Origin of the sequence: Candidatus Poriferisodalis sp. (assembly GCF_965208925.1) — a bacterium.
GTDB lineage: Bacteria > Actinomycetota > Acidimicrobiia > Acidimicrobiales > Poriferisodalaceae > Poriferisodalis.
Genome location: NZ_OZ242364.1, coordinates 979,169 through 1,094,511, shown reverse-complemented (window position 1 = coordinate 1,094,511; position 115,343 = coordinate 979,169). Strand labels below are relative to the sequence as shown.

Here is a 115,343-nt window from a genome sequence, read left to right as displayed (position 1 = left end):
ATGAAGCACACATAGGCGACCCCGGACCAGCTGGCGACCGGGGCGAGGTCGGCGACCCACAGCTGCCTGAGCCACCTACCGCGACAGCGACTCCACCCCGTAACCGAGCTGGCGGCCCGACCGCATCACGCGCACACAACCTCGCGCCCTTGACATAGGAACTCAGCTAGCCCAAGCCGCGGGCGTCACCATCGACGCCCGCCAGTTCTAGCTACCTGCTGAGTTCTACCGACGGCGTGACTGTGTCTACGCTGCAGCACTCGCAGCGCTGGAGAAGTCGTCGTATGCCGGAAGCGTCTCGCTGAACTTCACGTCAAGCCAACCGAGCATGCTCAGACTGCGGATTGCCTCGGCGGCATCCTCTTCGGTCAGCGGCGGCCGGCGTCGCGACTTCCAGCGCATCACTTCCGCCAGCACTTCAGTCTCGGTCGGCTGCTCGTCACTGACGTGAGCGAGCAGAGAAGCCGCGAAGTGCGCCGACGCAAAAGCTTCGGCCCGCTTGGTGTCAATGCGGAGCATGAGATCGGCTGTGCGTTCGATCGCTTCGATGTGCGGTTCGATCTCATGCTGGCGGCGGTGCACAACATCGAGGTACGCGGCACCTGTATGCACCTCAAACATCCGGCCCGCTTTGGATTCAGCCAGAATGCCGTTGTTGATGAGCCTCGTCTGAATTGACTTGAGTCCGTTGGCGAACGGTCCGTAACTTCGTTGCTCGAACTCAAGGCCAGTGGGGACGCTTGCGGCGGTCGCGAAGTACGCGAGCTTCTGAAACGAAGTTCGGCCGACAGGCGCCGCATAACGCTCTCGCTCCAGCTTGCGGATGATCACTGCCAGAGCCATCCAGGCGGCTGGAATCTTCGAATCGGGATCAGTGGCTGCCCCGCCTCCGCCTTCCAATAGGAACTCCTTGGACACTTGCTCAGCAGGGGTGTCCTGAGGCGCGTAGAGGATCACTGGGATTTCCAACGCTTCGAGCCGGCGGTACAGCACCGGTCCCACAGTTGGCCAGTCAAGACCGCCTTGGCCGCAGCCGAGTGGGGGCACGGCCAAGGACGTGATGCCCCACTGCGTGAAGTGTGATGCGAGGTAGTCGAGTCCTGCCTCGATGTCGCTGAGCCGTGAGACGGACCGCCAATGGTCCTTTGTCGGGAAATTGAGTATCCACGGCTCGACGAGCGGACGAAAGAGGTACGGCTCTCCAAGCCGCACCAAGCCTTCTCGGCATCGTTCGGCGTAATCGCGGAACATCTCCGGAAAGCGCTGCTTGAAGGCCAGTGCGACGCCTTTGCCCATGACACCGACGCAATTGACCGTATTGACGAGCGTTTGAGCATCGGCTGAGAGCACATCGCCTGTCGTCAGCTGAATCATGGTGCTCTCCAGCCGGGTTCGTTGGCTTGCGTGCGCCTGCTCGCGTCAGCAAAAGAAGAGGTAACCCTCAGCAATCGCGCGAACGTTCGCTACGTTAGCCGAGACTGAGGCGGCGACCTCATCGTTTGCGACGTAGACGTTCTCAATCATCGCAGCATCGACTGAGTTGGGCACGAGGATTTCAGCACACATCTCTCGCACATGCTCTCGCTTCTCGAAGGGGTCGTCATGGTTCCAGTACTGGGCGAATACGCGTTTGCGCTTGATTGCCGTCAATCCCTGTGGCGCTGGCCGGAACGCCGTCGCCTCTGATGCAGCGTTTCCGTCCGCCAACACGACGTTGTCAAGGTCGAGGACATCCGTCGATATAGACAGGACACAAACGTGTGCGACCTTCTGGCCGCCGCTCGTGACCCGAAACATCATCGGATTCCGCGCATTGAGGTACAGATTCACGTAGGCATGTAGCGGTAGTCCGCGCGGCACCGTTCTGTTGGCTCGTCGAGCCTGCACGCTCTCGTCGGCGATTGAGATGGGCCCGTGTTGTCTTGCGCGATGGTGGCTGAGAATGCCCTTGGCGAGAATGGATGGCAAGTTGCCGACGTGGCACATGTAGTGCAACTCGGTCAACTTTGAGCGCTTCACATCACCTCCAGTTTCAGCCGTATTGTCAACACCCTCGCGCGCCGCACGGCGCAGGTAGCGGATAGGAGCGGCTAGCCCTGATTCTTCACGAGTGTCGGGATCGGGTTGTTAGGGTCCGCGGAAAGGCCCCTCCGACCTGCGACGATGCGTGTGTTCAGCTCGCGGACCGGCAGCTTCAGGGGAAATCTCCGAGGTGAAACCTATCGGTGTCACCAATGCGCGTTCGGCGGGCGGCGGGGAGGCGTGCACCGTCCGTGAGCGCGGGAGGCGAACGTCGGCACCTGCGGCCAGCGGGTTTGCGGCGGCGAGCATCTGCCCATCGGCGGCGAGCTCAGGTGCTTCGGTAGGTGTCACGGCGGTGGCCTATCCGGACGACTTGGATCACGAGCCGGTCGTCGATGACGTCGTACACGATCCGGTAGTCGCCTACGCGCACCCGGTACGCAGACTCTTCGCCGGCGAGCTTGACGCAGCCGGGTGGGCGTGGTTCGTCCGCCAGCAGGTCGATGGCCGCGCGAACCCGGAGCTGGTCGGCGCGTCCGAGCCCGGCAATCGCCTTGACGGCCCGGCGCGAGATCTCGACTGTGTACCGGGTCACTGATGCGCCGGCTCACTCGAGCCCGAGGGCGGCCTTGACCTCTTCCCACGGCACGTAGTCATCCTCGGCTCGAGCTGCGTCGAGTGCGCGTCGGTCCTCGGCCTCATCGGCACGGTCGACGAGCTGGTCGAATGCGTCGGCGCTCAGGATCACTGCGACCCGCCGGCCGCGCCGCGTCACTGAAATCGGCTCGCCGGACCGGCTGGTCTCAGTGATCACATCGGCCAGGCGGTTCCGTGCGTCGGTGAACGCGATCTCCGTCATGTACAAATTGTACAACTACGGCACAAGGCAACCGGCTTGATTGTCTACCGGCTGAGCAATTCCCGGATCAGGGGCAGGATCCGGTGCGGGATTTCTTCGGCGACGAAGTGTCCGCCGTCGTCAAAGACGTGCGCTTCGTAGTTCTGCATCGCCGACTTCCACCTCTCGAGCTCCTTCAGCCGAAATGCGATGTCCTTGCTGCCCCACAGCAGCAGAGTCGGCTTGTCGCTGAACGCTGCCCGGTCGCGCCAGATCGAACCCAGCCAGTCAGCTGCGTCCACGATGTAGCCGGGAAGGGCAGCGCATGCTGCTCGCGAGGCCGGGTCGGGGAGGGCGTTGCGATAGTGCGCCATGACCTCGGGCGTGAGCGTCTTGCGGTCAGCCACCGCGCGGGGCATCACGCCTTTGACGAAGTAGTTGCGCCGGGTGATCAGGTATCGACCGAGCGGGCTCGCCATCATCTTGCTGAAGAACCGAAAATGGCGATCGCCGCTGACCGGCCAGCACCACGTATTGGCGATGATCAAGTTCTTCACTCGATCCGGGTGCTTGCGGGCGAAGTCCAGTCCTATGGGGCCGCCCCAGTCGTTCATGTACAGCGTCACATCCCGCAGATCGAGGTCGAGGACGAACTCCTCGAACCTCTCAGCGTGCGCGCTGGGGTGGTGGTCTTCGTTGCGATCGCTCCGAGTGGAGAGCCCGAAGCCGAGATGGTCTGCTGCGACGCATCGGTGCTCGGTTCGGAGCTCAACGATCAAATGGCGGAACTCGAATGACCATGCCGGGTTGCCATGAACGAAGACGATCGGCGAGCCGGATCCTTCGTCGATGTAGTGCAGGTGATGGCCAGATGAAGTCTCATGAAATCTGCTCTCGAACGGGTACATCTCATCGGACACCCAGTCCGGCCGACCATTCGTCGCAGGTCTGTCGCGCATCGGGCGGAGGCTACCGATGCCGTCGCGCCGCTGAATTGCGTCAGGTCAGGGGGGCGGTGACTGACTCGACTGCGGGCACGAGGGCTTCGTCGGTGAGCAGCTGATCGGCTGCGGCGAGTTCGGGGGACAGCCAGCGGTCGGGGCCTGGGCCGGGCACTGCGCTGCGCAGCAGGTTGAGCGCGGCTGCGGTGCCTGCCGCGGGCTGCAGGGGCGCTCGCAGCTCGATGCCGCGGGCGGCGGTCACCCATTCGATCGCGAGAATGCGGCGCAGGTTGGCGACGGCCCGGCGCAGCTTGCGGGCGGCACCCCAGCCCATGGACACGTGGTCCTCCTGCATGGCGGAAGTCGGCAGCGAGTCGACCGCTGCCGGCGAGGCCAGCCGACGGTTCTCTGCGCACAGGGCCGCCGCGGTGTACTGGCCGATCATCAGGCCGCTGTCCACGCCCGGATCATCAGCGAGGAACGGCGGCAGTCCGTGGGAACGCTTGGCGTCGAGCAAGCGGTCGATACGGCGCTCGGCGATGGCACCGACCTCGGCGGCGGCGATGGCGAGATAGTCGGCTGCCAGTGCGACGGGTGCCCCGTGAAAGTTGCCGCACGACTCGACCCGGCCGTCGCCCATCACCATCGGATTGTCGATCGCCGACGCCAGCTCCCGATCTGCCACCTCGGCGGCGAAGTCGAAGGTGTCGCGAGCCGCGCCGTGCACCTGGGGGGTGCACCGGATGGAGTAGGCGTCCTGCACACGGTCGTCGTCATGACGGTGGCTGGCCACGATGGGCGAGCCCGCCAGCACCGTGCGAAGGTTGGCGGCGCTGGCCTGCTGGCCGGGATGGGGCCGCAACGCCAGCAGGTCGGCGGCGAAGGCCCGATCGGTGGCCAGCAACGCCTCCACGCTGCAGGCGGCCACGATGTCGGCAACGCGCAGCAGCCCGGCCAGATCGTGGACGGCCAGGCACAGCATTCCCAGGATCCCGTCGGTGCCGTTGGTGAGGGCGAGGCCTTCCTTCTCGGCGAGCACCACGGGTTCGATGCCCGCTCTCGCAAGGGCCTCGGCCCCGCTGATCGTGTACCCGTTGTCGGTGAGCACTTCGCCCTCGCCCATGAGCACGAGCGCGGCGTGGGCAAGCGGGGCAAGGTCGCCGCTGGCGCCGAGCGAGCCGTGCTCGGGCACCACCGGCACCACGCCTGCGTTGATCAGGCGCACCAGCGTCTCGGCCACCTGCGGTCTCGCTCCGGAAGCTCCGAAGGCGAGCGTGCGTGCTCGCAGGAACATCATGGCCCGCACGACCTCGGCCTCGACCGGCGGGCCCATCCCGGCGGCGTGGGAGCGGATCAGCGACTGCTGCAAGGCGACCCGGCGATCGGCGGGAATCGTGGTGTTGGCCAGGGCGCCGAAGCCGGTGGAGATGCCGTAGGCCGGCTCGCCCTCGGCCAGGGTCTCGACGATGCTGCGGGCTGCGGTCATCCGCTCGAGGGCGTCGGCGCTCAGGTGCACATGGGATCCGTGGCGGGCAACCGCGACGACATCGGAAACAGCGACGCCGGGGCCGTCCAGTTCCACGGTCAGGTCACCTCTGCAGGGCCAGACGACAGCGCGGACGAGGTGGCCATGGCCGCTTGGGTCACGGCGTCGGCCGCCGTTTGCAGGCGGGCGCCGGTGAGCCGGTCTGCGGGGCCCAGCACGGACAAAGCTGCAAGCGGACCTGCGGAGCCGTGAATTGGGGCGCACACGGCGGTGACGTCGGGCTCGATGGCGCCGGTGTTGAAGATGGGAGCACAACGCGAGCCAGGTGCCAGCGGCGCGGCGAGCAACGCCTCGCCTACCGCAGTGCCGCCGATGGGCACCGAACGGCCCACCCAGCCGACATGGCGAATAGCTCGGCGGCCTTCGACCGTGGCGATGTAGACGGCGGCGTCGCCGTCGCGTACGGCCAGGTATGCCGATTCCTCGGTGGCCTCCACCAGTCGTTCCAGCTCTGGTTGGGCGGCCGCCCTCAGCCGTGCGTAGGGACCCGACTGCAGCGACGCCAAGGCGGTGCGCACGAATGCTGGGCCCACCGAATACGACCCGGAGCCGTTCTTCACGAGATATCCGCGGTCGGTCAGCACCCGCAGGTGTCGCAGCGCCGTGCTTGCCGGCATGTCTGTCTGAGATGCAGCTGCTGTCAGGCTGAGCTCACCGCTGGTGACGACCGCGTCCAACAGCGCCAGCACCCGTTCTGCCGAGCGCGACCTGTGCAGGGAAGTGACAGCGCTTATTTCAGATACTGAAATCTCTTGCTGCATATTGACAGCATAGGCCGCTGCTCACTAACGTGTGGCACACCGCACATCTCGCAGTTTGAGGTCGTCTATGGCTTCCAGCACACAGCACGCTGCCGCCGCCCCGCCCGGCGGGGTGAGAGCCCCCACCGGCACTTCGCTGACCTGCCGGAGCTGGCCCCAGGAAGCCGCGTTCCGGATGCTGCAGAACAACCTCGATCCTGAGGTGGCCGAGCGTCCCGAAGAACTGGTCGTGTACGGGGGCACCGGACGAGCGGCACGCTCGTGGCCGGCCTTCCACGCCATGATCAGGGCGCTGACCGATCTGGCCGACGACGAGACCCTGCTGGTGCAGTCGGGCAAGCCGGTCGGCGTGGTCCAAACTCACGAATGGGCGCCCAGGGTGCTCATCGCCAACTCCAACCTGGTGCCCGACTGGGGCAACTGGGACGAGTTCCGCCGGCTGGAGCATCTCGGGCTCACCATGTTCGGCCAGATGACGGCCGGGTCGTGGATCTACATCGGCACCCAGGGGATCCTGCAGGGCACCTATGAGTGCTTCGGGGCCATCGCCCGCAAGCGCTTTGGCGGGTCGCTGGCCGGGACGCTCACCGTCACCTCCGGGCTGGGCGGCATGGGCGGCGCCCAGCCGCTGGCCATCACCATGAACGAAGGGGTGGCCCTGTGCATCGAGGTCGACCCCGAGCGGGTCGCCCGACGGGTGGAGACCCGCTATCTCGACGTGGTTGCCGACGACTACGCCGATGCGCTCCGCCGCTGCGACGAGGCCGTGCGGGCGCGCCGTCCGCTGTCGGTGGGGCTGGTCGGCAACGCTGCAGACTTGATGCCGCGCCTGCTGGCAGACAGCGTCGCAGCCGACATCGTCACCGATCAGACCTCCGCGCACGACCCGCTGACCTACGTGCCCAACGACCTGTCGCCCGAGGCGTCGGAAGAGATGCGGCGCGACCAGCCCGACGAGCTCATTCGCCGGTCCCGTGCGGCCATGGCCACCCACGTGGAGGCCATGGTGGGCTTCCTCGACGCCGGCTCGGAGGTGTTCGACTACGGCAACAGCCTGCGAGCCGAAGCTGAGCTGGGCGGCTACAACCGGGCGTTCGACTATCCGGGCTTTCTTCCCGCCTACATCCGGCCGCTGTTCTGCGAGGGCAAGGGACCGTTCCGCTGGGTTGCGCTGTCGGGCGACCCGGCCGACATCGCTGCCACCGACCGCGCCGTGCTCTCCGAATTCCCCGACGACGAGCCGCTCAAGCGATGGATCACTCTCGCCGGCGAGCGGGTGGCATTCCAGGGCCTGCCGGCGCGGATCTGCTGGCTCGGCTACGGGGAGCGTCACCGGCTGGGACTGCGGTTCAACGAGCTGGTCGCGTCAGGCGAGATCAAGGCGCCGATCGTCATCGGGCGCGACCATCTCGACTCGGGCTCGGTGGCTTCGCCCTACCGCGAGACCGAGGACATGGCCGACGGCAGCGATGCCATTGCCGACTGGCCACTGCTGAACGCGATGGTCAACACCTCGTCGGGCGCGTCCTGGGTGAGCATTCACCACGGCGGCGGGGTGGGCATCGGCCGGTCGATCCATGCCGGCCAGGTCAGCGTGGCCGACGGGAGCGACCTGGCGGCGCAGAAGCTGGAACGGGTGCTGCTGAACGACCCGGGCACGGGCGTGATGCGCCATGCCGATGCCGGCTACGAGCGGGCATGGGACGTGGCTGCCGAGCGCGGCGTGCAGATTCCGGCCGACCGACCGGCCGCGCAGTGAGCATCAGGCGACACGCATGACCGTTCGGGAGATCCTCTCCATCGGCCATCCGGCGTTGCGGCAGCCGGCTGCGGCCGTGCCGCGTGCGGACATTGCCGGCGAGCGAACGCAGGGCATCATCGACGACCTCATCGACACGATGCGCCACGCCAACGGGGCGGGATTGGCGGCGAACCAGATCGGCGAGACGGCCCGGATCGTCGTCATCGAGGTGAACGACAATCCCCGCTACCCCTACAAGCCACCGATCCCGTTGACCGTGGCCATCAATCCCGAACTCGAAGTGCTCGGCGACGAGACCGTGGTGATCAACGAGGGCTGCCTGTCGGTGCCGTTGCGCGGCGACGTGGTCCGCTCGGTCCATCTCGGGGTCCGCTATTTCGACCGCGACGGCACGGAGCACTGCGTCACCGCGCGGGGCCTGACGGCCGGAACCTGGCAGCACGAGTGCGACCACCTCGACGGCGTGCTGATCACCGACCGCGCCGACCCGTCCACGCTGTGCACCTGGGAACAGTTCGAGCAGCATCACCGTGACGCCTTTATCGAGCGCATCACCCGGTTCAACCAAAGGGTCGGTGTGTGACTGCCCACTACTGGTGCGAGCTGGCCTGGCTCGGCGGCCCCCGGGCCGCGGAGGGCGTGGTGATTGCTGTCGAAGGTGACCGCATCACCGGGGTCTGCGCAGATGTGCCGGTACGCCCGGAGGGGGCTGTGCCTTTGGCCGGTCTCACGTTGCCGGCGCTGGCCAATGCGCACAGTCACGCCTTTCACCGCGCTCTGCGTGGCCGGACCCATCTCGGGCGGGGCAACTTCTGGAGCTGGCGCGACCTGATGTACCGGGTGGCGAGCTGCCTTGACCCCGACAGCTACTACCGGCTGGCTCGGGCGGTGTTCGCCGAGATGGCGCTGGCTGGCATCGGTGTGGTCGGCGAGTTCCACTACGTCCATCACCGCCCCGACGGGGGCGAATATGACGACCCCAATGCCATGGGCGCTGCGGTGGCAACCGCGGCCCGCGACGCGGGCATCCGCCTGACGCTGCTGGACACGCTGTATCTGCATGGCGGGCTTGACCCCGCGCTGGGCGGCTACGAGCCACTCCGGCCAGCGCAGGCTCGATTCAGCGACGGCAGTGCTGACCGGTGGGCCGACCGGGTCGAACGGCTGGCCTCGACGGCGTCAGGGACGATGATCCAGATCGGCGCGGCGGTGCACTCGGTGAGGGCGGTTGATCCTGCGTCCATCAAGGTGGCCACTGACTGGGCCCGCGAGCGCGGCGCCCCGCTGCACTTCCACGCCTCCGAGCAGTCTGCAGAGAACGAGCAATGCCTGGGCGTCCACGGCATGACCCCCGTCGAGGTGATCGCCCGCGCCGGAGGGCTCGGGTCGGATACAACGCTGGTGCACGCCACACATGCCGATGGCCGCGACCAGGCAATGATCGGCGAGGCCAGCGCCTCGTGCTGCCTGTGCCCGACCACTGAACGGGACCTCGCCGACGGCATCGGCCCCAGCGTTGGTCTGACCCACCAAGGGGCCGGCCTGTGTCTGGGCTCGGATTCCCACGCCGCCATCGACCTGTTCGAAGAGACCCGCACGGTCGAGCTTGACCAGCGGGCGGCCTCGGGTGTCCGCGGCGTGTTCGCCACCGAGGATCTCGCCGCGATGGCCACCTCCGGCGGCTACCGGTCGCTCGGTTGGCCGGAGGGCGGCGTGCTGGAGGCGGGAGCGTTGGCCGACTTTGTCACGGTGGGCCTCAAGGGCGTGCAGCTGGCCGGAACGGACACCGATTCGGCGCTGGCTGCGACGGTTTTCGCGGCCACCAGTGCTGATGTGCAGCACCTGGTGGTCGGCGGCAGAACTGTCGTGCGTGACGGGCGCCACACGACCGTTGACGTTGCGGCCGAGCTGGCCGCAGCCATCACGGAGGTCACTGCGCCATGACCCTGGTCATCGACAACATCGCCGAGCTGGTCACCAACGATCCCGAGCTGGGCGACGGCCCGCTGGGCGTCGTGACCGATGCGTCGCTGGTCATCGACGGCGACACCGTGGTGGCGGTGGGCCCGTCTGGGGCCGTCGCCGATGAACGTCTCGACGCTGGCGGTCGCTGCGTGCTGCCCGGCTTTGTCGACTCCCATTCTCACTTGGTGTTCGCCGGCGACCGGGCCGAGGAGTTCACCCGGCGGATGGCAGGCGAGCCCTACGACGGCGGCGGTATCCGGGTGACCACCGAGGCCACGCGCAGTGCGGGCCGGGAAGCTCTGGCGGCCTCGCTCGATCAGCGGTTGGCCGAGGTGCACCGGGCCGGCACCACCACGGTGGAGATCAAGACCGGTTACGGCCTGTCGCTGGACTCCGAGATCGAGCTGGCCTCGCTGGCCGCCGACGCCACACCCGAGGCCACGTTCTTGGGTGCCCACCTGCTGCCTCACGAGTACGAGGGACGCGCCGACGACTACATCGACCTGGTGTGCGGGCCGATGCTGGAGGCGGTCAAGGACCGCGTCCGCTGGATCGACGTGTTCTGCGAGACCGGCGCCTTCAACGTCGAGCAGTCCCGGGCAGTGCTCGAAGCTGGACGTGCCGCCGGGCTCGGTCTGCGCGTGCATGGCAACCAGCTCGGCCACGGGCCGGGCGTGCAGCTCGCCGTCGAGATGGGTTGCTCGTCGGTCGACCACTGCACCTACCTCTCCGACGACGACATCGAGGCCTTGGCCGGCAGCGACACCGTGGCCACCTTCCTGCCAGCCACCGACTTCTCCACCCGCCAGCCCTACCCCGACGCCCGGCGGGCGATCGACGCCGGGGTCACGGTGGCGATGGCCTCGAACTGCAACCCCGGTTCCAGCTACACGACGTCCATCTCGTTCTGCATTGCGATGGCAGTGCGCGACATGGGCATGACGATCGACGAAGCCGTCGCCGCAGTGACGGTCGGCGGAGCAGTCGCGCTGGGCCGGACTGACGTTGGGCGGCTCACCAACGGCAGTCCGGCTCACGTGACCATCCTGGACGCGCCCAGCCGCTACCACCTCGCCTACCGGCCCGGCGTCCCCTTGATCTGGCGGACCCTGGGGGCCGACTACCGGCTCCCGCCCGCCGACGACCACACGTGATCTCCAATTGAAAGAAGGACAGCAATGACCAATTCCATCCCCAATCCGACAGAGCACAACCAGTGGTACCCGTTCGCCAACCGGCCCCTGCCGCCGGAAGTGGGCGGCCAGGCGGTCAACCCGGCCGCCATCCCGGTGTTCGATGCCGTGCCATTGCCGCCCCACGCCCGGTTCGTGGTGGTCGGCGCCGGCGTGCACGGGCTGTCAAGCGCCTATCACCTGGCCATGTACCTCGAGCGCACCGGCAAGGGCTCGGGCAGCGACGTGGTGCTGATCGACAAGCAGGGCCCCGGCGCCGGCGCCACGGGGCTGGCCTGCGGCTGCGTCCGCAACATGTACATGACCGGGCCTCTGCACGCCATTCTGCGAGCCAGCGTGGAGGTGTGGGAATCCGACCCGGTGAACCTCGGCTTCCAGCAGGTCGGCTACGTGTCGGTGGGCGAGGCCAACCAGACCGACGACTACTTGAAGCTCCAAGCGTCCCAAGCAGCCAGCGGCTACCCCTCCGACGTCTACACCGGTGCAGAGGCCCGCGCCTTTCTCACCGACCTCTGGCCCGACTTCAAGACAGAGAACTGCGACGTGGTGCTGCACGAGCACCGCTCCGGCTACGCCGGCACGCACCTGGCCGTGTGGGGCCTCGACCAGAAGTGTCGCCAGTGGGGTGTGCAGCGGGTCTACGGCGCCACCGTGACCGGCTACCAGTTCGACAACTCGGGCTCGGTCACTGCGGTGGAGACCACCCAGGGGTCGATCGCGTGTGAGCAGGTCGTGGTGGGTGCGGGGGCGTGGACGCCGACGCATTGGGAGTGGCTCGGCGGCCCCAGCCAGCTCGACGTGCTGTACCCCGACGGGCACGTCGAGGAGCAGATGGACATGTGGACGTACTGGCGGCTGCTCGAAGGCGAAGTGCTGCTGCCGCCCGGCGTCGACTTCCGCACTGCCCAGCACAAAGACTCGCCGGTGCTGCACGTCGAGCTCATGAACACGCCGGTGTATTCACCCGACGGCCGGTTCCTCAAGGACCACTTCTACACATACACGCGCTACGCCGCCGAGCGGGTGGGCGCGCCCGGCCTGCAAGGCGGCACGATCCCGGTCAAGATCGGGCCGCGAGCAGCCGTGGAGCCCTACGGCCACCTGAACGACGAGTACCAGGCCGAGGAGTGGTTCGCCGACTACTACTGCGCCACGCTCGGCATGCTGTTCAAGCGCCTGGAGGACCTGCGGCCGTACTTCAAGGAGCGCCGCAACGGCGGCATCGGGGCGTTCACCCCCGACAACGTGCCGGTATTCGACTACGTGGCCGACAACGCCTGGGTGATCGCGGACTCCAACCACGGGTTCAAGATGATCGGCGTGGGCAAGCTCACCGCCGAGATGATGGTGCACGGCGACAAGCCCGACGAGCTCAAGCCGTTCACGCTGGACCGCTACCGCACCGGAGGCACCTTCGGCGACCGCAACTCCAACTGCCCCTGGGTGTAGCCGCCGTCCGAACGCCGATCTCAGGAGTTGTCTTCGGCATTGCGCAGCGCCGTGTCCAGAAGCTCTCCGAGTCCAATTGCTTGTGCCGTGTGCTTGAGGTTGGCGAGATCGAGCGTGGAGCGCTGTGCCCTCAGGATGCCGACAACATCACGCCATTGGCGTTCCGAAACGGATCCGCCTGCCTGATACCACTCCAGTTTGCGCAGCACTTGGGAGGCGGGCGCGCTCACCCACAGATACTGGGGCGGGTCTTCCGTCACGAGGATGCGCTGTCGATGCTCGAGTTGGTGCTGGTCCAGCGTGGTGTCGCCGAGCACGAAGAGATCCACTTTGAGACCGTCGTCATCGATGAGGTTGAACGACGTGCTCTGCTCGACTGCCTGCCGGGCGGCCTCGACGGGCACGTAGAACTCGACTTCCAGCGTGTTCACGAGATCGGCGAGCTGCCGCTGCTCTAGGCGAATCGCCATGTCGATGTCAATGGTGCCTCTCGGTTCGCCGAACATGGAACTCGCAAGCGAGCCGCCCAAGGCGTAGCTGACGTCGTGCTCGTCCAAGATGGCCGCGACTCGCAGTGCCAGCGCAATGGGATCGGTCACGGCGACCATCGACCGCTGGCGCCGAAGGCGGCCTCTGCAATCTCGGTGCCGTACCGTCGCTGTGCCAGGAGATAGCGGATACGCGATTCATTCGCATCGGGCTCTTCGGCCAGGAGGCCCCCCCGGACTGCCGTCTCGATGGCTGCCGACATTGCTGAGGCAAGCGCAACTCGCTGGGCAGGTGTCATCGATTCCCATCGTGTGGTCAGCCGATGCCACGCCTCCGCAGAGGTGTCTTCTGGCCGCGCTCCGGCAATCGTGTTCTCGTGCGGCGCCCTGCGCGCTGATGCCTCACCAACGCCATGAGCAACACTGCCGTCCATAGGTCAACGGTAGGTCCCTGACGCGGTGAGCGGTCACCAAAGGCGGTTGGACGCGTAGGAAGGTCGCTGGTTGCTCAATCGTCGGCGAGTTGGGCGTAGAGGGCTTCGTATTGGCTTGGGTCAGCGTTGGTGAACGGCGGTGCCTCGCCGGTGTCGACTAGGGCGCACAGTTGGTCGAGGCAGATGTGGTAGCCCGCGGCCACGAGGTGCACGTCTGGGCCCTTGCTTCCGAGATCCACGTTCAGCTTGAGCTGTGTGCCGGCGGGTGATGGCTCGAGGTCATAGGTGAGCAGCTCGTCGTCCCATTCCCAGGCGAAGGTGCTGGGTGGGCGCCAGGTGACGATGCGTCCGGTGAGCACCGTGTCCTCGATGCCGTATTTGGCGACGATGTCTTCCCAGAATGGGGCGGCGACCTCGGCTCCTGCTGCCCGAGCCCCGACGATGTCGCACGGCATCCAGTGCCGGAGCTGGTCGCTCTCGGTGAGCGCACGCCATACCCGCTCGGGCGGACGCGCCAGCTGGCGTTCGAAGCGCAGGCTCGTGTCCCCATTGCCGTGACGGACGATCTCGCCGAGTGGATGGGCGGGCTGATTCATCCGCAGTCCAGTTCCTCGAGGCGATTCGGCGGCTGTTCATTGCGGCGGGCAACCATACGGACGAGTCCTAGAGTGCGCCCCGCATCGACGGCGAGCATGTCCGCCTCGTCGGTGGGCTTGTCGAGCCGTTCGGACCACATCAGATCCGACTGCATCCAGAGTTTCCATCCGTCCGGTGCGAGGTCGGCCAGCTCGACAGCCACCATCCCGCTGCGTTCCCAGTGCCGCTTCCACCACGCCGGGCTGTGGAAGCTGAAGAACGCCGGCTCCCAGTAGCGCTGGAGATGCTCCGGCGGCCCGGCTGAGGTCAGTTCTTCGACCAGTCCCGGAACCACGATGCCCAGTTGGCCGCCGGCCGTGACCAGCCCGGCCAGGTGACTCTCCAGGTAGAGGTCGTCGGTGCCGAAGTAGTGATAGGCGTCGATGCTCACCATGGCGTCGAAGAACCCCTCGGCAAAGGGCAGTGCATGTGCTTCGGCCCCGATGGGATACACCCGGTCCTCGACGCCGGCGGCGCAGATCCGGCGGTAGTTCTCGCTGGCGTCGATCCATAGGTCGGTCGCCCACACCTGCACGCCGAACTCCTTGGCAAGAAATATCGAGCTCAGTGCCCGGCCGCAGCCCAAGTCGAGGACGCGCATTCCCGGGCTGAGCTCCATGGACTCGGCCAGCGACTCCGTGAGCCACAGCGCATTGGGGCCCATCATGTTGTCAAGGACCCAATCGCGGTCGTACTCGGCCGAACGAGGAAACTCAGCCGGCCGGTCGGCGTCGGGGCGCATCAGCGGCGGTCAGCTGATGAGGCGGCGGAGCGACTTCAGCCAGTCGTCCGACGAGGTCCAGGCCTCCTCGCTGACGCGCTCACGGCCTGACGAGTTGCCGTTCGCCGCAGGGAACGAGCCCAGGAACTTGACGTCTCGCTGCTTCATCTTGAGCGCCCGCAGGCAATCGGCGACGACTTCATCGGAGATGTGACCCTCGAAATCCAGCAGAAAGCAGTATTCGCCGAGACCGCGCCGGGTCGGTCGCGACTCCAGCCGGGACAGGTCGAGACGGCGGGCCTCGAACTCCATGAGGATTCCCAGCAGGCTGCCCGGCTCGTTCTGCTGCTGGAACACCACGATGCTGGTCTTGTCGTTGCCGCTGGCCGGCGGCACCTGGTTCTTCGCCAGCAGCAGGAAGCGGGTCTGGTTCTCGCGATGGTCCTCGATGCCGGCCACGACGGTCTCGAGCCCGTAGATCTCTGCGGCTGTGGGACTGGCGATGGCCGCGACGCCGGCGAGTTGTTCTTCGCCGATGCGCCGGGCCGCGAGGGCGGTCGAGGTGGCTGCCTCGATCTCGGCGTCGGACAGTTGGGTGTGCAGGAAGGCACGGCACTGGGCGACAGCCACCGGGAACGACAGCACGGTGTGAATGGCCGACAAGTCCTCGGCAGTGGCGGTGCCGGGCAACGCCATCAGATCGAGCTGGACGTTCACCACCACTTCTCGCTGGATCAGAAAGTCGAAGTCGAACGCCAGCGCGTCCTGTGTGACGTTGACTGCTCCTTCGATGGCGTTCTCCACTGGCACGAAGCCGTAGTCGACCGTCCCGTCGTCGAGCGCCGAGAGCACCTCGGGCACTGAGATGAGCGGGACAGGCGTGCACTGCGACAGGTCGGGCTGGGTCGCCAGCGCAGCCTCGGTAAAGGTGCCGCGCGGGCCCATGTACCCGATGCGGGTCGACGGCGACAGGGCAAGGGTGCCCCCGGGTGCAGCGGCAGCGGCCATCGGGGCAGGATACGCACCGTGCCGCGGGCACCGAACCCCGGTCCGCGGCGGGTAGAACGGCAGGCGATGGACGCTGAACAGATCGCCGGATTGCTGGCGGAGGTTCGTGACGGGACGGTGAGTGCCGACGACGCGCTGGCGCGACTGCGCCGGCTGCCGTATGCGGACATCGCCGGCGCCCGCATCGACCATCACCGGACGCTGCGCACGGGCCATCCCGAGGCGGTGTACGGGCCGGGCAAGTCGCCCAGCCAGTGCGCGCGCATCGTGGCCGAGATGCTGAGCGGCGGATCCGGGCCGGTGCTGCTGACAAGGGCGAATTCCGATCAGGTGGCAGCAGCACTGGCTGCGTGCCCCGACGGCGTAGTGCATCGCCCAGCCGACCGGGAACCCGACTCGGCAGGCGATGCAGGAACGTCTTCGGCCGACTTGGCAACCGTGGTGTGGCGCGCCGCCGCGGAGCGCTCCGATCGGGTGGTCGTGGCCTCGGCAGGCACGTCGGACGGACCGGTGGCAGCCGAAGCGACAGCGGTGCTCGGCGCATTCGGCATCGATGCCGCGGCGGTGACCGACATCGGCCTCGCGGGCCTCCACCGCTTCTTGGCCGAGATCGACACGCTGGCAGCGGCGGAGGTCGTCATCGTGGTGGCCGGGATGGAGGGGGCTCTGGCCACGGCGGTTGCTGGCGTCACCTCGGCGCCGGTCATCGCCGTGCCGACCAGCGCCGGCTACGGCGCCGCGCTCGACGGCGTGACGGCGCTGCTGGCCATGCACGCGTCATGCGCGGCGGGCATCTCCGTGGTGGGCATCGACAACGGTTTCGGAGCAGCCATGGCGGCCATGCGCATCTTGGACTCGGCGGCCCGCTCCGACGGCGGCGCGGAGTGATGCACGACAGCCACGACGCCGGCGCGCCCGTTGTCGAGCCGCGTCCTGCGCCGGCCGGGATCGCTGCGCCCGCGGGAGGCGAACTGTCGGGCAGCACCGTGGCCTGGTTCGACCCCATCTTCGGCATTGCCGGCGACATGGCACTGGGCGCATTGCTGGATGCGGGCGCGGACCTGGGCTATGTGACCGAGCAACTGCAGACGCTGGGCCTTGACGGCTGGCAGCTCGGCAGCGAGCGGGTGACCAGGAATGAACTCGCCGCGACCCGCGCCATCGTCGATGCACCCGAAGGACATCACCATCGCCGCTGGCGCGACATCCGGTCGCTGCTGGAAGCCGCACCGCTGGTTGATCGAGTCCGCGGCCGCGCGCTGGCCGTGTTCGAAGCGCTGGCAGTCGCGGAAGGCCAGGTACATGGGGTGCCGGCCGACGAGGTCCACTTCCACGAAGTCGGTGCGCTCGACGCCATCGTGGACATCGTGGGCGTGTGCGCCGCGCTCGAATCGCTCAGCGTCGACGCCGTGTGTTGCGGACCGGTCGCCGTGGGCAGAGGCACGATCAACGCGGCTCACGGCGTGCTGCCGAACCCGCCGCCCGCCGTGGTGAATCTGCTCGCCGACCGACCGATCGTCGGTGTGGACGTCGACCGGGAGCTCACCACGCCGACGGGGGCCGCCATCGTCGCGGCCTTGGCCGGTCACTTCGGCGCGGCGCCGACCATGACCATCGCCAGCTCCGGATTCGGTGCCGGTACCCGTGAGCTGCCGGGCCGCCCCAACGTCACCGGCGTGCTGATCGGCACGGTTGCGGGGACCGAGCAGGCGACGTCGTTGACCGCTGCCCTGGCTGCCGTCCAGGGAGCCGGCAGCACGACCGATCTGGTGGAGCTGGCGACGAATCTCGACGATGTCTCCGGCGAGGTGCTGGGACATGCCATCGACGCGCTGCTCGGTGCCGGCGCGCTGGATGCGTGGGCCGTCCCGATCGTGATGAAGAAGGGCCGCCCGGCGTACACGCTGACGGCGTTGTGCGAACCCGCCGATGTCACGCGGCTGGCCGACCTGGCAGCGCAACTCACCGGCACGCTGGGGCTGCGAGCCCGCACCGTCGTGCGCACAGCACTCGAACGGCACACGTCGACGGTCGATGTCGGCGGGCACACCATCCGGGTCAAGCACGGTCCGCACCGATCCAAGCCCGAGTGGGACGACGTCGTAGCTGCCGCCGAATCCCTCAACCGCCCCCCAACCGATATCGCCCGCGCAGCAAGCTCCGCAGATCGACGCAGCCCTGAAGCCGGCGATCCCTAATGGGGCGAACGCCGGCGGAGCTTCGGCGCTCGCAAAAAAATCTTGAAGCCCCGCGGACACACTCTCCTAGACTGTTCGGGCGCCGACGGGCCGCGAGACCCGCTTGTGGCGTGCGCTAGCGCTTGTAGCTCAATTGGACAGAGCATCTGACTACGGATCAGAAGGTTCGGGGTTCGAATCCCTGCAAGCGCGCTGAGGCATCCTGAGCGGTGGGAGCACGATGACGCAGCGCAGGATCGCAATCATCGGTGGCGGCATGTCGGGACTGGGCGCAGCGTGGGCGCTGGCGCAGCATCCTGACCGGTTCGACTTCCGGCTGTACGAGGCCAACGACCGCCTCGGCGGCAACGCGTACACCGCCGACATGCCCCAGGACGACGGCACATCGATCCCGTTCGACATCTCGGTCACAGCGCTCATTCCATCGGTCTACGACCACGTCCTGCTGCTGCTGGAGCGCTTCGGCATCGAGCTGTTCGACACCAAGTTCAACTACAGCGTGAAGTACCAGGGCCGCAGGTACGCCCACGACTTCGACTCCGACATCAGGGATCAGCTGCAGGACGAGATCGAGCGCTTCCAGCGCCTGCTGCAACGCCTGCACTCGTTCGGCCGCCTCACCCGGGCACGGTCGAAGCTCCTCAACGCGCTCAACCCGTTCAACTACATCAGCATGAGGACAGTGCTGAATCTCGGCGGGTTCTCTGCTGATTTCAGATACAAGATCCTCAAGCCGATGTTCGTCAACTTCCTGATGGCGACCAACGTGTTCGACATGCCCGCCGCGCTGTTCGCGCGCTATCTCGAGTTCTTCGACATCGAATCGGCGACGCCCATGCAGACTTGGGATCAGGGCACGCGGCGCATCTACGAGCACCTGTCGGCGGACTTCCACGACAAGATCTGCCTGAGCCGACCGGTCCGCAAGGTGTACCGCGGTGAGTCGGAGGTGGTCGTCGAGGATGCCGACGGGGTCCGCGAGACCTTCGACGAGGTGATCTTCGCTGCGAACGCCAACCAGACCCTGATGATGCTTGACCAGCCCACCGCGCTGGAGCGTTTCCTGCTGACGTCGGTCCGCTACGAGAGCGAGCTGCACAATCACACGCTGGTGCACTGGGACTCGTCGGTCCTGCCCGACGACGAGGTGGAATGCCTGCGAACTCGCACCAATCACGTCGAGCAGTACGGCGCCAGGCCGGACAACTACGAGATCACCTACATCATGCACAACCAGCAGCCCTGGGCTTACGGCTCCGACAAGCCGTGCCTGGTGACCTACAACCCGATCTCGCCCATCGACGACACCAAGGTCATCAAGCGCTGGTGGTTCCAGCACGTCGTGCACGACGTGCGTCATGTGGCGCTGCTCGTGCCGCTGTTCCGCTTCGTCCAGGGCAAGCGCCGCAGCTGGCACTGCGGGGCGCACACGCTGGTCAACAGCCAGGAGACCTGCTTCGTGACCGGGCTGGCGGCAGCCACGCAGCTCGGCGCGGACTACCCGTTCGATGATGCGAACGCCCGCGAGGTCTTCAACTACTACGGCGGCATCCTGCACGGCGCCCGCTTCCGCAAGATCACGTCCTGACGACTCGAGCCAACAGGCACAGATGTCATAGCTGCGGAGGCGGCAGGAGAACTCTGCGAGCTTGCGACCTGCTGGATCGCGGGAGCAGTGGGCTCCTGCCGCCTCCGCAGCGGGTGCACCTACCGCCGGGCTCCTCAGTCACAGCTCGAACCGAATCCCTTGCGCCGGGCATCCGTTCGATATAGCGTTCGATTAGAGATCGTCATATCGACGGCATTGGCCGAACGGGTATGAGCGGCTGGATATGAGCACAGGCACTGCGGCTGCGACGGCACATGTGGACCGGTTCGTCCTCGATCACCTGCCGCCTGCAGAGCACTGGCCGCAGATCAGGCTTGACGAGTCGCGGTACTGCTACCCGACCCGGCTGAATGCTGCCGCAGTCCTGCTGGACGGGGCGATCGAGCGGGGCTGGGGACAGCGCCCCTGCATGGGACTCGGCGACGACGTGTGGTCGTACGCCGAGGTGGCTGACTGCGCCAACCGGATCGCCGCAGTGCTCGTCGAGGACTACGGCGTCGCTGCGGGCAACCGCGTCCTGCTCCGGGGCGCCAATGCTCCCTGGATGGTGGCTGCCTGGCTTGCCGTGCTGAAAGCCGGGGCCGTGGCGGTCACCACCATGCCGCTGCTGCGTGCCGCCGAGCTTGCGAAGGTGATCTCGAAGTGCGAGCCGGCGGTCTCGCTGTGCGAAGCGGGAATGGAAGCTGAGTTGCGCCGAGCGGCCAGCGGCCCAGTCGCCATCTGGGGCCCGAACGGTGATCTCAATGCCGCGGCTGCGGGCAAGTCGGGCCACTTCGTCGCTGTGGACACTGCTGCGACCGATCCTGCCCTGCTGGCGTCCACCTCGGGCACTACCGGCGACCCCAAGGTCGCTGTGCACTTCCACCGCGACCTGCTGGTGATCGCCGACGCGTTCGAGCCGATCCTGCGCGCAGGCCCCGACGATGTGTTCGTCGGGAGTCCGCCGCTGGCGTTCACGTTCGGCTTGGGCGGGGAGGTCGTCTTCCCGATGCGAGCAGGAGCGTGCACCTGGTTCTGTGACGAGCCAGGTCCCGCCGCGCTGGCGGAGCTCATCGTCAAACGACGGGCCACCGTGTGCTTCAGCTCGCCCACGGCGTACCGGGCCATGGTGGCGCTCGATCCCCGACCGGACTTGTCCTCGCTGCGATGCGGAGTGTCGGCCGGCGAGTGGCTGCCGCAGTCGACATTCGAGCTCGTCGAGCGCGAGCTCGGCCTGAGGCTGACCGACGGGATCGGCGCGACCGAGCTGCTGCACATCTTCATCTCGGCGGCCGGCGCCGAGATCCGGCCCGGTTCGACCGGCAAGCCGCTCCCGGGGTGGGAGGCGGCGATCTTCGACGCCGACGGCACTCCCGTCCCGGACGGCGAAGCAGGGCTGCTTGCCGTGCGCGGGCCGATCGGCTGCCGCTACCTCGACGACGACCGCCAGACCGCCTATGTGCGCAACGGCTGGAACTTCACCGGCGACGTCTATGTCCGCGATGCCGATGGCTACTTCTGGTATCAGGCCCGCGCCGACGACATGATCATCAGCTCCGGTTACAACATCGCCGCCCCCGAAGTCGAGGAGGCTTTGCTGAGCCACGAGGCGGTCGCCGAGGCGGGAGTCATCGGCACGCCTGACGCACATCGGGGGATGGTGGTCCATGCATTCGTCCACCTGCGCGACCCATCGTCGGCTACCGACTCGCTGGCGTGCGAACTGCAGAACCACGTGAAGGCCTCGATTGCCCCCTACAAGTACCCTCGCCGGATCACATTCTGTGCCGAGCCGCTGCCCACGACGCCGACGGGCAAGCTCCAGCGGCGCGGGCTGACGGCGCTGGCGGGCGAGTAGCGGCGGGACGGTGCTCAGGACCCTATGACGAAGTCCCCGAGAGACCGCATTCTCGATGCCTACGGGCTGTTCGCCCGTGACTACGGGGGCTGGGTCGCCGTCAGCGGACTCATCGCATTGCTGCGCGAGCTCGATGTCGACGCGCAGGCAGTGCGATCCGCGGCGTCTCGCATGAAACGTTCCGGGCTGCTGGTGCCCGAGCGAGTCGACGGCAAAGCCGGCTATGCGCTGAGCGCCGACGGGCGCGAGATCCTCGAAGCAGGCGACCGGCGCATCTTCGGCAACGGAGCTCGGCCCAGCGACGACCGATGGCTGCTGGTGCTCTTCTCGATCCCCGAGCCAGAGCGCAACAAGCGCTACCTCATTCGTTCGAGGCTGGCTCGCCTCGGGTTCGCGCCCGGTCCGGCAGCGTCATGGATAGCGCCGGCGGCGTTGGCTGACGAGGCCCGCACCATGCTGCGTCGCAGCGGACTCGACGGCTATGTCTCGTTCTTCGAGGGCGACTTCCGCCCGCACGGCGATGAGCCCCATGTCGCGGTTGGGGCATGGGATCTCGACGTGATCAACAAGATGTACGGCGAGTATTTGGCAACGCAGCATTCGATCTTCGAGGCGTGGATGGCCGAGCCGGGCGCCGATCGCGACGCGTTCGTGGCCCTCATGAACAACATCAGCGCCTGGCGACCGCTGCCCTACGCCGACCCCGGCCTGCCGCTATCAGTCACACCCACCGGTTGGCTCGCCGGCGAGGCCCGCGAGACGTTCACCAAACTGCACCGACAGCTGCGACCTGGCGCACATCGCTTCTACCTCCAAACACTCGAAGCAGCCACTCGCCACTAAGCCCAGATCCACCGGTGGGGTGGGGGAGGGGGGACTGTCAGGAATTCTGTGTAAGCGGCGTGGTTTGAGGGTCCGCGGCGTGCTCCAGACTGGCCTCGAGGTCGAGATGACTGAGCATCTGGGATATGAGCGTCACGCGGTGGAGGGCCGCGGATCGGGGAACTCTCGCAACGGGTCGGCTCCCAAGACGGTCAAGACCGAGATCGGCGAGATCGATCTGGCGGTGCTTCGAGACCGAGCCGGGATCTTCGAGCCGACCACGGCCCCCAATACACATCTTGGGCGTTCTCCCAGGAGGTCTGCGCCGCCGGCACTCGACCCTGGGCAACATGTCACCCATCGACTACGAACGCCGACAACAACACTGAGCCGCCGCCTGACTCCCACAAACCCGGTCCAGCAATAGGGATCCACGCCGACTGGACTGACTAACGGGTCCCCGATGCTGACAGCCAGGCCGGCGTGACCGAGGTCTACAACCTCAACCCGAACTACTGGAACCCGGCCGACCAGGGCGTCGAGACCGTGACGGTGACTGCCGTTCCCGACAACAACGCACGTCTGAGTGCGCTGCTGACCGGCGAGGCCGACATCATGTCGACGACGCGTGACGCGCAGATCGACGCAGGCACCGAAGCGGGCAACGTGCTGATCTCGGTGCCCAACTTCTTCGCCTACCTGCTCGTCACCGACCGCGCCGGCGAGTTCGATTCCCCGTTGGGCGACGAGCGAGTGCGGCGAGCGATCCTGCTGTCGCTCTCGGAGAGTTCATGCGTGAGACCGGGCGCTTCAACGCATTCCGCCTCGGCGACCTCGACGATCTCGAGGACACGCTGGTGGATGCGCTCAATGCCCCGTCCGTGGAGGCGGGTTATGACCTGTACGCCGAGGTCATGGAAGCCCTGATCGACCGCGGTGTGGTGCTGCCGCTAGCCCACGGCGGCCAGAACGCCCTGTATGCCCCGTACGTGTCCGGCGTCACGCTGGGCCTGAACATGCAGGCACCCATGCCGTACGGCGTCCGCCTCAACAACTAGGAGGCCGTGCTTCCTGGGCCTCGCTCGGGTCTGCCGGATGGCGGCAAGGTGTTCGGCAGACCAAGCTGAGGCGAGCAACTGAGCAGCCAGCAACCCCGTGTTGGTGGCGCAGCGTGGCCCTCATGTTCCGCCTGGCCGCTCACTCATGGGCGGGCATCACCGCGGCGGCTGTCCTCATCTCCGTGCGACGAGCCCCGGCTCATGGAGCGCTGCCAGCGCTCATCCATGGAACTGCGCTCTCGGTCCCGACGCTGCGCGGCTCGCGTCCCAGCACGACCCGCCGTAATCCCACCCGCCGACACCACCGACGCCTTCGTGACCACCACCGTCCCGGCAAGCTTGTCGTGCCAGCCGCGCTCGTCCCAATCGAACACGAGCGATAGGTAGAGGACGATCCACACCACAAACCAACCAATCCCGAACGTCAGCACGCCCGCAGCGTTCGGGACCAATACTCGCGCAAGGGACCGCGCCAACCCTGGAGCGCTCGCGTCCGCGATCCGAACCACCCTGATGCCCATCGCTAGCTTGCCCACCGTCGCGCCACACAGCGCCACCGTCACCGGCTCGTACAGCACCAGCATCGCCAGCCCCGCCCACAGCAGGACATACAACTGCGCTGGGGGATCACTTTGCAAGGTGCGGTCGAAGAGTGCGAAGTCATGCCAAATGAGGCTCCAGAGAGCGCCGAGGACCATCCACAGCGCTGGGATGAGCACCGCCATATCGATCACCCGGGCCCAGAATCGCCGCCCGGCATCCGCCAACACCACTAAGCGGCCATTTTCCAGACGTTTCCAAGGATCGGCTGGAGCCGGCATGAACCCGCCGCGATCCCTGGTCTCGCTGGCCCCGCCGGTGCCGAGCGGCTTGCTCAAGCCACCCGGGTGCTCATTCACGATCAACTGTCATCGGGATCGTCCCCTCCGAACTTGGGGCACTTCCCGGATCATGAACTGTCGCCAGCGCTCGTCCATCGAATTGTCCCCGCGGTCTCGCCGCGCGCGCCGCAACCGAGCGACGCCCGCCTCGGCGTCACCTGACGACAGCATCCACGCCCTTGTCACCACCACGGTTCCAGCCAGCTTGTCGTGCCAGCCGCGCTCGTCCTGATCGAACACGAGCGACAGTGCGAGAACGACCCACACGACGAACCAGCCGATGCCGAACGTCAGAACGCCTGCGAGGCTCGGGACCAACGCCCGCGCTGCAGACCTCAACACCCGCGGCGTGCTCGCGTCCGCGACCCGAACCACTCTGAGCCCCATCGCCAGCTTGCCCACCGTGGCACCCCAGCGCGCCACCATCACCGGCTCATACAACACCAGCAGCACCAAGGCCGCCAGGGCCGCCTTCGAGGTAGGGAGTTCCCAAAAGGCAGGTGGGTCGTACGACCGGTGACCAATTGACGCTATGGATTCGCCGACGAGCGCGGAGCCCCAGTAGAGGAAGGCTGCCACCATCACCAGCACCGCCGGGCTGAGCACCGCCATGTCGATCACCCGGGCCCAGAATCGCCGCCCGGCATCCGCCAGCGCCACCAAATGGCCATCTTCTAGATGCCTCCGGGGATCGGCCGGCGCAGGCATGAACCCGCGTCGGTCGGTGGTCTCGCCGACGTTGTACGCGTCAGGCGGTGCTCCCGCCCGGCTTGATCGCTCATTCACAGCCGGCCGCCGTGGCGGCACGCCTGCAAGCGTCGATGCCTTCACCACCGTCGAGGTGGTCGGTGCCGTTGTTGCCGTTGAGGTCATCATCACCGGGGCCGCCCCAGATCCGGTCGTCTCCGAGACCGCCGCGCAAGGTGTCTGCGCCGGGGCCGCCGTGGAGTTCGTCGTCATGGTTCTTGCCCCACAGGGTGTCGTCGCCGATGCCGCCCCACAGCACGTCGGTGCCGTCGCCGCCGTCGATCCGGTCGTTGCCGGTGCCGCCGTGCAGCGAGTCGGTGCCTGCTGCGCCTTCGAGGGTGTCGTTGCCCCGGCCGCCCCACAGCACGTCGTCGCCGACACCGGCGCGCAGCGCGTCGTTGCCTGCCCCGCCCCAGAGGGTGTCGTCGCCCATGCCTCCCCAGATGCGGTCCGCGCCGGGGCCGCCCCAGATGCGGTCGCTGCCTGCATAGCCCCACACGATGTCGTCGCCCGCGCCAGCCGAGATGCGGTCGTCGCCGTCGTTGCCGCTCAGGTTGTCGCTGCCGTCACCGCCCCAGACGGTGTCGTTGCCGTCGTCGCCGTAGAGCGCGTCGTCGCCGTCGCCGCCCCAGATGGTGTCGTCGCCGCGTCCGCCCGACCCGTAATCGTCGCCGGGACCGCCGACCAGCACGTCGTCGCCTTGGCCGCCCGCGATGTTGTCGTCGCCTGCACCGCCGATGAGCGCGTCATTGCCGCCCTGGCCGTGGATCACGTCATCGCCGCCCAAGCCGCAGATCACGTCATCGCCCGGCGTTCCCCACAGCGTGTCGTCGCCCTCGGTGCCGGTGATCGTGCAGACCGCTCCTACTGTCACGGTCGCACGCGCTGTGGCGCAGTTGCCCAGCGAGTCGCACACCTCATAGCTGAACGAGTCCGAACCAGCAGCGGCAGGTGCCCGGTAGCTGACCACGCGGCGGTCGTCGGCTGTCTCGCTTACGACGGCGGCGCCCAGCGTCGGGGGCACTGTGATGCGAAGCGAGCCGGATACGAGGTCCTCGTTGGGGTCGCTGTCGTTGCCGAGCACGTCGATCTCGATGGTCTGGGACGCTTCGGCCCACGCCCAGTCGTCCTCGGCTGCGGGGCCCGACTGTGGCACCACGACTGACGGGGACACGACCAGTTCGTAACTGTCGTCGACGATCGTGTCGGCCGTGTCCACGCTGTAGATCGAGTCCGTTCCGGCACCGCCGTGGATCGTGTCCAGACCGGCGCCCGCCACGATCCGGTCATCGCCGCCGTTGCCCCAGATCACATCATCACCGGCCCCGCCATAGATCCATTCGGTCCCGGCGCCGCCCAGGATCACGTCAACGCCGCCTTTTGCGTCGATCACATGGAACGCCTGCCAGTCGTCGCGGTCCGGCACGCAGATCACATCGTCACCCTCGGTGCCCTCGATCAGCACCGTCCCGGCAGTGCCGGTGACCGTGCAGCCCGCGTCGACCGTGACCACAAGATCGGCTGCGAGCCCGACACCCCAACCGTCGAATACCACATAGGACGCCTCTACAGCGCCCCAGAACCCCCCATCAGGCGTGAAGGTGACCACACCGGTCGCCGGATCGACCGCGAACGTGCCGCCCTCGGCGGGACGCACCCGCACCGAGGAGGCGTTCAACGAGCCGCCCGTCGGTGCCGTGTCATTGTCCAGCACCCGGGCCTGCACGCTTTGGCCCAGCGTCGTGGACGCCGTGTCGGCCGTTGCGCACGGCGCCGTGCCCGGATAGGCCAGCAGCGGGGCCGTCATGAACGCGTGCCGCGTCTCATCGGCAGCGTCCGCGCCCGTTGCCTGGAACAGGTAACCACGCGGCGCGGCGTCCACGCTGGCCGCGGGCGCTGCGGGCACCGTCCACGACACCTCGACGCGGCCGTTCGCGTCCGCGGTCGCGTCAGCAATCGTCGGATTGGTCAGCGTCGCATCGCCCGCCGAAGCCGCACGACCAACGAACGACACCGTCGAGCTCGCCGCGAAGCCGCCGGCGGTGAGCGTCACCTTCTCCGCCGCGGACACGAAAGCCGCTTCGCAGCCCGACACCATCGCAGCTCGCTTCACCGCCAGCACACCCCACGAGAAGCTCGTGTCCTCCTCAGCGTCGCTCGATTCGGCGCCATCGTTGGCATCGACCTGAGAGGAGCCGCCCGCAGTACTACGACCGGAGTGCCCAGAACCTGCCGCGGCTGCATCGTCCTCGTCCTGGGGGTCCGGATTGACCGGAAGACCCGCCTCGTTCAAGCCGACCTCGGGGTCGCGGATCGCGTTGCGAACGTAGTCCCACAAGATCTCCGCATACCCCACATGGCCCGCCACCGTTGGATGGAACGTCTTGCCATTCGCGCCATTGTCCTCGACGTCGTCGGCCACGAAACCGTTCAGCCACGGCTCGCCGCTGCACTGGTCATGCCCAGCAAACCCCGACGGGTGCAACGACGAATCCACACCGCCCACCACGTCCACAAAATGCACCCCTGCACGCGACGCCGCATTCCGCAAAGCAGTGTTCAGATCATCCGCCCCCTGACGCAAGAACAACGCCTCCCCCGGATCAACCTTCACAACTCCTGGGGCAAACTGCGCAATAGCATCGCTTCCAAGATTGTCGGCCCAATTGCTGCCCAAGGCGAATAGGACTTCGCCCGCGTCCAAGCTCTGGCAGTCGTAGAAGGCTTCGAGATAGGTCTCAAGCCGGTCTTGGCAGACGCTGGAGAGGCCCAAATCGCGCAGCTTGTCTTCATAGTCCTGACGAAACAACTCCACTAGGAGCAGGTTCTCAGTGTCGCCGAGTGCGTCTCGAAATGTCTCGTAGCTGGAGTTGGTCGATTCGATCTGGTCGCGTGTGAGTCCACCGCACGGTTCCATAACCGGCGTCAGGTACGGATAGCCCAGCAGCATCACCGACGCCTGAGGAGCGATTTCTCTGACATGCGTCAGAACGTCAGCGACGCGTTGCTCGACCGTTTCGAAGACGCCGTCGTAGCTCAAGGGCGTCGTGCACTCGGTGAGATGGCCTTCGTTGGCGGCGATCGCGCAGTCAACGACATCGCTCTCATCGCACGTCGTGTCGTTGTTCTGGAAAAAGGGCGACACGCAGTCCTTGAGGATCTCAGTGAAGCTCAAGTCGTTGCCGCCGATGGTGATCGTCACCAGATCGACTGCTCCCATTCCCTGCACTCCAGCGAGTGACGCGGCCTGACGAGGCTCCCCGGTCACGTCCGGTGCCGGCCGGCCGGTCTTGAGGCTCCGCGAGTCGGTGTTGGTGCCGAGGGGGTCCAAGGCGTCATAGACATGCTGGGGCCTCGCGCTGACGCACGCGAATGTGACGAACTCGACACGAATGGTGACATCGCCGCTGCGCAGCAGGCGTCGCTGCAGCACCTCGGGGTAGGCGCGGTCCCACCTGCGGCACTGCTCGTCGGCCGTGTCTGCACGGTTGCTGTAGCTGCCGACGAATCCGGGGAAGTTCCTGCGGCCGTTCTCTCCTGCGGAGTACGAGTCGCCCAACGCGACGTAGCTGACGGCTTTGGCCACCGGCACGACGACGGTGGTGCTGGGCTCGGGGGTGACGATGCGCTGGTTCTCGTCGACGGTCTCGAAGTCGTAGCGGCCGTCCCGGTCGTCGTCGAGCCACACGCGCAGCCTGTCCTGCTGGCCTCGCAGCACGCTCACACCGCCCGGCGGCACCCGGAACCTGACATCCACGTAGCCCGACGAGTCGCTCATGCAGGTGTCGGAGTAGCCCGGCGAGGGCGCGTCGATCGTGGGCGGCGTGGAACAGGTCACCTCCGAGGTGCGGCTGGGCCCCGCCAGTGTCGACACCGCTATCGGGGCGCCTGCAATCGGGTCCTTGCGGTAGACGGGGCGGCCGAGGGTGTGGCCGATCACTTCGTCGGTGCGAGTCTTCAGGCTCAGCCGCAGCGTCGTGTACTGGCCAGCGCGGCTGACGCGGTCGCTGTAGGGCGTTACCAGCGATGCCTCGAAGTTGTTCGGCAGATCGAAGTCGATCAGTGTGCCGCCCCCCACGGAGCGGCCCCTGAAATCGGCCGTTACGTACTGGTAGGGTTCGCCACGGTCGTGTGTTTGGTCGCGGTCGGCGTCGACCCACACCAGCAGCTGGTGAGTCTGCCCGACGCTCGCGTCAGGAATCTGCAGCAGATGTGTCGAACGGCCGCCGACTGTGTCTCCGACAGGTCGCGCCACCGCGACGGTCTCGCACCCAGCGGCCGCTGCGGCCGATGCCGTGAGTGTTTGTGTGCCGACCTGCACCAGGCAGTAAGTGCTCGCGTCGAGGCTTGCCTGCGGCCCTTCGATTACTGACATGGCGATGGGAAGCCCCGCTGGCGAACCGGTGTCTGGGCATGTGACATCGACATCGATGAATGCGTGGTGATCTGTTGCGAAGCCCGACTGGGTGATATCGAACACGTCACGAACCGAGCCGACGAGCACCACATCGCCGCACACAGCCGGCGGCGACGGCGCAGGCGTCGCGGTGCCGTCGTCGTCGGTGATCGTTGCGGTTGCCGACGCGTCCGACAGCACCACCCCCACCGGGTTCGACAGCGTCAGGCTGAACGACTCGTCGCCCTCGATCACGGTGTCATCGGTCAACGGCACCGAGATCGTTGCATGCCTGATGCCTGCGGGGATCGTCAGTGTCCCCGACACATCGCTGTAGTCCGCCCCCGCAGATGCCGAACCGGGTGCCAGCGCGTAGTCGACCTGCACGTCGCCTGTCGGCGCTGCGCCGGTGGCGCGCAGCGTGAAGACCAGCGAGTCGTCGCCCTCTGACGCCGATGCGTCCAGGACTTCTATCGGCACCGGTGCCACACACTCCTCGTCCGACTCGCCCGGCGCGCTGGCGTCGCCGTCGTCGAGCACCGTCACCGTTGCCACGGCAGACTGGCCCAAGCCAGCCATGCTCACTTCCAGCGAGTACGGCTGGGGATCGCAACTGTCATCATCGACGGTGTCCACGAATACCCACCAGCGTTTGTTGGACTCCACCGAGAAGCCGGGGGACACGAAACGACCCGAAAGCTGCTCAGACGGCACCGACGCTGAGGACGCGGTTGCCGTCACGTTCGGGATCGGCAGCCGATAGATGTTCCCCAGATCGATCACCGTCAGCCAGATCTTGCCCACGAGCGAGTACTCGTGCACGAAGCACATGATCACGTCGCCCTCCACCACCGTCTGAGGACACTCGAGACGCAGCGTCCCCAGGCGCGCCGCGTGCCACAGATTGGGCCACAGCTCCGGCAGGCTCGAATGCACCGAACCCGACAGACGAGCCTGCTCAATCTCGCTCTCGCTCGGCGCATCGGGCAACGCCGCGCTCTGAGCAGACACCGACGGGATCGGCAACATCAACAGCAGCAGCACAGTGAGAACACTGGCCAACATTCGGCGTCTGCCGTCGAACCGCGTGTCTTGCTGCTGACGCACCAACCCGCGTGCTCCCCGACGATGGTCCACGTTCTCTTGGGGCGGCATAGGTGTGAAGAATAGGCATGACTCGTCGTTAGATCTGTGTGTTTCTTCATAAGAAGGTGGGCCATAGGGCGGACAGCGCCGCGCCTTGGCTGCACTGGTCGGCGAGTAGCGGCTGGTCGGCGGGCAGGGCTGGGAAGGGACCTCGACTGATGACGTTGTCGCCGAGAGACCGGATCCTCGATACCTACGGGTTGTTCGCCCGGGACTACGGCGGCTGGATTGCGGTCGGCGGGCTGATTGCCGTCTTGAGCGAGTTCAGCATCGAGGCGCAGGCCGTGTGTTCTGCTGCCTCTCGCATGAAGCGCTCGGGTCTGCTGGTGTCCGAACGGGTGGACGGCACGGCCGGCTATGCGCTGAGCGCCGACGGTCGGGAGATTCTCGAAGCTGGCGATCAGCGCATCTTCGCCAGCGGCGTCAGGCGCCATGACGATTCGTGGCTGTTGGTGCTGTTCTCGATTCCCGAGTCCGAGCGTCGCAAGCGGTACCTGATCCGGTCCAGGCTGGCTCGCCTCGGTTTCGCTCCGGGCCCCGCTGCGTCGTGGATCGCGCCGGCCTCCCTGGCAGGCGAAGCTCGCACCATGCTGCGCCGCAGCGGGCTCGACAGCTACGTGTCGTTCTTCGAGGGCGAATACTGCGCTGAAGGTGGCAGTCCACATATCGCGACGACGGCGTGGGACCTCGACATGATCAACAAGCTGTACGGCGAGTACTTGGCGACTCAGCAGCCGATATTCGAAGCGTGGATGGCCGAGCCCGGCGCCGACCGCGACGCGTTCGTGGCGCACATGAACAACATCAGTGCCTGGCGGCCGCTGCCCTACGCCGACCCCGGTCTTCCGCCGTCGGTCACGCCGGCCGGTTGGCTCGCGGAGGAAGCCCGTGAGATGTTCACCAAGCTGCATCGCCAGCTGCGGCCCGGCGCGCATCGCCTCTACCTGGCGACGCTTGAAACAGCCGCCCGCCGCTAGCGAATCACCACGCCCGACGGGCGCTCCTACCGCAGGTCTCGATCGATGAGAGCGTCGGGAACCTGCTCGCGCCGGCGGCTCGTACGCCCCTGCCAGTATTGGATCGGCCAGGAGTGCTCGCTGTGACCGAGATCGATGGCCGCGTTGAGCGTCCAGTAGGGATCGACCAGGTGCGCACGCGCGATCAGGCAGATGTCGGCTCGGCCCGCCATGAGGACGGTGTTGACGTCATCGATGCTGGAGATCGCACCCACTGCCATGGTCGGGATGCCCACTGTGTTGCGGATCGCCTCGGCGAACGGCGTCTGGTACAGCCGCCCGTAGGCGGGTTGGCCGGCGGGGTCCACCTGGCCGCTGGAGACGTCGATGATGTCCACGCCCGCGCCCTTGAGCATGTCGCTCAGCTCGATGGCCTCCGAGCGGCTGAACCCGCCCTCGATCCAATCGGTGGCTGAGATCCGCACCGACAGCGGCTTGGCATGCGGCCAGGTCTCCCGCGCCGCTTCGGTGACGCGCAGCAGGAAGCGAGCCCTGTTCTCCAGCGAGCCGCCGTGGTCGTCGCTTCGCTGGTTGGTCACCGGCGACAGGAACGACGACAGCAGGTAGCCGTGCGCCGCATGCAGCTCGACGAGGTCGAACCCAGCCTCGGCAGATCGCCGGGTGGCCGCCACGAAATCGTCGAGCACCGTGTCCATCTGCGTGTACGTCATCTCGTGCGGAACTTGACAGCCGGCCCGGTACCGCAGCGGCGACGCCGAGATCAGCGGCCAGTTGCCTTCGTCCAGCGGGACGTCCTCGCCTTCCCACGGCACCTTCGTGGAGCCCTTGCGGCCGGCGTGCCCGAGCTGCATCCCGATCTTGGCGCCGGTGAAGTCGTGCACGAAGCGGGTGATGCCGGCCCACGCCTCGGCCTGCTGGGCGTTCCAGATGCCGGTGCAGCCGGGAGTGATGCGCGCGTCGGGCGAGGTGCAGGTCATCTCGGTCATCACGAGCGCGGCACCGCCGACGGCGCGGCTGCCGAGGTGCACCTTGTGCCAGTCGTTCGGCACCCCGTCGACGGCGCTGTACTGCGCCATCGGCGACACGCCGATGCGGTTGTGAAAGGTCACGTCCCGCAGAGCGAACGGGTAGAAGATCGGCGGCGTGTCGGGGGTCGGCGGCCGGTGCGCAGGCGGCTGCTGTTCTGCGAACCACTTCAGGGTCTCTTCGTGGTAGCGGGCGTCGCGCTCGCGCAGGTTGTCGTAGGTCACCCGCTGTGACCTGGTGAACAGCGAGAACGCGAACTGCTCGAAGGGCCGGTGGCGGTGGTGATCGACGTGGCTGAACCAGTCCTCGCTGGTGGCCGCGGCTCGCTGCAGGCTCTCGATCTGGGGCCGCCGGTCGGACTCGTAGTTCTTGAGCGCTTTGGAGACGTCGCCAGTCTCGGCCACCGCATCGGCGAGCGCGATGGCATCCTCCAGCGCCATCTTGGTGCCGCTGCCCACCGAGTAGTGAGCGGTGTGGGCGGCGTCGCCCAGCAGGACGATGTTGTTCACGACCCAGGAACCGCACGAGATCCGGGGGAAGCTGATCCATCTCGAGTTGTTGCCGATGAGGGGCCGGCCCCCCAGGTGACGGCTGAAGAGCCGGCTGCACCAGTCCAAGGCGTGCTGGTCGGATTCGCCTGGGCTGAGGTCGGCGTCATGACCTCCGAGCTGCAGCCGTTGCCAGGTCGCCTCGGCCATTTCCACGATGAACGTCGAACGAGTCTCGTCGTAGGGGTAGATGTGCGCCTGCACCGTGCGATGCGCCGCTTCCTCGCTGTGCTTGATGTTTTCCAGGACGAGGTCGTCGCTGTGTTCGACGTCGTCGAGGACTACGTCTTCGAAGATGAACGTGAACCGGTCGAAGGGGGCGTCGGTGCCGGTCCAGATGTACTTCGCCGAGCCGCTGCGGATCACCGGGCGCAGGTCGTCGGCGTAGCGGGTTCGGGTGCCGCTGTTGACGCCGTCACCGGCGACGACCAGGTCGACCTCTCCTGCCAGGCCGTCGACATCAGCCTCGGTCTCGAACTCGACACGGACGCCGAGCTCGAGGGCCCGGCTCGTCAGGATCTCGAGCAGTCGCACCCGGGAGAGCGCAGCGAAGCCGTGACCGTCGGAAGTGATCGTCCGCCCCTGGTAGCGGACGTCCATCGCTCCCCAGTAGCGGAATTCCGACTCGATCGCGGCAATCGATCCGGGGTCGGTCCCAGCGATGTTGGCGAGCGTTTCGTCGGAGAACACCACACCGAACCCGAACGTGTCGCCGCGGCGGTTGCGCTCGTACACGGTGATGTCGTGGTCCGCGTCCTGCTTGGCCATCAGGATGCTGAAGAACAGGCTCGCCGGGCCTCCCCCGATGCAGGCGATCTTCATCGAGGCATCCGTTCAGGGCTCATCGTCGTCGGTTTCATTCGTGACATCGCGGGAAATTTGCGATGTCAAAAATGGTAGTACGGTCTTGCAAATGGCGAGCCCCGCCGCTGTCCGTCAGCACTCGCCCGCCGATCTAGCCGGCGGGTGTGCCCTCGAGGCGGCGGCATGAGCACCGTGGTAGTCACCGGGGGGACCCGTGGGATCGGCGGGGCCATCAGCGCTGAACTTGCCGCTGCAGGTCACCATGTCATCGCGCTGGCGACCACTGAACCCCCAGCACTGCCGGACGGCATCGACGCTCGCATCTGCGACGTGACTGACGAGCAGCAGGTCGCCGCAGTGTTTTCTGACATCGGCGCAGTGGACGTCCTCGTGAACAACGCAGGGGTGTCGGGATCGAATCGGCTTGGCCGCACGACGCTCGAGGAGTGGAACCGCAACATGGCGGTCAATGCGACCGGGGCGTTCCTGTGCACACGAGCGGTGATCGACCAGATGCTGGAACGCGACGCCGGCAAGATCGTGACCGTTGCGTCCATTGCCGGCGTCGAGGGCGCCCCCTACATCGCCGCCTACGCAGCCTCCAAGCACGCGGTCATGGGACTGATGCGCGTCGTGGCTGCGGAGGTGGCTGGTACTGCTGTCACGGCCAACTCCGTGTGCCCCACCTTTGTGCGCACCGAGATGACCGTGGCCACGATCGCCAACATCGCCGAACGGACCGGCAAGAACCTCGCTGATGCCGAGGCGGCGCTGGCCAAGGCCACACCGCACGGCCGGATCATCGAGATCGCTGAAGTCGTCGACGCGGTGATGGAGCTGCTGGCTGGCGATCTCAGCGGGCAGGAGATCGTGCTCGACGGAGGCCCGTCATGACATTCCGCGCATCCGCACGCTTCACCGACGACTGGGAGCATTTCGATTTCAGCTTCGACGACCGGGTGGCCACCATCACCTTCCAGCGGCCCGCCAAGCTCAACGCGCTCACGTTCGACATCTATGCCGACCTGCGGGACCTGTTCCGGGAGGCACCGCTGCGCGGCGACATCGACGCCATCGTCATCACCGGCGAGGGCCGGGGCTTCTGCTCGGGCGGGGATGTCGACGAGATCATCGGCGAACTCGTGAAGTTCGATCCGAAGCAGTTGCTCGAGTTCACCCACATGACGGGTGCGGTGATCCAGAACATGCGCGAGTGCCCGATCCCGATCATCGCCGCCATCAACGGCACGGTCGCCGGAGCGGGAGCGGTGATCGCGCTGGCGTCGGACTTCCGCATCTGCGTGCCCCATGCCAAGTTCCGGTTCCTGTTCACCAACGTCGGCCTGTCGGGCGGTGACATGGGCTCTGCGTACTTGCTGCCCCGCCTTGTCGGGCAGGGGCGTGCCACCGAGATCCTGATGCTCGGCGATGCCGTGACCGCCGACGACGCGGTCCGGATCGGCCTGGCGAACCGGGTCGTTGCCCCCGAGGCGCTGCTGGAGGAGTCCACGGCGCTGGCGCGGCGGCTCGCCGACGGGCCCCGGCTGGCCTACCAGGCCACGAAGCTGCTGATCAGCCGGGAGGCGGACATGAGCCTGCCCGCCGCCATCGAGCTGGAGGCCATGACCCAGGCGCTGCTCATGCGCACCGACGATCACGCAGAATTCCACCGTGCGTTCGGGGCTTCGGAGGCACCGAACTGGACTGGACGATGAAATGCAGGCTCACAAGCACAGAGGGACGATGACGTGACCACGCCGCACCGGCTGATCAGCCCTGACTCCATGTCGCCGTCCCCCGGCTTCGCTCACGCCGTCGTGCCGGCCGACGGGCGGACCGTCTACCTCGCCGGGCAGATCGCTGCAGACCCGACCGGGGCCGTCGTCGGCGACACCTTCGCCGAGCAGTACGACGTGGCGCTCGGCAACGTCGTCGAAGCGCTGGCTCACGCGGGCGGCGAGCCGCACGACATCGTGTCGCTCGTTGTCTATGCCACTGATGTGGAGGCCTACCGTGACGACCTTCGCGGCGTGGGCGCTGCCCACCGCAAGCATCTCGACCGGCACTTCCCTGCGATGGCACTGCTGGGAACAACCGGACTGGTCGAACCCGATGCCCTGGTCGAGATCATCGCCACAGCGGTGGTGCCTGACTGAGCGGGACACCGTCCGTGCTGGAAACCGCCGCCAGAACGACACCTAAGGTCGTGAGATGAGCCAAGCAGCCGCTGGCTGGGACTTCTGGGTAGATCGCGGGGGCACCTTCACCGATGTCGTGGCGCGCCGGCCCGACGGCAGCCTGGTGACACACAAGCTGCTGAGCGAGGATCCGCGCCGCTATGACGACGCTGCCACGACAGCCATTGCCGACCTGCTCGACGTCGCCCGTGGCGAGCCTCTGCCGCCGGAGCGCATCAGGTCGGTGAAGATGGGCACCACGGTGGCCACCAACGCCCTGCTGCAGCGCAGAGGGGTGCCGACCCTGTTCGTCACCACGGCCGGCTTCGGCGACGTTCTGCGCATCGGGTACCAGACCCGCCCTCACCTGTTCAAGCTCGACATCGTGTTGCCCGAGATGCTGTATTCGGAGGTGCTCGAGGTCGACGAGCGCATCGCCGCCGACGGCACGGTGCTGTGCCCGCTGGACCTGGATTCTGCAGCCGCCGGAATGGCTGCGGCCCGCGAGCGGGGCATGCAGGCAGTCGCCATCGTGCTGGTGCACGGCTACCGGCACCCGTCGCACGAAGCCGCACTCGCCGCTGCCGCCCGCGAGATCGGCTTCTCCCAAATCTCGGTCAGCCACAAGGTGGACCCGCTGGTCAAGATCGTCCCCCGCGGCGACACCACCGTGGCCGACGCTTACCTGTCGCCGATCCTGCGCAGCTACGTCGATGCCGTTGCATCGAGAATCGGCACCGCAGCTTCGGCGGACGGGCCGCAGCTGCAGTTCATGCAGTCGAACGGCGGCTTGGCCGATGCCCGGCGCTTCACCGGCCGCGATGCACTGCTGTCGGGTCCTGCGGGTGGCGTCGTCGGCATGGCCCGCACCGCCCAGGCAGCCGGCTTCGAGCGGCTCATCGGCTTCGACATGGGAGGCACGTCGACTGACGTCTCACACTTCGCCGGCGAGTTCGAGCGGGCGAACGAGACCGAGGTGGCGGGCATCCGCGTTCGCACCCCGATCATCGACATGCACACGGTCGCCGCAGGCGGCGGATCGCTGCTCACCTTCGACGGCAGCCGCCTGCGCGTCGGCCCCGAATCGGCCGGCGCCGATCCCGGACCGGTCTGCTACGGCAACGACGGTCCGCTCGCGCTCACCGATGCCAACGCGGTGCTGGGCGTCATCCGGCCCGAGTACTTCCCGGCTGTCTTCGGCGCTGACGGCAGTCAGCCGCTCGACGCTGAAGCTGCCGCCCGCGGCATCGCCGAGCTGGCCGACCGGATCGGCGACGCGAGCGGCGTGCGACGCAGTGCCGCTGAGGTGGCGTTCGGTTACGGCGAGATCGCAGCCGAGAACATGGCCAACGCCATTCGCAAGATCAGCACTGAGCGGGGCCACGACATCACCGCGTACACGCTCGTCTGCTTCGGCGGTGCCGGCGGCCAGCACGCCTGCCGGGTCGCCGACCGGCTCGGCATCACCACCGTCCTCATCCACCCGCACGCCGGAGTGCTCTCGGCGCTCGGTATCGGGTTGGCCGATGTCACCGACTTGCGTGCCGAGCCGGTCGAATCCGCCCTGGATGAAGAACTCATTCACGAGCTGCACCGGCGACTGGCCGCGGCCGCTCCTGGGGCCATCGACGCCGTGGCTGCAGCGGGCGTGTCGCCCGACCGGATCGAGGTGACCGGCCGTCTCGCCGTTCGCTACCGAGGCTCGGACACGACACTTGAAGTGCCATTGGGCACAGCGAATGAGGTTGCACGCGACTTTGCGAATGCGCACCGGACGAGGTTCGGCTTCAGTCCGCCTGGGGCCGCGAACTCTGCTACGGCGCTGGTGGTCGATGCGCTGCATATCGAGGCCCGCGGCCAGGCCGTCGATCCGCCGCCGGCCGCACCGCCGGCGGGCGACCGCGAGCCATTGCTTGCCACGCACCCGACCTACATGGGTTCGACCGCAGGCGCCGCATCAGATGGCGCAGCGTCGGCCGACGGCGAGACGCGGCCGACTTGCGAGCGCTACGACACGCCGTTCTGGGACCGCACCGCCATGGCACCCGGCACGATGGTGGCAGGCCCGGCGGTCATCGTCGAACCGAACGCCACCACCGTGATCGAGCCCGGCTGGCAGGGCACCGTCACCGACCGCGGCGACCTCGTGCTGGATCGGATTGTGGCCCGACCCTCACGCGTCGCGATCGGCACCAGCGTCGATCCGGTGCAGCTCGAGATCTTCAACAACCTGTTCATGAACATCGCAGAGCAGATGGGCGTAGTGCTCGAGCACACCGCGGTGTCGGTGAACATCAAGGAGCGGCGCGACTTCAGCTGTGCGCTATTCGACCTCTCCGGCGAGCTCGTGGCCAACGCACCGCACCTGCCGGTGCATCTCGGCTCGATGAGCGAATCCATCCGAACAGTCATCGAGCAGAACCCCGACATGTTGCCCGGCGACGTCTTCGTGCTCAACAACCCCTACAACGGCGGCACGCACCTGCCCGACGTGACCGTGGTGCGGCCCGTGTTCGACGCAGCGGGGCGCGAACGCATCTTCTATGTGGCCTCGCGCGGTCATCACGCCGACATCGGCGGCTGCGTGCCCGGCTCGGCGCCGGCCGACTCCACCACCATCGACGAGGAAGGGCTGGTCCTCGACAACCTCCAGATCGTGACCGAGGGACGCTTCCTCGAGGACAAGGTGCGCCAGGTGCTCGCCAGCGGCCCGTGGCCAGCCCGCAACCCCGACCAGAACGTCGCCGACCTGCGTGCCCAGGTGGCAGCGTGCGAGCGAGGGGCCGTCGAATTGGCCCGCATCGTGGAGTACTACGGGCTCGACGTCGTTCACGCCTACATGGGCCACGTTGCCGACAACGCCGAGGAGATGGTGCGGCGGGTCATCGATGCGCTCGATGACGGCAGCTACCGGATGGAGCTCGACGACGGCAGCGTGATCTGCGTCCGCATCTCGGTGGATCCCGACCAGCGCAGCGCGGTGGTCGACTTCACCGGCACCAGCGGTCAGCATCCGGGCAACTTCAATGCCCCGGTGGCGGTGTGCCGCTCAGCGGTGCTGTACGTGTTCCGCTGCATGGTGGACGACGCCATCCCGCTCAACGCCGGCTGCCTGCGGCCCCTCGAGCTGGTGGTGCCCGATCCCTCGATGCTGTCGCCGCACCCGCCCGCCGCGGTCATCGCCGGCAATGTCGAGACGTCCCAGCAGATCACCGATGCGCTGTTCGGCGCGTTGGGCGTGGTAGCCGCCTCGCAGGGCACGATGAACAACTTCATCTGGGGCAACGACGCTCACCAGTACTACGAGACGATCTGCGGGGGCGCCGGTGCCACGGCACGCCGCCCGGGGGCCGATGCGGTGCACACCCACATGACCAACACCCGCCTCACCGACCCCGAGATCCTCGAACAGCGCCACCCCGTGCTGCTGGAGCGCTTCGAGGTGCGCCGGGGCTCGGGCGGTCGTGGCGCGAACGACGGGGGCGACGGCGTCGTGCGGCGCCTGCGTTTCGGCGAGCCGATGACGGCGAACCTGCTGTCGAGCTGTCGACGGATCGCACCGTTCGGCGTCGCCGGAGGCGAGAACGGTGCGCGCGGGCGCAATCTGCTCGAACGGGTCGACGGCACCGTCACCGAGCTGGCCGGCTGTGCCCGGGTCGAAGTCGACGAAGGCGATGTGATGGAGATCCACACGCCCGGAGGCGGCGGTTACGGACCGCCGCTGGGGGCCGCCGCGGGATGAGTGCCCGATGAGCCGTTGCATGGACTGCCGAACCAGACAGGGTGAGCGATGAATGAACAGGTGCTGACGCCCGAGCGAGCCGAGCTCGTGGCCAGGATGGCCGAGCTGGGCCCGGCGTTCGCGGAGCGCGCGCCCAAGTACGACCGGGAAGCCAGCTTCCCGCACGAGAACTGGGCCGACCTCGCCGATGCCGGGTTCCTGGGCCTGTGCGTGCCCAAAGAGGTCGGCGGGCTGGGTGCCGATTTCGTGGGCTACGCGCTGGTGGCCGAGGAGATGGGCCGGCACTGCGCGACCACTGCGCTGACGTTCAACATGCACACGGCCACGGCGCTGCTCTCCGGGCCGATCGCAGAGGCGCTGCTGGCCGGCGAGCGCGGCCGCGAGCTGGATCCGGACGGGACCATGGCCGCGCACCTGGAGAACACCCGCCCGCACCTGTGGGAGGGCATGGTTCGTGGCCGCGTCATCCACTCCCAACCGTTCTCCGAGGGCCAGGCGCCCGGCGCCCGATCGGGCTTCAGCACCATGGCGGTGCCCACCGAGGGCGGCTATCGCGTGACCGGGCGCAAAATCTTCGCCTCGCTGAGCGGCGCTGCTCACGTTCACAACGTGCTGGCGGTGGTGGAGGGCGACCCCCACATCCGCCTGCTCGGCGTGCCGGCCGACGGAGACGGTGCCGAGATCGTCGGCGACTGGGACCCGATCGGCATGCGCGGCACCGACTCCCGCACGCTGGTGATGGACGACGTGTTCGTGCCTGCCCGCAACGAGGTGCTGCCAGCGGGCATGTTCAACGCGATGGTGGAGCGCTTCCCGCAGTTCTACATGACCTTGTCGTTCAGCTATCTGGGGCTGATGCGGGCCATCCTGGATGCCACCCGCACCTACTTGCGGGGCGAGTCGGGAGTGAAGGCGTCACGTGATCATCCGATCAAGCAGACCGGCTGGGCGCAGCTGCAGCTCATCTACGACCGGGCGCAATCGCTGACGTACCGGGTCTTGAGCGAGCTTCGTGCCGACCCCAGCCCCGATGAGCTGCGGCGGGCGCACGTGGCGACGGTCACCACCATGGAGAGCGCTCCCGAAATGGCATCGTTGGCGCTGCGCACGTGCGGCGGCCGGTCGCTGCTGCGGCCCGGCCGTCTCGAGCAGCACTACCGCGATGCCCGCTGCGGGGCCACGATGCTGCCGTGGAGCACCGAGGAGCTGCTGGTGCGCCTCGGCCGCAACGGCCTCTACGACGACCTGCCCGACGACAGCTGAGCCCTAATTCTGTCGACCGTTCTTGCTCTCCAGAGCTACGCTGTGAACGGCACACACGACGTGTCGTGAGGACGGGATCCGCCCGGTGGTCAGAGCTACGCCGGTAGCGCGGGCGGTCCCGTCCCGTGCCGACCATACGACAACACTTTCATTGCACCAGATTGATTTTCGATCTGAGCTCGATCTCCAGTAGCGGGGCGGCTTGTCATCGCAACGTAACGTCGGGCGTGGAACCCCCAAAGGGCGCGCGGCGTCGTGTGAGTTGATGACGAATTCACCCAAGCGCACCAGGACCGGGTGGTCGCTCGCAGTGCTGGCTGCCGCGACTCTGTTGGCTGCCGCCTGCGCCAGCGACCCCGATGACGGCGCCGTCGACGAACCGGCACCGGACACCACCGAACCCGCGGCGACTACCAGCACGGACGATGCCGAGCCCGCTGACCCCGACGTGCCTGACGCGGCCGAAGCCGGGACCGACGACGACCCGGCTTCTGCCCCCGATGAGCCAGCCGTCGACGACCCCTCTGAAGAGACACCAAGCGGCGATGAGCCCGGCACCGATGAGGGCGACACCGCGGTGGCGGCGGCGCTGCGCCAGTTCGACGAGTGCGATGCCGTGCTCAGCTACGTCCAGGAGCACGCGGCGCAAGCCGTCGGCCCGTGGGGCCTCGGTGACGGCTTCGGCATCGCTGGCGAGGTGCTGGAAGCCGAGATAGCTAACGATGACGCGGCGTCGGGCACCGGGTCGCTGCAGCCGGGCGTCGACTACAGCACCTCCAACGTGCAGGAGGCAGGCATCGACGAGCCCCATGTGCTCAAGACCGACGGTCGGCGCATGGTGGTGGCAAGTGAGAACCGGGTGCACGTAGTCGACGTGACCGGCCCGGCGCCGGTGCTGGTCGCCACGGTCGAGATCGGCGACCACTGGATCTCGAATCTGCTGCTGCACGGCGACCGCGTGCTCGTGTTCGCCTCGCAGTGGGACGTCATCGTTCCGTTCTCCGAACCGGGCGACACCGCTTCGGAGATCGAGCCGATGTCGTCGTGGGGGCCGACGACCGGGATCGTCGAGATCGATCTGAGCGGCGCAACTCCGCACGTCACCAGGCGGCTGGACATCGAAGGCGATTACGTCGGCGCCCGCCTGACCGACGGCGTGGTGCGGCTGGTCACTCGCTCACGCCCGCGAGCGATTCCCTGGGCTGTGCCCGAAACCGCCGACCTTGCCGCGCAGGAGCGGTCGACCGGGGCGAATCGGGATCTCGTCGCAAGCACGACCGTCGACGACTGGCTGCCTCGCTTCTCGCTCAGCGATGCATCCGGCACCGCCACCGCAGGTGGGCGCCTCGTCGACTGCGACCGTGTCTGGGTGCCTCCGCACTACGCCGGCCCCGGCACGCTCAGCGTCACCACCATCGACATCTCATCCGAAGGGCTCGACGGGCCCATGGACACCAGCTCGATCATGTCGGACGGCAGCACGGTGTACGCCTCGCCAGAGCATCTCTACGTGACCACGACGCGCTGGCATGACTGGCGCCTCGAACCGGCAGGTCCCGGTGACGGCGCACCCGTCGAGACCGAGGTCCACATGTTCGACACCACCGGCCGGGCGACAAGCACCTACGTCGGGTCCGCATCGGTGATCGGCACCGTGCTGAACCAGTACTCGATGTCCGAGCACGAGGGTCACTTGCGAATTGCCACCACGACTGCCCCGGTCTGGCAGCCGTGGCGCACCGAAGGCGGACCCGAGTCCGAGAGCTTCGTGACGATGTTCGCCGTCGGCGCCGAGGGTCTGTCTGAAGTCGGCCAGGTCGGCGGGCTCGGCATCGGCGAGCGCATCTTTGCGGTGCGCTACCTGGGCGACATCGCCGCTGTGGTGACGTTCCGCCAGGTCGATCCGCTGTACCTGCTGGATCTGTCCGAGCCGACCGCGCCTGCAGTACGCGGCGAATTGAAGATCACCGGCTACTCGGCGTACCTCCATCCGCTCGGCGACGACCTGCTGCTCGGCGTGGGCCAGGAGGCCACCGACGAGGGCTTCACCGTGGGTACCCAGGTGTCGCTGTTCGACATCGCTGACCTGGACCGGCCGCAGCGCATCGCCCAGTGGACTGCCCCGGGCGGCCACAGCCAGGTGGAGTTCAATGCGCTCGCCTTCCTGCACTGGCAGCCGAGCGACCTCGCGGTGCTGCCGCTGAACCAATACCCGTTCGACGACAGCGGCAGCGAGCCGCCGTTCCTCGGCGCCGTGGCGCTCGACACCGCGGGCACCGAGCTCACCGAGCGCGCACGCATCAGCCATGCCGACCCTCCGCTGCGCAAGTGCCGCGAGTCGCGCGAGATCGTCGTGCGGCCCGACGGCACCGAGCAACCCGGCCCGTGGGAGCGCTACTGCTGGTTCGACACCGACTGGCAGGCGCAGGTAACCGCCAGCGCCGTGGTCGGTGACCGGCTCTACCTCGCATCGCACAAGGCACTCGAATCGGTCTGGCTGGACTCGCTGGAGCGTGCCTCGCTGCTCACCTGGGCCCGCTGAGCCACTAATCCGGACGCGATCGGCGCACGCATCGGCCATAGTGAGGCCGTGACCGGGGCCGAAGATCCTTCAGAGCAACCGATCGTCGTGTGGGACGGTGCGCCGAACCTGCACAACCCGCTCCTGCTGGTGGCGTTCGAGGGCTGGTTCGACGCCGGCGAATGCGCCACTGGCGCGCTGACGTGGATCCGCGAGCGAAGCGAAGCACGGCGGGTCTGCCACATCGACCCCGAGGAATTCTTCGACTTCCAGGAGAGCCGCCCGCACATCGAGATCACGTCCGAAGGGGAACGCCGCATTCGCTGGCCGGAGATCGAGTGCCATGTCGTGCCGGCTGCACCGCCGCACGACCTCGTGCTGCTGTCGGGCATCGAGCCGCGGATGCGCTGGCGCACGTTCTGCGAGGGAGTGGCGGAGATCGCCCGCGGACTCGGCTGCCAGATGGTGGTGACGCTCGGGGCCATGGTTGCGGGCGTGGCCCACTCCCGGGCCGCCTCGGTGAAGGGAAGCGCCGCCAACGGGGAACTGGCCGCTCGTCTCGGCCTCGACAGCCCCACCTACCAGGGCCCCACCGGCATCATCGGGACGCTGCACGACGTGCTGGACCGGGCGGCGTTCCCCGTGGTGTCGCTGCGTGTGGGGGTGCCCCACTACGTTGCGGGCCCGCCGAATCCCAAGGGCACGCGGGCGCTGCTGGCCCACTTCGAGACCGTCACCGGCGTGCGGACCGGGTACCGCGAGCTCGACAGCAGCGTGCAGACGTGGGAGCAGCGGGTCGATGAGGCGGTGGCGCGAGATCCCGAGATCGTGGCCTATATCCGGCAGCTCGAAACCGAAGCGGACCGCACCGCCGAGGAAAACCTGCCCAGCGGCGATGACATAGCGCTGGAATTCCAGAAGTTCCTGGCGGAGCAGCGCGAATCGCCCCCCGACCCCACGGCGCCTGACAATCGAGACTGAGCGCACGGCCGGCGTGGTCGGCCGCCCGCAGAAGTCGCAAAATGCCGCCGTTGACGGGCAGTCGCCGTCGCAAGAGGCTGAGCCGTGAGGCGATGCCGTGGCCCGAGCGGCCCGTGAGCGAAGCGAACAAGAGCGGGGCGCAAATTGTGCGAAAACAAGAGCCTTGCCTGTCCGCGCGGCTTCTAGGGTTCTGACATGGGCGGCAGCACGTTCGGGGAACGCTTCGCGGTCACCACGTTCGGCGAATCGCATGGCGGCGCGCTGGGGGTGATTGTCGACGGCTGTCCGGCGCGCATTGAGTTGAGCGAAGCCGACGTGCAGGTCGACCTCGACCGTCGCCGACCCGGCCAGAGCCGCATCGTCACCCAGCGCCAGGAGGCCGACCGGGTCACGATTCACTCGGGAGTCTTCGAGGGCCTCACGCTCGGCACGCCGATCGGCATGACCGTCGCCAACACCGATGCCCGGCCCGGCGCCTATTCCGAGATGGCCACCACGTACCGGCCGAGCCACGCCGACTACACCACCGACGCCAAGTACGGCATCCGGAACTGGCAGGGCGGAGGTCGGGCGTCAGCACGCGAGACCGTCGGCCGTGTCGCTGCCGGCGCGGTGGCGCGCAAGGTGCTCGCCGCGGCGGGCGTCGAGGTGCTGGGCTGGGTCAGCTCGGTGAGCGACATCAACGCCGATGTGGACCCGGCGGCGGTGACGCGGGACGCCGTAGAGGCCGACCCGACCCGTTGCGCTGACCCCGCTGCCGCAGCCCGCATCATCGATGCCATCGATGCGGCCCGCCGGGACGGCAACTCGCTCGGCGGGGTCGTGGCCTGCGTGGCACGAGGTGTGCCCCCTGGCCTGGGCGAGCCGGTGTTCGACAAGCTCGACGCCGAGCTGGCCGGTGCAGTGATGTCGCTGCCTGCAGCGAAGGGCATGGAGATCGGCAGCGGCTTCGCCGGCACGCTCATGACCGGCCGCACGCACAACGACGAGTTCGCGCCCGGTCCCGACGGCCGACCCGTCACCGTGACCAACCGCAGCGGCGGCATACAAGGCGGCATCAGCAACGGTGCCGACATCGTGCTGCGCGTGGCCTTCAAGCCCACCGCCACCATTGCGTCGGAGCAGAAGACTGTCACGAACGCCAACGAGCCGGCCGTGCTGGCCGCCCGAGGTCGGCACGATCCGTGCGTGCTGCCGCGGGCGGTGCCGATGGTCGAGGCCATGGTCTGCCTCGTGCTGGCCGACCATCTCCTGCGCCAGCAGACAACCCAGCTCGCAGATACTCCGTTGCCGCCGCAGCCATCCGGCTGACGGGCAGCCGATGGACATCGCACAGATTGCGCTCGTTGCGGCCGCGGGCGTGGTTGCGGGCGTGGTGAATGCCATGGCCGGCGGCGGTTCGCTGCTGACGGTCAGCCTGCTGACGGTGGTGGGCGACCTGGGCGGGCTCGTGGCCAATGGCACCAACCGCATCGGCGTCGTGACGCAGAACCTGGCGTCGGTGGCCGGCTACCGATCGGAGGGCGTGTCGGGCTTGCGCCGCTCGGTGCCCGTACTGCTGCCCGCGTTGATCGGCTCGGTGATCGGCGCCTATGCCGTCTCCAGCCTGCTCAGCGACACGGCCTTCGAGCGGGTCTTCGGCATATTGATGGTGCCGCTGCTGATCCTGAGCCTGTGGCCGCCGAAGGCCCGCGGAGACGAGATCGTGTGGCCGCGGGCGCTGACCGTGGTGGTGTTCTTCCTGATCGGCGCCTACGGCGGGGCGTTTCAGGCGGGCGTGGGGCTCATGCTGGTGCTGGCGCTGTCGCACGCCGGGCTCGACTTGGTGAACGCCAATGCGGTCAAGGTGGTGGTGATCGCTGTGCTGACCGTGGTGGCGGTGCCGGTGTTCATCCTGAACGACCAGGTGCACTGGGGCTTCGCTGTCATCGTGGCCGCGGGCTTCGCCGTCGGCGGCTGGCTGGGTGCACGCTGGGCGGTCCGGGGCGGCGAGCGGCTGATCCGGCCCGTGCTGGCCGTCGCGGTCCTCGGCCTCGCCGGCCGCATGATCGGCCTGTACTGAACACCCACAGGCGTCAGAGGGCGCCGCCGTCCTCTGACGCCGGCGGTGGTCGGGCGCGTAGGGTCACGCCGTGATATTCGAACTGGACGCCGAACGGGTTCGGAACCGCCCGGGCATCAAGTGGGGGCGCGAAGGCCCGGACGTGCTGGCGGCATGGGTCGCCGACATGGACGTCGAGCTGCCTGCAGTCGTGCTCGACGCCGTGCGCGAGCGCATCGATTCGGGCGGCCTGGGTTACGACTTCTATGATCAGCCGATCCCCGTGCTGCGCGTCTTCGCGAAGCGCATGGGCGAGGCGTTCGGCTGGCAGGTCGATCCGCTCGACGTGGTGCGGGTTCATGACGTGATCCAGGGCTTGGAGCTGGCGATCACCTACTGCACCGAACCCGGCGACGGCGTCATCTTCCAGACCCCCGCCTACCCGCCGTTCTTCTCCAGCGTGGAGGGGCATGGTCGCCGGGTGGTGCCCAACCCGCTCATTCGCCACGACGACGGCTGGCAGCTCGATCTCGACCATTTCGAATCGGTGGCTTCGGCGCCCGATGTGACCGCAGTGATCCTGTGCCAGCCGCACAACCCGTGCGGCATGGTGCTCGACGCCGACGGCATCGCCGCAGTGATCGACATTGCAGAGCGCCACGACTTGGTGGTGATCTCCGACGAGATCCACTGTGACCTCGTGTACGCGCCCCGTCGGCACCTCCCGGTGGCGTCGGTGAGCGAGCTGGCCTCGGAGCGGACCGTCACCGTCACTGCTGCCACCAAGTCGTTCAACATGGCGGGACTGCGGATGGCGTTCCTGCACTCGGCGTCGTCGCGTTACGGCCCGATTGTCCGCAAGATCCCCAAGCGGCTGATCGGCGGCATCGGGATCCTCGGGCAGGTGGCCACCATTGCCGGCTGGACCGAGGCGCTCGACTGGCTGGACGAGCTGGTGGCCGGCCTGGACAGCAACCGGCACCTGCTGGCGGATCTGCTGGCGGAGCGGCTGCCCGAGGTGCGCTACCGGCCGCCCGATGCCACCTACTTGGCGTGGATGGACTGTTCTGAGCTGGGATTGGGCGACGATCCCGCCTCGGTGTTCCTGGGGCGCGGTCGGGTGTATCTGAACTCGGGGCTCGACTTCGGGCCCGAGGGTGCAGGCCACGTGCGCCTCAACTTCGCTACCTCGCCGGCGATGCTCGACGAGGCCACGGCTCGCATGGCCAAAGCCATCGGCCGCTAGTCGTCGGCGATCTGTTCGGATTCGCCCTTGCGGGCTTGGTGGCGCAGCACCAGCGTGTAGCCCACGATGGCGACGGCGGCGAAGCTGAACCACTGGAACGTGTAGCCGAGGTGCGGCCCGGCGTCGAGTTCTGGCGCCGGCACGAGCTGAGGCACCGCGACACCAGGCGAACTCGCTCCGAGCTCGATCAGAGCGCCGTCAGCGTCCGTTGCGCTGATGAGCTCGACATATACGGGCACGAGGCTGAGCGTGGTTTGCTGGTCGATGCGTTCGACGTCTGTCCGCGCCAGCGAATCCAGTTGTCCTTGAGCCGGGTCTGATGGTCCGAGCAGGCCTCGCTGCTGGCTGACACGAACACGGCCGATGATCTGACGCGCCGCCGGGAGCCGGGAGCCGATGACACCGACGTCGCCCTCGAGCCACGCTGTGCAGGCGCGCTGCGGCAACCACCCCTGCACCAGAAGCACGCCGTACGACTCGGCGCTGTCATTCGATGCTGCCGCGACGGGCCTGGCCATGTGACAACCGGGCAAGCCGTTGAGGCTGCGACGACGGATCTGCACCGCTTCGTGCAGGTAGTCCCAGCCGTTCTCATCGACGGGCAGCGTCACCAACCGATGCTCGAGCTCGTCTGCGATCTCGGTGCCCGACACCGCATCGAAGAAGCGGTCGGCGTCGAGCGGTGGCATCTCCGTCCGCTCGGCGACAGCGGCGTTGCGGTCGCTCACTTCGTTGTGGCGGCTGAGCTGCCAGAAGCCTGCGATCACGAAGATCACCAGCAGGCCGCCGGCGAGCGCGTGGCCGGCCAGCCAGATCGGCTTCCGGGCGAAGCTGTACACGGCATGAACCTATTGGGGTTGCTGCTGGCGCCCCTCGCGCACCTCGACGCGGGCGATGTCGCCTGCGGGCTCGAAGCCCAGCACCTGGCCGAGGAACGACAGCTCGGCTTCGAGCGCGGCCACGATGTTGGGCCCTCGGCGGAAGCCGTGCCCCTCGCCCTCGAACAGCAGGTAGGCGTGCGGCACGCCCGCATCTGCCAATGCCGCTACCACCTGTTCGGACTGGCTCTGTGGCACCACCCGGTCCTCGGTGCCTTGCAGCACGATCATCGGGGTACGCAGCTGGTCGGTTCGCCAGATAGGCGACCGCTCCCGGTACAGGTCGGCCTGCTCGGGCCACGGACCGATGAGCCCGTCGAGATAGCGGGCTTCGAACTTGTGGGTGTCGCGAGCGAGCGCTTCCAGATCGGCCACGCCATATCGGGAGATGCCGGCGGCGAACACGTCGCTGCCGGTCAGCGCGCACAGCGTGGTGTAGCCCCCTGCAGAGCCGCCATTGATGACGAGGCGCTGGGCGTCCACGGCGCCCTCGGCGGCCAGGTGGAGTGCCGCGGCGATGCAGTCCTGCGTGTCGACGACGCCCCACTGGCCTCGCAGCAGGTTGCGGAAGGCTGTGCCGTAGCCGGTGCTGCCGCCGTAGTTCACGTCCACCACGGCGATGCCGCGGGTAGTCCAGTACTGGATGCCCAGGTCCAGCGAGCTGCGGGCCGAGCCAGTGGGCCCGCCGTGGCTGAGCACCATCAGCGGCGGCAGCTCGGCGGGCCGTGCGGTCACGGCCGAGTTGGCGGGCGGGAAGAAGAACGCGTGGGCCTGGCGCCCCCCGTCGCTGTCAAACGTGAAGGCCTCGGGTACCGAGACGTCGCCGGCCTCCAGGGCCGAAGGCTCGCTGGCGCTGAGCTGGCGGTGGGCGCCGTCAGGTGCGATCTCCACGACAGCGGCCCGACGCGTCCAGCCCGCAGCGACGGTGACGACCGAGCCGCCGGGCGTGACCGCAAGCCGGCCGAAGTCAGTGAAGCCGCTCGGCACCTCCTCCAGCCGTCCGTCGCGGATGAACCCGAGGTGCCCGACACCGCCTGATATCCACGTGCACCAGAGCCTGCCGTCGCTGTCCCAGCCGTAGGTGGCCTGGGCAAAAACCCATGCGGGCACGCCGAACTCGCGGCGGCGTTCGACGCTGGCCGCTGTATCGGCGAGCACCGGTTCGGCAGCACCGGTCTCGGTATCGACGCGGCGGATCGACCACCAGCCGTCGATGTCGGTGACGATGTGCAGGACGCCGTCAGGGCTCCAGCCCGGCTGGGTCAGCGCGGGGCCGTCGCACAGCACTCGGTCGCTGCCCGGCACCGGCTCGCCGTCACGGAGATCGACAAGATGCAGGCGGGTGTGATCCCACGGCATGTTCGGGTGATCCCAGCTGAGATACGCCAGCGTCGATCCGTCCGGTGAGGGCCGCGGCGACGAGTAGAAGTCGGCGCCGGCTGCGACCACGCTGACCGTCCCGTCCAGGCGGACTGCGATCAGATCGTTGCGGGGCTCGTGTCCTGTGTCGTCGTGGGCTTCGCGCACCCACACGCTGACCGGATCGAAGTCGCCGACGTCGGAGTTGCCGTCCGGTGCCGGCACCAGCGTGGGATCGGCGTATCGCAGCCCTCGCGGGATGTCCGGCTCCGGGGTTATCGCATCCGGCGGCGCGCCTCCGGTGGCGTCAAACAGCCGGACCCGGTGGTCGCTCATGCAGCTGCCGAGCACGAGGTGGCGTCCGTCGGGCGCCTGGACCGGCAGCCAGGCGCCGCCGCCGTATTCGTGGACGGCGGTGCGGATGTCCGCCTCCGCTGTATGGGCAATGTCGGAGGGTTGAGCGCCGGCCGCGTCGAGCCGCACCCGGACTATCGCGCCCCGCCCACGGTCATCGGGCCGCTCTTCGACCCAGTAGGCCCAACCGCCGGCTAGGCGCGGCTCGGTCCGCCGCACCGAACCTGCGGCGACGTCGGCCGCCTGCAGCGGCGATGGCCACGCGCCATGCGGAAAAACCCCGGAGTTGCTGGGATTCCGGGCAATGTCGGGTTGTCCGGGCGCTTCTTGACAGGGCGCCTCTTGACTGGGCGTTTGTGAACTCATAGGTTCCTCGTTGGATTCGACGAGCGGCCGCGGTCACTCACAGTGGGCAAACACCGCGGCGGCGTGAGCGTGCGCTCCGGGTTTTCCACCGACCCGTGACGCGCAGGTGGACCGGGGGAGCGCCCACCAACTCCCTCGGTCCACACATGCCCATGACCCAGCGCGAGGCCGTTCAGGAGCCATCGCTAGCCGGCGAGTCCGGTTCGTGCTGGGCCAGGATCGTCTGCAGGGACAGTTCAGTGGCGCGCAGCCGCCCCTCACAGTGCGCGATGAGAAGCGAGGCGCGTTCAACCTGCGAGGCCAGCGCGTCGATGTCGACGTCATCGCTCTCCAGGCTGGCCAGGATTGCCTCGAGCTCGGCCATCGACTCGGCGTAGCCGCCGAATGCTGTCTCGTCTCTGCCAGCACCGCCGCCAGTGTCTTCAGCCATCAGTTGTCCTTCCGGTCGTCGGATCGTCAGCCGGTTCGCCGGGCCGAGCGTTGGCCGCCCTGCTGTGGTCGACAACACTGGCGAACACGGCGTGCTGGGTCTGCGTCGAAATCGTCTCGCCGGCGGCAGGCATCTCGCGCACGATGCTCCCGTCCGCCGCGCGCGTAATCGAGAAGCCCCGAGCCAGGGTCCGCTCCGGCGCGACCGCCGACACCAGTGCCGATGCGGAACGCAGCCGGGCCTTCGCAGCCTCGAGGCGTCGCGTCGAGGCTCGCTGCAGCCGGGGTCGTCGGGAGCCAAGCGATGCCATGGCGCGCTGGGCATGGGCAGGGCTGCGCTGCAGCGCTTGGCGCGCGCCGGCGAGCTTGCTGGCGGCGGTGCCGCAGTGGCGCTGCGCGTGATGACCCAGCCGCAGCCGGATCTCGCCGAGCCGCGCACGCGGGCGAGCCAGGCGGCGCTCGGCCAGCAGCCCCAGCGCGCTGCATGCTGCCGTCAGACGGGCTGCTGCGGCAGCCGCTCTGCTGCGGGCCAGCCGATCCACCTCGCGACGGGTTCGAGCCAGGCGTTCGTCGAACGCGGCCACATGGGCAACGAGTGCGGCGGCGCATGCAGTCGGCGTCTTGGCAGCCGTGTGCGCCACCTGGTCGACGACAGAGGTGTCGGTCTCGTGGCCGATGCCGCAGAACACCGGCAGCGGGCACATCGCAACGGCTTTCGCCACGCTGGCGAGGTCGAACGCCAGCAGGTCGGTGCGATCGCCACCGCCGCGCACCACGGCGATCACGTCGATGTCGGCACCTCCGAGCGTCCGAAGTGCCGCCATCAGGTCGGCTTCGGCCGTGACGCCCTGCACACGGGCGTCGCACAACAGCACCTCGAACGCATAACTGCTTGCCTCGAGCTCGTGGACGAAGTCCGCATGGGCTGCACTGCCTGCGGCCGTCACGAGGCCGACGCGCAGCGGCACCAGTGCCAGCGGCACGGCGGCGTTGCGGCGCAGCAGCCCTGACTCGGTCAGCTCGGTCAGCGTGCGCTCACGGTCAGCAGCCAGCACGCCGAGGGTGAAGTGCGGGTCGACACCGCTCATGATGAGCTGGACCTGCCCGCTGCCGGCGTAGTACTCCACCTCGGCCCGGATCCGCACTTCGATGCCGTCGTCGAGCGTCAGCCCGCCCGCTGCGGCGAGGTCGCGGTTCACGCCGCGCTGGCGTCCCTTGAACAGGGCCACCCGCATGCGTGCGCCCCGGCGGTCGTTGCCCGTTCCGGGTTCGATGAGGCTGAAGTAGATGTGGCCGCTCGCCGCTGCCGAATACCCGATGATCTCGCCGCGCACCCAGACTTCGCTGGGAAAGGCCCGCTGGATCGTCTCGCCGACGGCCGCCGCCAGGTCAGAAACCGACCACGTGCTGCCGGCTTGGCGCGCATCAGCGCCGGCCGCGGCCTGGGGACCCTCCAGCGTGCTGCTCACGGCGGAGAGGCTGTCACGATTTCGCCACGCTGGCGACCGATTTGTGGTGCACGCGGGCGGGGTCGACGAGCAGGCGGTCGATCTGGACGGCGTCGATAGGGTGCGCTGCGGAAGGTTGCCAGAGCGGACGAATGGGGCGGTCTCGAAAACCGTTGTGGCCTTCGGGTCACCGTGGGTTCGAATCCCACACCTTCCGCCACACCCGGCGCCTCGAGACGCAGTGCGCCAGATCAGCGGTAGCTGCCGAAAAAGTCGCTGAGCAGCTCGCCGCACTCCTCCTCGCGCACACCGCCCACGACCTCGGAGTTGTGATTGAAGCGCGGGTCCACGAGCAGGTTGTAGAGCGTCGCCGTGGCGCCTGCCTTGGGGTCGTAGGCCCCGAACACCACCCGGCGCACCCGGGCCGCGAGCACCGCCCCGGCGCACATGGGGCACGGTTCGAGCGTCGTCGCCAGGGTTGCGCCGCTGAGCCGCCAGTCGCCTATGGCCGCGGCGGCATCGCGCAGGGCCAGCACCTCGGCGTGCGCGGTGGGATCGTTGGTGGCCTCGCGCTCGTTGTGGCGCGCAGCGATCACCTCGCCGTCGACGATCACCACAGCGCCGACCGGCACCTCGCCAGCCGCCGCAGCCTGCCGGGCCTGTTCCAACGCCAACTCGATGGCCGCTTCGTCTGTCACACCCGAAGTGTGGCCGCTAGCGCGTCACCTCAGGCAGCGGTTTCAGGCGGCAGTGATGCCGCGCCTTCGCTTCGCCCGCTCGCGCATCCGGGCGTGGGCCTCGGGCGTGCCGTCGTGGAAGGTGCCGAACAGCTTGTCGAGCGGCACCGGCCGGTTGCCGTAGTTGCACTCGAAGTAGCGATGATGCAGGTGGTGGAAGTAGTCGGCTCCGGCCATCGTCGGCCCCTCGCGCTTGCCGATCTCGAAGCGCTCGAATCCCGAGTGGGAGAACGAGGTGGCCACGGCGTTGGACAGCAAGGTGAGGATCAGGATGAACGGGTGAGCGGGCACCACCCACCACAGCACGATCATGCTCAGGTACATCATGTGCTCGACCGGGTGCATCGACAGCCCGCTCCACGGCCCGGTGTTCACGTTGCGGTGATGCAGGTAGTGCACGTGGTCGTACACCCAGCGCATGTGCAGCACCCGGTGGATGCAATAGAAGTGCACGACTGACCACAGCGATGCGATCACCGTGAGCGCGCAGATGTAGGGCCACCACGTGCCCCACTCCACCGACGGGATCCAGTCGTTGGCGTAGAACCACATCGTCAGCGCCTCGTACGCCGACCACACTGCGCAGCCGCTGACCAGGCACCAGAAGATGTTGTCGCGGGTCTGGTTGTTCCACAGGAACGCCCGGTTGGTGGTGCTGAGCCACTGGCGGTTGTACTTGTAGCGCTGCTGCTGAACCTGCCGCATGTACAGCGCGACGTGGAGCGTCCCTGCGACCAGCGTGAACAGCACCACGTTGCGCAGATAGATCTCCAGGACCCACCTGGGGCGCAGGCTGGCCATGCGCTCCATGGACGGCGTGAAGAAGTTCCACACCACCGCCGACATCGCCACCCACAGCATTCCCTGGGGGAGCATCATCAGCGAGATGTGCCGCAGGGTCTGCAGGGGCCGGGGCGGCCAGTCCAGGATCGTGGAGACCGAGATGGGCAGGTCCGGCTCGTAGCCCTTGGCGTCCCTGATGGGCAGCCGGGAGCTGGTCATCACTGCTCAGTCTGACATGCGGAGAGTGTGGGATTCGAACCCACGGAGGCCGATGAAAGCCTCACACGCTTTCCAAGCGAGCCCATTCGTCCACTCTGGCAACTCTCCATGTCACTGGAGGGATCGCGTGGCGATCCCGCGACAGCGCCCCACCTCCGGCGAGACGGAGATGAGGGCGGTGTCGCCGTCTGGCGAGGCGGCCAGGCGATCTGCGGCACACAACGAGGTCCGCTGAGAGCTGCTGCCTCCCGGCCCTGACTCGGTTCACGGGTCGCCGTCGCACAGGACCCGGCCGCCACGTCAGACGGCGACACACGCCAAACGCTAACCGCAGAGACGCGTTCGCGGGCACAGCATCACTGGCTGTAGGAGCGGACGAGGACCCTGCGAGGTCGGAACCTGCTGGATTCCCGGCGCAGAGGACTCGTCCGCTCCTGCCGCGGGCGCAGCCACTGGCTGGATTCCTTAGGATCGCCGCGAGATGCAGCACCAGTCGCTCTACCGGAGGTTCCGTCCTCAGCGGTTTGCGGAGGTGGTCGGACAGCCGCACCTGGTTCGGGCCCTGCGCAACGCGGTACGCGAGGACCGCGTCGGGCACGCGTACCTGTTGAGCGGCCCCCGTGGCACCGGCAAGACCTCCACCGCCCGCATCTTGGCCAAGGCGCTCAACTGCGAGGCGCTCACCGACGACGGCGAGCCGTGCGGCATCTGCGACAGCTGCACCGCTGTTGCCGCAGGCACCTCGATGGACCTCATCGAGCTCGACGCTGCGTCCAACAACTCGGTGAACCACATCCGGGACATGACCGAGAAGGCGGCCCTGGTCAGCTCCGGGCGTCGCAAGGTGTACCTGCTCGACGAGGTGCACATGCTCTCTGCGGCGGCGTCCAATGCGCTGCTCAAGACCTTGGAGGAACCACCGGCGCACGTGGTGTTCATCCTGGCCACCACTGATCCGAACAAGGTGCTGCCCACCATCCGCAGCCGCACCCAGCAGTTCGAGCTGTCGTTGGTGGGCGCGGACGAGATGGCGCCGCATGTGCGAGCCGTGGCCGAGGCCGCTGGGGCGCCGGTTGACGATGCCGTCGTCGACTATGTGACCGAACGCGGCGCCGGGTCGGTGCGCGATGCGCTCTCGGCGCTCGACACGGTGCTGGCGGCAGGGGGCATCCCTGACGATCGCACCGATGTGAACGCGCTGGTGCTGGCGCTGGCACGCGCCGACCTGGCTGTGACGCTCATCGCCGTTGCCGAGGCCACCGCCGCGGGTGTCGACGCTCGCGATCTGGCCGAGCGCACCGCACGGCGTCTGCGTGACATGTTCCTGGTGGGCGCGGGCGTCGAGCCCGCTGAACTGCCACCGGCCGACATCACCTCGGCGCGGGAGCTGAGCGATGCCATGGGTCGCCGCGCCAACGTGCGGGCGCTCGAGGCCCTCGGTACCGCACTGGCACAGATGCCGCAATCGGCCGACCGTCGCCTGACGCTGGAAGCCGCCCTGGTGGGCCTGCTCGCCGACGATCTGCTGGGCGCGGGTGCGCCCGACCCTGTGCCGTCCGCCGCAGCGCCCGCCCGCGGCGGAGCGGACGGCCCAGCGCCCCCCGCTGGCGGTCCCGCTGCCGCCCGTGCGGCCATGGCCTCAACCACCGCGCCTCCCTCCCTCGATGCCCCGGCCGCTGCCGCACAGCCTCCGCCGGCTGCAACCCCCACGCCCGCAGCGCCGCCTGCGCCGCCAGTGTCGGCCCCTGAGGAGGCACCGCAGCCGGGATCCACAGTCGAACCTGCGACAGCGCCGGCCGAGGCCCCGACGGCCATGACAGCCGCGGACCTGCAGCGCATCTGGGAGTCGCAGGTCGTCGAGAAGCTGCGTCCAGTCGCGAAGGGCCTGTTCCGCGACGCAGCCGTTCTCACTCACGAGCGCAATGTGGTGACGGTTCGGCTGAGCGAAGGCGTGCCGCTCGCCAACGCCCGGCGACGCAGCAACGAGGTGGACGCGATCCTGTCAGCGCTGCTCGACCAATCCGTCCGTCTCGAGGTGAGCGACGCGGCAGGCGAGCCCAGCCAGTCCTCGACGGTCACCGGCGAGGCGCCGCCGTCCCCAACCGAATCGGCCGGCAACGTCGCGCCAGAGACCACAGGCCCGACCGCGTCGACGGCCTCACATGACGCCGCGCCCGCCTCCTCCCCGGAAGCCAAGGTGCAGCGGATAGTGGACCGCTTCCCCGGATCGGTCGTGGTCCGCGACGACGAGAGTGCGACCTGAGAGCCTTGATTGACTAGTAGCGGCGGGGGCTGACGTGTATGACGACGCCGTCGAAGACCTGATCGACGAACTCAGCCGCCTGCCCGGCATCGGCCCCAAGGGCGCCCAGCGCATCACGTTCTGGCTGCTGAAGCGTCCGGCTGCCGACGCTCACCGTCTCGCTGCGGCCATCACCGCCGCCAAGGACCGGGTCGGCTTCTGCAGCCAGTGCTGGAACCTCAGCGAGACCGACCCGTGTCCCACCTGTGCCGACCCGGCCCGGGCCAACGGGATGATCTGCGTGGTGGAGGAGCCGCGGGACGTCGTGGCGATGGAGAAGGCGGGCTTCCGGGGGCGCTACCACGTGCTCGGCGGGGCGCTGAACCCGCTCGAGGGCGTGGGGCCCGAGCAGCTGCGCATCCGCGAGCTGCTCGCACGTCTCGACAGCGAGTCGGTCGCTGAGTTGATCGTGTGCACGAACCCGAACATCGAGGGCGACACGACCGCCATGTATCTGGCTCGCCAGCTCGAACCGCTGGGCGTGCAGGTGACTCGCCTTGCCAGCGGCCTGCCCGTCGGCGGCGACCTCGAATACGCCGACGAGCTCACCCTGGAACGAGCCCTCCGCAACCGCCGCACCCTCACGCCCTAGCTGCCGAGTCTCTAAATCGCTGGACGGGTCCGCCGTGGCTGCCTACGGTCCGGCCGGCACTTCCCGAACGGCCTGCACTCGCAAGGAGTGCCATGGCTGCTTTCGATCCCCACGACCGGACAACTGACCGCGCAGCCGGTCCACCGCCGCACGACTTGCCGGTTGCAGTGTTCCGCCCAGCGCCAGCCGAGCGTGTGATGGTGGCAGGCCCGTGCCACGCCAGAGCACTGTGCCTGAGTGCCGGCGCGTCGCCGCATGGCGTCGCTGCGGTGTTCGTGGATCCATGCGGTGCGCTGCTGGCGATCGCCACCGCACCGGCGGCCGTCGTGGGAGCGATGCTGGTCGACCCGGCTCCGTTCGCACGGTTGACCGAGCTGCTCGGAGCGAGCCGTATCTACTTAGAGGTGCCGGCCATCGACGCTGTCGCAATTGGCGATGCCGTGCACGCTGCTCTCTGGCCGATCTGCGTTGCCACCGAAGTGCTCGCCCGACCCGAGGCTGCCTGATCCGTCTCGCGCCGGTGCCGATCCGATGCGTTCGCGAGGAGGGATTGGCTGGTCGGGGCGGCTACGCGACCCGCAGGACCACGGCGTCGCCTTGGCCGCCGCCCCCGCAGAGCGCCGCAGCGCCCAGGCCGCCGCCGCGGCGGCGCAGCTCGCTGGTGAGCGTGAGCGCCAGGCGGGCACCCGACATGCCGATGGGATGGCCGAGCGCCACCGCACCGCCGTTCGGATTCACGATGTCCGGCGACACGCCCAGATCCTCGGTCGAGGCCACCGCCACCGCGGCGAAGGCCTCGTTGATCTCGAACAGCGACAGGTCCGAGACGTCGAGATCAGCGCGTGCGAGCGCACGCCCAATGGCCCGCGACGGCTGGTGCAGCAGGCAGGTGTCAGGCCCCGCGACCATGCCGTAGGACACCACCTCGGCGAGCGGTTCGGCGCCATGCCGCTCAGCTGTCTCGGCCGACATCAGCACCAGCGCGCAGCCGCCGTCGGAGATCTGCGACGCATTGCCGGCCGTGACGGCACCGTCGGCAGCGAACGCCGGCCGCAGGCCGGACAGGCTCTCGGGCGTCGTGCCGGGCCGGATGCCTTCGTCGTCGAGCACCGTCAGCGGATCGCCGCGCCGCTGAGGGATGCTGACGGCCACGATCTCGTCATCGAAGCGGCCGTCCTTCTGCGCGGCTGCGGCGCGTTCGTGCGACTGGGCGGAGTACTCGTCCATCGCGCTGCGCGAGATGCCGGCGCTCGCGGCATCCCGTTCGGTGCCGTCTCCCATGTGACCGTCGTCGAAGGCGCACCACAGGCCGTCGTGGATCATCGCGTCGAGCACCGTGCCCGAGCCCATCCGCATGCCGTTGCGACCATCGGGCAGCAGGTACGGCGCGTTGGTCATCGACTCCATGCCGCCCGCGACGACCACGTCCGCGTCGCCCGCTGCGATCATCTGGTCTGCCATGTAGATGGCATTCAGGCCCGACAGGCACACCTTGTTGATGGTGATGGCCGGCACGTCCATGGAGATGCCGGCCTCGGTCGCCGCCTGCCGGGCGGTGATCTGGCCCTGGCCGGCCTGCAGCACCTGACCCATCACCACGTAGTCGACATCGCCGGGCGAAACGCCGGACCGCTCCAGCGCTCCGGTGATCGCGACGCCGCCGAGCTGAGCGCCGGTCAGGCCGGCGAGCCCGCCGTTGAACTTGCCGATAGGCGTGCGTGCGCCGCCGACGATCACCGAACCAGGCATTGCGACCCCCTCGCCTGCACCGACGCGCCAGCCACTGGGCTGGACGACGGACTTGTGAACGGCGAGTGTACGAAACGGCCTGCGAGCCTGCCGGAGCGTCGAGCCAGAGGCTGCGCCGAAGTCTCACAAAAGCGTGGAACTCGCAGCCCTTCCGCACCGTTAGCGTTCCGCTCCGTGAAGCAGTTCGCAGATGCCATCGCCGCCGGCGCATCGGGCCCCGAACTCGAGGCCATGCCCATACCGGAGAGCTTCAGGGCTGCCTACGTAGTACGCGACGAGCAGACGATGTTCGAGGGCCGTGCTTCGGCCGACAAGGACCCCCGCGAGGCCACCCACATCGGCGAGGTCGCCACGCCCGAGCTGGCGCCCGACGAGGTGTACCTGGCGGTGATGGCCAGCGCCATCAATTTCAACACCGTATGGACCTCCATCTTCGAGCCGCTGCCGACGTTCGGCTTCCTGGACCGGCTGGGCCGGGAGAGCCGCTGGGGTGCCCGTCACGCGCTCGACTACCACGTGCTCGGCTCGGACGCCTCCGGCGTCGTGCTCCAGTGCGGTTCGGCGGTGCGCAACTGGCGCCCCGGCGACCGCGTCGTGGTCCATTGCAACTACGTCGACGACCAGGATCCCGCCGCTCACGAGGACTCGATGAAGGCCTCCAACCAGCGGATCTGGGGCTTCGAGAGCAACTTCGGCGGTCTGGCAGACCTCACCATCGTCAAGGCCAACCAGCTCATGCCCAAGCCGGCGCACCTGTCCTGGGAGGAAGCGGCGGTGAATGCACTGTGCGCCGCGACCTCGTACCGGATGCTGGTCGGCGACAACGCCGCTCGCATGAAGCAGGGCGACTCGGTGCTCGTCTGGGGGGCCACCGGCGGGCTGGGCGGCTACGCCTGCCAGCTCGTGCTCAACGGCGGCGGCGTGCCCATCGGCGTGGTCAGCTCGCCCGACAAGGCGGAGCTGCTCGGCCAGCTCGGCGTCGAGCACGTCATCGACCGGAGTGCCGAGGGCTACCGGTTCTGGAGCGACGACCACACCCAGGACGAAGGCGAATGGCGGCGCTTCGGCAAGAAGGTGCGCGGCCTCATCGGCGACGACCCCGACATCGTGTTCGAGCACCCGGGCCGCTCCACCATGGGCGCATCGGTGTTCGCCGCCAAGCGGGGCGGCACCGTCGTGACCTGCGCCGCCACCAGCGGGTACATGATCGAGTACGACAACCGGCATCTGTGGATGAAGCTGAAGCGGATCGTGTCGAGCCACTTCGCCAACTACGCCGAGGCGTGGGCCATGAACCGCCTGATCGATCAAGGGCGCATCCAGCCGATCCTGTCCAAGACCTTCACGCTCGACGACACGGGCCTGGCCGCCTGGCAGGTCCACCACAACCTGCACGAGGGCAAGCTCGGCGTGCTGTGCCTGGCCTCCGAGCCGGGCCAGGGCATCACCGATCCGGACAAGCGCGAACGCATCGGCGAAGACCGCATCACGCTGTTCGCCCGTCACGCGGCTTCGCTGGAAGCCGCCAAAGGAGCAGCCTGATGATCCTGACCGAGATCGATCACGTCGCCATTGCGGTGAAGGATCTCGACGCCGCAGTCGACTACTACAGCGAGGCGTTCGGTGCCGAGGTGGCCCACCGGGAAGTCGTCGACTCCGACGGTGTGGAAGAGGCGCTGATCAAGGTGGCGGACAGCTACATCCAGCTCACCGCGGCAACCCGTCCCGATTCGCCCATCGCCAAGTTCCTCGAGCGCCGGGGCGAGGGCCTGCACCACATCGGCTACCGGGTGGACGATTGCGCTGCCGCGCTCGCGGCCATGATCGACGCCGGCGCCGTGCCGATCGACACCGCCCCCCGGCCGGGCTCGCGCGGCACCACGGTCGCGTTCGTCCATCCGAAAGGCAATCTCGGCACGCTCGTCGAACTCGTCGAGGAATGAGCGCGCATAGGCTCGCCGGTGTCGGGCGCGGGCGTATCTGAGCCTTCCCGCCGCCTGCGCTCAGGGAGGAACCAATGACCGTACTCACGAGACGATTCGCGATCGTGTTTGCTGTGCTGGCGGTGTTCGCCGCAGCATGCACCGGCAGCGATGAGCCTGCGGCAACCACCGCTGCGGCACCGGCGACGACGGCCGCGGCTGAGGAGCCGGCCGACGACATGGACGACGCCGAGCCGTTCAAGATCGGGCTCGTCACCGACACCGGCAAGGTGGACGACAAGAGCTTCAACCAGTCGGCGTGGGAAGGCGCGGAGCAGGCCGCCGCTGCGCTCGGGGCTGAGGCGAACTACATCGAGACCGAGGAAGCCAAGGACTACGAGAACAACATCGGCCTGTTCATCGAAGACGGCGTCGACGTCATCATCACCGTCGGATTCGGCCTCGGCGATGCCACCATCGCCGCCGCGCAGGCAAACCCCGACATCTTCTTCATCGGCGTCGACCAGTTCCAGGGAGAGGCGCTGCCCAACCTGGCCGGGCTGATCTTCCCCGAGGACCAGTCGGGCTTCCTGGCCGGAGCGCTCGCCGGCATGCTCACCGAGAGCGACATCGTGGGCGCCGTGCTGGGCACCGACCTGGTGCCGCCAGTCGTGGCCTTCAAGGAAGGCTGGGAGCACGGCGCGCGTTACACCAACCCGGACGTGCAGACGATCTCCACCTACCACCCCGGCGGCCTGGACGTCGCCTTCGGCGATCCGGACTGGGGTGCGGCCACCGCCCGCCAGGCGCTCGACCAGGGCGCGGACATCATCTTCGGCGCCGGCGGCGCCACCGGCAACGGAGCGCTCATCGAGATTGCCTCGCAGGAGGGCGCCTACTGCGTCGGCGTCGACACCGACCAGTGGAACACGGTGCCCGAGGCGCGGCCGTGCCTGGTGACGAGCGCAATGAAGCTCATCACCCCGGGCGTGGCTGACTTGATCGCAGCGGCGCACGATGGCAGCTTTGCCGGGGGCAATTTCCTCGGCGAGGTCGGCTTGGCGCCATTCCATGACTTCGACGGCATCGTCACCGACGACATGCGGGCCACGCTCGCCGACGTCCTTGCCGGCCTGAACGCCGGCGAGATCGACACCGGATGGCCGCCGGGCTGATCGGACGCCGCACGAGCTGAGCGGGGCGCCGTGGGCCGCGGGCACCTCACCCGACGGTGAGCATGCCCGCCGGCCCAGCGGCGCCCGCTCCTGCGCAGCAGCCTGAGGCGTCCGACGGCGCCAGCGATGCTCGGCGCAGTTCGACGCGCACGATCCTGCGCGCTGCAGCGGTCCCCGTGGCCTCGGTGGTGCTGGGGCTGCTGCTCGGTGCTGTGCTCATCGCGGTACAGGGGCACTCGGTCTCCAGCGCATACAGCGCGCTGGTGCTCGGCGGGGCCGGCGATGCAGATGCGCTGCTGCGCACACTGCAGAAGGCGACGCCGCTCGTCTTCGGCGGCCTGGCCGTCGCCTTCGCCTTCAAGGCAGGCCTGTTCAACATCGGCGGGCAGGGCCAGCTGCTGGTCGGCGCAGCATTCGCTGCGGGCGTGGGCTTCGGGCTCGAGGGCCTGCCGCTGGTGGTGCATCTCCCGCTGGCGCTGCTGGTCGGCGCTGCTGCGGGTGCCGCGTGGGGTGCCATCGCCGGGGTGCTCAAGGCCACGTCGGGGGCGCATGAGGTGATCGTCACGATCATGCTCAACTTCGTGGCCGGCAACCTCACCGACTGGCTGGCCGCCAACCCCTGGCAGGACCGGTCGGGTTCCAACATCATCGCCCGGACCCCGCTGGTGGAGCCGTCGGCTGAGATCCCCACGTGGGGATGGCTGCCGGCAGGCTTCGTGCTGGCAGTGCTCGCTGCATTCGCCTGCTGGTTCGTGCTGGAACGCACCACCTACGGCTTCGAGGTGCGCAGCGTGGGCGCGAACCGTCACGCCGCCCGCTACGCCGGCATCTCGGTGGGCTGGATCATGGCCTCGACGATGGCGGTAGCGGGACTGCTGGCCGGCCTCGGCGGGGCGATCGAGTCGCTCGGCGTCGACGGTCGTTTCGAGGCCGGGGTGAACGTGGGCCTCGGCTTCGAGGGCATCACGATTGCGCTGCTGGCCCGCACGAACCCCATCGCCGTCATCCCCGCCGGCCTGCTGGTGGGGCTGATGGAAGCGGGTGCCGCCAAGATGCAGTTCGAGTCGGGGGTTGCGCCCGAGATCATCGACGTGATCCAGGCGCTCATCCTGCTGTTCGTGGCTGCGCCCCTGATAGTGCGGTGGCTGCTGCGCCTGCGCGATCGGCCTGATGCGCCCGATCGCCGCCTGACGCTCGGTGCGGGGTGGGGCCGATGACCGTCACACACGACGCAGGCGCTGGCTCGGACGCGAGGTCGGCATCGGGAGGTGCCGGCATGGGCGGCTGGTCGCCGCAGCGCGTGTGGTCGGTGGCGGGGGCCGTCGTGCTCGTGGCGTGTGTGTGGGGCTTCTACGCCTGGGACGGTGCGCAGACCACAGCAGTGCTCGGGGGCACCGTTCGCGCCGCCACCCTGCTGGTGCTGGGCGCCATGTGCGGCATGATCGGCGAGCGTTCGGGCATCGTGAACATCGGCATCGAAGGCCAGTTCCTGATGTCGGCGTTCACGGCGTTCACCGTGGCGTCTATGTCGGGCTCGCTCTTCTTGGGCGTTGTCGCGGGCGTCAGCACCGGTCTGGCCATGGGCTGGATGCTGGCCGCGATGTCGGTCGGGCTGCGAACCGATCAGATCATCGCCGGCACGGTCCTGAACATCGCGGCGTTGGGCCTGACCTCGTTCTTCTACGACCGGGGGCGTTCGCTGGGCCAGCCGAAGTATCAATCGATCGAGCTCGGCCCGCTCGCCGATCTGCCCGTCGTGGGCACCGCGCTGTTCAACCGCCCGCCGCTGACCTACCTGGCGCTCGTGCTGGTCGTGGTGCTCCACGTGCTGCTGCTGCGCTCGGTGTGGGGGATGCGCACGACCGCTATCGGCGAGCACCCTGGTGCCGCGGCCACCGTGGGCATCGATGTGATCCGGCTGCGCTACTGGAACGTGACGCTGGCGGGCGGTTTGGCCGGCCTCGGCGGTGCGTACTTGGCGCTGGAGTCGGTGGGCACCTTCACCCGGGCGATGTCGGGCGGTCGGGGATTCTTGGCGTTGGCGGTGATGATCTTCGGTCGTCGCACCCCGTTGGGTGCCTACGCGGCAGCGCTGTTCTTCGGCTTCACGACGGCATTGCAAGGCCAGTTCCAGCTCAACGACACGTTCGACATCCCGGCGCAGTTCGTGGGGATGCTGCCGTTCGTCGTCACGATCATCGTGGTGGCCGCAGCAGGCCTGTTCGGCCGCATGCGCGACCCGGCTGCGCTGGGCCAACCCTACGAGGTCCGATGATGGCCACGGCCGCAGAAGCCGCTGCTCCGAGTGCAGTGCCGGAAGTGCTGCTGGCCGGCCATGGCATCACCAAGCGATTCGGCCCCGTGGTGGCCAACGATGACGTGTCGGTGGAACTGCTGCCCGGGCGGATCCTGGCGCTGCTGGGCGAGAACGGTGCAGGCAAGAGCACCCTCGTCAACGTTCTGTTCGGCCTGCACCGCCCCGATGCGGGCCAGGTCGTGATTGCCGACGAGCACGTGGAGCTGTCGAGTCCGCACGACGCCATCGCCCGCGGCGTCGGCATGGTGCACCAGCACTTCCAGCTCGTGCCGCCGATGAGCGTGGTGCGCAACATCGTGCTCGGCGCCGAGCCGCGCAAGCTCGGCATGATCGACGTGGCCCAGGCCCGCCGAAGGGTGCTCGAGCTGGCAGACCGATTCGGGCTCCATGTCGATCCGGACGCGGCAGTGGAGGATCTGCCGGTCGGGGCGCAGCAGCGGGTCGAGATTCTCAAGGCGCTGTACCGCGATGCCCGCGTGCTGATCGCCGACGAGCCCACTGCGGTGCTCACCCCGCAGGAGACCGACCACCTGCTCGACGTGCTGCGCGGGCTGACCGACCAGGGCGTCGGCATCGTGTTCATCACGCACAAGCTGCGCGAGGTCATGGCCGCGGCTGACGACATTGTCGTGCTGCGCGAGGGCAGGGTGGTGGGCACCACCACGCCTGCGGAAACCAGTGAGGCAGCGCTGGCTGAGCTGATGGTCGGCCGCGCGGTCGACCTGCACGGCGACCGGTTCGAGTCCGGTGCCACCGGCGTCGGGTCGGCAGCCCCGATCGAGGCTGAGCCCGACGGCGGAGTCCCAGTCCCCGAGGTGACGGACCCTGAGGACCTGGGGCGGCCCGTGGTGCTCGACATTGCCGGCCTCTGCGCCGATGACGACCGCGGCCAGCGTGCCGTCGACGAGCTGTCGCTCGAGGTGCGCGCCGGCGAGATCGTGGGGGTCGCCGGCGTGGAGGGCAACGGTCAGCGGGAGCTGGTGGAAGCCATCACGGGCCTGCGCCACGCAACCGCCGGCACGGTGTCGATCAGCGACCGGGATGCGTCGGGAGCCCGGCCGCGCCAGGTCACGGTGATCGGCGTGGGCCACATTCCCGAGGACCGGGCCAAGCACGGTCTCATCGGCTCGTACTCGGTGGCCGACAACTCGGTCCTGAACCGCTACTTCAAGCGGCCGTTCGCGGCGGGCGGCATGCTGCGCCGCGAACGCATCGACTCCCACGCCCGCGATGTCGTGGCCACCTTCGACGTGCGGACGCCCGACGTGGAGTCCCCGGCCGACAGCCTGTCGGGCGGCAACAAGCAGAAGCTCATCGTGGGCCGCGAGTTCTCCGACGAGATCGACCTGCTGATCGCGGCGCAGCCCACCCGCGGCATCGACATCGGCGCCATCGAGTTCATCTGGCGCCGCATCCGCGAGCGGCGCGATGAGGGCACGGCCGTGCTGCTCGTGTCCGCCGAGCTCGACGAGGTGCTGGCGCTCAGCGACCGGGTCGCCGTCATGTACGAGGGCCGCATCGTGGCAACCGTCGATCCTCGCACAGCCACCCGTGAGGAGATCGGCCTGCTCATGGCCGGCGCGGCCCCCGGCGACTAGACGACCGGTCGCCGGTGACGGTGACTAGACGACCCGGTCGCTGCCGCCGTCCTGGGGGATCTGGGCGCCGGTGGTGTGGGCGAATGCGGGGCCGCACATCTGGGCGATGAGGGCGCCCACATCAGCTGACGCCAGTTCGCGGCCGAGCAGGTTGCGCCGCCGGTACTGCTCGGAGGTGAGTCCGTAACTGGCGGCGCGCTCGGCGATGAGCTCGTCAGACCACAGTCCTGTGTCGAACACGCCGTCGGGATGCACGATGTTGACGGTGATGCCGTCGGCCGCCCATTCGAGTGCCGCCACACGGGCGAGCTGCGTCAGCGCTGCTTTCGAAGCCGAATAGGCAGCGGCGCCGCGTCCCGGCGCGGGCACGTTCTTCGAACCGACGATCACCACCCGTCCACCGGTCGCCGAGTGCCGCATCACCCGATGAGCCGCGGCGAGAGTGTTCGCCGCGCCGCTCACGTTGATGTCGAACGTCTGCTGCCAGGCCGTGCCCAGCCCGGAGTCATCAACGAGCTCTTCCAGCGGCGCCGATGGACCGAAGATGCCAGCCGCCGCCACCACGATGTCGATGCCGCCGAAACGCTCGACCGCGCCGGCAACCGCTGCGGTCATGGCTCTGGCATCGGTGACGTCGGCTTCGATGCCGAGCCATGCCGGGCCCCCCAGCCGGTCGCTGCCGCCGTCGTTGGCGTGCGCGACAGCAGGGTCGATGTCGATCCCGACCACTGCCGCTCCCGCTGCAGCCAGTGCTGCGGCTGCGGCCTGTCCGATCCCAGAGGCCGCTCCTGTCACCAGCGCCGCTTGTCCCGCCAGCGCAGCCGGCGCCCCGGCCCGCGCCAGCTTCGCCTGCTCGAGCTCCCAGTACTCCACGTCGAACAGATCGGCTTCGCCGAGTGCGACGTAGCCCCCGAGGGCCTCCGCAGCGTTGATGACGTCGATGGTGTGCAGGTAGATGTCCGCGGCGATGTCGCAGTCGACTGCGCGGCGGCCTGCGGTCCACAGCCCGAGCTGGGAGTCGAGCACCACGCGCGGTGCCGGGTCCAGCATCGTGAGCGTGGTCTGCGAGCCATCTGCGTCGTGCCGGGCGTCGTTGCGCTCGAAGTAGGCGCGGTAGCCCTCAACGAACGCGTCCACGTCACGACCCACCATCGGGAACTGCTTCGTCCGGATGATGTGGTCAGGCGTCGCCGGCCCCCGTTGCGCCACTGAAGTCAGGTCATCACGGCCGCAGAACGCTTCGACACGTTCGTCGTGCACGGCTCGCAGCAGCATCGGAACGCCCGCCGCTGCCGAGATCGCTGCACGCAGTTCCGTCACCGTCTCGACGTCGTCGGGGCTGGCACGACGCCCGCTGCGGCCCTCGGCCGCACTCGTGTCGCTCTCGCCGAATGACGGCACGCCCGCTTCGGCAAGGCACTGCTCGGCCTCGCTGATCCGATCGATCATCGAGTCGTACGCCTGGCGCGTGGTTTCGCCGAAGGTGAAGATGCCGTGGTTCAGCAGCACCATCGCCTCGGTGCCGTCGTGGGCTTGTGCCTGCCATTCGTCCGCGCAGCGACGGGCCAGATCGAAGCCGGGCATCACGTAGGGCACCACGACGGCTCGGTCGCCCCACAGCCGGCGCACCCTCGCATCGCCGTCGGCTGTGTTGGTGAGCGCCAGCACGGCGTCGGCGTGGCTGTGCAGCACCGCGCGATGGGGCAGCAGCGCATGCAGTATCGCCTCGACGGAGGGATTGGGTGCCGAGGCGTCCAGCAGGTGGATGCGCAGCTGGTTCACCATCTCGGTGTCGCTCAATTCCGGCAGCTCGGCCAGCCGGCGCACCGGTTCGAGTCGGAGGGGTGCGAAGCCCGGCGGTTCGATGGTGGCAAGGTCCCAGCCGCTGCCCTTCACCCACAGCGTCGGCACCGGCTCGCCCCAAGCGTCAGTGCTGGTGCCCTTGACCGAGGTGTTGCCCCCGCCGTGCAGCACCAGTGCCGGATCGGCGCCCACCAGGCGCGATCCGTAGGTGATCTCGCCCAGGTCGCCCAGCTCGGTCCAGCGCGCCGCCTCGGCGTCGTCCCAGCGATTCAGCACCGGTCGTCTTCCGCTGGTGAACACCGGGTTGCTGCCAGTGCATCGGCGATGGACTCGCCATAGGGCGGATGCAGGACTCCCGCGTCGGTGATAATCGCGGTGATCAGGCGGGCAGGCGTCACGTCGAAGGCTGGATTGACTGCTCCCACACCTGTTGGCGTGAGGCGAATCCCGCCCGCGTGGTGCACCTCGTCGGCATTCCGCTGCTCAATGACGATGCGATCGCCCGACGGCATGGCTGCGTCGATGGTCGTGGTCGGTGCCGCGATGTAGAAGCCGATGCCTGCGTGGGCGGCAGCCAGGGCGTGGCCCAGCGTGCCGACCTTGTTGGCCGTGTCGCCGTTGGCGGCGATGCGGTCTGCTCCCACGATCACGGCGTCCACTTCGCCCCGGGCGATCAGCGAGGCCATCGCGCCATCGGAGACCACCGACACGTCGATGCCCGCGTCGGCCAGCTCCCATGCCGTGAGACGGGCACCCTGGAGCAGCGGGCGCGACTCTGCCGCCAGCACCCGCACGGATTCACCGCAAGACGCTTTCGCATACACCGCCGCCAGCGCTGTTCCGTCGCCAGCGGTGGCGAGGCGTCCCGCGTTGCAGTGGGTCGCGATCACTGTGGCCTCCGCGAGCACTTCCCGCCCGAGCCGACCGATCTCGGCACACGCCTGCGCGTCTTCGTCTGCGATGGCGAGGGCTTCGTCGAGCAGGCGCTGGCGCACTGCGGCGATGTCGGCCGCTGCCCCGTCGCCCAGCGCGGCATCGATCGTGCGATCGACCGCCCAGCGCAGGTTGACCGCCGTCGGCCGGGCATCGCCGATCTCGGTCCTGAGACGTTCGAGCACTGCGCGGGCGTCGCTCAGCGAGTCAGGCTGCGTCTCGTCGAGGCCGACGACCAGCGCTAGCGCCCCGAAGGCACCGAGGGCAGGCGCGCCCCGGATGGCGAGCCGCTCGATGGCGTCGACCGCCGTCGCGGTATCGCATACGTCGATCAGCACCAGCTCGGCTGGCAGCCGCGTCTGATCGATGATCTCGATGCTGGCGCCGGTCCAGCGCAGCGTCGGCGTCGTCGTGCCCATGCATCCGACAGTCTCGCGCCCGCAGTTGACAACTCCGCAGCGTCACGCTGGTCGAGCACAAATGCCGGCGGGCTCGGGCGGCCGCGTCGGTAATGTCCGCGCCGTGCGACGACTGGTGGCGCTGGCAATCGGCGGCGGTGATCGCTTCGTGGCCGAGCTGCAGCAGGCTTGGGACAGCGGCGATGCGGTGCTGCCGGTCGATCAGCGGCTTCCCGACGCGGCGCAGCAGTCCCTCATCGAGCGCATGGGCGCCAGCGTCGTGGTGGACGCAGCGGGCCGCCACCGCCGCCGCAGCGGCTGGGACATCGAGACCGGCGACGCGCTTGTCATGGCCACCAGCGGCAGCTCTGGCGATCCGAAAGGCGCCGTCCTCACCCACGCTGCCATCGAGGCCAACGCCATGGCGACCAGCTCCGCGCTCGCTGTCGACCCCAGCACCGACCGTTGGCTGGCGTGCCTCCCGCTAGCGCACGTCGGCGGCCTGGCCGTCGTGGTACGGGCACTGCTGACCGACACTCCCGTGGAAGTCCACGACGGCTTCGACGCGACCGCAGTCGAGGCGGCCGCCCGCCAGGGCGCAACGCTCACGTCGCTAGTGCCCACCGCGCTCGCCCGCACCGACCCGTCGGCGTTCCGGGCAATCCTGCTCGGCGGCTCCGCCATGCCGGCCCACCGGCCCGCCAACACCGTCGCCACCTACGGCATGACCGAGACGTTCAGCGGCGTGGTGTACGAAGGCTGGCCACTCGACGGCGTAGAGCTGCGCATCCGGAACGACGAAGTACAGCTCCGCTGCGAGATGCTGCTGCGCTGCTACCGAGACGGCACCGACCCCCGAACCGACGACGGCTGGTACCCCACAGGCGACGCCGGCGCCCTGTCAGACGAGGGCCAACTGTCAGTCTTCGGAAGAGTCGACGACATGATCACTACCGGCGCCGAAAAGGTCTGGCCAGTAGCAGTGGAACGAATCCTCGCCAACCTGCCCAACATCTCAGAAGTAGCAGTAGTCGGCCGCCCCGACCCCGAGTGGGGCCAAGCCGTCACCGCCGTCATCGTCCCCACCAACCACGCCCAGCCCCCCGACCTAGAAGCACTCCGCGACGCCATCAAGGAGCACCTCCCCGCCTACTGCGCCCCCCAAGCCCTAGAACTCGTCAAAGAGCTCCCCCAAACCCCCCTAGGCAAAACCCAACGCTGGCGCCTCTAGTAGAGCCGAGGGACCGGAACAGCGAGGGCAGCGCGGGGGCAGCGGCCTCCGCGCGCAGTTTTGCGACGCCAAAGCCCATCCACCGTTCAGCAATGGCGTCGCAACTGTTTGAAGCACGGAGGCCGCTGCCCTCGCGCTGCCCGGGTGTGAACGCGGTGCTCAAGTCGCGCTGGCAGACGCCTCGGTAGGAACGGGCAGGTAGCCGCCGCTGGGAGTCACATCCTCCGGCAAAGGCTCAGCAAACAGCGAAGCAGTGCCGATGCCATGAACCCCACGCGGATCAACAGCCACAGCAGTGTCCCGAGCAATCCGCAGCCCCGCCGCCCCGCAGATGAACGACGACACCACCGACCGCACCCCGCGCATCGCCGCCCGCCGCGCCAAGTCGTAGGTGGCATGCGGCCCGCCCAGCACAGCCGGCTTGAGCACGGCGACTTCGATGGCACCCACCTCGATGAGCCGGTCGAGCGCATCGGCATCGCGCAGGTGTTCATCGGCGGCCACCCTGATGCCGACCGTTCGGCTGATCTGTGCCCAGTCAGCGGCCTGGGGCGTGGGTTCCTCGATGAACTCGATGTCGAGGTGGCTGACGGGGCGCAGCACCTTGACCGCCGTAGAACGATCCCAGCCGCCGTTGGCGTCCAGTCGCAAGGCCACGCCTGCGGGCAGGGCGCGGCGGACCGCAGCGATGCGTGCCGTCTGTTCGCCGACGGGTATCGGGGTGCTGCCATTGGCGCCGGAGCCGCGGTGACCGTCGGCAGCGACCTTGAGCTTCACCGCCAGGTGACCGGTCGCTGCGGCGCGTGCGGCGCGTTGCGCCGCAGCCTCGGGATCCAGGTCGGATACCAGCGCGTGGGTGGCGATGCGTCGCTGCGTGGGCAGGTTGTCGGCCAGCAGCGTCGACAGCGTGACGCCCTCGATCTCGGCATCGAGCTGGGTGAGCGCCGATTCCACGGCGGCGGCAGCGCACGGCTCGTGGGGCGGTTCGCCTTCCGGATCCTCGGCCCAGCGCTGCAGTGCCGCCAGAGCTTCGTCGTAGGTCTCGACTCCGAAGCCAGGCAGCGGTGCCGCCTCGCCGGTGCCGACGCTGGCGTCGCTGCCGACGCGCACCTCGATGCCCCGCCGCACGACGATCGAGCCGTGGGCGGTCAGCAGCGGGCGCAGCAGCGGCAGCTCGAATTCCTGCAGCGTCACCTGCACGGCTTGAACGCTATTGGCTCGTACTCTCGTCGCTCAGACGACGCGGGAGCCATGATCGGCATGACCGACGACACAGCAATCCCTTGGGCCGATCTGCGCGCTCAGGCACACGAGGCGTCCCGCACGGCGTATGCGCCGTACTCGAACTTCCGGGTCGGCGCGGCAGGCCTCGTGGATGATGGCCGAATCGTCACTGGCTGCAACGTCGAGAACGCTTCGTACGGGCTGACGCTCTGCGCCGAGTGCGCGCTGGTCTGCGACCTGCACCGCAGCGGCGGCGGCCGCCTGGTCGCCGTGACTGTCACCGACGCAGGCGGCGACCTGCTTGCTCCGTGCGGCCGATGCCGCCAACTGCTGCTCGAAGCAGGAGGTCCTGACTGCGCGGTGAACGAGAACACCACCGTTGCCGAGCTGCTGCCCGGCGCGTTCGAGTTCCCGCTGCCGGAGGGCTGACCCTTGCGAGCGCCGAAGCTTCGCCGGCGCTCGCCCCTCAAGGGTGAATGAAGTCGGCGACGGTGTCAGCGCAGAGGTCGGGAGCCTCGAGATGGACGGCGTGGCCGACTCCGGGCATTACCGCGAGTTCGCTGCGCGGCAGCAGCTCCGACATGCGGAGGCCGATCTCGACGAACTTTGCGTCCAGCTCGCCGCACATGACCAGCGTCGGCACGTCAAGGGCGCCCAAGCGGTCCCACAGCGGCGTCATCGATCCGGTCCCGGCGGCGCGCAGCGAATTCGCCAGACCGGTGGGATCGGAGCGCAGGCGCTGATCGATGGACGCCTGCCAGGCCATTGGGCCGAGACTCGCCCTGAGCGAATCCCACATCGGCAATGCCATCCACCCGTCGACGAAGCGGGCCAGGCCGTGCTCGTCGATCCGGTCGGCGAGTGCCTCATCGGCCCGGCGACGTTGTGCCCGCTCCGCGGCATCGGCGATGCCGGCAGTTGCGCTGATGAGCGTCAGGGTCCTGCACACCTCCGGATGCGCTGACGCCAGCGCAAGCGCCACCCGGCCGCCCATCGAGTAGCCGATGACGTGGTACGGCTCATCGGCGGCCGTGGCTGCCAGCCTGGCAACCGACTCCGCCATGGCCTCGACGCTGTATTGGGATGGCTGCGGCGGCGCCGGGCTGCGACCGTGACCGGGGAGATCCACCGCGATGCGCCGCCAGCCGTCGAGCCGGCCGATGAGCGGTGCCATCGCCGCGCCGCTGCCGGTGAAGCCATGGATGATCACGACCGGATCCCCGCTGCCGGCCCCGGTCGAGGCGAGCTGCAGCGGCGAGTCGCTGCCGGTCACTGCGGGCCTGGAGGCTGCGCCCCAATGGCAGCCTCGACTGCCTCGGCGATCCGGCGGTGCTGGTCGCGGTTGGCGTCTGCGTCGATGTCGATGGTGATGATCCGCACGCCCCGATTCGACCCGGGCCCAGACAGCAGCGCATGCAGCTCGTCGCTCGAGTCGATGTGGTGGTGCTCAAAGCCCATGGCTGCTGAGAGTCCGCTCGCCAATTCTCTGCTGCTGCGCCCAGGCGGCGTCGTCAGCAGGCGGTCGAACGCTGCGGGGTCGATGACCCCGTAGGCAGGCAGGAACGAGAAGATCGTGCCGCCGCCGTTGTCCACGACCACCACGGTGAGATCGAGTCCGCCGGGCCCGCCGTGCGCGAGCGGCTCAGTGTCGAACGCACCGACGAGCCCGCCGATGTCGTGGCGGAATGCCAGGTCGCCCACCAGCACCGTGGCCGGGGTACCCGACGCAGCCACACCGGTTGCAGCTGAGATGACGCCGTCGATGCCGCTCGCGCCCCGGTGGGCATGCACCGTCAAGGGCTCTGAGCGGGCTCGCAAGTACGAATCGACGTCGCGCACCGGCATCGAGTTCGACACATACAGCGCATGCCCGGCCGGAAGGCTGCGTCCGAGTTGGCGAGCCACGCCGGCTTCGAGCAGCGGCTCGGTGTCGAGCACAGCGTCGATTGCGGCGCCAGCGCGTGCATCAGCGTCGGCCCATCGCCGCGCCCACCCGGATCCCGGGGCCGACAGCGTGCGGGCCGCGTCGGCCACGGCTTCCGGTCCGATCGTCATGTGCAGCGAGACGCTGAAGCTCGCATCAGTCCACGTGCTGGCCGGATCGACGAATGCGAACGCTGGGCGATGGCGCTCGATCCACAGCCGCAGCGGCTTGCTCGTCGGCGCGCCGCCGATGCGCAGCACCGCATCGGGCGGCTCGGCATCGGCCCACGGCGTGCGCAGCAGCAGGTCGTGATGATCGGTGACCGCCACCCCGTCCAGCTCACGCCGGAGCTGCGAGCAGGGCTCAGCCAGCAGCGGCCATCCGGAGGCCCGGCAGAACTCCGCCACAGCCTCCACCCACCGGTCCCCGTCCCACATGGGCCCGGCGGCCACCACCCCCCGCTCGTGTGCCTCTGCCCATGCGGTCAGCATGGCAGCGGCTCCAAGGGCTCCCGAAACGGCAGATTGAGGTGCACGGGACCGGGGTTCGAGCCGGTCGCCTGCTCCACCGCGCGGGCCGCCGCGACGCCGAACCACCGCACCGCCTGATCCGCCGGCAATTCCGAGGGCACCGGCGTCTCGCAGAACCAGCGCACGTGGCTGCCGTACAGCCCGTGCTGATCGATGGTCTGCCCTGCCCCCCAGCCCCGCAGCTCCGGCGGCCGATCCGCGGTCACCACCACCAGCGGCACGCCGGAGTAGTGGGCCTCGACGACAGCGGGCAGGTAGTTGGCCGCCGCAGTGCCCGAAGTGCACACCAGCATCACCGGCCGCGCCGAGCCCTTGGCCAGCCCGAGCGCGAAGTAACCGGCCGACCGCTCGTCGATCCGGACCCACGTGTGCAGCGCGGCGGTGGCGTCGACGGTGAGTGCCAGCGGCATCGACCGCGAGCCCGGCGACACGACTGCATCAGTCACGCCCGCGGCCACCAGCCCCTCGCAGAGGGACCGGCAGGCCAGGTAGGCAGCGTCGTCGCCGGAGATCTGCATGCTGCCGCTCAGTCGTCCTCGAGCGCGTACAGGAGGGCCTCGAGCTTGATGTTGGTCTCGGCCAGCTCGGCATCGGGATCTGCGCCCTCCACGATGCCGCCGCCGGCGAACAGCCGGGTCTCGGCGGGACCGGTCAGCGCGCAGCGCAGCGCGACGCGGAATTCGCCCCGCCCGTCCAGCGTCGTCCAGCCGACCGGCGCTGCGTACCAGCCGCGTTCGAAGCGTTCGTGGCGCGAGATCCAATCGCGGGCGACGCGCCGCGGGAGTCCTGCGACTGCCGCGGTCGGGTGCAGAGCGGCCGCAAGCTCCAGCACCGTCGTGCCGGTGGGGACGCGCCCGCTGATCGGCGTGTGCAGGTGCATGATGCGCCGCAATTCCATGACGCCGGTCGGCGAGGGGGCATCAAGTGCTGCGCCGCAGGCTCGCAGCGTGTCGCGCACGTCGGTGACGACCATCGCGTGTTCGGTCAGCTCCTTGGGGTCGCGCTGCAGCTCGGCGGCAAGCTCCCGGTCGCGCGCCGGATCGCCGACACGGCGCCCCGAGCCCGCCAGCGCATCGGTCTGCAGCCGCAGCCCGTCGCAGTGCACCAGTTGTTCGGGCGTGGCGCCGAAGAATGTCTGCGGCCCGCGCCCGAATGCGAACGTGACGCACGACGGGTAGCGCGACCGCAGACGGTTGAGCACGGCGATGGGCTCGAGCCCCGACGCGGTATGCAGTTCCCGCGCCGTCACCACCTTGTCCAGCCCTCCGTCAGCGATCCTGCCGAGGGCGCGCCGCACCAGTTCGGTGTAGTTGTCGTCGGCCCGGTAGCTCCCGCCGAGCACGGCCAGCGCCGCCGCATTCAGATCGCTCGCGGGCCCCTCCGCCAGTTCGGGGTCGTCATCGACGCACGCCGCTGGAACTGCGCACGTGCGCGGATCGGTGCACCTTCCCGCTGCATCGCCAGTTGCTTCCCGCTCTTGTTCGCTCCGCTCACGGGCCGCTCGGGCCACGAGCTCAGCCTCTAGACCGCAGACGCCGCTGCCGTCGGCCACTCCGCAGGTTGCGCAGACCGATTCGACGCCCGATCGAGCCGCAGCCATGATCGGGCTCAGGTCGGCGCCCGGCACTGCTGTCAGCCAGGCCGTACCGCCCCTCCGCACGAGGAACACCTCGGGCAGGGTCAGACGACCCCGGCCGAATGGCTCCCACGCGGAGCCGGCCGGCGATTGCTCATCGCTGAAGGCGAACCCTCCTACGAGCAGGGGTCCCGTCGGATCACCGCTGTCGCCGGTCACCGTGACATCGAGGTAGCTCATCGCCTCAGCAACGGAGGCGAAGCGGTCGGCACCGGCCTCGGCACTGGCGTCGAAGGCGCTGCCGAGCGCACAGAACTCCAGGTCGCCGTCGGGACACGCCCAATACACCCGCTGGTACGCGTCGGAGGCCGCGTACACCGCCAGCGGGTCCAGTTCGCTGGACAGCTCACGGCACTCCAGCGTCAGGGTGCGCCTGGCGCGCAGTCCCGCCGATGCGCCAGGTGCGCTCGGCGCGGCCTCCGCGGCCACAGCGGCGCGCTCGGCCGGTTCATCGTCGATGTCGCCGGCCAGGATGCGCTCGGTGGCGTGTTCCACGAGCGATGCGCGGAAGTGCTGCGCCACCAGATCGGTGACCAGCGGGATCAAGCGTGCCGCCAGCTCGGCACGTTCTGCAGCGGGCCGGTCGGCGAAGCGGTCGGCGAACAGCCCGACGGCGTCGGCAGCGACAGCTTCCATGTTCGATGCGTGCCGCAGCGCGAGGCCGATGAGATCGTCGAGCGGCATCTCGGCGGCCAGCAGCTCTGTGGCTGCGCGCAGCATGGTCAGCGCACCGGCGCTGTAGAGCATGCCGCCTATGGCACCCTCGCCGTCCGCCGTCTCACTGTTGCCGCCGTTGCCGTCGGCAGCCCCCGGAGCATCATCGCCAGCGCCTGCGGACGTGCGCAGCGGTCGCACCAGGCCGGTGTCGGTCGCCAATCGCACGAGTTCTTCGTCAAGCCCGGATTGCTGCACCAGCGCGTCGAAGGTCAGGGTGTCATCGCGGCGTGAGCCCAGCGCCATCAGCATCGGATCGTCGTCGCCGTCGCCGAGTTGGCGGATCTGCGCCAGCGAGAAGCCCGCTGCGGAGAGGCGCCGGATCTCGCCCAGCCGCCGCGCGTGGGACTCGTCGTAGCGTGCCGTTCGCCCTTGGCGCACGGGCGGGTGCAGCAGCCCGATTTTCTGGTAGTAGCGCACGGTGTCGACGCTCACCGCGTGCGCCGATGCCAGCTCCTCCACTCGCACGAGTTTCTTCCCGCTCCTGTTGCCGATTTCGATTCGATACAGGCTCACGGGCCGCTTGGGGCCCCGGCTCCGCATCAGAGCGTAGACGCATTGTGGGAGTCATGACTCCAAGAGTGTTCGCTCTGTCTATCCGTAGTGGCGCTCACACCCGCAACTGCCGAGCGGCAGGTCGCTGGATAGGGTGGTCCGATGGCTGAGCGGGCACGCCTAAGCGCAGACGACTGGGTAGCGGCCGCGCTCGACGTGCTCGTTTCCGATGGCATCAGCGCTGTCAAGGTGCTGCCGCTCGCCAAGCGGCTCGGCGTCACCCGGGGCAGCTTCTACTGGCACTTCGAGAACCATGAAGCCCTGCTCAGCCGCCTGCTCGAGGTGTGGGAGGAGACCAACTCAGGTTCGATCATCCGGGCAGCCACGCTGGAGGGCAGCATCGTCGACCGGTATGTCGCATTGATGCGCTGCTGGCTGGGGATGGAGCGCTTCGAGCCGCGTCTCGAAGTAGCCGTGCGGAATTGGGGCCGCAGCAATCCCGAGCTGTGGCAGAAGCTGAGGGCCACCGATGAGCGGCGGGTGGATGCATGCGTGCAGATGCTCGCGTCCGAAGTGAGCGACCCGGTCATGAGACTCCACCGTGCGCGCACCATCTACTTCCTGCAGATGGGCTGGTACGAACTCGAGGTCGATGAGCCGATGGACCCTCGCATCGAAGCGCTCACGTACTACTTCGACATCTACGTGGGCCGCTCGCCGACCGACGACGAGCGAGCGGACATCCTGGCCGGGTTGCGCGTCTGACATTCTGTTCATGCAAATCCGGCATCGCGCTCATATTGACGTGATCCAGACAGGACCGTACGGTTCGCTGCAGTGACGCGTCGAGGCCGGAAACGTCGGGATGCCGCCGCAATCCCGGCGGCACCCCGGCAGCAGGCACGCAACACCTTCCGGCCCGTCGAGCTCATCAGCGCCGACGAAGTCGAGCGCATCCACGAGGCATCGCTGCGCGTGCTGTCCGAGATCGGCATGAACTTCCTGCTGCCCGAAGCCGTGCAGATCCTGCTCGAGGCGGGCGCCAGCTCGGACGACGGCGTGCGGGTGCGGTTCGATCCCGAGATGGTCGTCGAGCAGGTGGCGCTCGCCCCGTCCGAGTTCACGCTGCATGCTCGCGATCCGGCCAACAGCGTGGTCTTCGGCAACGATTGGGTCGTCTTCGGCATGGTCGGCAGCCCGCCGAACGTGTCCGACCTCGATCGTGGCCGGGTCAGCGGCAACTACGCCGACTTCTGCAACATGCTGCGCCTGCAGCAGGCGCTCGACGCGGCGGACACCTGCACCGGCCACTCCGTCGAGCCGATCGATCTGGAGGTGCGCACCCGTCACCTGGATGCGGTGTCGGCGATGTACACCCTGTCCACCAAGCCCGGGTTCTGCTACTCGCTGGGCCGCACCCGTGTCAGCGACGCCATCGAGATCGCCCGCATCGCCCGCGGCATCGACCATGAGACGCTGCTGCGCGAGCCGTCCATCCACACGGTCGTCAATGCCAACTCGCCGCTCGTGTACGACAAACCGATGCTGGAGGGTGCCATCGAGCTGGCCCGCCACGGCCAGCCGGTCGTGTACACGCCGTTCACCTTGGCGGGAGCGATGGCACCGGTCACGATCGCCGGCGCACTCACCCTGCAGAACGCCGAGGCGCTCGCCGGCATCACGCTGGCGCAGCTCGTGAACCCCGGCGTGCCGGTCGTCTACGGCAGCTTCACGTCGAATGTGGACATGCGGTCGGGCGCGCCGGCGTTCGGCACGCCCGAATACGTGAGGGCCACCATCATCAGCGGGCAGCTGGCTCGCCGCTACGGCTTGCCGCTGCGTGCCTCGAACGCGAACGCCTCCAACGCTCCCGATGCTCAGGCCACCTACGAGTCGCAGATGTCGCTGTGGGCGTGCATCGTCGGCGGCATCAACTACGTGCTGCACGGACTCGGCTGGATCGAGGGCGGGCTGTGCGCCTCCTATGAGAAGGTGATCATCGACGCCGAGATGATCCAGATGATCCGGGCCATGCTGCAGCCCACCCAGATCGACGACGCGTCACTGGCCGTCGATGCCATTGCCGAGGTCGGGCCGGCCAACCACTTCTTCGGTGCCGCCCACACGCTGGAGCGCTACGACAGCGCCTTCTACGAGCCGACGCTGTCGGACTGGCGCAATTTCGAGACGTGGCACGAGGACGGCGCGCTCGACGCCACCCAGCGGGCGAATCGCATCTGGAAGCAACTGCTGGCCGACTACGAAGAGCCGCCGATGGACGACGCGATCCGCGCCGAGCTCACCGACTTCGTGGAGCGCCGCCGGGCCGAAGGCGGCGTAGAGCCCCTCTAGTTGATCTGCTTCTCCATGCCCTCCCAGTAGGGGGCACGCAGCTTGAACTTCTGCAGCTTGCCGGTGGCAGTGCGGGCCAGCTCCTCGCGGAACTCGACGCTGGTCGGGCATTTGAAGTGCGCCATCTTGTCCCGGCAGAAGTCGATGAGGTCGCGGTCGGTCACCGCGTCGGCTGTGGCGTCGACAACCACCAGGGCCTTGATGGTCTCGCCCCACTTCTCGTCGGGCACGCCGATCACGGCCACTTCGGTCACCGCGGGATGGCTGAACAGCACGTCCTCCACCTCGATGGACGACACGTTCTCGCCGCCGGAGATGATCACGTCCTTCTTGCGGTCCGAGATCGTGACGTGGTGCTCGTCGTCCATCGAGCCGCCGTCGCCGGTATGGAACCAGCCGTCGGTGATGGCCTCGGCAGTCGCCTCGGGCTGCTCCCAGTAGCCCTCGAGCACCACGTTGGCCCGGGCCAGAATCTCGCCCTGGTTGTCCACGTCGATCTTCACGCCGATGGCAGGCGCGCCGGCCCGGCTCAGCTTGCGCGCCTTCTCGTCGGGCTCGAAATCGTCCCATTCGGGCCGGCAGCGGTTCATGGTGAGCAGCGGTGCCGTCTCGGTGAGTCCGTAGATCTGGATGAACTCCCAGCCCAGCTCGGTCTCCATCCGGGCGATGGTGCGCGTGGGCGGCGGGGCGCCCGCCACCACCATCCGCACCCGTCCGCTGCCGGGAATGGGGCCTTCCCACTCGGCTGCAGCGTCCAGCACGGCAGCCACGACCGCAGGGGCGCCGCACATCAGCGTCACGCCGTGGTGCTCGATGCGCTTCAGGATCTCGGGGCCGCGCACCTCGCGCTGCACCACGTGCTTGCCGCCCATGCCAGTCACGGCGTAGGGCATGCCCCAGCCGTTGCAGTGGAACATCGGCAGCGTGTGCAGGTACACGTCACGGTCGCTGACGCCCGAGTGCCAGCCGAAGGTGGTGGCGTTCACCCACAGCGCCCGGTGGGTCTGCTGCACGCCCTTGGGGCGGGCGGTCGTGCCCGAGGTGTAGTTGATGGTGGCGGTGATGTCCTCGTCGGGCGTCCAGGGGACGGGCTCGACGCCCGGTGCGTACATCTGGTCGTCGGCGTCGGTGCCCATCACCACGAAGTGCTCCACGTCGATGTCCTTGCAGGTGTCCTCCATGGAGGGGTCCACCAGCAGCATCGTGGCGCCGCAGTGATCGATGATGTAGCTGATCTCGTCGTGGCTGAGGCGGAAGTTGATCGGCACGAAGATGCGGCCGTAGCCCGACACGCCGTAGAACGACGTCATCAGCCGGCCGGCGTTCTGCGACACCATCGCCACCCGATCGCCGTGCCCGATGCCGAGCTGGTCCAGCTTGGCCGCCTGGGCCCGCACGAGCTCGCCGAACTGGGCGTAGGTGATCTCCCCGAGCCCGCCGCCGGGCGTTTCGGGTTCGTCGGCCAGCGCCACCCGGTCCGGGTAGACGTTCTCGGCCCGGTACAGGAAGTCGGAAACAGTGAACGGAACCTTCATGTCGTCCCCTCAGGGTCATGGGTTGTCGTACGCGGTGGTCGCCGTGGTGTGCGGTGCCTTGCCGGAGGTCTCTCCCGGCGGATCGGCCGCGCCAACTCTAGAGCGGCCTGCCTCGGACGTCTTTGGAGAATGCGCGTACAGGCGCAGCTCCGCATTGCGTCACCTGTGGTTTCCCGCTCTTGTTCGCTGCGCTCACGGGCCGCTCAGGCCACGGCTTCGCCATACGGCTCAGCCTCTGGTGCGGCGGCCTTCTAGGGTCGCGGCCATGGAGGGATCAGCGGGAGCGCCGCCCGTCGGCGGTCAGGTCGACGTTCACCTGATCGACGGCACCTACGAGCTGTTCCGCCACTTCTTTGCGGTGCCCAGCCGGAAGGCGTCCGACGGCAGCGAGGTCGGGGCACTGCGCGGCGTGCTCGGCAACATCGTGATGCTGCTGGAGGGCGGTGCCACACACGTGGCTGTGGCCACCGACCATGTCGTGGAGTCGTTCCGCAACGACCTGTGGCCCGGCTACAAGGACGGCTCGGGCATCGAACCCGACCTGCTGTCGCAGTTCCATCCCACCGAGGAGGCGCTGCGGCTGCTGGGCGTGGCGGTGTGGCCGATGATCGAGTTCGAAGCCGATGACGCCATGGCTGCCGGCGCCGCGATGGCTGCTGACGACGACCGTGTCCGGCAGGTGTTCATTTGCACGCCCGACAAGGACTTGGGCCAGTGCGTCGGCGGCAAAGTCGTCCAGTGGGACCGCCGGGCCGACGAGGTCGTCGACGCGGCGGGCGTCGAGGCGAAGTTCGGTGTGAGGCCCCTCTCGATACCCGACTACCTGGGCCTAGTCGGCGACAGCGCCGACGGCTTTCCGGGCCTGAAGGGCTGGGGCGCCAAGTCGACGTCGGTGATGCTCTCGCACTACGGCCACATCGAGAACATCCCGGACTCGCACGACGACTGGGAACCGAAGGTCCGCGGCGCCGCCGGTCTCGCCGCAACGCTGGCAGCTGAGCGAGACCTCGCACTGCTGTTCCGCCGCATCGCCACGGTGCGCACCGATGCGCCGGTGTCGGACGGCGTCGACGAGTTGGCCTGGCGCGGCCCGCACAGCGGGTTCGAAGACCTCTGCGAGCAGATCGGCGCCGGCCCGCTGTACGAACGGGTGATGAATCTCGCGGCCTACCGCGCTGACCTCTAGCTGAGGCGACGCTGGATTGTCGCGGCGCCGGATTCAGGCGGGCTGGTTCAGCTCGATCATGTTGCCGGCCGGGTCGAAGAAGAACGTCTGGCGGGCGGTGGTGCCAGGCAGCGCCACCGGGTCTTTGACCTTCACGCCGGCGTCACGCAGCTCGGCCACGGTGGCGTCGATGTCGTCCACCTTGAAGGCCCAGTGCTGGCCCTTCGGCGGCACCCAGTCGGCTACCTCGATCAGGTGCACCTCGCCGCCGCCGGGCGTCTGCAGCCAGCGGCCGTTGAACCCGAAGTCAGGGCGGTCGAGCTGCTTCATGCCCAGGATGTCGGTGTAGAACGGCGCCGCAGCATCAACATCGGCGCAGTTGATCGATACGTGATGCACAGGCCCCAGTTCCATGGGCGAAGCCTAGAGGCGAAGCCGTGGCCCGAGCGGCCCGTGAGCGGAGCGAACAAGAGCGGGAAGCACAGCGCGTACCCCCAGCCACTGTCCGCTGAGCTAGGGGACGGCTCGCTCTCGTAGGCTCTGCTGGATGTCCGAGCCGACCATGGACGAGCGGCTGACCGAGCTGGCTCGCCGCCGCGACGAGGCGCTGAACGCCGGCACCGAGCGCGCGGTCCAGCGGCAGCACGACAAGGGCAAGATGCTCGCCCGCGAGCGCATCGAGTACCTGTTCGACGAGGGCACCTTCCACGAGCTCGACATGCTGGCCCGCCACCGGGCGCACGACGTCGGCCTCGACGAGCGCCCCTACACCGACGGCATCATCACCGGCTGGGGCAACATCGACGGCCGCAAGGTGTTCGTGGCCAGCCAGGACTTCACCGTGTTCGGCGGCGCCCTCGGCGAGGTGTTCGCCGAGAAGACCCACAAGGTCATGGACCTCGCCGAGTCGGTCGGCGCGCCGATCATCGGTCTCAACGACGGCGCCGGCGCCCGCATCCAGGAGGGCGTGGTGTCGCTGGCGGGCTACGGCGGCATCTTCCGCCGCAACGTGCTGGCGTCGGGCGTCATCCCGCAGATCAGCGTGATCATGGGGCCGTGCGCCGGCGGCGCCGTCTACTCGCCGGCCATGACCGACTTCATCTTCATGGTGCGCGACTCCAGCCACATGTTCATCACCGGACCCGATGTGGTGAAGACGGTCACCGGCGAGGACGTGACGCTCGAGGAGCTGGGCGGCGCCGGCTCGCACAGCACCAAGTCGGGCGTGGCCACGTTCGTCGCAGCCGACGAGAAGGCCGTGCTCGACGACGTGCGCTACCTGCTGTCGTTCCTGCCGTCGAACAATCTCGACGCACCGCCGATTGTCGAAGCCGCCGACGAGCCCGACCGCTGGTGCCCGACGCTGCGCGACCTGATGCCGCAGAGTCCCAACGTGCCCTACGACATGAAGCAGGTGATCGGCGAGGTCGTCGACGACGGCGAGTTCTTCGAATACCACGCCGCCTGGGCCGGCTCCATCGTGTGCGGCTTCGCACGCCTCAACGGCCGCTCGGTGGGCGTCGTCGGCAACCAGCCGATGGTGATGGCCGGCGTGCTCGACATCGAGTCCTCCGAGAAGGCCGCCCGCTTCGTGCGCTTCTGCGATGCCTTCAACATCCCGCTGCTGACCTTCGTGGACGTGCCCGGCTTCCTGCCCGGCGTCGACCAGGAGCACGGCGGCATCATCCGCCACGGCGCCAAGCTGCTCTACGCCTACTGCGAGGCGACCGTGCCGCGGGTGCAGGTGATCACCCGCAAGGCCTACGGCGGCGCCTATGTGGTGATGGACTCCAAGTCGGTCGGCTGCGACGTCAGCTTCGCCTGGCCCACGGCCGAGCTGGCCGTGATGGGCCCGCAGGGAGCGGTGGAGATCCTGAACCGGCGCGAGCTGCAGCAGGCCGCCGATCCCGAGGCTCGCAAGGCGGCGCTGGTCGACGAGTACAGCCGCAAGTACGCGAACCCCTATATCGCGGCCGAGCGGGGCATCGTGGATGCCGTCATCGATCCCGCCGAGACCCGCCAGAAGGTCATCGCCGCGTTCGACATGATCGGCGCCAAGCGCGAGGAGTTGCCGCGCCGCAAGCACGGCAACGTGCCGCTGTAACAGGCGAGCGACCGGTGACAGCCCCTGTGATCGACGCTTCGCACGTGGCCATCACGCCCGCAGCGACCGCGGAGGAGGCCGCCGCCATCGTCACGGCGCTGGAGCTGCTGTGGCCCCGTCCGGTCCCGGCCGCACCGCACGCAGCGACATCCAGCAAGTGGCGTTTCAGCGGCCGCCCCTGGCAGGCACCCACGTCCTGGCCCGCCGTCCGCTACCGCTAACCGTGCCCGCAGGCCCGAATCCCGCTGCGGCCATGCCGCTCGACGGCCTGCGAGTCGTGGAGTAGCCGTGCCCACAGGCCCGTATCCCGCTGCGGTCATGCCGCTCGACGGCCTGCGAGTCGTGGACCTGTCGTCGGTGTTCGCCGGGCCGCACTGCGCCCGCTACCTGGCCGACTTCGGCGCCGATGTCATCAAGGTGGAGCGCCCCGGAGGCGACACCGTCCGCAACATGGGATGGAAGGACGCACAGGGCGAGACCCTGTGGTGGCGGCTTGTCAACCGCAACAAGCGCTGCGTCACGCTCGATCTCAAGGCCGCCGGCGACTTGGCCGTGCTCCGGCGGCTCCTGGCCGTCGCCGATGTGCTGGTGGAGAACTTCCGTCCCGGCAAGCTCGAAGCGCTCGGCCTGGTGCCCGACGAGCTGATCGACGCCAACCCGAAGCTCGTCATCGTGCGGCTGACCGGCTTCGGCCAGGACGGCCCGTACCGCGACCGCCCCGGCTTCGCGACGCTGGCCGAGGCCATGAGCGGCTTCGCCTCCATGAACGGCGACGCCGGCGGCGCACCGCTGCTGCCGCCGGTCGCGCTCACCGACGAGATCGCCGGCCTGGCCGGCGCGTTCGCGGCCATGGTGGCCCTGCGCAGCGGCGTCGGCCAAGTCGTCGACGTCAACCTGCTCGAGTCCATGTCGCAAGCGATGGGCCCGCTGATGACCGCCTGGCACACCGAGGGCTACCTGCAGCCCCGCCTCGGCGCAGGCATCCCCTACAGCGTCCCCCGCGGCACCTACCAGGCATCCGACGGTGGCTGGCTGGCCGTCAGCACCTCCACCGACTCGGTCGCAGCCAGGGTCATGGAGATGATCGGCATCGGCGACGACGAGCGCTTCACCACCTTCGAAGGCCGCATGGCCCACCGCCCCGAGCTCGACGAAGCAATGGCCGAATGGGTGAGCCAGCGCACCCTGGCCGAGGCAGTAGCAGCATTCGACGATGCCCAGGCAGCCGCAGCACCAGTCCTGGACATGAGCCAGCTAGCAACCGACCCCCACACCATCGCCCGCGAGATGTTCGTAGAGGTCGACGGCCTGACGCAGCAGAACGTCATAGCCCGCCTCAGCGCCACCCCCGGCCAAGTCCGCTGGACCGGCCGCAAAGAAGGCGCCGACAACAACTGCCTCGACAGCCTCGACGACACCGACCCCTGGCCCAAAGCCTGAGGACCCGAGAGAACCAGGGGCGGGCGGGGGCAGATGTGCCCACGCGCAGTTCGCAGCGCCACAGCCCATCCACCTCGAAATGGGCGGCGCTGCGCATGTCTGAGCATGGGTGCAGCTGCCCCCGCCCGCCCCGGAAGCACCCATCCTCGGTACCAGGCAACGCCAGCATGGGTGCAGCCGGCCCCGCCCGCCCCGGAAGCACACGCGCTAACGGATGGGCTGCACGCCTTTCAGCTTCAACAACACCCACCGCGCAGCCTTCATAGCCGGATAAGTGAAGCGCGAGATCAGCCGCGACCTGAAAGCCCACCGGTTGAACCTGTTGAAGGCTCCGCGATTGGTGGACAGCAGCGCCAGCACGTTCAGCGCCTCATGACCGACGAAGTGCTGATCGCCGATCTTCACCACCATCCCGTCATTCAAATCGTGCGGCAGCCGCCGGACCTCCTCGACGATCGGCCCGCCTTGGCGCGCATCAACCAGCACGAATTCCCCGACAGACTGCTGCAGCCGCAGGTACTGGGCGTAGTTGTTGCACATCGGGCACTCGCCGTCGTACACGAGCCAGACCCGATCCGTATGTCGAGGCTGCAGCGACCGTTGCCGGCGCTTCGGCACGGGACTCATCCTCAGAACCCTGCGACCCGGCAACCCAGCGACGCGGTCAGGCCGATCCGGCGCGTGACTGCTCGGCCAGGCCGGCGATGTCGGCCATGATCGTGGCCAGCTCGAAGTCCTTTGGCGTGTAGACGGCGGCCACGCCGGCGTCTCGCAGGGCCTGATGGTCCGCGGGCGGGATGATGCCGCCGACCACCACCGGCGCGCTCACGCCCTCGGCGTCGAGGCACGCCAGCACCTCGGGCACGAGCTCCAGGTGGCTGCCCGACAGGATCGACAGGCCCACCACGTCCACGTCCTCGTCGCGTGCCGTCGCGGCAATGTGGCCCGGGGTCAGCCGGATGCCCTCGTACACCACTTCCATGCCGGCGTCGCGGGCCGCGACCGCCACCTGCTCAGCGCCGTTGGAATGGCCGTCCAGGCCCGGCTTGGCAACCAGCACCCTGGGCGGGCCGCCCTCCATCGCGGCGCACTGCTGGGCCACGGTCGCCAGTGCCGTTCGGGTCGACGCCCGGCCGGCGCCAGCGCCGCCCAAGCCGGTCGGCGCACGGAACTCGCCGAACACCTCTCGCAGGGCCTGCGCCCACTCGCCGGTGGTGACGCCGGCATGGGCGGCCTCGATGCTCGGCCCCATGATGTTCACATCGCCCGATGCGGCCACCCGCAGGTCGTCCAGCGCTGCGACGACCCGGTTCGAGTCGCGTGCTCCCCGCCAGCGCTCGAGATCGGCGACCAGCTCGGCTTCCACCGCGGGATCCACACGCAGGATCGACTCGTCGCCCTCCAGCGGCGACGGTGCCGTCTCGGTGAACTCGTTCACCCCCACCACGGTCAGCTCGCTGCTTTCGATCTGGCGCACCCGCTCGGTGTGGCTCGCCACCAGGCGCTGCTTCAGCTCACCGATGGCGGCGAATGCGCCGCCCATCTCCAGTACTTCGTTCAGCTCAGCCTGCGCCGACTCCGCCAACTCGGCCGTGCGACCCTCGACCACGACCGAGCCGTCGAAGATGTCGCCGTACTCCAGCAGGTCGGTCTCGTGCGCCAGCACCTGCTGGATCCGCAGCGACCACTGCTGGTCCCAGGGCCGCGGCAGCCCCAGCGCCTCGTTCCAGGCGGGCAGCTGCAGCGAGCGAGTGCGTGCCCGCTGCGACAGCGTCACGCCGAGGGCCTCCAGCGTGATCCGCGCCACGTTGTTCTCGGGCTGCGCCTCGGTGAGCCCGAGCGAGTTCACCTGCACGCCGTAGCGGAACCGCCGCAGCTTCGGGTCGGCCACGCCGTAGCGCTCTGCACAGATCTGGTCCCACATCTGGGTGAAGGCCCGCACTTTGCAGACCTCCTCGATGAACCGGATGCCGCCGTTCACGAAGAACGAGATGCTGCCCACTGCGGCGTCGAAACGCTCGGGGGGCACTTTGCCGCTGTCGCGCACTGCGTCGAGCACGTCGATCGCGGTGGCCAGCGCGTAGGCGATCTCCTGGGTGGGCGTGGCGCCGGCTTCCTGCAGGTGGTAGCTGCACACGTTGATCGGGTTCCACTGCGGCACATGGGCCGAGCAGTAGGCCACCACGTCGACGGTGAGCCGGCGGCTGGCCTCGGGCGGGAAGATGAACGTGCCCCGGCTCAGGTACTCCTTCACGATGTCGTTCTGGGTGGTGCCCCGCAGCGTCTCGGCTGCCACCCCGGCGTTCTGGGCGTTGGCGATGTAGAGGCTCAGCAGCCAGGGCGCTGTGGCGTTGATGGTCATGGAGGTGTTCATGGCCTCGGGCGGGATGCCGTCCATGAGCTGGGCCATGTGGCCCAGGTGGGTGACCGGCACGCCGACCTTGCCCACCTCGCCGCCCGCCATCGGGTGGTCGGGGTCGTAGCCGGTCTGGGTCGGCAGGTCGAACGCCACCGACAGGCCTGTCTGGCCCTTGGCCAGCATCGACCGGTACAGCTCGTTGGACGCCTGGGCGGTGGAGTGCCCCGAGTACGTGCGCATCAGCCACGGCCGCGAGCGCTGTGGCGAGTCGGAAGCAGTCACGATCCTGAACGCTACGGCCCCTCAGAGGTCATCACGGTCTGAGGAGCTGCGCAGGCCCGGCGCTCAGGCTCAGCCTTCGAGCATGCGGAAGACCATCGGGCGCAGCCAGATCTCAGGCAGCGGCCGGGTGATGGCTTCGGCCAGCAGCTCCAGGTAGGCAGCGCGCTCGATCTCCACAGCACCAAGCCCGGCCAGGTGCGGCGTGGACCACTGCACGTCCAGCAGTGCGCCGCCGGTCACCTTGAGCGCATCCACCAGTGCCACCAGGGCGACCTTGGAGGCGTCGCTCTCGGTGTGGAACATCGATTCGCCGGCAAAGAAGGCGCCGACGGCCACCCCGTAGAGGCCGCCCACCAGCTCGTCGTCGAGCCAGGTCTCCACGCTGTGGGCCCACCCGAGTTCGTGGAGCTGCAGGTAGGCGTTGTGCATGTCGTCGCTGATCCAGCCGTGCGGTCGGGCGGGATCGGCGCACGACTCCAGCACCTGTTCGAAGGCGGTGTCGATGCGGATGTCGAAGCGGCGGCAGGCCTTCCGCAGCGAGCGGCTCACCCGCAGGTAGCTGAGCGGCAGGATGCCCCGCGGATCGGGCGACCACCAGCCGACGGTGTCTCCCAGCGGCATCGGGAACAGTCCCGCCCGGTAGGCGCCGAGCAGCGTGCTCGCCTCAAGGTCGGCACCGGCACCGACGAGGCCGTTCTCGTCTGCGGTCGTCGCGGGAGGGAACGACCATCCCGACGCGGGCGGCTCCGTGGGGCCGTCTTCTGACTGGCGCTGCATGAGGGCGACTCTACGCCCGATCGGTTCGACGCGTTGGGCCCGCCGGGCAGCTCGGGTCAGCTGCGCGCATCGGCGTATGCGTCGATCTGGGTCTGGTCGGCCTCGCTGATCGTCACGCTGCGAACCACCACGTCGTTGACCGGCACGTCGCCTGCCCCGGTTGCGACGCCTTCGATCTCCATGACGACGTCCATGCCCTCCACGACATGGCCGAGCGGCGAGTAGAGCGGCGGCAGGCCGGCACCGTTGGGGCCGGTGATCACGAAGAACTGCGAGCCGTTGGTGGCCGGATTGCCCCGGTTGGCCATGGCCACCGAGCCGATCCTGTACCAGTCGTCCGCGGGCGGGAAGGCGCCGGTGAATTGGTAGCCGGGTCCGCCGCGGCCGAAGTCGATCTGCACGTCGCCGCCCTGGATCACAAAGTCGGAGATGATCCGGTGGAACAGCGTGCCGTCGAAGGCGCCCCAGCGGGCAAGCACTGCGAAGTTGTTGACGCTGTCGATGTCGAGCGCAGGGTCGAGCAGCATGGTGAAGCTGCCCATGTTCGTGTCGAAGGCCGCGGCGTACATGGTGTCGGGATCGATGCAGAGCGGGGGCGGGGCATCGAACTGGTTCAGCGGGCCGTCGCTGCCGTCGGGAGCGGGGCAGGCGGTCGGGTCCGGCGCGGCGGTGTCGTCGGGGCTGCTGTCGGCCTCGGGCTCGGCCGCAGCTTCGGTGGCCGGCGGTGCTTCGTCGCTCGGTTCGTCGGTTTCGAACGCGGTCGTGCCGTCGGCCTCGGTGTCGGCCGCCACAGCGGCATCGTCGCTGTCGCTGTCCTGCGAGTCGTCGCCGGTGAACACGCTCCACAGCCACAACGCGATCAGCACTGCGGCCACCGCCAGCACGACTCTCAGCACCTTGCGCGTCGTGCTCGAACGTTTCTTGGCGCGCTCGGCAGCGGCCACTGCCCGCATGCGGTTCTCGCGTTGGCGCTGTCGCTTCTCGCTGCTCATAAGGACCCCTGACCGGTACCGGCGGTCACACTATCGACGCCCCACCCCGCCGCTACCCTCGCCCACCGTGCCATTAGTCGTGCAGAAGTTCGGCGGAACGTCGATCGCCAGCGCGGCGCGCATGCACGAGGTTGCCGACCACGTGAAGCACTGCCGCAGCCGCGGCGACGACATCGTGCTCGTCGTCAGCGCCATGGGCTCGGAGACCGACGAGCTCATCGCGCTGGCCACCCAGATCACCGACGACCCGTCGGGCCGCGAGCTGGACATGCTCATCACTGCCGGTGAGCGCAAGGCCATCGCGCTGATGTGCATGGCGCTGCACGATGTAGGCGTCCCTGCCGACTCGTTCACTGGCAGCCAGGCGGGCTTTCTCACCGACACGAACCATCGCAACGCAAAGATCCTGTCGGTGACGCCCAAGCGGGTGGCCGCGTCGCTCGAAGCCGGCCGCGTCGCAGTCGTTGCCGGCGCGCAGGGCGTGTCGACCGACAACGACGTGACATTTCTGGGCCGCGGCGGGTCTGACACCACCGCCGTCGCCCTGGCGCACGGCCTCGGTGCCGATGCGTGCGAGCTCTACACGGACGTTTCGGGGGTCTTCACGACCGATCCCCGGGTGTGCCCCGCCGCTCGCAAGATTGCGCGCATCGGGTTCGATGAGCTGCTCGAGATGACCGCGATGGGCTGCCCCAAGCCGGCTGCCCGCTCGGTCGAGGTTGCCCGCACGTACGGCGTTCGGTTGCACGTGCGCTCGGCATTCACGTGGGAACCGGGAACATGGGTTGTTGACACGGAGTCAGACATGGACGCGAGAGAAATGGAAAAGCCGATCGTGACCGGCATCGTGCCGGACACATCGCAGGCCAAGGTGACGCTGGTTGGCGTCCGCGACGAGCCGGGCATCGCTGCCAAGGTGTTCCGCACGCTCGCCGACGCGGCGGTCGTGGTCGACATGATCGTGCAGAACGTGGGCGACCACGATCGCACCGACATCTCGTTCACGGTTCCGGCCGAGAGCGCCGAGGAGGTGGGAGCCATCTGCGAGGCCATGGTGGACACCGTGGGCTTCTCGTCGACGAACACCGATGCTGACATTGCCCGGGTCTCCCTGGTCGGTGCCGGCATGGCCAGTCACCCGGGCGTGGCGGCCACCATGTTCGAGACGCTGGCGGAACAGGACATCAACATCGAGATGATCTCCACCTCGCCGATCCGCATCTCCTGCGTGGTAGCCGAAGCAGATGTAGACCGCGCCACCGTCGCCCTCCACACGGCCTTCGGCCTGGACTGAACGAGGGGTGGGCAGGGGCAGCAGTGCCCACGCGCAGTTCGCAGCGCCACAGCCCATCCACCTCGCAGCGGGCGGCGCTGCGCATGTCTGAGCATGGATGCTGCTGCCCCTGCCCACCCCGGGGGAGCAAATAATCACAGGAGCCAGCCGAACAGCCGTCGGTAGCCTCGGACCCATGCGAGTAGGAATCGTCGGAGCCACCGGCCAGGTCGGCGGCGTCATGCGAGCCATCCTGGCCGAGCGAAGCTTCCCGATCGACGAGCTGCGGCTCTTCGCATCGGCGCGTTCAGCCGGCCGCAAGCTCGCCTGGAACGGCCACGAGATCGCCGTCGAGGATGCCGCCGAGGCCGACTACAGCAGCCTGGACATCGCCCTGTTCTCTGCAGGCAAGACCACCTCGCTGGCGATCTCCGAGCGCGTCGCGGCGGCGGGCCCGACCGTCATCGACAACTCCTCTGCGTGGCGCATGGATCCCGATGTCCCGCTGGTGGTGCCCGAGGTGAACGCCAAGGAGGTGTTCAACGCTCCCAAGGGGATCATCGCCAACCCCAACTGCACGACGATGGCAGCGATGCCGGTGCTGGCGCCGCTGCATGCCGAGGCCGGCTTGACCTCGATGGTGGCAGCCACCTATCAGGCTGTGTCAGGTGCAGGCCTCGCCGGTGTCGACGAGTTGGAACGGGCACTGGACGCAACGAACCCCGACGCCGCTGCTCTCACCTTTGACGGCGATGCCGTCACCCATCCGGCACCCGACAAGTTCCCCGGGCCCATCGCTCACAACGTGCTGGCTCAGGCAGGCAGCTTTGTCGACGACGGCTTGGGCGAGACCGACGAGGAGCAGAAGCTCCGCAACGAGAGCCGCAAGATCCTGGGCATTCCAGGCCTGGCCGTGTCAGGCACCTGCGTGCGGGTCCCGGTGTTCACCGGCCACTCGCTGTCGCTCAACCTGCGCTTCGAGCGGTCGATCTCCCCCGAGCGGGCGACCGAGCTGCTGGCCGAAGCGCCAGGCGTAGAACTCGCCGACGTGCCCACACCGCTCCAAGCAGCAGGCCGCGACCCCTCCTACGTAGGCCGAATCCGCCGCGACCCCACCGTCCCCCACGGCCTGGCCCTGTTCGTAGTAGGCGACAACCTCAGAAAAGGCGCAGCCCTCAACGCCATCCAGATCGCCGAGGTCCTCTCGGCGATGTGAAACACAGTGCCGAAACCCTCGCCGCCTAGCACGCCGGTCGAGAGTCACAGACAGGACGAGGGCTGGGCGGGGGCAGCAGTGCCCGCGCGCAGTTCGCAGCGCCACAGCCCATCCACCCTGCAACGGGCGGCGCTGCGCATGTTTGAAGCACGGGTGCTGCTGCCCCCGCCCAGACCGGGCGCACCTACAGACCGCGACGCACAACGACCTCGGCACCAGCAACCTCAGGCTCGTCATCAACGATCTCAGCCGGAAACCCAGGAGCCGTAATCGTCCGCCCAGTGGCCTCCTCCAACCGCCGGATGATGTTCGGCGACCACTCCCGGTCGCCGTAACGAGCAGCCCCGTCGGCAAACACGTCCACCAGCACCGGCGACAGCTCCAGCGGCAGGCCGTGCTCGGCCGCGATGTCGGCGAACAGGCCGATGTCCTTGCACACCAGGTCCATGGTGAAGTTGATGTCACGCGAGCCGTTCAGGATCACCTGGCTCTCGGTCTCGTGGACGAAGGAGTTGCCCGAGCTGATGCGGATGGCCTCGTACGCGGTGGCCAGGTCCATGCCCGCTGCCTGCGACGTGGCCAGTGCCTCGCACAGCGAGACCAGGTTGGCGGTGGCCAGGTAGTTGGTCACCACCTTCAGAATCGACGCCGAGCCCAGCGGCCCGGTGTGCAGGATGCGACGCCCCATGGCGGTCAGCAGCGGCAGCATCGCCTCGAAGGTGTCGCGCTCGCCGCCGGCGAAGATCGAGATGTTCCCCGTGGCGGCCCGGTGGCAGCCGCCCGACACAGGGCAGTCGATGGCAGCACCGCCCGCCGCCTCCACCAGCGCACCCAGCCGGCGCACCTCATGGTGGTCAGTAGTGCTCATCTCAGCCCAGATCTTCCGCCCAGAGCCAGCCGTGCCAGCGGAGGCGAACCCGGCCAACACGCCATCACCAGCCTCGAGCACAGCACTCACCGCAGCAGGAGAAGGCAAGCAAGTGATCACCACATCACAACACTCCGCCAGCTCAGCCCCAGTAGCAGCGGTCGAAGCGCCAGCCTCCACAAACGGCGCCAGAGCAGCCGGGTCCAGATCGCGCACCACCAGCTCAAACCCATTGCGCAACAGAGACCCAGCCAGCTTCCCCCCAACATTCCCCAACCCAACAAACCCCACCCGCGGCAAAGCCCCCACTGCGTTCACAACGCCCGCACCCCCTTATGTCGCGAGCGGGGGCGAAGCCCTTCTCGCTCGCATGAGACGTCGGGCAGGCGGGATTTGAACCCACGACCTCTTCGTCCCGAACGAAGCGCGCTACCAACCTGCGCCACTGCCCGTGTGCGACCGCCGCTGGCTGATCGCTCCGGCTGAAGCTACCGGTCCCGTATGCAGGTGCGCTACAGGCAGACGAGCCCGCTCAGCCCGTGCTGGCAGTGTCCCGCTGCAGCAGCTCGTGCGCGGTGTGTCGCAGCAGAAGCGGGTTGAGCGGCTTGACCAGCCACGCATCGGCATCGGAGCGCCGTGCCAGGAAGGTGTCGGCTTCGCGGTCGGCCAGCATCAGCACTGGCACCCGCGGCAGCCGTCCCATGCCCGATTCCAGGCGCAGGTCCAGACAGGTGGCCATGCCGCCCATGTTCCCGATCTGGAAGTCGAGGATCACCAGGTCTGGTGTGCTCGCCTCCACGGCAGGTCGCACATCCTGGCCTGATCGCACCACCCGGAAGGTCACGTCGGGCGCCGAGAGCGCAGCGGCCACCTCTTCGACGACCCAGTCGGCATCGGTGGCCAGCAGCACGTCGGTCACGATGGCGCAGCGTAATGGGGCCGCTGGTACCTGGCTGTGCTCGATACGTCAGCCTCTAGAGTTCGGGCGGCCGCCGATCCAAGAGGCTGAGCCGACAGGCGAAGCCGTGGCCCGAGCGGCCCGTGAGCCCAATCGCAAGAGAATCGGGAACAAGAGCGGGAAGCAATGGGTAGCGCGACGAGAAGGCTCACCTCATCGCGTTGCCTCGAAGGAGCTCGGGTGAACGCACGTCAGCACCGTCGCGGGTTGGCGCGTCTCGTGGCCGCAACGCTGCTGCTGTCCGCGGTATTGGGTCTGGTCGCCGTGCCGGCGTCAGCGCACGACGACCCCGAAATACCGCACGTGATCCCCGATGATCCCACCACGCCTCACATCACCGGGGAGGCGCGCCCGCGCCAGATCGTCGTGGTGGAGGTGAACGGGCTCATCGATCCGATCATGGCCTCGTACATCAAGCGCCAGCTCGTCACCGCGGACGGGCTCCACGCGATCGGCGTGGTGCTGCAGATCGACAGCGCCGGGTCCACGATCGACGACGACGCGCTGGTGGACCTGCTCGACAGCGTTCGTCTCGCGCACCTGCCGGTGGGGGTGTGGGTGGGTCCCAGCGGGGCGCAGGCACTCGGCGGTGCCGCCCACTTGGCCACGACAGCCGATTTCGCCGCGATCGCGCCCGGCGGTCGCCTCGGCGAGTTCACCGCGGTCGACGGCCTCGTTCATGCCCACGGTGCCGGCTCGCGGCACGCCAGCCAGCACAGCTCTGGCGCTCATGGCGTTGAGGCGGGCGATGTTCACAGCCACGAAGGCGACGGGCTGCATTCGGGCACGAGCGTCCGCTACTACGACGCCGACACGGCGAAGGGCGCAGGCCTCACCCACAGCACGGCGCCGGTGATCGGCGAGTTCCTCTTCGCGATGTCCGATGAGGGCCTGCTGCCGCCGATCAGCCAGAACGTGACCGGCGACGACGGCGTGGTCCGGCGGGCGCCGGCCGAGGACGTGGTGGTGTCGTTCGTCAAGCTGCCGCTGATCGACGGGCTCTTCCACACCGCTGCCAGCCCGGCGGTTGCCTACCTGCTGCTGCTGGCCGGGCTGTCGCTGCTGCTGCTCGACTTCTACACCGGCGGCATCGGCATCGCCGCCATGGTCGCCGCGGTGTGCGGGCTGCTCGCCGCGTACGGCTTGGGGACGCTCGACATCCGGCTGTGGGCGCTGGTGCTGCTCATCGCCGGTTTCGTGGCGTTCGCGGTGGACATCCAGACCGGTGTGCCGCGCTTCTGGACAGCGGCGGGCGGCGGGGCACTGCTTGCCGGCTCGCTGACGCTGTTCGGCCAGCACTCGATGAGCTGGATCCCGCTGCTGGTGGGTCTGGTCGGCGTCGGCGCCTTCGTGCTGTCGGGCCTGCCTGCGCTGGTCCGTACCCGCTACGGCACCGCCACCGTGGGGCGGGAGTGGCTGATCGGGGTGGAAGGCACAGCGGTGACCGACGTCGACCCCGACGGGACCGTCGAGGTGCACGGCGCCCGCTGGCGGGCCCGCGTGAACCGTCTCACGCCGCTGCAAGCGGGGGAGCCGTTGCGCGTCAGCGGCCTGAGCGGGGTGGTGCTTGAGGTGGAACCGCTCGAAGGTGCGGCTGTCGACTACCGCGAGATGCGCCGAAAACGGGGTGATGCGACGGTTTCCGAAACCGAATGAGGTTTCGTTTACCTCTTGTCAAGCGATTTTTCCTGATCTAGTGTCCCCTCCGACAAGGGGGACATATGAGCGCTCTGCTGGTCGATGAGTGGCAGGACAAGGCAGCCTGCAGAGGACCTCAAGCGGCGGTTTTCTTCCCGCCGCCCCGCACCGAGCGGCGCGACGAGAAGGCAGAGCGCGAAGCCCGAGCCAAGGCCATCTGCGGCCAGTGCTCGGTGATCAACGACTGTCTCGACCATGCGCTCGACGTCGGTGAGGCGCACGGCATCTGGGGCGGCCGCAACGAGATCGAGCGCCGCAACATGCTGCTGCTGCGCACCGACGGCAGCTAGCGCTCTCCCGCTTCAGCCCGATGCTTCGGGCAGCCGCGGCCCGGCGATGCGCAGATCCCCGCGCCGCCGCGTCACCCCCGTCCGGTCCAGGTAGCCCACCAGCGGCAGCGCATACTTCCGCGTGGTGCCGAGTTCTTCGCGGATCTCGGCCACAGTGACGCCGTCAGGCTGAGCGCTGAGCAGGCCGGCAATTCGCTCGGCCGCGGCCTCGATGGCGGAAGCCGCGAACCAGACCCCGTCAGCGTGCACGAGATCGCCGCGCGCCGCCAGCGCCAGGAGCTCCCGCTGGCCGACGCCGCTCGGTGCGGGCGGGGAGAACGGCGCCGCGGCCAGTTCAGCGATGACCGGATGGTCTGCGAGGACGTCGGCGGCGTCGGCCGGACGGGCCCGGCCGGCATCGATGGCGACGCCGTCGAGCGTGTCCACCGCCAGCCGCTGGCGTTCGTCGAGCCCGGCCAGATCCAAGCCGAGGGGGCCGGCGCGCTCGATCTGTCGCCGAAGATCGTCCACCAGCGCCTCGAGGAGCTCCGGCGGCGCCACCCAGCCGCCCAGCACCGGCTCCACCCGCTCGCCGGTCAGCCGCTCGAGTTGCGTCGCCTCGATCCATCCGCGTTCGGCAATCATGCGCTCGATGCGCGCGTCCGGCTGGGCCACCGCAGCGCGGAGTTGCGGATCGGGATCGAGCACGGTGCCGCCGCCCACGGTCTGTCCCCGGCCGAAGTCGCGCAGCACGAAGCGGTCTCCCATCACGAGGGGCAGCGCGACCGGCAGGTGCAGCCGTGCGTACCCGGTCTCGCCGGGGGCGATGCGCTCGGGTCCGAGCACGCGCAGCCGCACCGGCCACTCGCCTGAACCCAGGTACAGGGCGTAGGCGCCCCGCCTGGTCACATCGCTCCTCACACCATCGAGCACAGCCAGCTCCACGTCCACGCTGCGGGTGTGGTGCCATTGGTCAGGTCGCACCACGGCGATGCCGCGGCCCAGGTCGTCGGCATCGACGCCGGTGAGATTGAGCGCGACGCGGTGCCCCGGGCCGATGTGCTCGACTGCGGTGCTTTGGGTCTGGATCGCCCGCACGCGCGCCGCCCGGCCCCCGGGTGCTGTGCGCAGCTCGTCGCCGGCTGAGATGCTGCCGCCCGCGAGCGTGCCGGTCACGATCCGTCCGGCCCCGGTCGCCGCGAACGACCGGTCGATCCACAGGCGGGGCCGGCCGCGGTCGGCTGCGGTGGGCGTGGCAGCGCACAGGTCGTCGAGTGCGCCGCGCAGCTCGTCCAGACCGGTGCCGTCGATGGCGTCGGTGGCCACCACGGGCGCGTGCTCCAGGAACGTGCCGTCGACATGTTCCAGCACGTCCAGCCGGGCCAGCTCGGCCAGCTCGTCGTCGACGAGACCGATCTGGCTGAGCACCACCACGCCGTGCGAGATGCCGAGCAGTTCCAGGATCGCCAGGTGCTCAGCCGACTGCGGCTTCCAGCCCTCCGGCGCTGCCACCACGAACAGGGAGGCATCCACCGCCCCCACGCCGGCCAGCATGTTCTTCACGAAGCGGATGTGACCGGGCACGTCCACGAAGCTGACCTGCCGGCCCGACGGCAGCGTGCAGAACGCAAAGCCGAGGTCGATGGTGAGACCGCGCTCCTTCTCCTCGGCCAGCCGGTCGGGGTCGGTGCCCGTGAGGGCGCGCACCAGCGTCGACTTGCCGTGGTCCACGTGCCCTGCCGTGCCGACGATGTGCACGCTGCCAGCTTGCCCGGCCGGTGCCCAGGGCCGGTGTCTCTAGGGGCTCTCGAAGCGAGAGACGGTCTGGCGGATATTGGGGTTGCCTACGAGGTCGGTGATGGCGTCCGACCGCACGAAGGCGCGCGACCGTGTGCTGGGCAGACCGTCGCCGCGTCCTGACTGGATGCGCGCCACCAGCGTTCCCGGGCGAACTCCCGGAGTGGTCGTATCGCAGGCGGCCCGGTCCGGCTCGATGGAGTCGGATCCATCGGGTTCGCCGTCAACGAAGGTGACGTCGCTGTCGGCGAAGGTGAAGCCGTCGAGAGCGAAGTCGGTGGCGCCGTCGCCGTCGGCGTCGATCTCGATCAGGCGCGTCCGTGGCTGCTCGAGGGTCACCAGGTCGCATTCCTGGGCTACCTCGGTCCAGTAGAGGGCAAGGTCCACGGTGCTGGCACCGCCGGTGAACCGCTTGCGCCCACCGGTGTCGATCGGCGTATCGAAGTCGACGCCCAGCCGCTCAATGGTGAACAGCCGGGTGAATTCGCGACGGGCCTCGAGGTCGTCGGCCACTTCGCCGATGGTTGCCGCCTCGGTGGTATTGGACAGCGCCACAACCAAGATGCGCTGATTCGGCACGGACACCTGCACCGATGTGGTCTGGGTGACCGACCAGCTGCTCGGGCGGCGGCTGCGCACGTCGATGTCGATGGTCCACTCGTTGCCGACCGTGCCGTCGATGGCGGTAGCCGGCTTGGCGATGATCCTCAGCGCATCGCTCGGGAACTGGGCGTCGCCTGCGGGGAGCGTCACCGATGCCTGGGAGACCGGATGCGGTTCGGTCACGGTGATCCGGCTGACGCGTGGCGCTGTGGTGTCGCGGGTCACGACCCGCCTGATCGATCTGCCCGCGTTGCCCGCGAGGTCGCTGAGCCGGCTGGCGGCGATCGAGATGCTGTCGCCGATCTTGAGACCGTCGCCGAATGAACTCGGCACATCCACGTCGAACCTGATGACCCCGGCGGGCACCGTCACCTGTTCCGTCACAGTGGTGACGCCGGTGCGTCGGAACGTCACGGTCACGGAGTTGTCACGAGCCTGCAGCGGCTCATCGGATTCGATCCAGATCTTGCTGCTGCCTTGCGCCGCGTTCAGCGTCAGCGCCGGCCGTGTCTCGTCGGCAGCCACGAAGTACTCGACGCGGCCGACGCGCCGGCTGCCCGTCGCCATCCTGATCTTGCCGTCGAGGATGCCGATGCGGTCGCGGCCCTGCAGCGGCGCAGCGCAACCGGTGGGCACGGTTGCACCGGCTTCGAGCAGCGCACCGGCGAGCGTCAGCACGGCCTTGCTGGTGCTCGTGTCGTTGCCGGTGTCGATGAGGCCTTCCACCTCCTCGGGTCTGAACGGCACGTTGCCGTTGAAGTAGTTGGCGACATTGGCGGCGTCGTCGGCGCGTACCGGCGCGGCGAAGCTGACGGTGATGTGGCATCCGCCGTCGAACGCCTCCAGGGTCGCCCCCAAGGCCACCAGCGTCGCTGCCCTCGCCGCGCTGTCCAGCGTCCGGCTCCCCACCGCCGCTGTTCCGCCGAACACCGTGATGCGCAGCTTGCCGGCGGCGTCGCCGGTCACGTAGTCGTCGGACTTCAGGAATTCCTCGACCGTCGACGGCAGGGCATCACGCCCGGTCAGCAGCAGCGGCGCGCACAGCTCGCCGAGCAGCGGCCCGCTGGCGATGGCATCGGGCGAGCGCCATCCCGACGCCAGGCCGACGTCGCCGCTGTCGTCGAAGCAAGCCTGCGGCGAGTCGGTGCCCAGCAGCTCCTCGGCGATGTCGATCGCCGTGGCAAAGCGATCGGCGCCGCGCCAGCGCTGCGTGCTGATGCCCATGGCGGTGACGCTGTTCTCGACTGCGGTGCTCACTGCCGCAGTGCCGCCCAGTATCACGACGTGGTCAGTGAGGCTGTCGCGCAGGAACGTCGACACTGCCGCTGGCAGCTCGGAAGTGGGGGTCAGCAGGATCGGATGCTCGCCGCGGTAGGCGAGCGGGCCGGCCGCGAGCGCGTCGGCGAAGCTGTCGCCGGTGGCCAGCAGCGCCGTGCGGCCTCTGCCCGGGATCTCTCCCGGTGACCCTGGCGACCAGCCCACCAGTCCGGCGATCGCCACAGCGGCGTCGGCGGCAGTGCTGACTTCGGCGATGCGGTTGACCGTCACGCCGTTGATGGCGGCGACTGCGACCTCGACATCGGCCGACACCACGTCCTCGTTGCCCACGATGTAGACGGTGGTGATGGCAGGGCGGGCGAGGAACGTGGCAACGGTAGATGGCAGCTCGTCGGTCGCAGTCAGCAGCACCGGTGCCCTGTGCAGCCTTGCGAGCGCCGGTGTGGGCAGCGTGAAGCCGAAGTGCTCGTCGAGGCCCGAGGTGAGAATGACGGTGTTGACGTCCGCCTGGCCGGAGTCGCTTTCCACCTCGGTCACGTAGGCCTCGGCAATCTTGACGGCGGTCGTGTAGCGGTCGGTGCCCGAGAGGCGAGTGGGTGTCTCCACGTCTGCCGCTGCGCCCGATGCCGGGTCGTGCGCCGTGACGAGCACGGTCGCCGCGAGCGCCAATGCCAGCAGCGCCCGCCCCGTCTTGCGACCTGAATACCGACTACTACACCGGCACAGACCGTCTGTCTTTCCGCGCCGTGGCATGCCTGCATCCCCATCGAGGTGATCGGTCAACAAGGGTAAGACACCTGGCTGCGATGACCGGGCGCTCGGCCGGCGGATGGCAGCGATGCGCGGCTACTCGCTGAGCGCTCGGCGGATCGCGGCCGCTACGACGGTGTCGTCGGCGGGATCGACCGTGCGCAGGTCGATCACGGTGGTCTGTTCGTTGACGCGGGCAATGACCGGCGGGTCGAACGCACGCAGCGCAGCCGCGTAGTCGCCGTCGAGCTCGACGCCCGCGGAGGGGATCTCCTGGCCGGGCAGTGATCCGGCACCGGCCAGCGCTGTCGTTCGCGACGGCCGGCCCACGCCGAGCGCATCGGCCCGCTGGGCCAACTCCTCCGCCGGCACCTTGGCCATGCGCCAGAACGGGATCGCATCGGCGTCGCGGCGCAGGTATGCCAGCGCCACCGACTGCAGCGCGTCCAGCACCAGCGATCCGGGCCGGAAGGCCCGCATCAGCGGGTGCGCTGCGCAGGCTGCGATCAGGTCGGCCCGGCCGCAGATGATGCCGGCCTGGGGTCCGCCCATGAGCTTGTCGCCCGAGAACGTCACCAGCGCCGCTCCCGCTGCCAGCGTCTGGCGGGCACCCGGCTCGCCGGCCAGCCAGTCGGGCCGCTGCCCCAGCCAATCGCAGCGCTCGTCCAGCAGGCCCGAGCCCAGGTCGGACACCACGGGCGGCCCGATTGCCGCCAGGTCGGCCACGCTCGCTTCCTCGGTGAAACCGGTGATGCGGTAGTTGGACGGGTGCACCTTCAGCAGCAGCGCGACATCGTCTCGCTCGGCAGCGGCCCGGTAGTCGGCGGCCCGGGTTCGGTTGGTGGTGCCCACCTCCACAAGCCGTGCGCCCGACTGCTCCATCACCTCGGGCACCCGGAAGCCGCCGCCGATCTCCACCAGCTCGCCCCGCGACACGGCCACACCGCGGTCACGCGCGAGCGCCGCCAGCACCAGCGTCACCGCGGCGGCGCAGTTGTTGACCACCAGCGCCGCCTCCGCACCAGTCAGCGTCGCCAGCAGCAGCGAAGCGTGCGTGGTGCGCGAGCCGCGCCGGCCCGACGCCAAAGCGAATTCCAGGTTGCTGAACCGCACCGGCCCGCCGACGCCAGCTTCCAGCCCCAGCGGTGCTCGGCCCAGGTTGGTGTGCAGCAACACGCCAGTCGCATTGATTGCCGGGCCCAGCAGGCTCCTGCGCAGTCGATGCGCCTCCGAAGCTGCCGAGTCAGGATCACCGGCGGCGACGGCGGCACGCGCGGCAATCACGAGCAACGGATGCGGCAGGCCGACGTCCGCGATGGAAAGCGCCAAGTCGTTCACCGACGGCGGCCTCATCGCCCGGACCCTACCGGCACCTCAAACGCACAGACCAACGAGGGGGGCGCAGGGGCGACGGCGCCCGCGCGCAGTTATGAAGCGCCCCAAGCACATCCAGCCCGCGCACGAAGCGCTTCATCTGTTTGAAGCACGGGCGCCGTCGCCCCTGTGCACTCCGGGCGAGTCAGCGACGAGCACCCAGCGTGACGGGGATCGGCCCGTCCATGCGAGCGGTGCAGGTGCCCATGTCCACCGGCGGGCAGATCTCGGTCACCAGCAGCTCGGTGATCGCCTCGAACACCCCGGCTGCCGGCCCGCCGGCTCCATCGCCGGTCACCGGCTCGCCGGCATCGCCGCCGGCAGACACCGCAGGCTCCAGCGGGATCGAGCCGAGCAGCGGCACGCCCAGATCGGCTGCCAGGCGCTCCCCGCCGCCCTCGCCGAAGAACGACCACTGCTGCCCGTCAGGTGCAGTGAACGCACCCATGTTCTCCACCACGCCCACGACCGGCATGTGGCTGCGGCGGGCCATGTCGGCCACGCGCACTGCCACCTTCTGCGCGCTGAGCGCCGGGGTGGTCACCACCAGCATCTCGGCTTGGGGCAGCAGGCGGGCGAGCGCCATCTGCACATCGCCGGTGCCGGGCGGCATGTCGATGAGCAGGTAGTCGAGCTCGCCCCAGTCCACGTCGTGCAGGAACTGCTCCACGGCCTTGGCGAGCATGAGACCGCGCCACATCAGGGCGGTCTCCTCGGTCTCCACCAGCAGCCCGGTGGAGACGACCTTCAGCAGGCCGTCGCCGGCCGGGCGCTCGTCGGGCACGATCTTGCCCCGTTCCTCGCCGTCGGCCGGGGGGCGGGCGCCGAGGCGACCCTCCATGCCGAGCATCCGGGGGATGCTGAATCCCCAGATGTCCGCGTCCAGCACGCCCACCACGAAGCCGCGTGCGGCCAGCGCTGCGGCCAGGTTCACGGTCACCGACGACTTGCCCACGCCGCCCTTGCCCGAAGCCACGGCCAGTACTCGGGTGCTGGCGTGCACCTGCGTCGGCGCAGCGTTGTCGCGTGCAGTGCGCCGGGCACGCTCCATCACCCGGGCCTTCTCGGCAGCGTTCAGCTCGTCCCAGTGCAGCCGAACCTGCTCGATGCCGTCCAGCCCGGCAACCCGCGTCTCGCAGTCTCGCTTGATGGTGGCGCGCAGCGGGCAGCCGGCGGTGGTCAGTGCCACGGTCACGTGCCCGGTGGTGCCCTCGCGGTAGGCGTTGCGCACCATGCCCAGGTCGACGATGTTGTCGCCCAGCTCGGGATCCATGACGCCCCGCAGGATGGCGATCATCGCCTCGTCATTCGCTCGGAGCTCGGTGGACGCGCTCACGGGGCGCAGGGTAATGCCGACGTGCCGAGGCCCAGCATGCTCGCCGGTGCAATTGTGCGTTGCGGCACTAGCATCGGTCGCAGAACGTTTGCCCATGTGGGGCTGATTCGGGAGTCGCTGTTGTGATCACCCTGACCGATACCGCCGCCGAGAAGGTGCACGAGCTCATCACTCAGGAGTTGTCCGAGGCGGGCGGCGAGACCGAGCTGGCGCTGCGTGTCGCCGTGCGGCCGGGCGGCTGCTCGGGCTTCAGCTACGAGATGTTCTTCGATTCCGAGGTGGCCAACGACGACATGTCACAGGCGTATGGCGACGTCAAGGTGGTGTCTGATCCTATGAGCGCGCAGCTGCTCGAAGGCGCCACGCTCGACTTCACCGACGGGCTGATGGGATCGGGCTTCGCGATCGACAATCCCAACGCGCAGCGCACCTGCGGCTGCGGCAACTCGTTCAGCTGAGCCGCCCCGAGTCCGACGTCTCACCGGAAGCTGCGGCACCTCGGGCGGGCGCCGGCGAAACACTCACGTTCACGGTCGACGGCCGCGCCGTCGAGGTTCCCGATGACGGCGACACGCTGCTCGGCGTGCTGCGCGACCGCCTCGGCATCGAGGCGGTGCTCGACGGCTGCAGCCCGCAGGGCCAGTGCGGTTGCTGCACCGTGCTCGTCGACGACGCCCCCCGTGTGGCATGCGTCACCCCGGCCCGCCGCGTTGCCGGACGCCACGTCACTACTGCCGCCGGTCTGAGCGCCGACGAACAGCACCGGTGGTCTGGAGCATTCCTGGCCTGCGGCGCGACCCAGTGCGGTTTCTGCACACCGGGCATCGTGTGCCGTCTCGTAGGCCACGAACGGCGCGGTGCCGACCTGTCTGATCGCGCCACGGTCGACAGGGCCCTGGCCGCGCACCTGTGCCGCTGCACCGGCTGGCAGACCATCCGCGAAGCAGCCGCCCACGCCGCGTCGCCGTCAGCGGAGACCCATGACCGTGATCCAGAAGCCGCCCCCCGCCGCGCCAGCATCGAGACCGGCGGCCCCCAGCGGTCTGTGCCGGTCAGCGTGCTCGGCGCCCTCGACTTCGGCGCAGACGGCGCACCACCCGGCACCCTCACCGCCGTAGCCGGGCCGGACGGCCTGATTCACGCCGAGAGCCTGACCGAAGCCCGCCGTCAAGCCGGCAAAGTGCAGGGCCGCCGCACCACCCTCGAGCCCGTACCGCCCATCCAGATCCCCGAGCCCCCGCCAGGCACACAGTGGGACATACGGCTCGCCACCTGCTGGACCGAACCCGGCTACCTCGAAACCGACGCCGCCTGGTGCGAGCCCGGCGCCCAGCCTTCCGACCCGCTGGCAAACGGAGGCGCCTTCGGCGGCAAGAAGTCATCCCCGGTCCGCGACGAGGCCCAACACCTCGCCAACGACCTGGGCCACCCAGTCCGCGTCCTCTGGTCCCGAGAAGACACCGTCCGGCGCGGCCCAAAACGCCCACCCCTAGCAGCAGGCCTACACACCGACGGCACCGGCATCATCCGCATAGCCCGCACCCCCGGCGCAACCGAAGTGCTGCAATCAGTACTGCCCAACGCCGAGATCGTCGAAGTCGACCTACCAGGCCCGCCCACATCGATGGACCTCCGCGCAGCCGTATGGGCCGAAGCCCAAATGCTGGCCACGGCCCTGAACCGGCTGCAATCCGGCAAGTGGCTGAACGCGGGCACCACCACGGTCGAGATCACGTCTTCCGAGGGTGCCCTCGCCCAGGCCACCGTCGGTCCGGCCGGCATCGAGGTGCAGGTGGATGCCGGCGACCCGCTCGATATGACGACGCTGCGCAGCTACGCAATAGGCGCCAGCCACATGGCCTGGAGCTGGGTCACATCAGAGGCGCTTGCAGTAGACGCCGACGGCGAGGTTCACGATCTCACTATCCGCAGCTTCCGCATAGCCCGCTCCGCCGACACCCCCCACATACAAGTCACGATCGAACCGTCGCAGCGACCGCCAGTCCCGGCAGGCGACGCAGTCTTCGCCGCAGTAGCAGCTGCCACCTGGCTCAACCGCGGCGCCCCAGCCCACCTCCCCACCGGCAGGTAAGGCGAACAGCGCAAGAGGGGTGCGCTGGGGCAGGATCGCCCGCGCGCAGTTATGAAGCGCCCCAAGCACACCCAACAAGTGCACGAAGCGCTTCATCTGTTTGAAGCACGGGTGAGCCTGCCCCAGCGCACCCCGGGCGAGGAATCCGCACGGGTGAAGCATCAGCCCGGGCGAGGAATCCGCACGGGTGAGCCTGCCCAGCGCCCCCGGGCCGACAAGCGCGCGAGCAACAGCGCTAGCGTCGATCCCCAATGGCTGAACCAGCACAAGACAAGCTCCGCCGCCTAGTAGCAGCAGAAAACGGACTGTGCAGCTTCGTCTGCCTAGACAGCAACGGAAGCCCGCACGTGTCCATTATCAACGCCGGCGTGATGGACAACCCCGTAACCGGCGAGACCAGCGTCGCCTGCGTGGTGCGCGCCAACGCCCGCAAGGCCCGCCTGCTGCGCAGCGACCCAAGGGCAGCGGTGGCCTTCCGTCACCGGTGGGACTGGGTGGCCGTGCACGGCACAGCGCAGCTCATCGGCCTCGACGACCCGGCTGAGGGCGTCACCGACATTCCCGAGCTGTTGCGCGACGTGTTCCGCTCGGCCGGCGGCACCCACGAGGACTGGGACGAGTACGACCGGGTGATGGCCAAGGAGCGCCGTCTGGCCATCTTCGTGACCCTCGACCACATCACCTCCAACACCGGCACCATTTCCTGACAGGCAGGGGCATTCCCATGGCAGCACCCGTCGCTCACTATTCGAAGTGGTACCGAGCCGGTGACTTCGTGTTCGTCTCGGGCCAGATCGGCCTGGCCGACGGTGCCCTTGTGGAAGGTGTCGAGTCTCAGGCCCGCGTCGTGCTCGCCAATGTCGTCGAGGCGCTGGAAGAGGCCGGCGGCACCCTCGACGACGTGGTCAAGTGCCTCGTGTTCATGACCGACATCGGCAACTTCTCGCTCATCAATTCGATCTACGCCGAAGCCTTCGGCGACCACCGCCCGGCCCGCAGCGCCATCGGCGTGGCAGCCCTGCCCCTGGGCGCCGAGGTGGAGATCGAAGCCATCGCCTACCTCCCCGAATAGCAGCCAACTACGCTGCAAGTCGTGTTCGGCGCCATTGTCATCGTGATCGTGCTCTTGCTGAGCCCGTTCATCATCACGATCTCGCTGGCGGCAGTGGCTGCGGCCCTCGGCAAGCTCCTCACCGACGACGCCGAGGAGCGCCATGAAGGCAGCTCGCTCATCCAGACCAACGTGTAGCCGCTAGCGCCAGCGATACGTCCCGAGCCGGTACCCGACCGACCGCACGGTCTGGATGAGATCCGCGTTCTCCTCGCCCAGCTTCGCCCGCAGCCGCCGTACATGGACGTCCACGGTCCGCGCGCCCCCGTAGTACTCGTACCCCCACACCTGGTTCAGCAGCGCCTCACGGGTGAACACCCGCCCCGGCTGCGATGCCAGGAAGCGCAGCAGCTCGTACTCCATGTAGGTGAGGTCGAGCGGGCGCTCGTCCACTACCGCCTCGTATGTGTCGAGGTTGATGCGCAGCGGCCCGTATTCGATGATCTCGGTCGATCCGCCGTTCGACGCGGCAGCCAGGTGCGCCAGCCGGGCCTCGAGCTCGCGCGGGTGGAACGGGTCGAGGCAGAAATCGTCGAAGAGCTCGTCGCGCATGGTCAGTTCGTCGAGCGCATTGCCGCGTACCAGCACCAGCACCGGCAGTGTGGCCGCAGCGTGCTCCCGCAGCGCCCGCGCCACCGTCCAGGCCGCATCTGTGCCGCCCTCGCTGGCAACGCCCCCGCTGCTCAGGCCCTCGCTGTTCGGGTCGCCGCCGCCCAGCCGGATGATCGCTCCCGCCCAGCCCTCGGGTGGCGCGCCCGCGGTGACATCGGCTGCGGTGGCCACCGGTTTCCAGGCGTAGCCGCCGAGATCCAGGAAGTGCGCCAGCTCGGTGCTGACCGTGGCGGGGTGGACGGCGTACATGAAACTCACACGGCAGCGAAGTAGTTGTCCAGTTCGAATTGGGTCACTTGCGTCTGGTAGGCCGACCATTCTCGCCGCTTGTTGCGCAGAAACCATCGGAACAGGTGCTGCCCGAGCGTTTCCGCTACGAGCGCGCTGCCTTCCATCTCGTCGAGCGCTTCGTCCAGCGAGGCCGGCAGATGATGCCCGTAGGCCGGCCCGCCGTGGTCGCTGTAGCCGGTGATGGACGGGGGCGTCTCGGGGGGCAGCTCGTAGCCCTCGGTGATGCCCTTCAGCCCTGCGGCCAGGATGACGGCGAACGCCAGGTACGGGTTGCAGGCGGGGTCGGGCGCCCGGTACTCCACCCGCGTCGCCTCTTCGCCCTCGTTGCGCGTCGGCGGCACCCGGATGAGCGCTGCACGGTTGCTGCGGGCCCACGAGATCGCCACCGGCGCCTCGTACCCGGCAATCAGCCGCTTGTAGCTGTTGACGAGCTGGTTGGTGACCGCCGTGATCTCGCGGGCGTGGCTGAGCAGCCCGGCCACGAAGCCCCGTGCCACGTCGGACAGCCCGTCGGCCGAGTTCTCGTCGCTGAATGCGTTGCGCCCGTCTGCGAACAGCGACATGTGGGTGTGCATCCCCGAGCCCTGCACCCCGGCGAGCGGTTTGGGCATGAAGGTGGCGTGCACGCCGTGCTCGAAGGCGATCTCGCGTACCAGCAGCCGGAAGGTCATCACGCTGTCGGCCATGGTGAGTGCGTCGGCGTAGCGCAGGTCGATCTCGTGCTGCGACGGCGCGTCCTCGTGGAACGAGTACTCGACCGGGATGCCCATGGTCTCCAGCGCGCTCAGCGTGCGGTGGCGGATGTCGGACGCGATGTCGGCAGTGGTCAGGTCGAAGTAGCTGCCGGCGTCGAGCGGCACCGGCCGCCCGTCCACCCGGTCGGGCTCGAACAGGAAGTACTCCATCTCGGGCGCGACGTAGAACGTGTAGCCGGCGTCGCGCGCCCGGTCCATGACCCGGCGCAGCACACCCCTGGGATCCCCGTCGAAGCGGGTGCCGTCGGCCCCGGTGATGTCGCAGAACATGCGGGCGGAGATCTCGTCGCTGCTGCCGTTGCGAGCCGGCATGAGCTCGAACGTCTCGGGGTCGGGCACGGCCACCATGTCTGCTTCGGCGATGCGGCTGAAGCCTTCGATGGACGACCCGTCGAACACCATGCCCTGGGTGAAGGCCGCCTCCAGCTCTGCCGGCGAGATGGCGAACGACTTGAGCTGCCCCGCCACGTCGGTGAACCACAGGCGGATCAGCCGCACGCGCCGCTCGGTGACGCGGCGCAGCACGTAGTCCTGGGGTCGTTCCCGTTCTGGAATCGTCACAGTGGCCTTCCCCTCTGGTCGGGCCCGCGGGCTGGCTGGGCCCGCAGCGGGGCGTGGCGCGCCCCATTTGGCTGAGTCCCCATTTTCGGCGGTGTTTCGGTGCTCGATCCAGAGGCGAGGGCGAGCTTCACGCGCTGTTCACAATTGGGCAATGGCCCGGAAACCCTGGGTGGTTTGTATCGTGCGGACGGAGAGTTGACTTCCATGCGATTGATTCAGCGAAGGAGCATGCAGTGACCTACCGGGCCGAGTACATCTGGACTGACGGCACCGAGCCCACGGCCGAGGTTCGTTCCAAGACGAGAGTCTTGGCCGACGGCGACGAGCCGGGCATCTGGGGCTTTGACGGTTCGAGCACCAACCAGGCAGAAGGCAGCGACTCCGACGTCGTGCTGCAGCCGGTCTACACCTGCCCCGATCCGCTGCGGGGCGGCAACGACATCATGGTGATGTGCGAGACGTTCCTGCCAGAGACGATGGAGCCGCACCCCACCAACATGCGGGCCAAGACCCGGGCGATCCTCGACAAGTACGGCGATCAGGACTTCTGGTTCGGGCTCGAGCAGGAGTACACCATGCTCGACCCGGTCACGAAGTGGCCCTCGGGCTTCCCGCCCAACGGCTTCCCCGGCCCTCAGGGGCCGTACTACTGCGGCGTGGGCGCGCTGCGCATCCACGGCCGTGATGTCGTGGAGCAGCACACCACCTGGTGCATCGAGGCGGGCCTGAACATCTCGGGCACCAACGCCGAGGTCATGCCCGGTCAGTGGGAGTTCCAGATCGGCCCGTGCGATGCGCTGACCGTGGGCGACGAGATCTGGCTCGCCCGCTACCTGCTGTACCGCGCCGGCGAGGATCACGAGATCGAGGTCAGCCTGGCCGCCAAGCCCATGCAGGGCGATTGGAACGGTGCGGGCATGCACACCAACGTGTCCACCAAGGCCATGCGCGAGAACTACGACGCCGTGGTGAAGGCCGCTCAGTCGCTGGGAGCGCCGGGCAAGCCTGAACAGCACATTGCCGGCTACGGCCACGGCATCGAGCTGCGCCTGACCGGCGAGCACGAGACCGAGCGCTACGACACGTTCAGCTACGGCGTGTCCGATCGTGGCGCCTCGGTGCGCATCCCCTGGCAGGTCCATCAGGACGGCAAGGGCTACATCGAGGATCGCCGGCCGAACGCCAACGCCGATCCCTACGTGGTGACCGCCCTGCTGAGCCAGACCATTGGTGAGGCGCTGGCCTGAGCCTGCCCGCTCGGGCCCGCCGGGGCCTAGCGGTAGAAGTTCGTGATCGGCATGCGTCGGTCCTTGCCGAAGCTCTTGGCAGTGATGCGAGGACCGGGCGGCGACTGACGCCGCTTGTACTCGGCGATGTCGACCAGCCGCGTGATGCGGTGCACGACGCCGGGATCGGCCCCGTACTGATCCAGCAGCTCAGGCTGTTCGAGCATCTCGGCGGCGCTCAGGTCGCCTTCCACGTAGGCCTCCACCAGCGGGTCCAGCAGCTCGTACGGCGGCAGGCTCTGGTCGTCGCGCTGGTCGGGCCGCAGCTCTGCTGAGGGCGGCTTGTCGATGCAGGACTGCGGGATGCGTTCGCCGTCGCCCTGGCGGTTGCGCCAGCGGCACAGCTCGTAGACGAGCAGCTTGGGCACGTCCCGGATCACGGCGAACGCCCCTGCCGTGTCGCCGTACAGCGTCGTGTAGCCCACGGAGGTCTCGGTCTTGTTGCCGGTGGTGAGCACCAGCCAGCCGAACCGGTTCGACAGCGCCATGAGCAGCACGCCACGGATGCGGCTCTGCAGGTTCTGATCGGTGAGGTCGGCGGCCGCCAGCTCGGCAGGATCGGCTGCAGGATCGCCTGGTGGACCACTGGCAGGGTCGGCCCCGCCGGTGTGAGTGTCGAGCATCCCGGCGAGCGCAGCGTGCGCCGGCTCGATCGGCACCGTGCGGAAGTCGATGCCCAGGTTGGCGGCGAGCTGGGCCGCATCGGTGCGGGAACCGTCGCTGGAGTAGCGCGACGGCATCGAGACGCCGTGCACATGCTGCGGTCCGAGCGCGTCGGCGGCGATGGCCGCGACAGCGCTGGAGTCGATGCCGCCTGACAGGCCGACCGCGACATCGCTGAAGCCGTTCTTGTGCACGTAATCGCGTGTGGCGACCACAAGTGCCCGCCAGACCTCTTCCAGTGGTTCCAGCAGCGGCGTCAGCGCATTGTGTGCAGCGCCGCCGTCCGCTCGGCTGCTGTGCCGCGCCGACGCGCCGACGCGTTCTGTGTCTGTTGATCCCGCTGGAGCGGCGGTATCGGGGCTGGCGGGCACGGCGACGTCACAGACCGCAACCTGCTCGACGAACGCCGGCAGCCGACACACCACGCTGCCGTCGGCATCGGTCACGAACGAGCTGCCGTCGAAGACCAGCTCGTCCTGGCCGCCTACCTGGTTGACATAGACCACCGGCACGCCGAGCGCCGCCGAGCGGGTGCGGGCGACGGCTTCCCGGTCGGCCTGCTTCCCGCGCCGGTACGGCGACCCGTTCAGGTTCACGAGCAGCTGCGCGCCCATGTCCACCTGTGCCAGCGCCGGACTCGTGTCGGCCTCGCCTCCCACGATCGACGGCAGTCCGCCGTCGTCAGCAGCCGCGTCAGCAGTCCGGGGCGGCCCCCACAGGTCCTCGCAGATCGACACACCCACACGCACATCGCCCACCTGCAGCAACGGCCCCGCCTCAGTTCCGGGCACGAAGTAGCGCTGCTCGTCGAACACGGCGTAGTTCGGCAGCAGGTGCTTGCGAAAGATGCCCCGCACATGACCGTGGGAGCACAGAGCGGCCGAGTTCCACAACCGCACCGGCCCGTCCAGGCCAGTGCCCTCAGGAAAGCCGACCACCGCAGGCACCGGCCCCGTGTGCTCGGCGATCCGCCCCAGCGCCGCCGCGGCCCTCTCGATGAACGCAGGCTTCAGCAGCAGGTCCTCAGGCGGGTACCCAGTAACCGTCAACTCGCTGAACACCACCACCTGTGCCCCCGCGGCAACGGCCTCGTCATAGGCAGCCATGACCATCCCAGCGTTCCCATCCAGATCACCAAGACGAAGATTCAGCTGCGCCAGCCCCACACGCACCGCCACCAGTTCACCCTACGCCCACCCCCCACACCCACCACAGAGGCGAAGACACAGTCCGCAGAGGGCGGCGCGAGGGGCCTGGTGCCCGCGCGCAGTTTTGCGGCGCCCCTGCAACCCCGCACTCAAGCAAGCAGCGCCGCAACTGTCTGAAGCACGGGTACCAGGCCCCTCGCGCCGCCCGGGCGCAAGCGCCAGCGCAAGCACCGCCGCGCGGAGGCATCGCGGCAAGTGATAGGTACGCTCACCCCTCACCGGGGGAAGCAGCAGCGACTGCCGGTGGGCAAGCAAGCGGGGGACGACCAGCGAGGTGGCGCGGTGGCCAAAGAGAGGGTCGAACGTGACGAGGAGGATCTCGTCCGCCTGTACCTGACCGATATCGGCCAGTACCCCCTGCTGAACAAGGACGACGAAGTCCGGCTCGCCCAGCAGATCGAGAAGGGCATCGCTGCCAAGGAGCAGCTGGAGTCTCCGCGCGAGATCTCGAGCGCGCAGCGCCGCCGGCTCATGCGCAGCCAGCGCGAGGGCGCCCGTGCCGAGCGCACGTTCGTGCAGTCGAACCTGCGGCTCGTGGTGTCGATCGCGAAGAAGTACCAGGCCTCGGGGCTGCCGCTGCTGGATCTCATCCAGGAGGGCAACCTGGGCCTGATGCACGCGGTCGAGAAGTTCGACTGGCGCAAGGGCTTCAAGTTCTCTACGTATGCCACGTGGTGGATCCGCCAGGCGATCACCCGCGGCATCGCCAACACCGGCCGCACGATCCGGCTGCCCGTGCATGCGGGCGACACGCTGGCGCGCTTGCAGAAGGCCCGCTCCCGGCTCGAGCTGAAGTACGGCCGTCCGGCCACGCTGGGCGAGCTGGCGATCGAAGTCGACATGCCCGAGCAGAAGGTCACCGAGGCGCTGCGGTTCGCCGCGGAGCCGCTGTCGCTGTCGGAGCCGCTGCGCGAGGACAGCGATGCCGAGCTGGGCGACGTGGTCGAGGACCGGGCTGCCGAGTCGCCCTTTGAGGTGGCGGCCACCACGCTGCTGCCCAGCGAGATCACCCGGCTGCTGTCGCCGCTCGACGAGCGCGAGCGCGAGATCCTCAAGCTCCGCTACGGCCTCGACCGCGGCGAGCCCCGCACGCTCGAGGAGGTGGGCGAGCACTTCCAGCTCACCCGCGAGCGCATCCGCCAGATCGAGGCCCGGGCGATGTCCAAGCTGCGCCATCCCAGCACCGACACCGGCGCACGCGACCTGCTGTCCGTCTGAGCGCAAGACGGTGCTGACGGACGCCGCGTCCGGCAGCGAGATCGACGAGCTGAGCGCGCTGCGATCAGACGGCCGCGCCGGCTCGGTCCTGCTCTGCGGCGACATCCATGGCACTGCGCACACAGCGGCCGGGGCGTCAGCCGCCGCCGTCGCGCACGGCTGCGAGGCGGTGCTGCAGGTGGGCGACCTGGGGTGGCGACCCGGCGATCCGTCCAGCGCCGAGATGTGCGAGGCGATCGCCGCAGGCGGCGTGCCATGGGTCTTCGTCGACGGCAACCACGACCACTTGGGCGAGCTGGCCGCCGCGGCTGCAGCGCACCGCCGCCGCGCCTGTCATGACTTCGATCCGGACCCCGACGGCTTGTGGGGACCGGCGACGCCGATCCCGATCGCCCCGATGCTGTGGTGGGCAGCCCGCGGCTCGCGCTGGGTGTGGGGCGGCTCGCGCTTCGGCGCACTGGGCGGTGCCTGGTCGCCCGGCTGGCACTACCGCCGGCGGGGCTGGCGCTGGTTCCCGCGAGAGACGATCAGCCGGCGCGATCTCGAAGCGCTCGGCGATGAGCCGCTGGACGTGCTGGTGTGCCACGACGTGCCCGATCGAGCGCTCGTCGGCGAGGGATCCAGGTTTGCCCGCCGGGGCGACACCCAGATCGGCGAGGCGAACAGCGCGCAGGTCCGCGTGGCCGCCTGTCGTACCGGGCCACGGCTAGTGGTGCACGGGCACTGGCATCTGGCGCACTCGTCGCTGCTCGACATCGGGCGCGGGCGCCCCGCCGAGGTGGTGGGCCTGGCCGCGAACGGCGAGCCGGGCAGCTTGGCAGTGCTCGATCCGGCGACACTGCAGGTGCAGCCCATCGAGATGCCATAGCGGCGGAGATTCCTGCCTCCTCCGCCGCGAGCGCGCCCGGGCGGCCTGCGGTGGATCAGGCGTCGGTCAGGCGTCGAACCACGATGACGATCAGAGCGCCGACGATCACGGCGAGCAACAGCTTTTTCATGGTGCAGCGTCCTCTGTGCGGGATGACTATGCGAGATGACTGTGCGGGATGACTGGGGTCACCGGCACTGCGAATGCTAGGCGCACATCTCCCGAACGCAGCGCGGATTGATCGGCGGACATCGAATGGCGGAGGTGGACGGGAATCGAACCCGCCGGACGGGGATCGCCCGTCCCGCCCGCTTTGAAGGCGGGGGAGCCCACCAGGCGCTCAGACACCTCCGCTCGTCATCTTGGCCCACGGTCGCGGTTCGCGCCAGCGGTCGGGCGAGGGGCTGAGCCGGTCCGCCGAAAAACCAGTTGATCGCGCGCCCGCGCATCGGCCAAGGTCAGTGCTCACGATAAATTTCATTTGTTTTCATGTATTCAGGAGCACCAATGATCTATGCCTATGTGGGCGCCAAGGGCGGCGTCGGCAACACCGTGACTGCGCTGCTCGCCGCCAGCAGTGCCAAGCGCGCCGGCCGTGATGTGGTTCTTGTCGATCTGACCGGCGACTTCGGCGTCGTGCTGGGCACTGCCCCCGATCTGCCGGGAATCGCCGAGTGGACGGCGGCGGCGGAACTGTCGCTGGGCGCGGCCTCTGCGCTCGCAGTGGATGTCGCGCCGGGCATCAGCCTGCTGCCGCGTGGCCGCGGCGACATCGACGACGGCCGGCTGGGCACGCTGTGGTCGCTGCTCGCCGGCAAGCCGCGGGTCAACATCATCGATGCGGGGCGCGGCAGGGGAGCCCTCGAGCGGGTGGCGGGCTCGCGGGTCCGGCGCCTGCTCACCATGACTTGCTGCTACCAGGCGCTGCACCGTGCCCGTGAGCTCGTGTCCGACGTCGACGACGTGATCGTGCTGACCGACACGCAGCGCGCGCTGGGACTCGCCGACATCGAAGCCGCGCTGGGTCGGCATGCCGATGCGGTCGTGGCCGTGGATCGCTCGGTCTCGCGCTGGGCCGACGCCGGCCTGCTGCTGGACCGCTGCGCGAAGTCGGCGCGATCGCTGGATGCGTTCCTGTGAACCGCATCGCGCGTGCCGTTGCCCGCCACCCGTCAGGCCGGATGCCAGCCGACCCGGCGTTCGTGGAGGAGATCCACGAACGCTTCCTCCCGGCGCCTGCGCCGGCAGCCCGCGACGTGGCCGCCGCGGTCGAGGGAGCCGCCCCGCTGCTCGATCGCCACCACGCGGCCGATCTCGTGTCCGAGGTGCTGGCCCGCCTTGCGGGCATCGGG

99 protein-coding genes, 5 tRNA genes, 1 other RNA gene and 1 pseudogene (1 of these 106 cut by a window edge) are annotated in these 115,343 nt (G+C 68.6%); 57 read left to right on the top strand and 49 right to left on the bottom strand.

The genetic code is table 11. The features are described 5' to 3' along the window. Positions 1-246 precede the first annotated feature (246 nt). The 7 genes from ACOGI5_RS04695 to ACOGI5_RS04665 form a co-directional block, all read right to left on the bottom strand. Positions 247-1,374, bottom strand: a complete 1,128-nt coding sequence (locus ACOGI5_RS04695; RefSeq protein WP_419863307.1) for a macro domain-containing protein — start codon at positions 1,372-1,374, stop codon at positions 247-249. A 45-nt stretch (positions 1,375-1,419) separates the two neighbouring features. Then, a complete protein-coding gene (locus ACOGI5_RS04690) occupies positions 1,420-2,019 on the bottom strand; it encodes a DUF4433 domain-containing protein (protein ID WP_419863306.1) in 600 nt (199 codons plus the stop codon). 331 nt (positions 2,020-2,350) lie between these two features. Continuing rightward, positions 2,351-2,617, bottom strand: coding sequence for a type II toxin-antitoxin system RelE family toxin (locus tag ACOGI5_RS04685; protein WP_419863305.1), 267 nt, complete (start codon positions 2,615-2,617; stop codon positions 2,351-2,353). 12 nt (positions 2,618-2,629) lie between these two features. Further along, positions 2,630-2,881 carry a type II toxin-antitoxin system Phd/YefM family antitoxin gene (locus ACOGI5_RS04680; protein WP_419863304.1) on the bottom strand — a complete coding sequence of 84 codons (252 nt, stop codon included), beginning with the start codon at positions 2,879-2,881 and terminating at the stop codon, positions 2,630-2,632. A 44-nt stretch (positions 2,882-2,925) separates the two neighbouring features. Further along, positions 2,926-3,819, bottom strand: a complete 894-nt coding sequence (locus ACOGI5_RS04675) for an alpha/beta fold hydrolase (protein ID WP_419863303.1) — start codon at positions 3,817-3,819, stop codon at positions 2,926-2,928. A gap of 40 nt (positions 3,820-3,859) precedes the next feature. Next, positions 3,860-5,389 carry a histidine ammonia-lyase gene (gene hutH / locus ACOGI5_RS04670; protein ID WP_419865429.1) on the bottom strand — a complete coding sequence of 510 codons (1,530 nt, stop codon included), beginning with the start codon at positions 5,387-5,389 and terminating at the stop codon, positions 3,860-3,862. Then, positions 5,386-6,036, bottom strand: a complete 651-nt coding sequence (locus ACOGI5_RS04665) for an IclR family transcriptional regulator (RefSeq protein WP_419863302.1) — start codon at positions 6,034-6,036, stop codon at positions 5,386-5,388. Before ACOGI5_RS04665 ends, hutH begins: the two co-directional genes overlap by 4 nt. 139 nt (positions 6,037-6,175) lie before the next feature. On the opposite strand from ACOGI5_RS04665, the gene hutU reads away from it, so the two are divergent. From hutU to ACOGI5_RS04640, 5 genes are read left to right on the top strand one after another with little or no spacing between them, the layout of a single operon-like run. Then, entirely contained in the window at positions 6,176-7,867 is a 1,692-nt protein-coding gene (gene hutU, locus ACOGI5_RS04660; RefSeq protein WP_419863301.1) for a urocanate hydratase, read from the top strand. Between the two features lie 16 nt (positions 7,868-7,883). Beyond that, complete coding sequence (gene def / locus ACOGI5_RS04655; RefSeq protein ID WP_419863300.1) at positions 7,884-8,453, top strand: peptide deformylase; 570 nt, start codon at positions 7,884-7,886, stop codon at positions 8,451-8,453. Then, positions 8,450-9,814: a formimidoylglutamate deiminase gene (locus ACOGI5_RS04650; RefSeq protein WP_419863299.1), complete on the top strand. Its 1,365-nt coding sequence runs from the start codon at positions 8,450-8,452 to the stop codon at positions 9,812-9,814. The genes def and ACOGI5_RS04650 overlap by 4 nt, the downstream gene beginning before the upstream one ends. After that, positions 9,811-10,989 carry an imidazolonepropionase gene (hutI, locus tag ACOGI5_RS04645; protein ID WP_419863298.1) on the top strand — a complete coding sequence of 393 codons (1,179 nt, stop codon included), beginning with the start codon at positions 9,811-9,813 and terminating at the stop codon, positions 10,987-10,989. The genes ACOGI5_RS04650 and hutI overlap by 4 nt, the downstream gene beginning before the upstream one ends. A 24-nt stretch (positions 10,990-11,013) precedes the next feature. After that, on the top strand, positions 11,014-12,477 hold the full coding sequence (locus ACOGI5_RS04640) for an NAD(P)/FAD-dependent oxidoreductase (RefSeq protein ID WP_419863297.1): 1,464 nt from the start codon (positions 11,014-11,016) through the stop codon (positions 12,475-12,477). Between the two features lie 20 nt (positions 12,478-12,497). Here the strand turns inward: ACOGI5_RS04640 and ACOGI5_RS04635 are convergent, their stop codons facing one another. The 5 genes from ACOGI5_RS04635 to pheA form a co-directional block, all read right to left on the bottom strand. After that, entirely contained in the window at positions 12,498-13,076 is a 579-nt protein-coding gene (locus tag ACOGI5_RS04635) for a hypothetical protein (RefSeq protein WP_419863296.1), read from the bottom strand. Beyond that, entirely contained in the window at positions 13,073-13,264 is a 192-nt protein-coding gene (locus tag ACOGI5_RS04630) for a hypothetical protein (RefSeq protein WP_419863295.1), read from the bottom strand. The genes ACOGI5_RS04635 and ACOGI5_RS04630 overlap by 4 nt, the downstream gene beginning before the upstream one ends. 209 nt (positions 13,265-13,473) lie before the next feature. Continuing rightward, complete coding sequence (locus ACOGI5_RS04625) at positions 13,474-13,995, bottom strand: SRPBCC domain-containing protein (RefSeq protein WP_419863294.1); 522 nt, start codon at positions 13,993-13,995, stop codon at positions 13,474-13,476. Then, entirely contained in the window at positions 13,992-14,777 is a 786-nt protein-coding gene (locus ACOGI5_RS04620; protein WP_419863293.1) for an SAM-dependent methyltransferase, read from the bottom strand. The genes ACOGI5_RS04625 and ACOGI5_RS04620 overlap by 4 nt, the downstream gene beginning before the upstream one ends. Before the next feature lie 9 nt (positions 14,778-14,786). Next, positions 14,787-15,764, bottom strand: a complete 978-nt coding sequence (gene pheA / locus ACOGI5_RS04615; RefSeq protein ID WP_419863292.1) for a prephenate dehydratase — start codon at positions 15,762-15,764, stop codon at positions 14,787-14,789. 66 nt (positions 15,765-15,830) lie between these two features. On the opposite strand from pheA, the gene larB reads away from it, so the two are divergent. The 9 genes and pseudogenes from larB (at position 15,831) to ACOGI5_RS04570 (ending at position 23,288) form a co-directional block, all read left to right on the top strand. Then, the gene (gene larB, locus ACOGI5_RS04610) at positions 15,831-16,652 is read left to right on the top strand and encodes a nickel pincer cofactor biosynthesis protein LarB (protein WP_419863291.1); all 822 of its coding nucleotides are present in this window, start codon (positions 15,831-15,833) and stop codon (positions 16,650-16,652) included. Then, positions 16,652-17,962 carry a nickel pincer cofactor biosynthesis protein LarC gene (gene larC / locus ACOGI5_RS04605; RefSeq protein ID WP_419863290.1) on the top strand — a complete coding sequence of 437 codons (1,311 nt, stop codon included), beginning with the start codon at positions 16,652-16,654 and terminating at the stop codon, positions 17,960-17,962. The genes larB and larC overlap by 1 nt, the downstream gene beginning before the upstream one ends. Positions 17,963-18,080: 118 nt before the next feature. Further along, positions 18,081-18,154, top strand: a tRNA-Arg gene (locus ACOGI5_RS04600). Positions 18,155-18,182: 28 nt separating this feature from the next. Next, on the top strand, positions 18,183-19,550 hold the full coding sequence (locus ACOGI5_RS04595) for an FAD-dependent oxidoreductase (protein WP_419863289.1): 1,368 nt from the start codon (positions 18,183-18,185) through the stop codon (positions 19,548-19,550). 244 nt (positions 19,551-19,794) lie between these two features. After that, entirely contained in the window at positions 19,795-21,408 is a 1,614-nt protein-coding gene (locus ACOGI5_RS04590; RefSeq protein WP_419863288.1) for an AMP-binding protein, read from the top strand. Positions 21,409-21,432: 24 nt separating this feature from the next. Then, positions 21,433-22,251 (top strand): PaaX family transcriptional regulator C-terminal domain-containing protein, encoded by an 819-nt coding sequence (locus ACOGI5_RS04585; RefSeq protein ID WP_419863287.1) that lies wholly within the window; start codon positions 21,433-21,435, stop codon positions 22,249-22,251. A 79-nt stretch (positions 22,252-22,330) separates the two neighbouring features. Next, a pseudogene (locus ACOGI5_RS04580) lies at positions 22,331-22,507 on the top strand (transposase); the annotation flags it as partial. 206 nt (positions 22,508-22,713) lie between these two features. Then, positions 22,714-23,157: an ABC transporter substrate-binding protein gene (locus tag ACOGI5_RS04575; RefSeq protein ID WP_419863286.1), complete on the top strand. Its 444-nt coding sequence runs from the start codon at positions 22,714-22,716 to the stop codon at positions 23,155-23,157. Further along, positions 23,145-23,288 (top strand): hypothetical protein, encoded by a 144-nt coding sequence (locus ACOGI5_RS04570; RefSeq protein WP_419863285.1) that lies wholly within the window; start codon positions 23,145-23,147, stop codon positions 23,286-23,288. The genes ACOGI5_RS04575 and ACOGI5_RS04570 overlap by 13 nt, the downstream gene beginning before the upstream one ends. 143 nt (positions 23,289-23,431) lie before the next feature. Here the strand turns inward: ACOGI5_RS04570 and ACOGI5_RS04565 are convergent, their stop codons facing one another. From ACOGI5_RS04565 to ACOGI5_RS04555, 3 genes are read right to left on the bottom strand one after another with little or no spacing between them, the layout of a single operon-like run. Then, a complete protein-coding gene (locus ACOGI5_RS04565; RefSeq protein ID WP_419863284.1) occupies positions 23,432-24,166 on the bottom strand; it encodes an RDD family protein in 735 nt (244 codons plus the stop codon). 30 nt (positions 24,167-24,196) lie between these two features. Next, complete coding sequence (locus tag ACOGI5_RS04560; RefSeq protein ID WP_419863283.1) at positions 24,197-24,955, bottom strand: RDD family protein; 759 nt, start codon at positions 24,953-24,955, stop codon at positions 24,197-24,199. Continuing rightward, positions 24,948-30,377, bottom strand: a complete 5,430-nt coding sequence (locus ACOGI5_RS04555) for an Ig-like domain-containing protein (RefSeq protein WP_419863282.1) — start codon at positions 30,375-30,377, stop codon at positions 24,948-24,950. Before ACOGI5_RS04555 ends, ACOGI5_RS04560 begins: the two co-directional genes overlap by 8 nt. Before the next feature lie 239 nt (positions 30,378-30,616). Between ACOGI5_RS04555 and ACOGI5_RS04550 the strand changes: the two genes are divergently transcribed. After that, positions 30,617-31,435 carry a PaaX family transcriptional regulator C-terminal domain-containing protein gene (locus tag ACOGI5_RS04550; RefSeq protein WP_419863281.1) on the top strand — a complete coding sequence of 273 codons (819 nt, stop codon included), beginning with the start codon at positions 30,617-30,619 and terminating at the stop codon, positions 31,433-31,435. Positions 31,436-31,461: 26 nt separating this feature from the next. On the opposite strand, the gene ACOGI5_RS04545 is transcribed toward ACOGI5_RS04550, so the two are convergent. Then, positions 31,462-33,831, bottom strand: a complete 2,370-nt coding sequence (locus tag ACOGI5_RS04545; RefSeq protein ID WP_419863280.1) for an FAD-dependent monooxygenase — start codon at positions 33,829-33,831, stop codon at positions 31,462-31,464. A 165-nt stretch (positions 33,832-33,996) separates the two neighbouring features. Here ACOGI5_RS04545 and ACOGI5_RS04540 point away from each other — a divergent pair, with 165 nt between their 5' ends. The 10 genes from ACOGI5_RS04540 to ACOGI5_RS04495 all read left to right on the top strand — a co-directional run bounded on the left by ACOGI5_RS04540 (position 33,997) and on the right by ACOGI5_RS04495 (position 47,784). Next, complete coding sequence (locus tag ACOGI5_RS04540; protein ID WP_419863279.1) at positions 33,997-34,707, top strand: SDR family NAD(P)-dependent oxidoreductase; 711 nt, start codon at positions 33,997-33,999, stop codon at positions 34,705-34,707. Beyond that, positions 34,704-35,528 carry an enoyl-CoA hydratase family protein gene (locus ACOGI5_RS04535; protein WP_419863278.1) on the top strand — a complete coding sequence of 275 codons (825 nt, stop codon included), beginning with the start codon at positions 34,704-34,706 and terminating at the stop codon, positions 35,526-35,528. Before ACOGI5_RS04540 ends, ACOGI5_RS04535 begins: the two co-directional genes overlap by 4 nt. Before the next feature lie 33 nt (positions 35,529-35,561). After that, a complete protein-coding gene (locus tag ACOGI5_RS04530; protein ID WP_419863277.1) occupies positions 35,562-35,969 on the top strand; it encodes a RidA family protein in 408 nt (135 codons plus the stop codon). A gap of 55 nt (positions 35,970-36,024) precedes the next feature. Further along, a complete protein-coding gene (locus ACOGI5_RS04525) occupies positions 36,025-39,732 on the top strand; it encodes a hydantoinase B/oxoprolinase family protein (RefSeq protein ID WP_419863276.1) in 3,708 nt (1,235 codons plus the stop codon). Between the two features lie 48 nt (positions 39,733-39,780). Beyond that, a complete protein-coding gene (locus tag ACOGI5_RS04520) occupies positions 39,781-40,995 on the top strand; it encodes an acyl-CoA dehydrogenase family protein (protein ID WP_419863275.1) in 1,215 nt (404 codons plus the stop codon). A gap of 265 nt (positions 40,996-41,260) precedes the next feature. Then, on the top strand, positions 41,261-43,537 hold the full coding sequence (locus ACOGI5_RS04515) for a beta-propeller domain-containing protein (protein ID WP_419863274.1): 2,277 nt from the start codon (positions 41,261-41,263) through the stop codon (positions 43,535-43,537). A 48-nt stretch (positions 43,538-43,585) separates the two neighbouring features. Beyond that, positions 43,586-44,497, top strand: a complete 912-nt coding sequence (locus ACOGI5_RS04510) for a PAC2 family protein (RefSeq protein WP_419863273.1) — start codon at positions 43,586-43,588, stop codon at positions 44,495-44,497. Positions 44,498-44,692: 195 nt separating this feature from the next. Next, positions 44,693-45,808 carry a chorismate synthase gene (aroC, locus tag ACOGI5_RS04505; RefSeq protein ID WP_419863272.1) on the top strand — a complete coding sequence of 372 codons (1,116 nt, stop codon included), beginning with the start codon at positions 44,693-44,695 and terminating at the stop codon, positions 45,806-45,808. Between the two features lie 10 nt (positions 45,809-45,818). Further along, entirely contained in the window at positions 45,819-46,559 is a 741-nt protein-coding gene (locus tag ACOGI5_RS04500) for a sulfite exporter TauE/SafE family protein (RefSeq protein ID WP_419863271.1), read from the top strand. A 70-nt stretch (positions 46,560-46,629) separates the two neighbouring features. Then, entirely contained in the window at positions 46,630-47,784 is a 1,155-nt protein-coding gene (locus tag ACOGI5_RS04495; protein WP_419863270.1) for a MalY/PatB family protein, read from the top strand. Here ACOGI5_RS04495 and ACOGI5_RS04490 read toward each other — a convergent pair. From ACOGI5_RS04490 to xseA, 4 genes are all read right to left on the bottom strand, one after another. Then, positions 47,781-48,623: an SURF1 family protein gene (locus tag ACOGI5_RS04490; RefSeq protein WP_419863269.1), complete on the bottom strand. Its 843-nt coding sequence runs from the start codon at positions 48,621-48,623 to the stop codon at positions 47,781-47,783. The genes ACOGI5_RS04495 and ACOGI5_RS04490 overlap by 4 nt on opposite strands. A gap of 9 nt (positions 48,624-48,632) precedes the next feature. Then, positions 48,633-50,594 carry a S9 family peptidase gene (locus ACOGI5_RS04485; RefSeq protein WP_419863268.1) on the bottom strand — a complete coding sequence of 654 codons (1,962 nt, stop codon included), beginning with the start codon at positions 50,592-50,594 and terminating at the stop codon, positions 48,633-48,635. Between the two features lie 319 nt (positions 50,595-50,913). Continuing rightward, complete coding sequence (xseB, locus tag ACOGI5_RS04480) at positions 50,914-51,171, bottom strand: exodeoxyribonuclease VII small subunit (RefSeq protein WP_419863267.1); 258 nt, start codon at positions 51,169-51,171, stop codon at positions 50,914-50,916. Continuing rightward, positions 51,164-52,639, bottom strand: coding sequence for an exodeoxyribonuclease VII large subunit (xseA, locus tag ACOGI5_RS04475; protein WP_419863266.1), 1,476 nt, complete (start codon positions 52,637-52,639; stop codon positions 51,164-51,166). Before xseA ends, xseB begins: the two co-directional genes overlap by 8 nt. Positions 52,640-52,748: 109 nt before the next feature. Here xseA and ACOGI5_RS04470 point away from each other — a divergent pair. Further along, positions 52,749-52,838 (top strand) — tRNA-Ser (locus ACOGI5_RS04470). 31 nt (positions 52,839-52,869) lie between these two features. Here ACOGI5_RS04470 and tadA read toward each other — a convergent pair. The 4 genes from tadA to ffs all read right to left on the bottom strand — a co-directional run bounded on the left by tadA (position 52,870) and on the right by ffs (position 54,651). Beyond that, a complete protein-coding gene (gene tadA / locus ACOGI5_RS04465; protein ID WP_419863265.1) occupies positions 52,870-53,316 on the bottom strand; it encodes a tRNA adenosine(34) deaminase TadA in 447 nt (148 codons plus the stop codon). Positions 53,317-53,358: 42 nt separating this feature from the next. Then, complete coding sequence (locus tag ACOGI5_RS04460; protein WP_419863264.1) at positions 53,359-54,357, bottom strand: sterol desaturase family protein; 999 nt, start codon at positions 54,355-54,357, stop codon at positions 53,359-53,361. Positions 54,358-54,376: 19 nt separating this feature from the next. Then, positions 54,377-54,465 (bottom strand) — tRNA-Ser (locus tag ACOGI5_RS04455). An 87-nt stretch (positions 54,466-54,552) separates the two neighbouring features. Continuing rightward, positions 54,553-54,651: signal recognition particle sRNA small type (gene ffs / locus ACOGI5_RS04450), an RNA gene on the bottom strand. Positions 54,652-54,838: 187 nt separating this feature from the next. Here ffs and dnaX point away from each other — a divergent pair. The 3 genes from dnaX to ACOGI5_RS04435 all read left to right on the top strand — a co-directional run bounded on the left by dnaX (position 54,839) and on the right by ACOGI5_RS04435 (position 57,757). Then, entirely contained in the window at positions 54,839-56,620 is a 1,782-nt protein-coding gene (dnaX, locus tag ACOGI5_RS04445) for a DNA polymerase III subunit gamma/tau (RefSeq protein ID WP_419863263.1), read from the top strand. A 34-nt stretch (positions 56,621-56,654) separates the two neighbouring features. Continuing rightward, entirely contained in the window at positions 56,655-57,251 is a 597-nt protein-coding gene (recR, locus tag ACOGI5_RS04440) for a recombination mediator RecR (protein ID WP_419863262.1), read from the top strand. A 92-nt stretch (positions 57,252-57,343) separates the two neighbouring features. Next, positions 57,344-57,757 carry a hypothetical protein gene (locus ACOGI5_RS04435; protein WP_419863261.1) on the top strand — a complete coding sequence of 138 codons (414 nt, stop codon included), beginning with the start codon at positions 57,344-57,346 and terminating at the stop codon, positions 57,755-57,757. A 61-nt stretch (positions 57,758-57,818) separates the two neighbouring features. On the opposite strand, the gene ACOGI5_RS04430 is transcribed toward ACOGI5_RS04435, so the two are convergent. Then, on the bottom strand, positions 57,819-59,000 hold the full coding sequence (locus ACOGI5_RS04430) for an acetyl-CoA C-acetyltransferase (RefSeq protein ID WP_419863260.1): 1,182 nt from the start codon (positions 58,998-59,000) through the stop codon (positions 57,819-57,821). Between the two features lie 174 nt (positions 59,001-59,174). On the opposite strand from ACOGI5_RS04430, the gene ccrA reads away from it, so the two are divergent. The 6 genes from ccrA to ACOGI5_RS04400 all read left to right on the top strand — a co-directional run bounded on the left by ccrA (position 59,175) and on the right by ACOGI5_RS04400 (position 66,012). Continuing rightward, complete coding sequence (gene ccrA, locus ACOGI5_RS04425; RefSeq protein WP_419863259.1) at positions 59,175-60,542, top strand: crotonyl-CoA carboxylase/reductase; 1,368 nt, start codon at positions 59,175-59,177, stop codon at positions 60,540-60,542. After that, complete coding sequence (gene mce, locus ACOGI5_RS04420) at positions 60,542-60,943, top strand: methylmalonyl-CoA epimerase (protein WP_419863258.1); 402 nt, start codon at positions 60,542-60,544, stop codon at positions 60,941-60,943. The genes ccrA and mce overlap by 1 nt, the downstream gene beginning before the upstream one ends. A 74-nt stretch (positions 60,944-61,017) precedes the next feature. Beyond that, positions 61,018-62,097: a BMP family ABC transporter substrate-binding protein gene (locus tag ACOGI5_RS04415; RefSeq protein WP_419863257.1), complete on the top strand. Its 1,080-nt coding sequence runs from the start codon at positions 61,018-61,020 to the stop codon at positions 62,095-62,097. A gap of 62 nt (positions 62,098-62,159) precedes the next feature. Further along, a complete protein-coding gene (locus tag ACOGI5_RS04410) occupies positions 62,160-63,314 on the top strand; it encodes an ABC transporter permease (protein WP_419863256.1) in 1,155 nt (384 codons plus the stop codon). Next, positions 63,311-64,372 (top strand): ABC transporter permease, encoded by a 1,062-nt coding sequence (locus tag ACOGI5_RS04405; RefSeq protein ID WP_419863255.1) that lies wholly within the window; start codon positions 63,311-63,313, stop codon positions 64,370-64,372. The genes ACOGI5_RS04410 and ACOGI5_RS04405 overlap by 4 nt, the downstream gene beginning before the upstream one ends. Next, a complete protein-coding gene (locus ACOGI5_RS04400; RefSeq protein WP_419863254.1) occupies positions 64,372-66,012 on the top strand; it encodes an ABC transporter ATP-binding protein in 1,641 nt (546 codons plus the stop codon). The genes ACOGI5_RS04405 and ACOGI5_RS04400 overlap by 1 nt, the downstream gene beginning before the upstream one ends. A 24-nt stretch (positions 66,013-66,036) precedes the next feature. On the opposite strand, the gene ACOGI5_RS04395 is transcribed toward ACOGI5_RS04400, so the two are convergent. Together ACOGI5_RS04395 and mtnA are read right to left on the bottom strand one after the other, a co-directional pair. After that, positions 66,037-68,091 (bottom strand): bifunctional aldolase/short-chain dehydrogenase, encoded by a 2,055-nt coding sequence (locus ACOGI5_RS04395; RefSeq protein WP_419863253.1) that lies wholly within the window; start codon positions 68,089-68,091, stop codon positions 66,037-66,039. After that, a complete protein-coding gene (gene mtnA / locus ACOGI5_RS04390) occupies positions 68,085-69,167 on the bottom strand; it encodes an S-methyl-5-thioribose-1-phosphate isomerase (RefSeq protein WP_419863252.1) in 1,083 nt (360 codons plus the stop codon). Before mtnA ends, ACOGI5_RS04395 begins: the two co-directional genes overlap by 7 nt. Before the next feature lie 103 nt (positions 69,168-69,270). Between mtnA and ACOGI5_RS04385 the strand changes: the two genes are divergently transcribed. Then, positions 69,271-70,377: a class I adenylate-forming enzyme family protein gene (locus ACOGI5_RS04385; protein WP_419863251.1), complete on the top strand. Its 1,107-nt coding sequence runs from the start codon at positions 69,271-69,273 to the stop codon at positions 70,375-70,377. Between the two features lie 159 nt (positions 70,378-70,536). Here the strand turns inward: ACOGI5_RS04385 and menC are convergent, their stop codons facing one another. After that, entirely contained in the window at positions 70,537-71,577 is a 1,041-nt protein-coding gene (gene menC, locus ACOGI5_RS04380) for an o-succinylbenzoate synthase (RefSeq protein WP_419863250.1), read from the bottom strand. 60 nt (positions 71,578-71,637) lie between these two features. On the opposite strand from menC, the gene ACOGI5_RS04375 reads away from it, so the two are divergent. Beyond that, the gene (locus tag ACOGI5_RS04375; RefSeq protein WP_419863249.1) at positions 71,638-72,030 is read left to right on the top strand and encodes a cytidine deaminase; all 393 of its coding nucleotides are present in this window, start codon (positions 71,638-71,640) and stop codon (positions 72,028-72,030) included. Between the two features lie 37 nt (positions 72,031-72,067). Here the strand turns inward: ACOGI5_RS04375 and menH are convergent, their stop codons facing one another. The 4 genes from menH to ACOGI5_RS04355 are packed head-to-tail and all read right to left on the bottom strand — an operon-like array spanning position 72,068 to position 76,867. Further along, a complete protein-coding gene (menH, locus tag ACOGI5_RS04370; RefSeq protein ID WP_419863248.1) occupies positions 72,068-72,874 on the bottom strand; it encodes a 2-succinyl-6-hydroxy-2,4-cyclohexadiene-1-carboxylate synthase in 807 nt (268 codons plus the stop codon). Further along, on the bottom strand, positions 72,871-74,016 hold the full coding sequence (locus tag ACOGI5_RS04365; protein ID WP_419863247.1) for a hypothetical protein: 1,146 nt from the start codon (positions 74,014-74,016) through the stop codon (positions 72,871-72,873). The genes menH and ACOGI5_RS04365 overlap by 4 nt, the downstream gene beginning before the upstream one ends. Next, positions 74,010-74,573 (bottom strand): 2-succinyl-5-enolpyruvyl-6-hydroxy-3-cyclohexene-1-carboxylic-acid synthase, encoded by a 564-nt coding sequence (gene menD, locus ACOGI5_RS04360; RefSeq protein ID WP_419863246.1) that lies wholly within the window; start codon positions 74,571-74,573, stop codon positions 74,010-74,012. Before menD ends, ACOGI5_RS04365 begins: the two co-directional genes overlap by 7 nt. An 8-nt stretch (positions 74,574-74,581) precedes the next feature. After that, positions 74,582-76,867 carry an isochorismate synthase gene (locus ACOGI5_RS04355; RefSeq protein ID WP_419863245.1) on the bottom strand — a complete coding sequence of 762 codons (2,286 nt, stop codon included), beginning with the start codon at positions 76,865-76,867 and terminating at the stop codon, positions 74,582-74,584. A 195-nt stretch (positions 76,868-77,062) separates the two neighbouring features. Between ACOGI5_RS04355 and ACOGI5_RS04350 the strand changes: the two genes are divergently transcribed. Both ACOGI5_RS04350 and ACOGI5_RS04345 read left to right on the top strand, forming a co-directional pair. Beyond that, positions 77,063-77,665 carry a TetR/AcrR family transcriptional regulator gene (locus ACOGI5_RS04350; RefSeq protein ID WP_419863244.1) on the top strand — a complete coding sequence of 201 codons (603 nt, stop codon included), beginning with the start codon at positions 77,063-77,065 and terminating at the stop codon, positions 77,663-77,665. Between the two features lie 72 nt (positions 77,666-77,737). Further along, entirely contained in the window at positions 77,738-79,252 is a 1,515-nt protein-coding gene (locus tag ACOGI5_RS04345) for a trimethylamine methyltransferase family protein (RefSeq protein WP_419863243.1), read from the top strand. Here ACOGI5_RS04345 and ACOGI5_RS04340 read toward each other — a convergent pair. Continuing rightward, positions 79,249-80,787 (bottom strand): AMP-binding protein, encoded by a 1,539-nt coding sequence (locus ACOGI5_RS04340; RefSeq protein WP_419863242.1) that lies wholly within the window; start codon positions 80,785-80,787, stop codon positions 79,249-79,251. The two genes, ACOGI5_RS04345 and ACOGI5_RS04340, sit on opposite strands and share 4 nt — an antisense overlap. 265 nt (positions 80,788-81,052) lie before the next feature. Here ACOGI5_RS04340 and ACOGI5_RS04335 point away from each other — a divergent pair, with 265 nt between their 5' ends. Continuing rightward, the gene (locus tag ACOGI5_RS04335; protein ID WP_419863241.1) at positions 81,053-81,973 is read left to right on the top strand and encodes a 5'-3' exonuclease; all 921 of its coding nucleotides are present in this window, start codon (positions 81,053-81,055) and stop codon (positions 81,971-81,973) included. Between the two features lie 33 nt (positions 81,974-82,006). Here the strand turns inward: ACOGI5_RS04335 and ACOGI5_RS04330 are convergent, their stop codons facing one another. After that, a complete protein-coding gene (locus ACOGI5_RS04330) occupies positions 82,007-82,366 on the bottom strand; it encodes a VOC family protein (RefSeq protein WP_419863240.1) in 360 nt (119 codons plus the stop codon). Positions 82,367-82,499: 133 nt separating this feature from the next. Between ACOGI5_RS04330 and ACOGI5_RS04325 the strand changes: the two genes are divergently transcribed. The 3 genes from ACOGI5_RS04325 to ACOGI5_RS04315 all read left to right on the top strand — a co-directional run bounded on the left by ACOGI5_RS04325 (position 82,500) and on the right by ACOGI5_RS04315 (position 85,496). Then, a complete protein-coding gene (locus ACOGI5_RS04325; protein ID WP_419863239.1) occupies positions 82,500-84,056 on the top strand; it encodes an acyl-CoA carboxylase subunit beta in 1,557 nt (518 codons plus the stop codon). Between the two features lie 14 nt (positions 84,057-84,070). Beyond that, the gene (locus ACOGI5_RS04320; RefSeq protein WP_323670899.1) at positions 84,071-84,277 is read left to right on the top strand and encodes a hypothetical protein; all 207 of its coding nucleotides are present in this window, start codon (positions 84,071-84,073) and stop codon (positions 84,275-84,277) included. A 67-nt stretch (positions 84,278-84,344) separates the two neighbouring features. Next, positions 84,345-85,496 carry a CaiB/BaiF CoA transferase family protein gene (locus ACOGI5_RS04315; RefSeq protein WP_419863238.1) on the top strand — a complete coding sequence of 384 codons (1,152 nt, stop codon included), beginning with the start codon at positions 84,345-84,347 and terminating at the stop codon, positions 85,494-85,496. 207 nt (positions 85,497-85,703) lie between these two features. On the opposite strand, the gene ACOGI5_RS04310 is transcribed toward ACOGI5_RS04315, so the two are convergent. From ACOGI5_RS04310 to ACOGI5_RS04295, 4 genes are all read right to left on the bottom strand, one after another. Next, complete coding sequence (locus ACOGI5_RS04310; protein WP_419863237.1) at positions 85,704-86,057, bottom strand: DCC1-like thiol-disulfide oxidoreductase family protein; 354 nt, start codon at positions 86,055-86,057, stop codon at positions 85,704-85,706. A 103-nt stretch (positions 86,058-86,160) separates the two neighbouring features. After that, positions 86,161-88,137 carry a methylmalonyl-CoA mutase family protein gene (locus ACOGI5_RS04305; RefSeq protein ID WP_419863236.1) on the bottom strand — a complete coding sequence of 659 codons (1,977 nt, stop codon included), beginning with the start codon at positions 88,135-88,137 and terminating at the stop codon, positions 86,161-86,163. A gap of 69 nt (positions 88,138-88,206) precedes the next feature. Next, entirely contained in the window at positions 88,207-88,914 is a 708-nt protein-coding gene (gene aat, locus ACOGI5_RS04300) for a leucyl/phenylalanyl-tRNA--protein transferase (protein WP_419863235.1), read from the bottom strand. Between the two features lie 56 nt (positions 88,915-88,970). After that, positions 88,971-89,906: a peptidylprolyl isomerase gene (locus tag ACOGI5_RS04295; protein ID WP_419863234.1), complete on the bottom strand. Its 936-nt coding sequence runs from the start codon at positions 89,904-89,906 to the stop codon at positions 88,971-88,973. Positions 89,907-89,973: 67 nt separating this feature from the next. Here ACOGI5_RS04295 and ACOGI5_RS04290 point away from each other — a divergent pair, with 67 nt between their 5' ends. Both ACOGI5_RS04290 and ACOGI5_RS04285 read left to right on the top strand, forming a co-directional pair. Further along, entirely contained in the window at positions 89,974-91,200 is a 1,227-nt protein-coding gene (locus ACOGI5_RS04290; protein WP_419863233.1) for an aspartate kinase, read from the top strand. 175 nt (positions 91,201-91,375) lie between these two features. Beyond that, entirely contained in the window at positions 91,376-92,395 is a 1,020-nt protein-coding gene (locus ACOGI5_RS04285; protein ID WP_419863232.1) for an aspartate-semialdehyde dehydrogenase, read from the top strand. A 184-nt stretch (positions 92,396-92,579) separates the two neighbouring features. Here ACOGI5_RS04285 and ACOGI5_RS04280 read toward each other — a convergent pair whose 3' ends face one another. The 3 genes from ACOGI5_RS04280 to ACOGI5_RS04270 all read right to left on the bottom strand — a co-directional run bounded on the left by ACOGI5_RS04280 (position 92,580) and on the right by ACOGI5_RS04270 (position 94,182). After that, positions 92,580-93,563 (bottom strand): NAD(P)-dependent oxidoreductase, encoded by a 984-nt coding sequence (locus ACOGI5_RS04280; RefSeq protein ID WP_419865428.1) that lies wholly within the window; start codon positions 93,561-93,563, stop codon positions 92,580-92,582. A gap of 78 nt (positions 93,564-93,641) precedes the next feature. Next, positions 93,642-93,715 (bottom strand) — tRNA-Pro (locus tag ACOGI5_RS04275). 80 nt (positions 93,716-93,795) lie between these two features. Next, positions 93,796-94,182 (bottom strand): response regulator, encoded by a 387-nt coding sequence (locus tag ACOGI5_RS04270; RefSeq protein WP_419863231.1) that lies wholly within the window; start codon positions 94,180-94,182, stop codon positions 93,796-93,798. A 219-nt stretch (positions 94,183-94,401) separates the two neighbouring features. Between ACOGI5_RS04270 and ACOGI5_RS04265 the strand changes: the two genes are divergently transcribed. Together ACOGI5_RS04265 and ACOGI5_RS04260 are read left to right on the top strand one after the other, a co-directional pair. After that, positions 94,402-95,877 carry an NfeD family protein gene (locus ACOGI5_RS04265; protein ID WP_419863230.1) on the top strand — a complete coding sequence of 492 codons (1,476 nt, stop codon included), beginning with the start codon at positions 94,402-94,404 and terminating at the stop codon, positions 95,875-95,877. A gap of 65 nt (positions 95,878-95,942) precedes the next feature. After that, entirely contained in the window at positions 95,943-96,209 is a 267-nt protein-coding gene (locus ACOGI5_RS04260) for a WhiB family transcriptional regulator (RefSeq protein ID WP_419863229.1), read from the top strand. A 12-nt stretch (positions 96,210-96,221) separates the two neighbouring features. Here the strand turns inward: ACOGI5_RS04260 and selB are convergent, their stop codons facing one another. The 4 genes from selB to ACOGI5_RS04240 all read right to left on the bottom strand — a co-directional run bounded on the left by selB (position 96,222) and on the right by ACOGI5_RS04240 (position 103,326). After that, positions 96,222-97,946: a selenocysteine-specific translation elongation factor gene (gene selB / locus ACOGI5_RS04255; protein WP_419863228.1), complete on the bottom strand. Its 1,725-nt coding sequence runs from the start codon at positions 97,944-97,946 to the stop codon at positions 96,222-96,224. A 39-nt stretch (positions 97,947-97,985) separates the two neighbouring features. Then, a complete protein-coding gene (locus ACOGI5_RS04250; protein ID WP_419863227.1) occupies positions 97,986-100,619 on the bottom strand; it encodes a cell wall-binding repeat-containing protein in 2,634 nt (877 codons plus the stop codon). A gap of 93 nt (positions 100,620-100,712) precedes the next feature. Beyond that, a complete protein-coding gene (selA, locus tag ACOGI5_RS04245; RefSeq protein WP_419863226.1) occupies positions 100,713-101,969 on the bottom strand; it encodes an L-seryl-tRNA(Sec) selenium transferase in 1,257 nt (418 codons plus the stop codon). A gap of 166 nt (positions 101,970-102,135) precedes the next feature. Next, positions 102,136-103,326, bottom strand: coding sequence for an Mrp/NBP35 family ATP-binding protein (locus tag ACOGI5_RS04240; protein ID WP_419863225.1), 1,191 nt, complete (start codon positions 103,324-103,326; stop codon positions 102,136-102,138). 122 nt (positions 103,327-103,448) lie between these two features. Here ACOGI5_RS04240 and erpA point away from each other — a divergent pair, with 122 nt between their 5' ends. The 5 genes from erpA (at position 103,449) to ACOGI5_RS04215 (ending at position 106,667) form a co-directional block, all read left to right on the top strand. Further along, positions 103,449-103,784 (top strand): iron-sulfur cluster insertion protein ErpA, encoded by a 336-nt coding sequence (gene erpA / locus ACOGI5_RS04235; RefSeq protein ID WP_419863224.1) that lies wholly within the window; start codon positions 103,449-103,451, stop codon positions 103,782-103,784. 125 nt (positions 103,785-103,909) lie between these two features. After that, on the top strand, positions 103,910-105,418 hold the full coding sequence (locus ACOGI5_RS04230) for a 2Fe-2S iron-sulfur cluster-binding protein (protein WP_419863223.1): 1,509 nt from the start codon (positions 103,910-103,912) through the stop codon (positions 105,416-105,418). A gap of 251 nt (positions 105,419-105,669) precedes the next feature. Next, the gene (locus ACOGI5_RS04225; protein ID WP_419863222.1) at positions 105,670-106,125 is read left to right on the top strand and encodes a pyridoxamine 5'-phosphate oxidase family protein; all 456 of its coding nucleotides are present in this window, start codon (positions 105,670-105,672) and stop codon (positions 106,123-106,125) included. 17 nt (positions 106,126-106,142) lie between these two features. Then, positions 106,143-106,490, top strand: coding sequence for a RidA family protein (locus tag ACOGI5_RS04220; protein WP_419863221.1), 348 nt, complete (start codon positions 106,143-106,145; stop codon positions 106,488-106,490). A gap of 21 nt (positions 106,491-106,511) precedes the next feature. Continuing rightward, positions 106,512-106,667, top strand: a complete 156-nt coding sequence (locus ACOGI5_RS04215) for a hypothetical protein (protein WP_419863220.1) — start codon at positions 106,512-106,514, stop codon at positions 106,665-106,667. Positions 106,668-106,670: 3 nt separating this feature from the next. On the opposite strand, the gene ACOGI5_RS04210 is transcribed toward ACOGI5_RS04215, so the two are convergent. Both ACOGI5_RS04210 and glnA read right to left on the bottom strand, forming a co-directional pair. Continuing rightward, a complete protein-coding gene (locus tag ACOGI5_RS04210; RefSeq protein ID WP_419863219.1) occupies positions 106,671-107,390 on the bottom strand; it encodes a winged helix-turn-helix domain-containing protein in 720 nt (239 codons plus the stop codon). Between the two features lie 5 nt (positions 107,391-107,395). Then, the gene (gene glnA, locus ACOGI5_RS04205; protein WP_419863218.1) at positions 107,396-108,748 is read right to left on the bottom strand and encodes a type I glutamate--ammonia ligase; all 1,353 of its coding nucleotides are present in this window, start codon (positions 108,746-108,748) and stop codon (positions 107,396-107,398) included. 233 nt (positions 108,749-108,981) lie between these two features. Here glnA and glnII point away from each other — a divergent pair, with 233 nt between their 5' ends. Next, positions 108,982-109,995 carry a glutamine synthetase GlnII gene (glnII, locus tag ACOGI5_RS04200; RefSeq protein ID WP_419863217.1) on the top strand — a complete coding sequence of 338 codons (1,014 nt, stop codon included), beginning with the start codon at positions 108,982-108,984 and terminating at the stop codon, positions 109,993-109,995. 26 nt (positions 109,996-110,021) lie between these two features. Here glnII and ACOGI5_RS04195 read toward each other — a convergent pair whose 3' ends face one another. Beyond that, positions 110,022-111,875: an NAD+ synthase gene (locus tag ACOGI5_RS04195; protein ID WP_419863216.1), complete on the bottom strand. Its 1,854-nt coding sequence runs from the start codon at positions 111,873-111,875 to the stop codon at positions 110,022-110,024. 312 nt (positions 111,876-112,187) lie between these two features. Between ACOGI5_RS04195 and ACOGI5_RS04190 the strand changes: the two genes are divergently transcribed. Then, positions 112,188-113,123, top strand: a complete 936-nt coding sequence (locus ACOGI5_RS04190) for a sigma-70 family RNA polymerase sigma factor (protein ID WP_419863215.1) — start codon at positions 112,188-112,190, stop codon at positions 113,121-113,123. Between the two features lie 10 nt (positions 113,124-113,133). After that, positions 113,134-113,991, top strand: coding sequence for a metallophosphoesterase family protein (locus ACOGI5_RS04185; protein WP_419863214.1), 858 nt, complete (start codon positions 113,134-113,136; stop codon positions 113,989-113,991). A 256-nt stretch (positions 113,992-114,247) separates the two neighbouring features. Here the strand turns inward: ACOGI5_RS04185 and ACOGI5_RS04180 are convergent. Then, positions 114,248-114,343: transfer RNA gene (locus ACOGI5_RS04180), tRNA-Sec, on the bottom strand. Between the two features lie 155 nt (positions 114,344-114,498). On the opposite strand from ACOGI5_RS04180, the gene ACOGI5_RS04175 reads away from it, so the two are divergent. Together ACOGI5_RS04175 and ACOGI5_RS04170 are read left to right on the top strand one after the other, a co-directional pair. Beyond that, positions 114,499-115,131, top strand: a complete 633-nt coding sequence (locus tag ACOGI5_RS04175) for a hypothetical protein (protein WP_419863213.1) — start codon at positions 114,499-114,501, stop codon at positions 115,129-115,131. Next, positions 115,128-115,343: the beginning of a CpaF family protein gene (locus tag ACOGI5_RS04170; protein ID WP_419863212.1), read on the top strand. The gene runs 894 nt beyond the window's last position; the window shows 216 of its 1,110 coding nt (coding positions 1-216); it begins with the start codon at positions 115,128-115,130; its stop codon lies beyond the right edge, outside the window. Before ACOGI5_RS04175 ends, ACOGI5_RS04170 begins: the two co-directional genes overlap by 4 nt.

Coding starts and splice junctions, on each gene's coding strand:
- pheA (WP_419863292.1), bottom strand. CDS start 15,764: ATGGCCGCTGCCGCTGCACCCGGGGGCACCCTTGCCCTGTCGCCGTCG.
- ACOGI5_RS04550 (WP_419863281.1), top strand. CDS start 30,617: ATGACGTTGTCGCCGAGAGACCGGATCCTCGATACCTACGGGTTGTTC.
- aat (WP_419863235.1), bottom strand. CDS start 88,914: ATGCAGCGCCAGTCAGAAGACGGCCCCACGGAGCCGCCCGCGTCGGGA.
- ACOGI5_RS04535 (WP_419863278.1), top strand. CDS start 34,704: ATGACATTCCGCGCATCCGCACGCTTCACCGACGACTGGGAGCATTTC.
- ACOGI5_RS04375 (WP_419863249.1), top strand. CDS start 71,638: ATGACCGACGACACAGCAATCCCTTGGGCCGATCTGCGCGCTCAGGCA.
- dnaX (WP_419863263.1), top strand. CDS start 54,839: ATGCAGCACCAGTCGCTCTACCGGAGGTTCCGTCCTCAGCGGTTTGCG.
- xseB (WP_419863267.1), bottom strand. CDS start 51,171: ATGGCTGAAGACACTGGCGGCGGTGCTGGCAGAGACGAGACAGCATTC.
- ACOGI5_RS04220 (WP_419863221.1), top strand. CDS start 106,143: ATGGCAGCACCCGTCGCTCACTATTCGAAGTGGTACCGAGCCGGTGAC.
- ACOGI5_RS04555 (WP_419863282.1), bottom strand. CDS start 30,377: ATGTTGGCCAGTGTTCTCACTGTGCTGCTGCTGTTGATGTTGCCGATC.
- ACOGI5_RS04640 (WP_419863297.1), top strand. CDS start 11,014: ATGACCAATTCCATCCCCAATCCGACAGAGCACAACCAGTGGTACCCG.
- ACOGI5_RS04295 (WP_419863234.1), bottom strand. CDS start 89,906: ATGAGCAGCGAGAAGCGACAGCGCCAACGCGAGAACCGCATGCGGGCA.
- ACOGI5_RS04430 (WP_419863260.1), bottom strand. CDS start 59,000: ATGCCTGGTTCGGTGATCGTCGGCGGCGCACGCACGCCTATCGGCAAG.
- ACOGI5_RS04405 (WP_419863255.1), top strand. CDS start 63,311: ATGACCGTCACACACGACGCAGGCGCTGGCTCGGACGCGAGGTCGGCA.
- ACOGI5_RS04410 (WP_419863256.1), top strand. CDS start 62,160: ATGCCCGCCGGCCCAGCGGCGCCCGCTCCTGCGCAGCAGCCTGAGGCG.
- ACOGI5_RS04585 (WP_419863287.1), top strand. CDS start 21,433: ATGACGAAGTCCCCGAGAGACCGCATTCTCGATGCCTACGGGCTGTTC.
- mce (WP_419863258.1), top strand. CDS start 60,542: ATGATCCTGACCGAGATCGATCACGTCGCCATTGCGGTGAAGGATCTC.
- ACOGI5_RS04520 (WP_419863275.1), top strand. CDS start 39,781: ATGAATGAACAGGTGCTGACGCCCGAGCGAGCCGAGCTCGTGGCCAGG.
- ACOGI5_RS04415 (WP_419863257.1), top strand. CDS start 61,018: ATGACCGTACTCACGAGACGATTCGCGATCGTGTTTGCTGTGCTGGCG.
- ACOGI5_RS04225 (WP_419863222.1), top strand. CDS start 105,670: ATGGCTGAACCAGCACAAGACAAGCTCCGCCGCCTAGTAGCAGCAGAA.
- def (WP_419863300.1), top strand. CDS start 7,884: ATGACCGTTCGGGAGATCCTCTCCATCGGCCATCCGGCGTTGCGGCAG.
- ACOGI5_RS04365 (WP_419863247.1), bottom strand. CDS start 74,016: ATGCTGACCGCATGGGCAGAGGCACACGAGCGGGGGGTGGTGGCCGCC.
- ACOGI5_RS04460 (WP_419863264.1), bottom strand. CDS start 54,357: ATGACCAGCTCCCGGCTGCCCATCAGGGACGCCAAGGGCTACGAGCCG.
- ACOGI5_RS04525 (WP_419863276.1), top strand. CDS start 36,025: ATGAGCCAAGCAGCCGCTGGCTGGGACTTCTGGGTAGATCGCGGGGGC.
- ACOGI5_RS04500 (WP_419863271.1), top strand. CDS start 45,819: ATGGACATCGCACAGATTGCGCTCGTTGCGGCCGCGGGCGTGGTTGCG.
- ACOGI5_RS04210 (WP_419863219.1), bottom strand. CDS start 107,390: ATGTACGCCGTCCACCCCGCCACGGTCAGCACCGAGCTGGCGCACTTC.
- ACOGI5_RS04330 (WP_419863240.1), bottom strand. CDS start 82,366: ATGGAACTGGGGCCTGTGCATCACGTATCGATCAACTGCGCCGATGTT.
- ACOGI5_RS04545 (WP_419863280.1), bottom strand. CDS start 33,831: ATGAAGATCGCCTGCATCGGGGGAGGCCCGGCGAGCCTGTTCTTCAGC.
- ACOGI5_RS04540 (WP_419863279.1), top strand. CDS start 33,997: ATGAGCACCGTGGTAGTCACCGGGGGGACCCGTGGGATCGGCGGGGCC.
- ACOGI5_RS04260 (WP_419863229.1), top strand. CDS start 95,943: ATGAGCGCTCTGCTGGTCGATGAGTGGCAGGACAAGGCAGCCTGCAGA.
- ACOGI5_RS04620 (WP_419863293.1), bottom strand. CDS start 14,777: ATGCGCCCCGACGCCGACCGGCCGGCTGAGTTTCCTCGTTCGGCCGAG.
- ACOGI5_RS04695 (WP_419863307.1), bottom strand. CDS start 1,374: ATGATTCAGCTGACGACAGGCGATGTGCTCTCAGCCGATGCTCAAACG.
- ACOGI5_RS04340 (WP_419863242.1), bottom strand. CDS start 80,787: ATGAAGGTTCCGTTCACTGTTTCCGACTTCCTGTACCGGGCCGAGAAC.
- hutU (WP_419863301.1), top strand. CDS start 6,176: ATGGCTTCCAGCACACAGCACGCTGCCGCCGCCCCGCCCGGCGGGGTG.
- ACOGI5_RS04350 (WP_419863244.1), top strand. CDS start 77,063: ATGGCTGAGCGGGCACGCCTAAGCGCAGACGACTGGGTAGCGGCCGCG.
- menD (WP_419863246.1), bottom strand. CDS start 74,573: ATGCAGATCTCCGGCGACGACGCTGCCTACCTGGCCTGCCGGTCCCTC.
- ACOGI5_RS04595 (WP_419863289.1), top strand. CDS start 18,183: ATGACGCAGCGCAGGATCGCAATCATCGGTGGCGGCATGTCGGGACTG.
- ACOGI5_RS04400 (WP_419863254.1), top strand. CDS start 64,372: ATGGCCACGGCCGCAGAAGCCGCTGCTCCGAGTGCAGTGCCGGAAGTG.
- hutI (WP_419863298.1), top strand. CDS start 9,811: ATGACCCTGGTCATCGACAACATCGCCGAGCTGGTCACCAACGATCCC.
- ACOGI5_RS04590 (WP_419863288.1), top strand. CDS start 19,795: ATGAGCACAGGCACTGCGGCTGCGACGGCACATGTGGACCGGTTCGTC.
- ACOGI5_RS04435 (WP_419863261.1), top strand. CDS start 57,344: ATGGCTGCTTTCGATCCCCACGACCGGACAACTGACCGCGCAGCCGGT.
- aroC (WP_419863272.1), top strand. CDS start 44,693: ATGGGCGGCAGCACGTTCGGGGAACGCTTCGCGGTCACCACGTTCGGC.
- ACOGI5_RS04680 (WP_419863304.1), bottom strand. CDS start 2,881: ATGACGGAGATCGCGTTCACCGACGCACGGAACCGCCTGGCCGATGTG.
- ACOGI5_RS04515 (WP_419863274.1), top strand. CDS start 41,261: ATGACGAATTCACCCAAGCGCACCAGGACCGGGTGGTCGCTCGCAGTG.
- larB (WP_419863291.1), top strand. CDS start 15,831: ATGGACGCTGAACAGATCGCCGGATTGCTGGCGGAGGTTCGTGACGGG.
- ACOGI5_RS04175 (WP_419863213.1), top strand. CDS start 114,499: ATGATCTATGCCTATGTGGGCGCCAAGGGCGGCGTCGGCAACACCGTG.
- ACOGI5_RS04675 (WP_419863303.1), bottom strand. CDS start 3,819: ATGCGCGACAGACCTGCGACGAATGGTCGGCCGGACTGGGTGTCCGAT.
- mtnA (WP_419863252.1), bottom strand. CDS start 69,167: ATGGGCACGACGACGCCGACGCTGCGCTGGACCGGCGCCAGCATCGAG.
- ACOGI5_RS04325 (WP_419863239.1), top strand. CDS start 82,500: ATGTCCGAGCCGACCATGGACGAGCGGCTGACCGAGCTGGCTCGCCGC.
- larC (WP_419863290.1), top strand. CDS start 16,652: ATGCACGACAGCCACGACGCCGGCGCGCCCGTTGTCGAGCCGCGTCCT.
- ACOGI5_RS04250 (WP_419863227.1), bottom strand. CDS start 100,619: ATGCCACGGCGCGGAAAGACAGACGGTCTGTGCCGGTGTAGTAGTCGG.
- ACOGI5_RS04625 (WP_419863294.1), bottom strand. CDS start 13,995: ATGAATCAGCCCGCCCATCCACTCGGCGAGATCGTCCGTCACGGCAAT.
- ACOGI5_RS04570 (WP_419863285.1), top strand. CDS start 23,145: ATGGAAGCCCTGATCGACCGCGGTGTGGTGCTGCCGCTAGCCCACGGC.
- ACOGI5_RS04630 (WP_419863295.1), bottom strand. CDS start 13,264: ATGACACCTGCCCAGCGAGTTGCGCTTGCCTCAGCAATGTCGGCAGCC.
- selA (WP_419863226.1), bottom strand. CDS start 101,969: ATGAGGCCGCCGTCGGTGAACGACTTGGCGCTTTCCATCGCGGACGTC.
- ACOGI5_RS04335 (WP_419863241.1), top strand. CDS start 81,053: ATGGAGGGATCAGCGGGAGCGCCGCCCGTCGGCGGTCAGGTCGACGTT.
- ACOGI5_RS04285 (WP_419863232.1), top strand. CDS start 91,376: ATGCGAGTAGGAATCGTCGGAGCCACCGGCCAGGTCGGCGGCGTCATG.